Source organism: Pseudomonas sp. NFX5, assembly GCF_049132125.1.
In the GTDB taxonomy this organism is placed as follows: Bacteria; Pseudomonadota; Gammaproteobacteria; order Pseudomonadales; family Pseudomonadaceae; genus Aquipseudomonas; species Aquipseudomonas marginalis.
Genome location: NZ_JAFMZG010000014.1, coordinates 173,015 through 258,949 on the forward strand (window position 1 = coordinate 173,015; position 85,935 = coordinate 258,949).

An 85,935-nucleotide genomic window follows, 5' to 3' on the forward strand; every position below is an offset into this window, starting at 1 on the left:
GCCCTTCATCCTGAATGACAACCTGAGCCTCGAAGACGCCCTCGCCCATGCGGCGGATTTGCTGCATTGCGCGGTGGGCACTGCGCACTTGTCGGGTGAGGGGATTGATGTGCAGCAGCGGGCGGTGATGCATTTGGTGGAGATGGCGAAGGGGGTGGTGGATCGGGCGTTGGAGTGTGTGCAGCCTCGATGAACGACAGATAACCGCCCCTCCCACATCTTGAACGGCGTTGTTCTGTCAGAACCCGCGATGTTTCTTCAAATGCTCATTGATCTTCGCCGCCGGCACTTTCTGCAGGGTGCACAGCAGGTCGTGGGACAGTTCGCGCAAGCCATGGGTACGCCGCAGTTCCTGGGCCAGGTGCGCCGTGAGGTTCGCGGCCATTTCCGCATCCGCCAGCGCGCGGTGGGCCTGGCCGGTGTGGGGCAGTTTCGCGTAGGCGTTGAGGGTGCCGAGCTTGTGGTTGGGCGCAGCCGGCATCAGGCGGCGGGCCAGCAGCAGGGAGCAGGCGAATTTTTGCAGGCGGGTGCGGCGGATCAGACCGAGTTCGAAATCCCAGAACTTCTGGTCGAACGCGGCGTTGTGCGCCATCAGCGGCGTGGTGCCGACGAATTCGTTGACTTCGTTCATCACCCGCTCGGCCGGCGGGGCGCTGCGCAGCATGGCGTTGCTGATGCCGGTGAGTTGCTCGATAAACCCAGGCACGCGCACACCGGCGTTCATCAGGCTCTGGTAGCGGTCCACGATCTGGCCGCGTTCGAGGATAACCACCGCGATTTCCGTGGCCCGGCAGTGGCTGCTCGGGGTGATGCCGGTGGTTTCAAAGTCGATGACCGCTATACGTTCCAAACCTGTTCCAACTCCGTCTAACCCTTTATTTATTAAGCCGCCGTACTTATTTGAGCAGCAACGCGCCTTCGATCGGCACGTAGCGGCTGGCGGCACGTATCAGTGAGTTGGCCGTCAGCCCCGGTACGCCGTAGGCCACGGCTTCGACGCCGTGCTTGTGGATGATGCGGTCGAGCAGCATGTCGAAATCGCCGTCACCGGAGGCCAGCACAATTTCGTCAACGTGGTCGGCGGCGTCCATGATGTCGATGGTGATGCCCACGTCCCAGTCACCCTTGGCCGAGCCGTCGCTGCGCTGGATATACGGCTTGAGTTTTACCGTGAACCCCAGGTTACGCAGGATCTGCTGGAACTGCTGCTGCTTGCTGTCACCGCGGTCGATGGCATACGCATAGGCCTCGACGATTTGCCCACGCGAGCTGATATCAGCCCACAGGGCGGCGTAGTTGAAATGGCAGCCATAGGCCTGGCGGACGGTGTAGTAGAGGTTTTGTACATCGGCGAACACTGCAATTTTCTTCACCGCACTTCCCCATGACAGCCAGGCGCCAGGGCCCGGAAAGGGTGCCAGTATGCCAGCCGCGAGAAGGTTGCCGGGAAAAATCAGACCGGGGCGGCTCAGCGCCCCGGGCCGGAAGGGTCAGACGAAGGAATCGTCGTCGCCGAAGGAAGAGGAATCGTCTGAATAGTCGCTGTCGGCAAAGCTGTCCGAGGCGTTGTCGCTGCCCCAGCTGTCATTGCCGGCGAACTTCTGGTCATCGTTGCCCCAGTTGCCGTTGTCACTGGCGGGCGCCGGCTCTTCACGGATGATCTCTTCCACCACCTGCGGCTGTTGCGAGTTGTGGTTGAACAGGCTGCTGATGCCTTCGGCCAGCAACACACCACCGGCCACGCCCGCGGCGGTTTTCATCGCGCCACCGAGGAACCCGCTGCCAATGGGGGCGGCGGCCGGTTGCTGCGGCTGTTGATAGTTCTGTTGCGGCGCTGGCTGGCCAAAGGACGGCCGCGCCGGTTCACGCCAGCCGCCGCCGGAAGAGGCCGGAGCGCTCTGGGCCGGTTGCGGGTCACGGGAACCGCCGCCAAAGATGCTCGACAGGAAACCACCGCCGCTCGCCGGGGCCGCTTGTGCGGACTTGGCCCGCTGCAACTCATCCTGCAATTGCTGGATCTGCTGCGCCTGTTGCTTGTTCTGCGCGTCGAGACTCTTGAGCGCGTGTTCCTGCACCAGGATCGACTGGGTCATGTAGTACCCGGCGGCCGGTTGGCGAGTCATATGCTCCTTGATCCGCGCTTCGGCCTGGGCGTCACGGGGGGCTGAGTCCGTTTCGGCTTGCTGCAACCGTGAAAACAGTCCATCGATCAGGGTTTGCTCTTCGCTGTTCATGGCGACCTCGTTAGATTGCCGGTAGAAATCGTGGCCTTGCCTGTGATCAGGCCAGGTGCTTAACCGTTATGGGGGTGTTACGAGTTGTTTCAATGGTCTTTACTCAAGGTTTACATTTGCTTACCGCTGGCCATGATCGGTTAAAGTGTTGCCCTTGCTTTCAGGCCTGCGATGAACCCGATGAATCCGTTAGACGTATTGCGCGACTCCTTCCGTTTTACCCGAGGCAACCTGGGCGCAATCGTCCAACTGTGCCTGCCATTGGTGATCCTCGAAGCCCTGTTGCAACAGCTGCTCGACCACACGCTCGGCGCGGATGCGTTCCCCGGCTACAGCGTGGTGGTGGGCTTGCTGGTGTACCCGCTGTACACCGGTGCCTTGATCCTGTTTCTCGACGCCCGCACCCGTGGCGAGTCGCCGCGCACCAAGGACATCTGGGCCATGGCCCTGACCCTGTGGCCGCGCTTCGCCCTGCTGACCGCCATGAGTACCCTCCTGATTCTGCTGGGCCTGTCGCTGTATTTCCTGCCGGGCCTGTGGCTGATGGTGGTGTTGGCGTTCGCCGAGTACCTGCTGGTATTGCGCGGCATGCCGGCACTGGAGGCGATGAAGGAGAGTTTGCGCCTGACCCGTGGGCATTTCTGGCGAATCCTGGTGTGCCTGTTGTGTGTCATGACGCCTCTGTGGCTGCTCAAGGGCGCCAGCGTCGCGGCCTATCCCAACCCCGCGCCGCTGGTGGGGCTGTTGATGGACAGCGCCCACAGCTTCCTGCAACTGTTCACCAGCGTGGTGCTGTTCCGTTTATTCATGCTGATCGGTGGCGATGCCGACGCGCGGTGATATGCTCCACGCCACTCCTGAAACGCCATAAGCCGAGCCGATGACCCGTTTATTGCGCATCACCCTGCTGGGCCTGCTGATCGTCGCAGGCCTGCTGACGGCCCTGATCTACAGCCTGACCTGGCGCCCCGCCGCCAAGGAAACCCTGCCCGTCAGCTGCGTCGCGCCCCGTGCGCCAACCCTGTTGCCCGGGCAGGCGCTCAAGGTCATGACCTGGAACGTGCAATACCTGGCCGGCAAGAACTACGTGTTCTGGTACGACACCGCCGACGGCAGCGGCCCGGACGACCGCCCCACCGTAGAGGACATGGCCGCCAGCCTCGACGAAGTGGCGCGGGTGGTTCGCGATGAACAACCCGACATCCTGCTGTTGCAGGAACTCGACGAAAACGCCAAGCCTTCCCACTACCAGGACCAGCTGACGCTTTTGCAGGAGCGCCTGGTCGACCTCTACCCGTGCAGCGCCCAGGCCTTCGACTGGAAAGCCGACTTCGTGCCCGACCGGCATATCTTCGGCAGCGTCGGCCGCAAGCTGGCGACCCTGAGCCGCTACCAGATCGAACACGCCGAACGCCTGCAATTGCCGGCGCCCGAGGCCAATATCATCAGCCGCCAGTTCCAACCCAAGCCGGCCTTGCTGTTGACCTACCTGCCCCTGAGCGATGGCGGCCAACTGGCGGTGCTCAACACCCGCCTGGACGGCGACGCGCCGGGGCGCAGTGCGGTGCAGGAACAGGTGCAAACGACGGTGAAGCTGCTGGACAAGTTCGAAGGCCGTGGCACGCCCTGGCTGATCGGCGGGGATTTCAACCTGCTGCCCCTGGGGCAGTTCCTGCGTTTGGAGGCGGGTAAGCGCGGGCAGTATTCGCCGGACAGTGAGCTGCATTTACTGTGGGACAAGTACCCGATGATCCCGAGCAACAGCCAATCCAGCGGGATTGATCGTGAGAAATGGCTGACGTACTTTCCCAATGACCCGAGCATTGATGGCCCGGATCGCACCGTCGATTACCTGTTCTACAGCCCGCGGATCAAGCGGGTGGAGGCGAATGTACGGCAGGAGGATACGTTGCGTATTTCCAACCATCTGCCGGTGATTGCACGGTTCCTGCTGCCCGCCGCGCAATAACCCACACAACAAGATTAATGTGGGAGGGGCGGTGCGACGATTCGACTTGCTCCCTCCCACATTTGGATCTTTGGCGTTACGACTTCCGGGGTTTGATCCGCGCGGTCGGCTCGGCTATCAGCGGATCATCCGGCCAGTAATGCTTGGGATACCTGCCCTTCAGATCCTTTTTCACTTCGGCGTAGGTACTGCGCCAGAAGTTCGCCAGATCCTGGGTCACCTGCACCGGCCGCCGTGCCGGGGACAACAGGTGCAACTTCACCACCTGGCGCCCGCCGGCAATGCGCGGGGTGTCGGCCAGGCCGAACAGTTCCTGCAAGCGCACCGCCAGGATCGGCGGCTGTTCGCTGTAGTCCAACCGCACCGATGAACCCGATGGCACCTTCACATGCTGCGGCGCCAGCTCGTCCAGGCGCTGGGGCAGCGGCCAGGGCAACAGGTTGTGCAAGTAGCTGGAGATATCCAGGTTGGCGAAGTGACTCAGCCGCGAGACTTTGCCCAGGTAGGGCATCAGCCAGTGCTCCAGGCTGGCGAGCAAGGCGTTGTCGCTGACGTCGGGCCATTCGCTGGTGTTGCCGGCGTCCAACTGGCGCAACAGCAGGACGCGGGATTGCCATTGGCGCAGCTCCGGGGTCCAGGGCAGCAGCTCCAGGCCTTTGCGCCGCACCAGGTTGACCAGCGCCTGGCCGCGCGCGGCTTCGTCGAGGCCGGTGAGCGGTTCGCGGCTGAGCACCAGTTCACCGACTTTGCGCTGGCGTTCGGCGCGCAGCACGCCTTCGCGCTCATCCCAGTCCAGTTGATCGACGTTGCGCACTTGTTCGGCGAGGACCGTGTCGAACAGCGCCGGATCGAAGTCCGCCGCCAGATAAATACGTTCTTCACGCTGGCCCTGGCGGCTGCCGAGGTCGGCGATCACCAGCCATGGCTGTTTCATCAGGCTGTCGGCCTCGGCGAATAATGCCGCGCGGCCATTGGCCAGGCGATATTCGGCACCGCCGGGGCGACGTTGCTGGGCGACACGGTCCGGGTAGGCCAGCGCCAGCAAGGCGCCGAGCCAGCGCGGGTGGTCGGGGTCGGCCACCGGCCGGGTCGCCTGGCCTCTCAAATAGCCACGGTATTGCCGCGCCAGTTGCTTGGCGCGTTGCACGCCGCCTTGAGTACCGCGCGCACGCTCTTCACCGGACATCAGCGCCAGGCGGCTGTGCAAATCCGCGCCGCCGCCGCGCAAAATATCGCGCTCGCCCAACAGTGCCGCGACATCACAGGCCGTGGCCGCCAGCCCCAGGTCCTGCCCGCGCAGCAACAAATGGGCGATACGTGGATGGGCCGGCAGCTCGGCCATCTTCTGGCCATGTGCCGTGAGTTTTTCGTCATTCAAGGCCCCGAGGCGCACCAGCAAATCCTGGGCCTGGGCATAGGCGGCGGTGGGTGGCACATCGAGCCACACGAGCTGTGGGGGCGTGACGCCCCAGCGTGCCAGTTGCAAGGCCAGGCCGGCGAGGTCGGCGGCGAGGATTTCCGCACTGCCATACGCGGCCAGCCCTTCATGCTGGTCTTCGGACCACAACCGATAACATACCCCCGGCTCCAAGCGCCCGGCCCGGCCCGCACGCTGGGTAGCGCTGGCGCGGGAGATGCGCTGAGTATCGAGGCGGGTCATGCCGCTGCCGGGGTCGAAACGCGGCACCCGCGCCAACCCGGCATCGATCACCACACGCACGCCGTTGATGGTCAGGCTGGTCTCGGCGATGTTGGTGGCGAGCACCACTTTGCGTTTACCGGCCGGTGCCGGATCGATGGCCGCACGCTGGGCGTTGAGGTCCAGCTCGCCATGCAGCGGGCAGAGCAACACGTCAGGGCTGTGCCCCAGGGCGTCGGCCAGTTGCTGGTTGACCCGGCGAATTTCCGCCTGGCCCGGCAGGAACACCAGCACGCTGCCGGTTTCATCGTGCAGGGCTTCGAGAATGGTTTGCACCACGCGCGGCTCGATGAATTCACCGGCCTGGTACGGCCGCCCCCAGCGCATCTGCACCGGGAACATGCGCCCCTCGCTGCGCAGGATCGGCGCGTCATCCAGCAGGCTGGCGAGGCGCTCGCCTTCGAGGGTGGCGGACATCAGAAGGATTTTCAGCGGTTGCTCGTCGCGAAACAGGTCGCGGCCGTTCAGGCTCAGGGCCAGTGCCAGGTCGGCGTCGAGGCTGCGCTCGTGGAACTCGTCGAAGATCAGCAGGCCGACACCGTCCAGTGCCGGATCGTCCTGCAAACGACGGGTGAGGATGCCTTCGGTGACCACTTCGATGCGCGTGTTGGGCCCGACCTTGCTGTCGAGACGGATGCGATAGCCGACGGTTTCACCGACTTTCTCCCCCAGTTCGCTGGCCAGGCGTTCCGCGGCGGCGCGGGCGGCCAGGCGCCGGGGTTCGAGCATCAGGATGGTCTGCCCGGCCAGCCAGGGCTCATTCAACAAGGCCAAGGGCACGCGGGTGGTTTTACCGGCGCCGGGCGGCGCTTCCAGCACGGCTTCATGGCGATTCGCCAAGGCGTCACGCAGGGCGGGTAAAACATCATCGATCGGCAACGAATTCATACTGGCTCCAAAGCAGAGCGGCGAGTATAACGGCGAACTGCCGGATGCCGACGCTGGTCTCAATGGCAGTGCTATATAGTCCCGTATCAACCGTGTTCAGGAGAGTCTCCATGCGTATCGCTTCCCGTGTCATCGGCGGTGTCCTCGCCGTCACCCTGCTGAGCCAACTCACCGCCTGCGGGTCGATTTTCTACCCCGACCGCCGTGGCCAGATCGATGGCAAGATCGACCCGACCATTGCCGTGCTCGATGCCGTTGGCCTGCTGTTCTACGTGATCCCTGGCCTGATCGCGTTCGGCGTCGACTTCGCCACGGGCGCGATCTATTTCGAACCCGGCAAGACTGCCCAGGTTGACCCGGAAAAACTCCACGAAGCCATCGGCGCCGACGGCAAGGTCGACAACGCCAAGCTGCAAAGCATCATCCAGAAGGAAACCGGCCGCACCCTGCCGCTGGACGACCCACGCATGATCCAGTTCAAGGGCAGCGTGCAACAACTTGCGCTCCTGGGCCTGCAACCCGCCGCCTAAGGATCGTTTATGACCAGCAGTCCCGAACACGCCCGGCTGTTGCGCCTGGCCACCCGCGCCTCGGTGGGTGTGGCCTGTGCGCTGATCGTTACAAAGGCCATCGCCTGGTGGCTCAGCGGCTCGGTGAGCATGCTCGCCGGGTTGACCGACTCACTGCTCGATGGCGTGACCTCGCTGCTGAACCTGCTGGCCGTGCATTACGCCCTGCGCCCGGCCGATGACGATCACCGTTACGGCCATGGCAAGGCGGAGTCACTGGCGGGCATGGCCCAGGCGTTGTTCATTGGTGGCAGTGCGGTGTTGATCGCCTTGCAGGCCTACGAGCGCCTGCAGCATCCGGAACCGGTCGGCGCGCCGTGGCTGAGCATTGGGGTGATCGTGTTTTCCCTGGCACTGACCGTGGCGCTGCTGATGCTGCAACACCGGGTTGTGCGCGAAACCGGCTCCAATGCCGTGCGGGCGGACTCGCTGCACTACCGCTCGGACCTGCTGCTCAACGGCAGCATCCTGGTGGCGCTGGTGCTGGCGGGCATGGGCTTTCATCAAGTCGACGCCTGGTTCGGCCTGGGCATCGCCGCCTACATTTTGTGGAGCGCGATCCAGATCGCCAGGGAAAGCTTTGCGGTGTTGATGGACGAGGAACTGCCGCCGGACGTCAGCCAGCACATGCTGGAACTGGCGCGAAGCGTACCGGGGGTGTTGGGTGCCCATGACCTGCGCACGCGCATTTCCGGCAACCACTGGTTCGTGCAGTTGCACCTGGAACTGCCGGGGGAGTTGACGCTGTCAGTGGCCCACGGCATCAGCGACCAGGCCGCCGATGCCATTCACGCAGCCTACCCGCGCGCCGAAGTGCTGGTGCACGCCGACCCACGGGAAGTGGTCACGGGCGCCAAGGCCTAGTACTGCACCTGATACCCGCGACTGCTCAGGCAGTTGCCCTGGGCCTGGCGGTAGGTTTGCACCACCGCCGGGTCAGGCGCGTAGGTGACCGCCTGCGGGTCGAAGCCGCTTTGTTGCACCGCCCAGCGATAACAGTCGTAACCGTCCTGCTGCACTTGCGCCGGTGACTGCCCGTTGGCGGGATAGGCCACCACGTCATAGCCATTGCCTTGGGGTGCTGGCTGAGGTGCCGGCACTTGCGTCGGCGGTTGTACCACTACGTATTGCTGGGTGCTTTGTTCGTAGGCGTAGTAGGCGCCGGCGGCCAGGAACAGCAGCGAGCCACCTACCCACACTTCGCGCGCATAGTCCGGCAGGTAATGCACGCGGATGCCATACGGCGGCGCCACGACCACATAGCGCGGGCCTTGGGGGCGGTACCAGTAGCCGCCGGAGAAGAAGTAATCCTGGCCACGGTACGGCACCCGGTAGTTGCGGTCGGGGAAGCGGTCGACGACATAGCCAGGCCGATACTGGGGGCCGGGGCCCCAGCCGTTGCCATGGCCGTCGGGGCGACCTGGCCAGCGGTTATCGTTGGGATGCCCGTTGTAGCCAGGCCGCGAACCTGGGCCGCCGGCCTCCCAATTGCGGTTGTCGTCGTTGCGTCGAGGAATGTCACGGTAGTAACCCTGACGCGGTTCCTGGGTCTGGCGCACGGTATCGGGGCGACTCTGGATCGGCAGGTTGTTCGCAGGCTGCGGGGCTGGCCGAGGCTGTTCGGCACCTTGCGGGCGACCTTGCCACTGCCCGCCACCGTGGGGCGGTTGCTCGGCGCGATCAAAATGCGGGTTCTGTGGACGTGGCTGATTATTTTCCGGCCGGGGTTGATTGTTCTGTGGACGCGGCTGGTTATTCTGCGGGCGCGGCTGTTCGTTACCCTCCGGCCCTCTTTCATGCTGGCCGCCACCCTCAGGGCGCGGCTCGTCGGCCATCACTTGCGTGCCGACGGTGACCATCAGCAAACCTACACCTGCCATATGCCAGATGCGCTTCATGCTATTCCTCACTGCGGATAAGGGCCTGGAAGGTCCGGCCTCATAGATGAGACTGGAAAAGCCCCGCCCGGTTCTGAGACAGGTTATCAGTCACAGGAACAATTTTCTTAAGGCAAAAGAAAAGGGGTGACCCGTCGGCCACCCCTTGAGAACTTCGTCCATGCTCAACGCTTTTGACGTTGGCTCACCTCACGCCGTCTTGTGGACAGTGTGCAGCCTGGAGGCCGGCTCGACCCTGCTGGGGTGGCGGCCGCAGCCAGCCTGATTGGGCGAGCTGCTGTGGACTGTTGTCCAGGCGGTGATTCTGTTGATAACGATACAGGCCAGCGCCGGGCAGATGATTGCGAAGATTGCGTCAATAAACAGTGCTTGCGCAATTTTTAACCCTTCATGGATAATTCACCGCAATAGTTACGACAAAGGCCAACCCAATGAGCAAGCTTGACCGATACGACCTGAGTATTTTGGCGGAATTGCAGCGCGACGCGAGGATCTCCAACCAGGAGTTGGCCGAGCGTATCGGCCTGTCGCCTTCGCCCTGCTCGCGCCGGGTCAAGCAGTTGGAGGACGACGGCTACATCGCACGCCAGGTCGCCCTGCTCGACCGCAAGATGCTCGGCCTGAGCCTCACGGCCTATGTGCTGATCGGCATGGACCGCCACACCCCCGAGCGTTTCGAGAACTTCGAGGCGGCCATCCGCACCCTGCCCCAGGTGCTGGAATGCAGCCTGGTCACCGGGATGGATGCGGACTATCAGTTGAAAGTGGTGGTGCCGGACATGGACCACTATCAGAAACTGCTGCTGGGCCACCTCACCCGGATCGAAGGCGTGACCAGCGTGCGCTCGAGCTTTGTGCTCAACCAGGTGCTCAACAGCACCGAGCTGCCGCTGACCCACCTGCGCACCTGATCTCCTGAACAATGAAGATCAAATGTGGGAGGGGGCTTGCCCCCGATGGAGTATCAGTCACCAGATACACAGCCTGACACACCGCTATCGGGGGCAAGCCCCCTCCCACATTTGGCCTGTGTTCCAGCAGTGAAGTCTGCGTGCGACGCACCGACGCAGGTCAATGTTGCGCCTGTAACGCTGCCGTATACTTGCCGCCTGCCCCGTTGGAAGAGCCCATGAACAACATCGACCCCGCCCTGTTCGAAGAATGGATGATGACCGGCCTGGTCACTATCCTGATCATTTTCATGGGCTTTATCGTCTGGGACCTGGCAAAGAAATCCAAGGCCGGGCGCTTTGGTTCGTTCATCCTGTTTTTCGTGCTGGGCCTGGGCGTGGCCGCGTTCATCATCAAGAGCGTGGTGATCGGCCTCATCGAGTCCGGCGCTTTATAAACGCGCCGGCACTTCCTTCCATTGGCCTTGATCCAGGCCGTCGATTGTCCAATCGCCGATACGCACACGCACCAGGCGCAAGGTCGGCAGGCCCACGGCGGCGGTCATGCGCCGAACCTGGCGGTTACGCCCCTCTCGAATCACCAGTTCAAGCCAGTACGTCGGTAGGTTTTTGCGAAAGCGCACCGGCGGGTTGCGCGGCCATAACGCCGGTTCATCCAGACGCCGGGCCTCGGCGGGCAAGGTTTTGCCGTCGTTGAGTTCCACCCCGTCACGCAGGCGTTGCAGCAATGCTTCGGTGGGTTCGCCTTCCACCTGCACCCAGTAGGTTTTCGCCAGCTTGTGCTTGGGGTCGGCAATACGCGCCTGCAACTGGCCGTCGTTGGTCAGCAACAACAGACCTTCGCTGTCACGGTCCAGGCGACCTGCCGGGTAGATGCCGGGGATGTCGATAAAGTCCTTGAGCGTCGCGCGCCCGCCTTCGTCGCTGAACTGGGTCAGCACATCGAAAGGTTTATTGAACAGCACCAACTTCGGCTCGGCCGGTGGTGCCTTGGCAACACGGCGCGCGGCAGAATACGGAGGTTTCACGCCAGGGCGGCGCGAATCGGGACGGGTGGGACGGGACATGGCAAAGGAACATCTAACGGTCAGGACCGACAATGCTAGTGGCCTGACCGCTAAATGACCATCCCAACCGCTTAGCGGAACGGCGGCTCGTCGAAGCTGCGCAGTTTGCGCGAGTGCAACGAGTTGAGTTCGGTGCGCAACAGGTCCACCGCCTCGATGCCGATCTTCAAGTGCTGGCTGACCGCACGTTCGTAGAACGCGTTGGCCGAACCCGGCAGCTTGATCTCGCTGTGCAGCGGCTTGTCCGACACACACAGCAAGGTGCCGTAGGGTACGCGCAAGCGGTAGCCCTGGGCGGCGATGGTGCCGCTTTCCATGTCCACCGCCACGGCGCGGGACAGGTTGATCAACGGCCGCTCCTGGGCCCAGCGCAGCTCCCAGTTGCGGTCGTCGTAGGTCAGCACGGTACCGGTGCGCAGGCGTTTTTTCAGCTCTTCGCCTTTCTCACCGGTGACATTCGCCGCCGCCTGCTGCAAGGCCATCTGCACTTCGGCCAGGGCCGGGATCGGGATGTTCGGCGGTACCACCCGGTCGAGAATCCCATCGCGGCGCATATAGGCGTGGGCCAGTACGTAGTCGCCGATGGTCTGGGATTGGCGCAGGCCGCCACAGTGGCCAATCATCAGCCAGCAATGCGGACGCAGCACCGCCAGGTGGTCGGTGATGTTCTTGGCGTTGGACGGGCCGACACCGATGTTCACCAGAGTCACGCCGTGGCCATCGCTGGCCTGCAGGTGATAGGCCGGCATCTGGTAGCGGTGCCACACTACGCCGGCGGCAATCGCCGAGGCTTCGCCGTGGTCCATGCTCTTATCGATGATGACGTTGCCCGGCAGCACCATGCGGATAAAACGCGGGTCGCTGCGCAGTTGTTCCAGGCCATGCAGGATGAACTGGTCGACATAGCGGTGGTAGTTGGTCAGCAGGATCCACGGCTGCACATGGCGCCAGTCGCTGCCGGTGTAATGCACCAGCCGACGCAGGGAAAAGTCCACGCGGGCCGCATCGAACAGCGCCAGGGGCAGCGGGTCGGTGTTTTCCCAGTCGTAGAGGCCATCGGCGATGCCGTCGGTGGCGGCCGACAGGTCGGTGCTGGGGAACACGCGCGCCAAGGTCGCGGCGGTCACACCGGAGCCGGCCAGTTCGTCACCCTGCTCCACTACGTACGGATAAGGAATGTTCTGCTGGCTGACGCCCACTTCCACGGTCACGGTGAAGTCGTGCATCAGCGGCACCAGTTGTTCCAGCAAATACTTACGGAACGCCGCCGGATGCGTGACGGTTACGCTGTAGGTCCCGGGTAACTGGACCTTGGCATACGCCCGGGTAGTCTGTGGGACTTCGCCGTGGCAGTGGTAAGTCAGTCGCAGTTCCGGATAGCGAAACAGCGCGCGTTGTTCGGCGTCGGGTTCGACGCGGTCCTTGAGGTATTGCTTGAGGGCTTGATTGAGCGCGCCGGTAGCCCGCTCATGCAGGGCCGCCAGCCGATCCACGGCCTCTTCGGCGGTTTGAACGACAACAAAAGCTTCGGTCACGGTAAGCATCCTGTGTTCTGACTTGCAGGCCTTTATCTTGCCTGTATCCCTGTCAGACGCAAACCTTGAATTGGAGTGCCTCTCAAGATGGCTGCAAGCCCCCTCCCACATGTGGACCGTGTTTATTCAGAGACATTGGGACTTGAGCGCGCGACGATGGCCCCGACATCGACGCCACGCGGCAAGGTGCCGTAGACGCGGCCAGACGACTGGCCCAAACGGCTGGCGATAAAACCATCGCTGACCGCCGCATGACCGGCCTCCAGCAGCAACTTGGCCTGTAGCGCCACGGCAATATCCTCGGTCAACTGCCGTGCGCGGTACTGGATGTCCTGGGTGTCCATGAACGCCGACTTCAGGTGTTCGATATGCCGTGCCAACTGCTTATCGCCATGCCCGTCACCGAGTTCGACAAACAGCGCTTCCAGCACGCCGGGCTCCTTGGACAGTGCGCGCAGCACGTCCAGGCATTGCACATTGCCGGAACCTTCCCATGTCGAATTCACCGGCGCTTCACGGTACAGGCGCGGCAGGATGCTGTCCTCCACGTAGCCCGCGCCGCCCATGCATTCGGCGGCTTCGTTGATCATCGCCGGGGCGCGCTTGCAGATCCAATACTTGCCCACCGCCGTCACCAGCCGAGCGAACTTGGCTTCCCGCTCATCGCCCAGATTGTCCAGGGCGCAGCCCATGCGCATGCTCAAGGCCAGCGAGGCTTCGCTTTCCAGGGCGAGGTCGGCCAGCACGTTTTGCATCAGCGGCTGCTCGCTGAGCACACGGCCACCGACCCGGCGATGAGCACAGTGATGGCTAGCCTGGGTCAGCGCCTGGCGCATCAAGGCACTGGAACCCACCATGCAATCGAAGCGGGTCATTGCGACCATCTCGATGATGGTCGGCACGCCACGCCCCTCTTCACCGATCATCCAGGCCAGGGCCCCACGAAACTCCACTTCACTGGACGCATTGGAGCAGTTGCCCAATTTGTTTTTCAGGCGCTGGATATAGAACTCGTTGCGGGTGTCATCCGGGCGGTGCCGGGGCAGCAGGAAACAGGTCAGGCCTTTGTCGGTCTGGGCCAGGGTCAGGAAGGCATCGCACATCGGCGCGGAGCAGAACCACTTGTGACCGACCAGTTCATAGGCTTGCCCGGGCCCGCCGGCGCCCACCGGATAGGCGCGGGTGGTGTTGGCGCGCACGTCGGTGCCGCCCTGCTTCTCGGTCATCGCCATGCCGATGGTTGCACCGGCCTTGTGGGCAATGCCGACATTGCGCGGGTCATAGTGGGTGCTGAGGATTTTCGGCAGCCAGGTCTGCGCCAGGTCCGGTTGCAAGCGCAGGGCCGGGACGCAAGCGAAGGTCATGGTCAGTGGGCAGCCGGTGCCGGCCTCAGCCTGGCTGTGCAGGTAGGTCATGGCCGCACGCGCCACATGGGCACCGGACTGTGGATGGGCCCACGGCAGCGACGGCAGGCCATGCTCGACCGCGGTGCCCATCAGCTCGTGGTAGGCCGGGTGAAACTCCACCAGGTCGATGCGATGCCCATACCGGTCATGGCTGCTGAACACCGGTTTGTTCTGGTTGGCCAGGAACCCGGCCGCCATCAGCGGCCCGCCGGCCAACGCCCCGTAGGCATCGATGCGCGCCTGCGCCCAGCCGGCGCCAAAGCGTCGCGACCAGTCTTGCAGGGGCGCGTCGATGCGGTACAGGTTGGTGCCGTCCAGGGAGGGCGGCTGGTTGGTGACGTCGTGGGTTTCGGCGAACTGATGCAGGTTCATGACAGGCCTCCTGGAAAAAGGCCCTGTCGAATGCGCACCTACCCATAAAGGCGCAGATCGATTGAGGCCGGTTTTTTCAGTTAAGCACCGTCATCCAGGTTAAAAAAGTGGCATACCCGCCGAATGCCCGGCGCTTTCGCCCTCGAGCGTGCTCAACAGGTGGCGCTCCAGTACCGCCTGCAGCGCCTCGAAGCGCACCGGCTTGGCCAGGCGATCGGTGATGCCGATGCCATGGCTGCGCTCGCGCTCGGACGTGTGCAGCGACGTACTCAAGGCGATCACCGGCAATTCACCGCAGCCCGGCAGTGCACGAATCTGACAACACAACGAGAAGCCGCCTTCGGGCACATCCAGCAAGACCGCGTCGAAGCTTTGCCCCTGCAAGGCCGCCAACGCCGCCGGGCCACTGTCCACGGTTTTCACCCGGTAACCCAGCTTGAGCAACATGCCGCGCACCGCCAACTGGCCGACGCTGTTGTCATCCACCAGCAATACCGCGCAATCCTGGGGCGCGCGTTGCCGGCCGGGCGCCGGTTTTGCCTCGATCGGCACCGGGCTGACGTTCACGTCCAGCTGGAAGCGGCTGCCCTTGTGCGGCTCGGAATGATGGGTAAGGCGCCCGCCCAACAGCTCGATCAATTGCCGGCAGATGGCCAGGCCGATGCCCAGGCCGCCGTATTCGCGGGTCATGGAGCCATCGAGTTGGAAAAAGCGCTGGTACAAGGTCGCCTCGTCAAGGAAGGCGAAGCCAATACCGGTGTCGGTCACAATGAAGCTCAGGCGCACGTCGCCATCACTGTGAGGCACACCCACCACCCGCAGGCGCACGGAACCTTCGCGGGTGAACTTGAACGCATTGTCCAACAGGCAATCCAGGCACTGGAGCAGTTTGTCGGCGTCGCCCACCACACGGTCCGGCAGCTCATCGGCCACATCGATGGAAAATGCCAGGCCTTTGCCTTGGGCGCTGGTGTTGAATTGCTGGCGCAAGGTGTCGAGCACGCCGCGCAGGCTGAACACCCGAGGCTGGGCACTCAGGCGCCCGGCCTGCAATTCGGTGAGGGTGAGGATGCCGTTGACCATGCGCATCATGTCCCGTGCCGAACCGGCGGCCGTTTGCTGGTACTGCGCCAGGTCGTCGTCCAGCGGCACCGTTTGCATCAGCTCAAGGGAGCCGATCACACCGTTCATGGGCGTGCGCAGTTCGTGGGTCAGCGTCGCGAGGAATTCATCCTTGAGACGGTTGCTGCGGGCCAGTTGCTGGTTGAGCACTTCGAGCTTCTGGCTGGCATCGAACAGGATCTGTGCCTGTTGTTCACGCATGGCATTGATGCGGTCGGCGAGGGCCAGGGATAGCAGCGCCACTTCAATTGCCGAGCCGATCTGGCTGGCGTACATGGTGAGGAACACATTGGGCAAGTAGCCCAGCACCATCAGCGTGTTCACCACCCCGCCCAGCAGGAACGCCGACCACGCGATGATGAAATACCGCGCCACCCGCTGGCCGCAGTACCAGGCCTTGATGGCGGCGACGAAGATGGTCACGGTGAATACCAGCGCCAGGCCGGTCGCCAGGCGCAAGGCCAGGGCATAGCTGGTCAGCAGCGCCAGCGCCATCACAGCGCCGCCGCACACCGCCAGTGCCAGCAAGAGCCGGTTGAGCCAGCGGCTGTGCTGCGCGGTATGCAGGAAGCTGCGGGCGAACAGGCTGCCGAACAGCGCCGCCGAACCGATCAGCAACGGCACCGCCGCATTCGCCCACCACGGGTTGTTCGGCCAGAAGTACTGCACGGCTACGCCATTGACCGACAGCTGGTACAGGCCAAACGAGGCGATATAGAGGATGTAATACAGGTAGCTGGTGTCGCGCACGCTCAGGTAGATGAACAGGTTGTAGACCAGCATCCCCAGCAGGACGCCATAGATCACCCCCAGCACCGACAGGCGCAGCGGTTGTTGCTCCAGGTAAGCGGTGCCGGCCCAGAGCGTCAACGGCGCCTGGATCGAGCCCTCGCTTTGCAGGCGCAGGTAGAGCGTTTGCTGCTGGTCGGGCACGAAATTGAGCTTGAACAGGTAGTTGCTCTGGCTGACCTCCCGGCTGGAAAAAGGCAGCGCACTGCCGGTACGGCCGGCCAGCCGATAGTTGCCGGTGCCATCGTTCTGGTACAGGTCCAGATGATTCAGCGGCGGGTAAGCCAACTCCAGGAACCAGGTGCGGGGGGCACGGGGGTCCCTGGCCACGTAATGCAGGTCGACCTTGAGCCAGAACACCGAGCGCGAATAGCCGGCGTTGAGGGTGGCTTTGTCATGGTGCTTGAATTGAGCAGCGTAGGCGGGAGAACTTACTTCGGCGATGGTGAGGGCATCGGTGGGGTCTTCGAGCACTTGCATGGCTCGGCCCAGCGGCAGGCTTCGGGTGTCCTGGTTGAACTCGATGGCGCTGGCGAGCATCGGCAGCCCGCACAACAATAAGATCAGCAAATAGCGCATAGAGCCCCAGCGTGGCCTGTCCGGTTATGTCAAAAGCCCCCCATTCCTTTTGAGAAGACGTACACCGGCGGTACAGTTAAGTTGTTTGAATCCACTTTAGCATAGCCGCTAAAGGCCATTGGACACCATTGAAATAATTTTTTGAAAGGCTCTAGAACAAGGCTTTCAGAGCGTTTTCGCAGCCGAGCACACGCCAAAAAAGCGGCGTTTGCGCGACAACATTCAACCATCGCCCGAAGGCCCCGCCAAAAGCGTTTGGTGGTAAGCTCGCGCACCATGAATATCTACAGCTCTCGCCCCGTTGTCCTCTGTCTCTCCGGCCATGATCCCAGTGGTGGCGCCGGCTTGCAGGCAGATATCGAAGCCCTGCTCGCCCAAGGCTGCCATGCGGCCCCGGCCGTCACTGCCCTCACCGTGCAGAACACCGTCAATGTCAGCGATTTCCGCGTACTGGACCGTGAGTGGGTAATGGCCCAGGCCAATGCCGTCCTCGGTGACTCCGACGTGGCGGCGGTCAAGCTGGGCATGCTCGGCTCCACCGCGATGGTCGACACCGTGGTCGAACTGCTGCAGGCGCACCCGCACCTGCCGGTGGTGTGCGACCCGGTGCTGCGCGCCGGCGGCGGTGGCAGCCTGGGCAAGGACGAAGTCGGCTACGCCATGCGCGAGCGGCTGCTGCCGTTATCGCTGATCGCCACGCCGAACCTGCCTGAAGCCCGCATCCTCGCCGAACTGCCCGAGGGCACCGCCGACGAATGCGCCGCGAAGCTGTTGCCGTTCATCAAGCACCTGTTGATCACCGGCGGCCATGGCGATGAGCATGAAGTGCACAACCGTCTCTACAGCCGTGATGGCACGCGCCAGACCTTTACCTGCCAGCGTCTGCCCGGCAGCTATCACGGTTCGGGCTGCACCCTGGCCAGCGCCCTGGCCGGACGGATCGCCCAAGGCGAAGGGCTGGTGAGTGCGGTGCAGTCGGCACTTAACTACACTTGGCGCACCCTGCGTGATGCCGAACAACTCGGCCAGGGCCAGTTCGTACCGCGCCGGCTGCCGCTGGATTTCTGCTCGTAACTATCTGCTCTTAACAGCAAGAGGCCTGCCCGATGAAACTACGTGGCCTTTACGCCATTACCGACAGCCAACTGTTGGCCGGCAAGTTCCTCGCCTACGTCGAAGCGGCATTGGACGGTGGCGTGACCCTGCTGCAGTACCGCGACAAAAGCAGCGACGAAGCCCGGCGCCTGCGCGAAGCGGAAAAACTGCGGGAGCTGTGCTCGCGCTACAAGACCCAGCTTATTATCAATGATGACTTCGACCTGGCCGCCCGCCTGGGCGTCGGCGTGCATCTGGGCCAGACCGACGGCCCACTGACGCCGGCCCGTGCGCTGCTCGGCTCCAAGGCGATCATCGGCGCCACCTGCCACGGCCAGATCGAACTGGCCGAACAGGCGGCGAAGGAAGGCGCCAGTTATGTCGCCTTCGGCCGCTTCTTCAATTCCAACACCAAGCCGGGTGCTCCGGCCGCCACCGTTGAAATGCTCGCCGAGGCCCGCAAGCGCCTGCATGTGCCGATCTGCGTGATCGGCGGCATCACCCTGGAAAACGCCGGACCGTTGGTGGCCCAGGGTGCCGACCTGCTGGCCGTGGTCCACGGCCTGTTCGGTGCCGACAGTACCCAGGAAGTCACGCGCCGCGCCCGCGCCTTCAACGCATTAATCAAATCCTGAATTCAGAGAGCCCTCACCATGTCTCGTTCCGAAACCCTGTTTGCCGATGCCCAGAAACACATCCCCGGCGGTGTGAACTCCCCCGTGCGTGCGTTCAAAAGCGTGGGCGGCACGCCGTTGTTCTTCAAGCATGCCGAAGGCGCCTACGTCACCGACGAAGATGACAAGCGCTACGTGGATTACGTCGGCTCCTGGGGCCCGATGATCCTCGGCCACAGCCACCCCGACGTGCTGGACGCCGTGCGCAGGCAGCTGGAACACGGCCTGTCCTACGGCGCACCGACCGCCATGGAAACCGAGATGGCCGATCTGGTCTGCAGCATCGTGCCGTCGATGGAGATGGTGCGCATGGTCAGCTCCGGCACCGAAGCCACCATGAGTGCGATTCGCCTGGCCCGTGGTTTCACCGGCCGCGACAGCATCATCAAGTTCGAAGGCTGCTACCACGGCCATTCCGATAGCCTGCTGGTCAAAGCCGGTTCCGGCGCGCTGACCCAAGGCGTACCCAGCTCGGCCGGCGTACCGGCAGCGTTCGCCAAACACACCCTGACCCTGCCGTTCAACGACATCGGTGCCGTCGAGCAGATGCTCAGCGAAGTCGGCCAGGACGTGGCGTGCATCATCGTCGAGCCGGTGGCCGGCAACATGAACTGCGTGCCGCCCGCCCCAGGATTTCTGGAAGGCCTGCGCGAACAGTGCGACAAGCACGGCGTGGTGCTGATTTTCGACGAAGTGATGACCGGCTTCCGCGTTGCCCTCGGCGGTGCCCAGGCGCACTACGGCGTCACGCCGGACCTGAGCACGTTCGGCAAGATCATCGGGGGCGGCATGCCCGTGGGCTGCTTCGGCGGCAAGCGCGAAATCATGCAGCACATCGCGCCGCTGGGCCCGGTGTACCAGGCCGGCACACTCTCGGGTAACCCGCTGGCCATGGCGGCCGGCCTGACCACCCTGCGCCTGATCAGCCGCCCGGGCTTCCACGCCGAGCTGACCGACTACACCACCCGCCTGCTGGACGGCCTGCAACAGCGCGCCGACGCCGCCGGTATCCCGTTCGTGACCACGCAAGCAGGCGGCATGTTTGGCCTGTACTTCAGCGGTGCCGATGACATCGTCACCTTTGATGATGTGATGGGCAGCGATGCCGACCTGTTCAAGCGCTTCTTCCACCTGATGCTGGAGGGCGGCGTGTACCTGGCGCCGAGTGCCTTCGAAGCCGGCTTCACCTCGATCGCCCATGGCGATGCCGAGCTGAAACTGACTCTGGATGCCGCCGAGCGCGCCTTCGCCGCCCTGAAATAAGCCGGAGCAAAAACCTGACGTCGCTGTGGGCGGCGTCAGATTTGCTACTTTGCCTACAGGGATTTCCTTATTTTTCCGAGAATTTACCTGCAATCCGGCAGATAACTTGCCCAAGCAGCAGAAAAACGAGTAAAGACTTTGTAAGCAGAGGCCTGCTTATTTCATAATGCGCGCTTATTGGATCCCGAGAGGATCCGCGCGCCCCGTCAGAGGTAAGTCGATTCCCATGAAACGCACCGGCCGCACCCTGGTACTGGGCTGCCTGTTGCTCCTTCAGCCGCTGCTGGCACAAGCCCAGGCAGGCGGCAACTCGTTGTTAATCCCAGCGATGGGTCGTTGCACCCTCAATACCCAGCCGGACAGCCAGGCCGAAGCCCTGAGCGCGTGTCAGAAACAGGCCGACGATGGGGATGCGCAGGCGCAATACGAGTTGGGCGAGTACTACCACGACAGCAAGAACCCGGCCCGTGACCTCAACAAAGCCTTGAGCTACTTCGAGAAAGCCTCGCTGCAGGGCCACGCCCAGGCGCAATTCCAGTTGGGCACCATGTTCTTCAAAGGCGAAGGCGTGCCGGCCAATAACGTCCAGGCCTATATCGTGCTGAAAATGGCCGCGGTCAACGGCGCCGAAGACGCGCTGGACACCGCCGACGAAGTCGCCGAGCACATGCAACGCGATGAATTGGAAGTGGCCACCCAGGTCCTGGGGCAGATTTTCCGCAACTACCTGCTGGAGCTGCAGAGCGCCGATGGGCGCTCGCCCTTCTCACCCCTGCCCTGATGCTCAAGGCGATAACAGATACCCCTGTCGATAGGCCTTCGCACCTGCGACATGGGCAATGGTCATTCCCGCAGTTGCCATTCGCCGCACTGAACGAACATACAAAAGCCCCCCACGCGTACAAACCACCGGTGTGACGCGGTCGGTGATCGGATCAATGATTTCGGCCAGGGTTTGCCCCGCCTCCAGGTAATCGCCCACCTGCGCGCAAAACACAATCAAACCTCCCACCGGACTCATCACGGGCTCTACCCCGGCCAACGGCGTCGGCCGGTTGAGTAATGCCGGCGGGCATGACGTCTGGCCATCAATGGCTCCGCACTGAATCAGGTACTGAATCAAAGCCTGGCAATCCTGACGTGCCAGCCCATGGTCCACATCGGCAACCCCTCGTAACTCAACCGTCACAGCGAACCCGGGTGGCGAAAAGCGCCCAGGGAAACGCGCCTGCATCTGCTCCCAAAACAACGTAAAGCACTCATCGAACGATTGCCCGCCTGCCTCTTTTGTCAAAAAGCAGGCCCTGGCGCCCAAGTAGCGGGCCAGGGGTTCCACCTGTGGCCAGAAATCCGGCGACAGGTACAAGTGCTGCACGGCTTCGAAATCACAGTGCAGGTCCAACACGATATCGGCGTCACAGGCCAGCGCCTGCAGGGTCAGGCGCATTGACTGCAATTGCGTCGCCGGCACTTGGCTGGCGAGCGCTTGCCGAAGGCTCGAACGAATCAGCTGCAGATTGCTGGCAGGATCATCAGTCAACAGACCTTGCACGCAATCACCGACCTGCTGGCTGACATCAGGGAAGAAACGATTGAAGTTCTCCCGGCTGTCGTTATCGAAGCGCCCCTGGGGCACATCCATCAGCACTTGCTCCAACCCCAGCGGATTGGCCACCGGCACGAGGACGACCGACCAACGCAACAACCCGGCCGCTTCCAGCTGCGCCAACCGTTGCTTGAGATGCCATAAAACCAGCATCCCCGGCAGCTCATCGGCATGCAGCGACGCCTGGAGATAGACCTTCCCCGATGCATTGCCCGGACCGTAATGAAAACTATGGATCTGTCGCGTCGTACCTGGCACGGCCGCCAGTAACTCATGCACATGAGTCTGCATATCGACCCCCTATCGGCCCGGATCAAGAAAGCGCAGCCATCGCCGTTCTGCCAGGCGAAACAGACCGACCAAGGCAAAGGTGATGCACAGGTAAAGGGCTGCGGCGAGGCCGAAGGATTGGAAGGTCAGGAAGGTGGCAGCGTTGGCATCCCGGGTCACTTTGAGGATGTCCGGCACGGTGGCGGTAAACGCCAACGTGGTGGAGTGCAGCATGAAGATCACTTCATTGCTGTAGTAGGGCAATGCGCGGCGCAGGGCCGAAGGCATGATCAAGTGGACATACAGCTTCCAGCCATCGAACCCCAGGGACCTTGCAGCCTCGATTTCACCACGCGGCGTCGCTCGAATGGCACCCGCCAGTATTTCCGTGGTGTAGGCCCCGGTATTCAAGGCGAACGCCAGCAGCGTGCAGTTCAGTGCGTCGCGGAAAAACCCATCCAGCAGTGGTTGCTCACGCACTGCGGCAATGCTGTAGATCCCGGTGTAGAAGATGAGCAACTGGATATACAGCGGCGTACCGCGAAACAGATAGGTGAAGCTTTGCACCGGCCAACGCCACCGGCGCCGGGAGGACGCCCTGGCAATGGACAGTGGCAGTGCAAGCAGCAGGCCGAAACACAGCGAGGCACTGGTCAGCCATAGGGTCATGGCCAGGCCCGTCAGTTGTTGACCGTCGGAGTAGAGCAAGGGCCGCCAGTATTCCTGAATCAGCTCGATCATCGCGGCGACTCCTGCACACCCCCGCAGTAGCGACGCTCCAACCAACGCAATACGAGGTTTGAAACGCTGCTGAGCACTAGGTAGATCAACGCCGCCATCAGCAAAAAGGCCAACACCTGCTGGCTGCTCTTGCCCGCTACCTGGGCCACTTTGATCAAATCCGCCAGGCCGATGATCGATACCAGCGCAGTGGCCTTGAGCAAAACCATCCAGTTATTGCCCAGCCCTGGCAGGGCGAACCGCATCATTTGCGGGAATATCACGTGCACAAAACCTTGGCTGAAGGTCATGCCCAAGGCCTTGGCGGCCTGGAACTGACCGCGAGGCACGGCCAGCAAGGCGCCGCGAAAGGTTTCGGTGAAATAGGCGCCGTAGATAAACCCCAGGGTGAGCACTCCTGCGCTGAAAGGGTCGATTTCGATGTAGGCCCAGCCCAGTTCCTGCGTCAGACGACTCAAACCGGTTTGCACTCCGTAGAAAATCAACAACATCAACAGCAGGTCCGGCACCCCACGGATCAGGGTGGTGTAGAGCTGTGCGCAGAAGCGCCAGGCCCTGCACCCGGACAACTTGGCGCCCGCACCGAGCAGGCCGAATGTCAGCCCCAGCAGCAGCGACAGCAGCGCCAGTTGCAACGTGACCCAGACACCGCGCAATAACAACGGCGCGAAGCCCTCCAGGGTCGCAGCGAACTGCGTGAAGGTAGGTAGCATGGTTGCGCCCTCGCCGATCATTGACCGCTGAACATGTCCACACCCGGGAAGTACTGTTCCTGTAACCGGGCATAGGTGCCATCCGCGTGCAGGGCGGCCAGCCCTTTGTCCAGCAAGGCTTTTAACGCGTGATTGCCCTTGGCGATACCAATGGCACTTTGGGAGGGCATCAGTTCGCTTTCAATCAACGGTCCCAGCACAAACCCCGCGCCTTGGGGCAAGCGCAAAAATCCGCTTTGCGCCTGCTGAGCATCTTGCAGCGAAGCCTGCAAGCGGCCCGCCACCAGGTCGGCGTACACCTGCTCCTGATCGGCGTACGCCACGACCTTCATGCCCTGTTTAACAAGCACTTGGCGGGCATAGGTTTCCTGGGTACTGCCCTGTAAGTAGCCAACGGCCGTCCCCTTGGCCAGTTCAGTGCCGGGGCGGAATACCATGGCAGTGGGACTGGAAAACACCTCCGAGGAAAAATCGATCACCTTTTGCCGTGCTTCAGTAACCGTCATTGAAGCCAGGATTGCGTCGATCTTGCCGGCGTTCAGGCTCGGGACCAGTCCGTCGAAGTCGCTTTCGACCCATTGGCAGCGAATCTTCAAACGCGCGCATAGAGCATTGCCTATATCAACTTCGAAACCGGTCAAAGTTCCCGCACTGTCCTTATAGGCAAACGGCGCATAGTTGGGGTCGGCACCGAAACGAATTACCGCATAGTCCCTGGCAACGAGTGGCGCACTTACAAATAACATGGCGAATAACATCAGGATTATTTTTTTCATTATTGTATTCCTCGTTATTAATCAAACAGCAGGACTGGCTACACTTCGATAAACGGAATCTCTCGTCGTAGAAACAAAGAATCAGCAGGCGCATCAAACTCTCGTGCCATTCGATGCCCGGAATACACCGCCGCAGCAATCGTGCCCGGCGCCATACAGTCGCCGATCAAGGTCAGCGTACTGATACCGGCCGCCAGTGATTGTTCGGGTGCGTTATTCAACGCCTGAAACAGCGCCTGCTCGGGCTCGCGGGAGGTGACCAACACCAGTGATGCGGCTGGAATGAAGGAGGTCCGCGCGGTGTAGACGCACCCTGCCAGCACACCTTCCGGCATACCACTGACCAGTGTATGGGACGGGATGATCGTGACATTCAACTCCAGCAGCCGGCGCTGGATGCGATGCTGCTCCAGGGTGTTGTGGGTCCAGGCCGCCACATCCGCCGCAGGGGTGACGAATATCACGTCGAGTCCCCGCGCCACCAGGTGCTCGGCCAACACACTGCCCATGTAATAGTGATCGTCGTCGAACAGCAGCACCGGTGAAGGCGGTAGTACACCCGCCATCAGATCGTCCGGCGTCAGCACGGGCAGGCACTCCAGGCCCGGTAACACCCACCGCAGGGCGCGCCCCAACCCGTCCCGCCGCCAGCGAGAGCCGGTGGCGATAAATACATGCTCGGCAGCAAAGTCGAGGACGTCCTGGGCCTGCAAAGGACTTTCCCGATAAACCTCGACCGATGCCAGGCGGCTTAAGGCATCCAGTCGATAATCGATGACCCGCGCCCAACTCGCCAGCCCCGGAAGCCGCGCCTCCAAGGCTACGCGTCCGCCCAGCGTGCGCTGGCTGTCCACAAGCGCAACGTCCATCCCTCGCGCGCCCAGTATCCGCGCGCACTCAAGCCCAGCAGGGCCGGCGCCGACCACCAGCGCGCGCCCTGGCTCATCCGCCCGCTTCACCGCCTCCGGGTGCCAGCCGCGCCGCCACTCCTCGCCCATGGTCGGATTCTGAGTACAGCGCAAAGGCGTGCTGGTGTGATCGCCACTGACACACACATTGCAGCCAATGCATTCACGGATCTCTTCAGCGCGCCCCTCTTCAATCTTTTTTGGCAGGAAAGGATCGGCAATCGAAGGGCGGGCCGCACCAATGAGGTCGAGAACGCCACGGCGGACCATGGAGGCCATGGTGTCCGGCGAGGTGAACCGCCCGACGCCTACCACCGGCTTGCAGGTCAGCGATTTGAGCCCCAGCAGGAAGGCCTCTTGATAACCTTCCGAGGCAAAGCGCGCGGTGACGCTGTCATTGGACCAATCGGCGACATTCACATCCCACAAGTCCGGCAAGTCCGCCAGCATCGAGAAAACTTCAGCCCCTTCGCCCTCGCGACACAGACCGCCGGCCATCTGCTCATCCACCGCCAGGCGCACCGCCACGGCGCATCGATCACCCACCGCATCGCGGGTGTCCTCAATCAGTTCGCGCAGCAGGCGCACGCGGTTTTCCAGCACGCCGCCGTACTCATCGGTGCGGCGGTTATTACGTGGTGTGAGGAAATGGAAAGGCACACTCAGGTCATGCCCGGCATAGACATAGATGATGTCAAACCCCGCGTCCCGCGCCCGCAGCGCGGCTGCGCGGTGCATGGCGCGTAACTGCTGGATATCGGCACGACTCATGGCCCGCGCCTGGACGGGGTCATAACCACGCACCGGCGTATTGGAGGGCGCCCAGGGGATTTCACGGCTGTAGCGGTTGGGCGCGGAGTAACCATTGAACGCCAATTCGATGCCGGCCAGTGAACCGTGCTGGTGGACCGCCTCGCACATCAGTGCGAGTGCCGGAATGTCGCGTTCATCCCACAAGCGCGCCTCTATGTAAGGGGAGAACTCGCTCAGCGGGCTGATTTCACACTCTTCAGTGCAAACCACGCCCCAACCGCCCTCGGCTTTTATGCCACGCATGCGGGCCATGGCCGAGGGGTGCACATGGCCCATGCCATTACAGTGGGGAACTTGATAAAAACGGTTGCGGGTGCGAACCGGGCCGATTTGCACCGGTTCAAACAGAATGTCATAGCGAGGATCGCGCACGGGGCTACTCCCGAACAGATAAGTTCGTTAATGACTGCGTGAGAAGAAACTCGGCGTTAACTAATGGTGTGGTTTAACAGTGTTGAAGTACGGGAAAACTTCGAGGCATTTTATTCTTGATGTAGTCATGGCACCCCCTCGGCATGGACGAAAACTGCTACTTTTCCAGCAGAATGTCCATGCACTACAGGTGCATTTCAGAAGCGTCCTACAAATTCATCAAGAGACTTTACTTCTCAGGCATCGGCATCGGAAACGGCATGACATTGCTCATGCCCCGGGCTTCGCTGATTTTCGGCGTGCCCAGGCGCTCGACTTCGTCGATGCGCACGATCGAATGCATCGGCACAAAACTGCGCACCACGCCTTCGAACTGGGCCTTGAGCTTTTCCTCGCCCGGGTCGACGACCAGCTGTGTGCGCTCGCCAAAGACGAACTCTTCCACTTCCAGGAAACCCCACAGATCACTTTGATAGATCTGCTTGGCGTACATTTCGAACACCTGGCCCTGGTTGAGGAAAATCACCTTATAGATTGGAGCTTCACGTTTGGTCATGGTGGGTGAGGAACACATGGGGGATATAAAAGAGGGCGCGAACTATAGCATGGCACCCGATGCACAGTGCTAGGAACCGATGGGCATGACCCCTATAATGCGCGGTTCTTTACCACCAGTTGACGATTCCCATGGCCAAGAAGCTTTATATCGAAACCCACGGTTGCCAGATGAACGAGTACGACAGCTCGCGCATGGTCGACCTGCTGGGTGAACACCAGGCCCTGGAAGTCACCGCCCGCGCCGAAGATGCCGACGTGATCCTGCTCAATACCTGCTCGATCCGCGAGCGGGCCCAGGACCGTGTGTACTCGCAGCTGGGCCGCTGGCGCGAATTGAAGCTGGCCAACCCGGACATGGTGATCGCCGTCGGCGGTTGCGTGGCCAGCCAGGAAGGCGCCGCGATCCGCGACCGTGCGCCGTATGTCGACGTGGTCTTCGGCCCACAGACCCTGCACCGCCTGCCGGAAATGATCGACGCCGCACGCATCACCAAGCTGCCCCAGGTCGACGTCTCGTTCCCGGAAATCGAAAAATTCGACCACTTGCCCGAACCGCGCATCGACGGGCCGAGCGCCTACGTGTCGGTGATGGAAGGCTGTAGCAAGTACTGCACCTTCTGTGTGGTGCCCTACACCCGTGGTGAAGAGGTCAGCCGGCCGTTTGACGACGTGCTCGCAGAAATCATCCACCTGGCCGAAAACGGCGTGCGCGAAGTGACCCTGCTGGGCCAGAACGTCAACGGCTATCGCGGCCTGACCCACGACGGGCGCCTGGCTGACCTGGCGGAGTTGATCCGCGTGGTCGCTGCGGTGGATGGCATCGAGCGCATTCGCTACACCACCTCGCACCCGCTGGAATTCTCCGACAGCCTGATCCAGGCCCATGCCGACGTGCCGGAACTGGTCAAGCACCTGCACTTGCCGGTGCAGTCGGGCTCGGACCGCATCCTCTCGGCGATGAAACGCAACCACACCGCCCTGGAATACAAATCCAAACTGCGCAAATTGCGTGCAGCGGTGCCGGGCATCTGCATCAGTTCGGACTTTATCGTCGGCTTCCCCGGCGAAACCGAGAAAGACTTCCAGCAGACCATGAAGCTGATCGAAGACGTCGGTTTCGACTTCTCCTACTCGTTCGTCTACAGCCAGCGCCCCGGCACCCCGGCGGCGGACCTGTTGGATGAAACCCCGGAAGCGCTGAAAAAAGAGCGCTTGAACGCGCTGCAACATCGCCTCAACCAGCAGGGTTTCGAGATCAGCCGACAAATGGTCGGTTCGATCCAGCGCATCCTGGTCACCGACTACTCGAAAAAAGACCCTGGTGAATTGCAGGGCCGTACCGAGAACAACCGGATCGTCAACTTCCGTTGCGATAATCCGACATTGATCGGTCAGTTTGCCGACGTGCATATCGATGCGGCGCAACCGCACTCGCTGCGCGGCTCGCTGGTGCAATAAAGGTGAGAGGGGGACAAGCCCCCTCCCACATTGGAACCGTGCAACATTCCAATGACGTAAGTGCTTTCGTACCCGCGTCACTGGCGTTATCCTCTCTTTCACCTAAACAGCCAAAGGGCGGCTAAAAGCAACCTTGAACGCACCCATAGCAGAACCCCATCGTTTTCTCCTCGAGCCCTTTGAGGCTCGCCGTTTCGCCAACCTGTGCGGACAGTTCGACGAGCACCTGCGCCTGATCGAGCAACGCCTGAGCATCGAGATCCGCAATCGCGGCAATCAGTTCGAGCTTATTGGTGAACCCCAACACACCACGTCTGCAGAAAACCTGCTGCGCCGCCTCTACCGTGAAACCAAGGGTAGCGAGCTGTCGCCGGAAACGGTGCACCTGTACCTGCAGGAATCCGCCGTGGAAGACCTGGCCAACAACCCGGTGGCCGAAGCCAGCGTGGCCCTGCGCACCAAAAAAGGCATGATTCGCCCGCGCGGCTTGAATCAGCAGCGCTACGTCAAGGAAATCCTCGGCAACGACATCAACTTCGGCATCGGCCCCGCCGGTACCGGCAAGACCTACCTGGCCGTGGCCTGTGCGGTCGACGCCCTGGAGCGTGAGCAAGTACGCCGTATCCTGCTGGTGCGCCCAGCGGTCGAGGCCGGTGAAAAACTCGGCTTCCTGCCCGGCGACCTGGCCCAGAAGATCGACCCGTACCTGCGCCCGCTCTACGACGCGCTGTACGAGATGCTCGGCTTTGAATACGTGGCCAAGCTGATCGAGCGCCAGGTGATCGAGATCGCCCCGCTGGCCTACATGCGCGGCCGCACCTTGAACAACAGCTTCATCATCCTCGACGAAAGCCAGAACACCACCGTCGAGCAGATGAAGATGTTCCTCACCCGGATCGGTTTCGGCTCCACCGCCGTGATCACCGGTGACGTCACCCAGGTCGACCTGCCCAAGGGCACCAAGTCCGGCCTGGCCCAGGTGATCGAGGTGCTCAAGGACGTGCCGGGTATCAGCTTCACGCACTTCATGCCCAAGGACGTGGTCCGCCACCCGCTGGTGCAGCGCATTGTCGAAGCCTACGAGCGCTTCGACCACCGCGATGACGCAGCGGCCAAGGACGTTCGCCGCGATGCTTGAGCTTGACCTGCAGCTGGCCACCGAAGCGCCCGCCCCCAGCGAAGAACAGTTCCGTCAATGGTGCGCCCTGGCCCTGCGCCAGCGCAGCGCCGACTCGGAACTGACCATCCGCCTGGTGGACGAGCCCGAGGGCCGCGAGCTGAACCACACCTGGCGCCAGAAGGACTACGCGACCAACGTGCTGTCGTTTCCCGCCGACGTACCCGATGAGTTGCTGGATATCCCCCTGCTGGGCGACCTGGTGATCTGCGTCGAGGTGGTCGAGCGTGAAGCGAAGGAACAAGGCAAGGAACTTGAGGCTCACTGGGCCCATCTAGTCATCCACGGCTGCTTGCATCTCTTGGGTTACGACCATATAGACGATGAAGAAGCCGAGGAAATGGAAGCACTGGAACGAACGTTGCTTGCAGAATTGGGTCACCCGGATCCATATGCAGACGACGAAAACTGATCAACACTCAACTGTCACATCAAAGGATTTAGAGTAATCGCTATGAGCGAAGACCGATCGAGCAACGGGCAAAAGTCATGGCTGGGTAAACTGACCCAGGCTTTTGCCCACGAGCCGAAAAACCGCCAGGAGCTGCTGGAGCTGCTGCGCGAGGCCCACCAGAACAAGTTGCTGGACAGCGAAGCGCTGGCCATCGTCGAAGGCGCCATCCAGGTGGCTGACCTGCAGGTTCGGGACATCATGGTCCCGCGCTCGCAGATGATCAGCATCAAGGCGACCCAGACCCCACGGGAATTCCTCCCGGCCGTGATCGACTCGGCGCACTCGCGCTACCCGGTGATCGGCGAAAGCCATGACGACGTCATGGGCGTCCTGCTGGCCAAGGACCTGCTGCCGCTTATCCTCAAGGAGAACGGTGACAGCTTCAACATCAAGGACTTGCTGCGTCCGGCCACCTTCGTGCCTGAATCCAAGCGCCTGAATGTGCTGCTGCGCGAATTTCGCGCCAACCACAATCACATGGCCATTGTGATCGACGAATACGGCGGCGTGGCGGGCCTGGTGACCATCGAAGACGTGCTGGAACAGATCGTCGGCGACATCGAAGACGAACACGACGTCGAAGAAGACAGCTATATCAAGCCGCTGCCCAGCGGTGACTTCCTGGTCAAGGCGCTGACGCCGATCGAGAACTTCAACGAGTTCTTCGACAGCGAATTCTCCGACGACGAGTTCGACACCGTCGGTGGCCTGGTGATGAGTGCGTTCGGGCACCTGCCCAAGCGTAACGAAACCACCGAGATCGGCGCCTATCGCTTCCGCATCCTGAATGCCGACAGCCGCCGCATCCACTTGATCCGCCTGACACCTATTGCCCGCTAAGGATTGATATGCGCCGTCTGACCCGCCCCGGCTGGCCCGGTAATCTGCTGGCCGTGGTGGCCGGCGCCATCACCACCCTGGCGCTGGCGCCGTTCGACCTGTGGCCGTTTGCATTGGTTGCGGTCGGATTGTTCTATGTCGGGCTGCGGGAGCTGACGCCGCGCCAGGCCCTGGGCCGTGGCTGGTGCTTCGGGTTCGGCCTGTTTGGCGCCGGCACCAGCTGGATCTACTACAGCATCCACCACTTCGGCGGCGCTTCGGTGCTGCTGGCGGGGTTCCTGATGCTGCTGTTCACCGCCGCCATTGCCTGGTTCTTCGCCCTGCCCGCCTGGCTGTGGGCGCGCTGGCTGCGTCGCAATGAAGCGCCGTTGGCGGATGCGCTCACGTTTGCCGCGTTGTGGGTCGGCCAGGAAGCCTTTCGCGGCTGGTTCCTCACCGGATTCCCATGGTTGTATTCCGGTTACAGCCAGCTCGACGGCCCGCTAACCGGCCTGGCGCCAGTAGGCGGGATGTGGCTGATTTCCTTTGCCCTGGCGCTGACGGCCGCCCTGCTGTGCAACCTGCCGCGCCTGCTGGCCGGCAAACGCAATGGGTTTATCGGCGCCGGCCTGGTGTTGCTGGTAGCGCCCTGGGCCATCGGCCTGGCGCTCAAGCATCATGCCTGGACCACGCCGTCCGGCGCGCCGCTGAGCGTTGCCGCGATTCAGGGTAACGTCGAACAAAGCATGAAGTGGGACCCCGAGCAGCTCAATGCGCAGCTCGCGCTGTACCGCGACATGAGCTTCAGCTCCAAGCCGGTCGACCTGCTAGTGTGGCCGGAAACGGCGGTGCCGGTGCTCAAGGAGTCCGTCGAGGGCTACCTGGGAATGATGGGCAAGTTTGCGGCCGACCGGCACACCGCGTTGATCACTGGCGTGCCGATACGCCAGGAAGTGCATCACCAGAAGCGCTACTTCAACGGCATCACCGTGGTGGGTGAAGGTGACGGCACCTACCTCAAGCAGAAACTGGTGCCGTTTGGCGAGTACGTGCCGCTGCAGGACATGCTGCGCGGCCTGATTGCCTTCTTCGACCTGCCCATGTCGGACTTCGCCCGGGGCCCTGCCGACCAGCCGATGCTGCAAGCCAAGGGCTATCAGATTGCGCCGTTCATTTGCTACGAAGTGGTATACCCGGAGTTCGCCGCCGGCCTTTCAGCCCAGAGCGACCTGCTGCTGACCATCAGCAATGACACCTGGTTCGGCCGCTCCATCGGCCCCTTGCAGCACCTGCAAATGGCGCAGATGCGTGCGCTGGAGGCTGGCCGCTGGATGATCCGCGCCACCAATAATGGCGTGACCGGGTTGATCAACCCGTTTGGGCAGATCACCGTGCAGATCCCGCAGTTCGAACGCGGCATTCTCTACGGCGAAGTGGTGCCGATGCACAACCTGACGCCGTACCTGCAATGGCGCTCGTGGCCGCTGATCATCGTGTGCCTGGCGCTGTTTGGTTGGGCGTTGCTGGCAGGCCGGATGGCCAAAACCGTTTAACAGCCAACGCGAAACAAAATGTGGGAGGGGGCTGGCCCCCTCCCACACTTTGATCTGCATTTTAATCAGCAGGGTTATCGATAGAACAACCGGTAGCCTAGCTGCCCCACCGCTTCATTGATCAACTGCCCGCTCTGCCACACCGACTTGAACTCCGGCATCCAACCGCCCAGCGGCCGAGCGTTGTCCACGCCAAGGAACCCCACCGGCGCCGGCACCACGGTGAAGCCGGCCTTTTCAAAACTCCACACCGACCGCGGCATGTGCCAGGCCTGGGTCACGACCACCACACGCTTGATGCCCTCGGGCAATAGAATCCCGGCACTCATCTGCGCGTTTTCCCAGGTGGTGCGGCTGCGTTCTTCCTTCCAGCGCACAGCAACGCCGAAGTCATCCTGCATCGACACCGCCATCAACTGCGCCTCGCTGGGCGGCGTGCCGTAATGCAGGCCACCGGTGGTCAGCACCGGCAGCCCGGAGGCCTTGGCCAGTCGCGCGGCATACCGCTGGCGCTCCAGGCCGATACCGGTCGGCTGATCAGAACCCCAGGCCGGGTCGCCGCGCTCGCGTCCCGAGCCCAGCACCACAATGGCATCGGCGCGGCGGGCCAGGGTCGACCAGTCTTCACGGGCCAACGGTGGTTCGGTCTCCAGGGCACGTGCGCCCCACTGCACCGCCACCGGCAGGCTGATCAACCACATGCCGCCAAACCCGAGGGCAAAGCAGCAGCCGGCCAAACGGGGGCGGCTGCGACGAAACCACCAGGCAAGGGCCAGCAGCAGCAAGAGAATGCCGGGTGGCAGGAGCAGTTGTTTGATGAAATAACGAATAGGCATCGGGCATCTCCATAGATGCCCGAAGCCTAAGGTGTAACGGGGTTTAGCGACAATCTTTACAGTGACATGGCACGATGATGTGTTCCTGGGGAGTGAACTACTTGAAGCGGGCGGACCGGAGCCTTTCCGGGCCACGACCGGCCGACAAGTCCTTGAGCCACACCACCTTGGCTGAGTGCGTAGGCTCTTTGGCTGGCGGGGTTGCCACCCAAGGAGGCGCACTGCGCCTATTACGTTCCAGGTAAGCTTTGATCAGTTCCAGCTCCGCACGGCTCAAGCCGCGCAGTTCCAACTCGACGGGCCGTTCATCACGCAATCGGCCCGCGGTCCTCGCTGCATCCAATGCACGACCCAATCGGTCGATCAGTCCTTCGTAGATTTCCGGTTTCGTTGCGATTCGCTGCGATTCAACCATCCCCTCACCTCATTGAAGAAAGAACTGCTCCCCAATAAACAGCGTAGTCACCGTGGGGGCGCCTGCCCGGCGCCGCGACAGACGGCCCTTGCCGCGCAATCAGGGTTTCCCTCGATAGAGTGGGGTCATGTATGCTACGGCGCTTCCTGTAACTCCACTTCCCGCAGGGTTTGGGCACGGACGCGCCGCTTTTTGGTGTCGAACAACCTGAACGTTGCACCGAAGAGGATTAGGCCACCCCTATTCAGTTCAAAAGTAGCCATGCACGAACAATATCAGCCCCGTGAAATAGAAAATGCCGCCCAAACCTTCTGGGACGAGCAAAAGTCCTTTGAAGTCAGTGAACAGCCAGGCAAGGAGACATTCTATTGCCTGTCGATGTTCCCTTACCCCAGCGGCAAGCTACACATGGGGCATGTGCGTAACTACACCATCGGCGACGTCATCTCCCGCTACCAGCGCATGCAAGGCAAGAACGTCCTGCAACCCATGGGTTGGGACGCCTTCGGCATGCCGGCGGAAAACGCCGCGATGAAAAACAACGTGGCCCCCGCCAAGTGGACCTACGAAAACATCGCCTACATGAAGACCCAGCTGCGCAGCCTGGGCCTGGCGGTGGACTGGTCCCGCGAAGTCACCACCTGCAAGCCGGATTACTACCGTTGGGAACAATGGCTGTTCACCCGCCTGTTCGAAAAAGGGGTGATCTACAAAAAAAGCGGCACCGTGAACTGGGACCCTGTCGACCAGACCGTCCTCGCCAACGAACAGGTGATCGACGGTCGCGGCTGGCGCTCCGGCGCGCTGATCGAAAAGCGCGAAATCCCGATGTACTACTTCAAGATCACCGCCTACGCGGATGAACTGTTGTCGAGCCTCGACGATTTGCCGGGCTGGCCTGAACAGGTCAAGACCATGCAGCGCAACTGGATCGGCAAGTCCAAGGGCATGGAAGTGCAGTTCCCCTACAACGTCGACTCCATCGGCGAAGCTGGCGCACTCAAAGTCTTCACCACCCGTCCGGACACCCTGATGGGCGCGACCTACGTCGCCGTGGCCGCCGAGCACCCGCTGGCCACCCAGGCCGCACAGAACAATCCTGAGCTGCAGGCGTTCATCGCCGAATGCAAAGGCGGCAGCGTGGCCGAAGCCGACGTCGCCACCCAGGAGAAAAAAGGCCTGCCGACCGGCCTGTTCGTCGAGCACCCGCTGACCGGCGAGAAGTTGCCGGTATGGGTCGCCAACTACGTGCTGATGCACTACGGCGATGGCGCAGTAATGGCTGTGCCGGCCCACGACGAGCGCGATTTTGAATTCGCCACCAAATACAACCTGCCGATCAAGTCAGTGGTGCGCACCAGTTCCGGCGACACCAACCCGGCCCCGTGGCAAGACGCCTATGGCGAGCACGGTACGCTGATCAACTCCGGCGAGTTCGACGGCCTGGACTTCGCCGGCGCCTTCGACGCCATCGAAGTGGCACTGATCAAGAAGAACCTCGGCGCCTCGCGCACCCAGTTCCGCCTGCGCGACTGGGGCATCAGCCGCCAGCGCTACTGGGGCTGCCCGATCCCGATCATCCACTGCCAGACCTGCGGTGACGTACCGGTGCCGGAAGACCAGTTGCCGGTCGTCCTGCCGGAAGACGTGGTGCCGGACGGCGCCGGTTCGCCATTGGCGCGCATGCCCGAGTTCTACGAATGCAGCTGCCCGAAATGCGGCGCGCCGGCCAGGCGTGAAACCGACACCATGGACACCTTCGTCGAGTCCTCGTGGTACTACGCCCGCTACGCCTCGCCGCACTATGAAGGCGGCCTGGTGGAAAAATCCGCAGCCGACCACTGGTTGCCGGTGGATCAATACATCGGCGGTATCGAACACGCCATCCTTCACCTGCTGTACGCGCGCTTCTTCCACAAGCTGATGCGCGACGAAGGCCTGGTGAGTTCCAACGAACCGTTCAAGAACCTGCTGACCCAGGGCATGGTGATCGCCGAGACCTACTATCGTCGCGAAGCCAATGGCGCCTACACCTGGTTCAACCCGGCGGACGTCGAGCTCGAGCGCGACAGCAAGGCCAAGGTCATCAGCGCCAAACTGATCGCCGACGGCCTGCCGGTGGAAATCGGCGGCACCGAGAAGATGGCCAAGTCGAAGAACAACGGCGTCGACCCTCAGTCGATGATCGACCAGTTCGGCGCCGACACCTGCCGCCTGTTCATGATGTTCGCCTCGCCGCCTGACATGAGCGCCGAATGGTCCGATTCCGGCGTCGAAGGTTCGCACCGTTTCCTCAAGCGCGTCTGGCGCCTGGCGCACGCCCATGTCAGCCAGGGCCTGCCGGCCAAGCTGGACGTAGCGTCCTTGAGCGACGAGCAGAAACTCATTCGCCGCAGTACCCACCTGGCCATCAAGCAGGCCAGTCAGGACGTGGGCCAGAACCACAAGTTCAACACCGCCATCGCCCAGGTGATGACGCTGATGAACGTGCTGGAAAAAGCCCCGCAAGCCACCGCACAGGATCGCGCACTGGTACAGGAAGGCCTGGAAACGGTCACCCTGCTGCTGGCGCCGATCACACCGCACATCAGCCACGAACTGTGGAGCCGCCTGGGCCATAGCGACGCGGTCATCGATGCGCGCTGGCCGGTACAGGATGACAGCGCCCTGGTACAGGACACGCTGCAACTGGTGATCCAGGTCAACGGTAAACTGCGCGGCCAGATCGACATGCCGGCCAGTGCCAGCCGTGAAGAAGTCGAAGCGGCCGCACGGGTCAACGAGAACGTGCTGCGCTTTACCGAAGGCCTGACGATCCGCAAAGTGATCGTGGTGCCTGGCAAACTGGTCAATATCGTCGCTAGCTAATCGGATCGGGCGTGGGGCTCAAGCCCTGCGCCGAACAAAGCCTTCAGGGCCTCGATAAGGCCCACATGGTTTCAAGGGGAGCAACAAAATGATCAAACGCAATCTGCTGGTTATGGGCCTTGCCGTACTGCTGAGCGCTTGCGGCTTCCAGCTGCGCGGCACCGGCACCAATGACCTGACGATCAAGGAACTGGACGTCAGCGCTCGCGACGCCTACAGCGAGACAGTGACCCAGCTGCGCCAGGTCCTGGAAAACAGCGGCGTGCACGTCTACACCGGCGCGACCTACAAACTGTTCCTGGCTAACGAGAAAGAAACCCAGCGCAACCTGAGCTACGCCAGCGCCGGACGTGCGTCCGATATCGAACTGAGCACCGTGCTCAGCTTTGAAATCCAGGGCCGCGATCACCTGCCGTTGATGAATGACAACATCCAGGTGCAGAAGATTGTCAGCCACGATGGTAACAACCTGGTGGGTTCGGACTCCGAAATCATCCAGGTGCGCAAGGAGATGCGTCGCGAGCTGGTGCAACGCATGGTCCTGCGCCTGTCGCTGCTGACTCCGCAACAACTCGAAACCTTGCAGCAACGTGCTGATGACAAGGCCAAGGCCGATGCCGACGCGCTGAAAGCCGCGAAAGAGTACGAAGACAACACGCCGAAACAATCGCCTGTTGAAGTCCCTGTCGAGTAAGCCAGACGGGGCGCCCCAGGCGCCCCGTTCACCCTGCCTATGAAACTCGCCCCCGCCCAACTCGCCAAACACCTGCAAGGTGGCCTCGCGCCTGTCTACATCGTCAGCGGTGATGACCCGCTGTTGTGCCAGGAAGCCGCCGACGCCATCCGTAGCGCCGCACGCCAGCAGGGCTTCGATGAACGCCAGGTATTCAGCGCCGACGCCAGTTTCGACTGGGGCACGCTGCTGCAAGCCGGCGCAAGCATGTCGCTGTTCGCCGAAAAACGCCTGCTGGAGTTGCGCCTGCCTTCGGGCAAGCCCGGTGATAAAGGCGCGGCTGCACTGATGGAATACTGCTCGCGGCCCGCCGAAGACACGGTGTTGCTGATCAGCTTGCCCAAGCTCGACGGCAGCGCGCAGAAGACCAAGTGGGGCAAAGCCCTGGTGGAAGGGGCGCAGACCCAGTTCATCCAGATCTGGCCAGTGGACAGCAATCAGTTGCCGCAATGGATTCGCCAGCGCCTGTCCCAGGCGGGGCTGTCCGCGACCCAGGATGCAGTGGAGCTGATCGCCGCGCGGGTCGAAGGCAACTTGCTTGCCGCCGCCCAGGAGATCGAAAAGCTCAAGCTGATGGCCGAAGACGGGCAGATTACCGTCGAGACCGTCCAGGGCGCCGTGGCAGACAGTGCACGTTTTGACGTGTTCGGGCTGGTGGATGCGATCCTCAACGGCGAGCCCGCCCATGCGCTGCGCATGCTCGAAGGTCTGCGTGGCGAAGGTGTAGAGCCACCGGTGATTCTCTGGGCCCTGGCCCGGGAACTACGGGTATTGGCCAATATTGCCCTGCAATACAGCCAGGGCACGCCGCTGGACAAGTGCTTCAGCCAGGCGCGACCACCGGTGTGGGACAAGCGCAAACCCCTGATGAGCAAAGCCCTGCAACGGCACTCGGCGCAACGCTGGGCGCAGCTGTTGCTGGAAGCGCAGCGCATTGATGCACAGATCAAGGGCCAGGCGGCGGGTTCGCCGTGGATGAGCCTGAGCCGTTTATCGCTGTTGATGGCCGGACAACGCCTGGCACTTCCCGCCGAATAAACCCTCTCTTAAAAACACTGCAAAACCAATGTGGGAGGGGGCTTGCCCCGATAGCGGCGTGTCAGCCACTGCATTGTTGGCTGAGCCACAGCTATCGGGAGCAAGCCCCCTCCCACATTTTTGACTGGGTTTACAATTCATGGGCTTTACAGCGACCTGACTTCGGCAGATTATTTGCGCCGCACCTCCCCCTATCAAGAGCATCGACCATGAGCAAAAAGCCATCCAAGCATGGCCCCAACAAGGCCAAATCCATCATCGCTCAGCCACTGTTCCGCAGCCGTCAGGAACGCGCCGGCAAGGGCAAAGGCAGCTACCGCCGCGAAGCCTTCCAGTCTAATAGCTGGGAGGCTTCTTACTTTCTGGCTGCCTGAAGGCAAGCGCCCCTCTGGCATGATAAGGTCTGTGCCTGATTTGTAATTCCTGGACCTGTGCATGCCCTCTTGTCTTTCCCGTCGTTGGCACCTTCGCCAATTGATCGCTGCCTCCAGCCTCATTCTGCTTGTCGCCTGCGCGGAAAAACCCACCGCCGCCGATGCCCAACCCTTGCCGAAGCTCCAGACCGCACCCGTGGTGGCCCCTGCCGTCGTGGCCCCGCTGGCCGTGGACAATCTCGACATCCAACCGACCCAGACCTTTGCAGAATGGCAGGCCGGTTTTCGCGCGCAAGCCCTGCAAGCCGGCATTACGGCCGACGTTTTCGACACCGCATTCGCCAATGTCACCCCCGATATGGCGGTGATCCGCGCCGACCGCAGCCAGCCGGAGTTTTCCCGCCCTGTGTGGGAATACCTCGACGGCGCCCTGTCGCCCGTGCGCGTACGCAATGGTCAGGCGCTGCTGATCAAGTACGCTGACATCCTGCAAAGCATCGAGCAGCGTTATGGCGTCGACCGCCAGGCGCTGGTCTCGGTATGGGGCATGGAGAGTAACTTCGGCCAGTTCCAGGGCAATAATTCGGTGATCCGCTCCCTGGCGACCCTGGCCTATGAAGGCCGCCGCCCGGCCTTTGCCCAGGCGCAATTACTGGCGGCATTGCAGATCATCCAGCACGGCGACATTGCCGCCGACCAGATGAAGGGCTCCTGGGCCGGGGCCATGGGCCAGACCCAGTTCATTCCGACCACTTACAACACCCACGCGGTGGACTTCGATGGCGACGGTCGCCGCGACATCTGGAACAGCCCGGCCGACGCCCTCGCATCGACCGCGCACTACCTGCAAAGCTCCGGCTGGCAGAAAGGCCAGCCGTGGGGCTTTGAAGTCAAGCAATTGCCGGCGAACTTCGACTATGCCCTGGCTGACGGCGGCGTGCGCAAGAGCATTGCCGAGTGGATGAAACTGGGCATTCAACTGCCACCGGGCGCGGGCATGCCGCCGAATGTCGACCAACTGTCCGCCGCCCTGCTGCTGCCGGCAGGCTACCGTGGCCCGGCGTTCCTGGTGCTGGATAACTTCCGCGCGATCCTCAAGTACAACAACTCGTCGTCCTACGCACTGGCGGTGGGCCTGTTGTCGGAGCGCTTTGGCGGCGGCGGTGTGATCCGTGGTGACTGGCCCAAGGATGAGCTGCCGCTGAGTCGCTCCCAGCGCATTGATCTGCAGACGGCGTTGAGCGCCAACGGTTATGACGCGGGCAACCCGGATGGGATTATCGGCGCCAATACGCGCAAGGCGATTCGGGCCGCACAGCAGGCGCTGGGCTGGCCGGCGGATGGGTATCCGACGGTGAAGTTGCTGGAGTCGCTGCAAAACCGATAGATCCGCCTATGGCGACTGCCGCAATCGGGGGCAAGCCCCCGATTGCGGTGTAGCAAACGCCAGCAGATTCAGGACCTGAAGACCACTTCCTGCTCCAACACTACCCGCTGCTCCCCCGCATCCAGCCGTACCAAGGCGCCCATGGGCAGCGTCAGGTTCGGATCGCAATGCCCGCTGCGCCAGCCGGCCAGCACCGGTATGCGCAATGGCTCGAACGTCTGCGTCAGCAAGCGCTCCAGCGCCACGTTATCCACACCCGCCACATCCCCGACCAGTACACCCGCGACCTGGGCCAACTTGCCTGCCAGACGCAGATGGGTCAACAGGCGGTCGATGCGGTAGATCGGTTCGTTGACGTCTTCGATAAACAGGATGATGCCTTCAGCGTCGATTTCGTATGGCGTGCCCATGACCGCCGCAATCATCGACAGATTCCCCCCCAGCAAGCGCCCACAGGCAATGCCAGGCTCGATCGTGGTCAGCGGGTAGGCCACCGGGTGCGCCAGCACGCTACCGGCGCCCAACTGGCCGCGCAGAAGGCTGAACAATGACGCCTCGGTAGGGGGGTGCTTGCCGCCGAGCAGGTCGGCATTGAGCATCGGGCCGTGAAAGGTCACGAAACCGGCGTAACGGTTGATTGCCAGGTGCAGGGCGGTGATGTCGCTGTAGCCGACGAACGGCTTGGGATTGGCACGCAGCAGGTCGAAATCCAGCGCGTCGAGCAGCCGTGGCGTGCCGTAACCACCGCGCAGACACAAGATAGCGTCGATATGCGGATCGGCAAAAGCCGCGTGCAGGTCACGCAGGCGCACGGCATCGCTGCCGGCGAGGTAGCCGTCGCGCTCATAGACACCGGGGAAAATTCGCAGATCGTAGCCGCGCGTGCGCATCCATTGGCCGGCCTTTTCAACGTCCAGCACGGCGGGGCCGGCGGGGGCGATCAGGGCGATGGTGCCTTCAGAGCGAAGGGCTGGAACGGCGGCGGTCATCTGAGAATCTCCCTATCTAACGCTGAAACCAATGTGGGAGGAGGCTTGCCCCCGATAGCGGTGGATCAGCCAGCACATGTAGCGACTGACATACCGCAATCGGGGGCAAGCCCCCTCCCACATAAGCCCACTCCCACACCGGCTCTGAACCCCGATCAGGAAACCAGGCTAGCCTTGACCAGCTTGGCCTGTTCGTCGGCGTGGTACGAAGAGCGTACCAGCGGGCCCGAGGCGACGTTCTTGAAGCCCATCTTGTAGCCTTCCTCGGCGAACCAGGCGAAGGTGTCCGGGTGCACGAAACGCTGCACCGGCAAGTGGCTGCGCGACGGTTGCAGGTATTGGCCCAGGGTCAGCATGTCGATGTCGTGTTCGCGCATGCGCTTCATGACTTCGATCACTTCTTCATCGGTCTCGCCCAGGCCGAGCATCAAGCCGGATTTGGTCGGGATGTGCGGCATCATCTGCTTGAATTTCTGCAGCAGGGTCAGCGACCACTGGTAGTCCGAACCTGGACGCGCAGCCTTGTACAGGCGAGGCACGGTTTCCAGGTTGTGGTTGAACACATCCGGCGGCTCGGCAGCGGTGATTTCCAGCGCGACGTCCATGCGGCCACGGTAGTCAGGCACCAGGGTCTCGAGCATCACGTTCGGCGACAGCTTGCGGATTTCGCGGATGCAGTCGGCAAAGTGCTGGGCACCCCCGTCGCGCAGGTCATCACGGTCAACCGAGGTGATCACAACGTATTTGAGTTTCAGGTCGGCAATGGCGATGGCCAGGCTTTCCGGTTCGTTGACGTCCAGTGGCTTCGGCCGGCCATGGCCGACGTCGCAGAACGGGCAACGACGGGTGCAGATGTCACCCATGATCATGAAGGTGGCGGTGCCGCCGGAGAAGCATTCGCCCAGGTTCGGGCAGGACGCTTCTTCGCACACGCTGTGCAGCTTGTGCTTGCGCAGCAGGGCCTTGATACGGTCGACTTCCGGCGAAACCGGGATGCGCACGCGGATCCAGTCGGGCTTCTTCGGCAACTCGGTGGTCGGGATGATCTTGACCGGGATGCGTGCAACCTTCTCGGCGCCGCGCAGCTTGACGCCGGCTTCCACCTTGGCACGCGGGGCCGGGGCCGGACGCTCGGTGATGTCCAGCGTCGGGATCATGGTTTGCACTGCATCAGTAGTCATAATCAGTCGATTCCGCCCGTGAGGGTCGTCTGCTCAGCATAGTCGAGGTGTTTGACGAGCTGCGCACGCAGCCGGGCACTTACCTCGGCAAATTTAATCGGTGTGGCGTGGTCGCTCAGTTGGGTCATCGCCAGCCCGGCATAACCGCACGGGTTGATGCGCCGGAACGGTGCCAGGTCCATGTCCACGTTCAGGGCCAGGCCATGAAAGGAACAACCGTGGCGAATGCGCAAACCGAGGGAGGCGATTTTCGCGCCGTCCACATACACACCGGGTGCATCGGGCTTGGCCGCGGCGCTCACGCCATAACTGGCCAACAGCTCGATCAGGCAAGCCTCCATGCGGCTCACCAGGTCGCGCACGCCAAAACCCAGCTTGCGCACGTCCAGCAGCAGGTACGCCACCAGTTGACCGGGCCCATGGTAAGTCACTTGGCCACCTCGGTCGACCTGCACCACCGGAATATCCCCCGGCAGCAGCAGATGTTCGGCCTTGCCGGCCTGGCCCTGGGTGAACACCGGTGGATGTTCCACCAACCAGATTTCGTCGGGCGCCGAAGTACCGCGTTCATTCGTGAACCGCTGCATGGCGTGCCAGACGGGCTCGTAGTCCATCCGGCCGAGCTCGCGAAAGCCCAGGACCTGTGACATCACAGCACCATGTGCACGAAGCCGGTGGCCCGCAGTTCGCTATTGATGTCGTAGAGCTGGTCTTGACCGGTCGCAACGATGTGCAACTGGATCGTGGTGTACTTACCGTTGGTGCTCGAACGCTCGTCCACCCGGTTGTCATTGATCTTCGCGTGTTTACGCACGATATCCAGGATTCTGTCTTTGTTGCCTACACCGGTATCGCTGATCACCTTGACGGGATAATCCGTCACCGGGAATTCGATCTTTGGCGCCTTTACTTCTTTATCGGTCATGGCAGAACGGCCTCGTAAGCGGTAAGCCGTGGCGACGGCAAAGCCCCGCGTCGGATCAACGCGGGGCTTTGCAGGTGCACACAATCAGTTGAACAAGCCGTAGAAGAATAGACGGATGCTATCCCACACGCGGCGGAAGATACCACCTTCGTCGACGGCGTCCAGCGCGATCAGGTCGGCGCTGTGCACCACCTTGTCGTCCAGCTTGACTTCGACTTTACCGATCACGTCGCCCTTGGCGATTGGCGCAACCAATTGCGGGTTCATGGTCATGCTGGCAGCGAGCTTTTTCAGCTGGCCTTTAGGCATGGTCAGGGTCAGGTCTTCAGCCAGGCCGGCCTTAACCTGTGAGGTCGCGCCTTTCCATACCGGCGCGGTCGCCAGTTCAGCACCCTTCTGGTAGAAGGTCTGGGTTTCGAAGAAGCGGAAACCGTAGGTCAGCAATTTTTGCGTCTCGGCCGCACGGGCCTGCTCGCTGTTGGTGCCGAAGACCACCGCGATCAGGCGCTGGCCATCACGTACCGCGGACGACACCATGCAGTAGCCGGCTTCGTCGGTGTGGCCGGTTTTCAAGCCATCGACGGTCTTGTCGCGCCACAGCAACAGGTTGCGGTTAGGCTGCTTGATGTTGTTCCAGAAGAATTCCTTCTGGGAGTAGATCGCGTAGTGCACCGGGTCGACACGAATGATCGCGCGCGCCAGGATCGCCATGTCGTGAGCCGACGAGTAGTGCTCAGGGTTTGGCAGGCCGGTCGGGTTCATGAAGTGGCTGTTGGTCATGCCCAGGTCGGCCACGGTTTTGTTCATCATGTCGGCGAATGCGTCTTCGCTGCCGGCGATGTGCTCGGCCAGGGCGACGCTGGCGTCGTTACCGGACTGGATGATGATGCCGTGCAGCAGGTCGCTCACAGTGACTTGCGAGCCGACCTTGATGAACATCCGCGAACCGCCGGTACGCCAGGCGTTTTCGCTGACGGTCACCGGGTCGTTTTCGCCGATCTGGCCGCGACGGATTTCCAGGGTCGCGATGTAGGCGGTCATCAGCTTGGTCAGGCTGGCCGGTGGCAGGCGCTGGTCACCGTTGCTCTCGACCAGCACGTTGCCACTGGCGGCATCCATGAGGACCCAGGACTTGGCGGCCAGTTGCGGTGAAGCCGGTACCATTTCAACCGCCCAGGCGGCCGGGGTGATGATCAGCGAAAGAAGCAGGCACGTGCGTTTGGCTAAGGTGGTGATGTTCATCCGTCTCTCGAAATTGCTTATGGAAACTTGCCCTCGCGGGCAAAACTTATTCAGACAGCCCGCTACCAGACTGTCGCGTGTTCGGTTGCCCGCTCACCCCTTGCCCCTGGGTTTTATTGTTCAACGAGCCAACAACCAGGGTCCAGGCCCGCATGCGAGCCTCAACCATCAATTTATTATTCGGCAGTGACCACGCTGGGTTGCCCCAGGTTGGCCAGGCGCACGCTGTTCTGCACTTGCGCTACCTCGCTCGGCGAACCGATCGGGCCCATGCGCACACGGTGCAGGGTTTGCTGGTTACGCACGATGGAGCTGATGAATACCGGCGCGCTGACCATGCTGCTGAGCTTGGACCTTAACAGTTCTGCCGCATCCGGGTTGGCGAAAGCACCCACTTGCAGGTATTGCCCGCCCGCGACCGCGGCGCCCGGTGCCGCATGGGGCACGACCACGGTATCCGGTGCGTGCTGCTGCGGTGGCGGTGTCCATTGTTCGATCTTGCCGGTAGATGCCGTCACTTGCGGCTGCGCACTCTGCGGCTCGTTGAGCATCAACGGCGCGGGCTTGCCACGCTGGGCCCAGTACTGCGCCGGATCGATGCCTTCGACCTTGACCCGCGCGGTACCGGTTTCGGCATAGCCGAGTTTTTTTGCGGCGGCGTAGGACAAGTCGATAATGCGATCCGAATAGAACGGCCCACGGTCGTTGACCCGCAGGATCACCGTGCGGTTGTTGTCCAGGTTGGTCACGCGGACATAGCTGGGCAGCGGCAGGGTCTTGTGGGCCGCGCTCATGCCGTACAGGTCATAGACTTCGCCGTTGGCGGTGTTCTGGCCGTGGAACTTGGTGCCATACCAGGACGCCGTGCCCGATTGCACGTAGGTCTTGGAGTCCTGCAGCGGGAAGTAGGACTTGCCCAGCACCGTATAGGGGTTGGCCTTGTACGGGCCGGTGTGCAGGGTCGGCGTGGCGTCCGGGATCTTCGACACGTCGACATCCCACCACGGCGCGCCATCTTTGTGCGCGCGGTTGATGTCCAGCCCTGGCTGGGAACGCACCGCAGTGCCGCCGGACTTCGGTACCGGGCCACGGCTGGTGGAACAACTGACGACGAGCAGGGACAACGCGGCGAACGCCACCAGCTTGAGCGGTTGATTGAACGGCGATGCCCGCATTACTTGTTGCCCCGTGCTTGGACCAGCATGTCTGACAGCTGATGCACGGCCATGGCGTACATCACACTGCGGTTATAACGCGTGATTGCGTAAAAATTCTTCAGGCCCATCCAGTATTCAGGGCCGTTTTCACCTTCGAGGCGGAATGCCGTCACCGGCATATCGTCGCGTGGCGCATTCTGACTCGACCAGCCCAGCGCCCGCAACTCCCCGACGGTCTTGGCCGGCTCGATACCCTGGGTCAGGCCTTCATCGGCACGCTCCCCGCTGACATCGGCGCGGATCACCACCGGCTCGCCACCGACCCAGCCGTGGCGCTTGAAGTAGCTGGCCACACTGCCGATGGCATCGTCCGGGTTGCTCCAGATATTGATGTGCCCGTCGCCGTCGAAATCCACCGCGTAGGCGCGAAAACTGCTCGGCATGAACTGCGGCAAGCCCATCGCCCCGGCGTAGGAGCCCTTGAGGGTCAGCGGGTCGACCTGCTCTTCACGGGCCAACAGCAGGAACTCACGCAGTTCCTTGCGGAAGAAGTCGGCGCGCGGCGGGTAATCGAAGCCCAGGGTCGACAAAGCGTCGATTACCCGGTAACTGCCGGTATTGCGCCCGTAGAAGGTTTCAATGCCAATGATCGCAACGATGACCTGGGCCGGCACGCCGTATTCCTGCTCGGCGCGGGCCAACACGGCCTCGTGCTGGCGCCAGAAGTCCACCCCCCGGGCCACCCGGGCGTCGGTGAGGAACATCGGACGGTATTCCTTCCACTGCTTCACGCGCTCGGCGGGGCGAGAAATCGCGTCGAGGATCGCCTGCTTGCGCTGGGCTTCGCGGAACACGCCCATCAGCTGTTCACCGGCGAAGCCGTAGTCGCGGGTCATTTCACCGACGAATTCGGCGACCTGGGGTGAGCCATCGTAGTCACCGGCCTGCGCCTCGTGCATTGCCCCCAGCAGCCCAATCAGGCCCATCCAGGACGCATGCCGAGTCGCCCAGCCGCGCATTACTTGCATTGACATCTTCACCTTATTCAAACCTGTGCGATCCACTTGCGATGCGTATGAATCGACATCAAAACCCCAAACGCTGACAGCAATGTCACCAGCGAAGTTCCGCCGTAGCTAATGAACGGCAACGGCACCCCAACCACCGGCAGCAGGCCACTGACCATACCGATGTTGACGAAAACGTAAACAAAAAAAGTCATGGTCAGGCTGCCGGCGAGCAATTTGCCGAACAGCGTCTGCGCCTGTGCGGTAATCACCAGGCCACGACCAATCAATAGCAGATAGATCAGCAACAGTGCGCAGATGCCCACCAGGCCGAACTCTTCGCCCATCACCGCAATGATGAAGTCGGTATGGCTCTCGGGCAGAAAGTCCAAATGCGACTGGGTGCCGAGCAGCCAGCCCTTGCCAAATACACCGCCGGAACCGATGGCCGCCTTCGACTGGATAATGTTCCAACCGGTGCCGAGCGGGTCGCTTTCGGGATCGAGGAACGTCAGGATCCGCTGCTTCTGGTAGTCGTGCATAAAGAAGAACCACATGGCCACGGCCACCGGCACTGCCGCCGCCAGCACGCTGAGGATCCAGCGCCAGCGCAGCCCGCCCATGAACAGCACGAACGCACCGCCGGCCAGGATCAGCAGCGAGGTGCCGAGGTCCGGCTGGCGCACGATCAGCACAAAGGGGATGCCGATCAGGATCAGGCTGATCCCCACATGCTTGAGCTGCGGCGGCAAGGTGCGCTTGGACAGGTACCAGGCGATCGTCGCCGGCATCAGGATCTTCATGAATTCCGACGGTTGGAAGCGAATCACCCCCGGAATATTGATCCAGCGGGTCGCGCCCATGGCGTTGTGGCCCATGACGTCCACCACCACCAGCAGCAACACCCCGGCCACATAGCCAAGCGGCACCCAGCGCGCCATGAAACGCGGCTCCAGCTGGGCGATCACCACCATGGACAGCAGGCCCAGGCCAAACGACGAAGCCTGCTTGATCAGCAAGTCCCAGTTCTTGCCGCTGGCCGAATACAGCACGAACAGGCTGCCGGCCGCCAGGGTCAGCAGCAGGATCAGCAACGGGCCATCAATGTGCATGCGCTGCAACAAAGTCGCGCGGCGACGCATCACATCCTCGCTGGAGAGGATGCGGTCAAAATTACTCTTCACTGGCCGTAACCTCTGGGGTTGAAGGGGGGCCGCCATATTCGGGCTTGAGCCTGCCGTCGTCGGCCAGCAACCAGGCGTCCATCACCTGGCGTACTACAGGCGCCGCCACACCGGAGCCGGACTCGCCGTTCTCGACCATCACCGCCACCACGATTTTCGGGTCGTCGGCCGGGGCAAAGCCCACAAACAAGGCGTGGTCGCGGTGGCGTTCCTGGACCTTGGAACGGTCGTATTTCTCGCCCTGCTTGATCGCCACCACCTGGGCGGTACCACTCTTGCCGGCGATACGGTATTGCGCACCGATCGCCGCCTTGCGCGCGGTCCCGCGTGCACCGTGCATCACCTGTTGCATGCCGTGGTTGACCTTGGTCCAGTCGGACGGATCGCGCAGTACGATGTCGGGGATCGGGTTTTCATCCACAGGCTTTTCGCCTTCGATGGTCCGGGCCAGGTGCGGGCGGTTCCAGATGCCTTTGTTGGCCACCAGCGCCGTGGCCTGGGCCAGTTGCAAAGGCGTGGCCTGCATATAGCCCTGGCCGATGCCGAGGATCAGGGTTTCGCCCGGGAACCATGCCTGGCGGCGGGTCGCACGCTTCCACTCCCGCGATGGCATCAGGCCAGGGGATTCTTCGAACATATCCAGGGAGACTTTCTGACCGAGGCCGAACTTGCCCATGTAGGCGGACAAGCGGTCGATCCCCAGCTTGTGGGCCAGGTCGTAAAAATAGGTGTCGTTGGAACGCATGATCGCGGTATCCAGGTCGACATAGCCGTCACCGGTACGGTTCCAGTTGCGGTATTTGTGGTCGTAGTTGGGCAGCATGTAGTAGCCCGGGTCGAATACCCGGCTGGAAGCCGTGACCACACCCGCATCCAGGCCGGCAATCGCCACCGCCGGCTTGATCGTCGAACCCGGCGGGTACAGGCCGCGCAACACACGGTTGAACAGCGGCCGGTCGATGGAGTCGCGCAACTCGGCGTAGGCCTTGAAGCTGATCCCGGTCACGAACAGGTTGGGGTCGAAGCTCGGCTGGCTGACCATGGCCAGCACTTCGCCGGTCTTCGGGTCCAACGCCACCACTGCACCACGCCGGCCGCCCAGGGCCATCTCGGCCGCTTCCTGCAGCTTGATGTCCAGGCTCAGCACAATGTCCTTGCCCGGCACCGGGTCGGTACGCTTGAGCACCCGCAGCACACGGCCGCGAGCGTTGGTCTCGACTTCTTCGTAACCCACCTGGCCGTGCAGTTCGGGCTCGTAGAAACGCTCGATGCCGGTCTTGCCGATATGGTGGGTGCCGCTGTAATTGACGGGATCGAGGCTTTTCAGCTCTTTCTCGTTGATTCGCCCCATATAGCCGACGGAGTGGGCAAAGTGCGGCCCTTGGGGATAGTGGCGTACCAGCTGCGCCACCACTTCCACACCAGGCAGGCGGAACTGGTTCACCGCGATCCGCGCAATCTGCTCTTCGGTCAGCTCGAACAGGATCGGCACCGGTTCGAAAGGCCGACGCCCCTGCTTCATGCGTTTCTCGAAGATCACCCGGTCTTCCGGGGTCAACTGCAGCACCTCGACGATGACATCGAGGACCTGCTGCCAATCGCCGGAACGCTCACGGGTCATGCTCAGGCTGAAGCTGGGCCGGTTATCCGCCACCACCACGCCATTACGGTCGAAGATCAGCCCACGGGTCGGCGGAATCGGCTGCACATGCACGCGGTTGTTTTCCGACAGCGTGGAGTGGTAGTCGTACTGGATCACCTGCAGGAAATACAGGCGCGCAATCAGCACCCCGATCAGCGCCACCACCATGATCGCGCCAAACACCACCCGCGCGCGTACCAGACGTGCGTCTTTCTCGTGGTCCTTGATGCGGATCGGCTGGGTCATCGGGAGAGGCGCAGATTATTTGTGATAAGGGTGCCCGGACAGAACTGTCCAGGCGCGATACAGCTGTTCACCGATCAGGATCCTTACCAACGGGTGCGGCAGCGTCAGCGCCGACAGCGACCAGCGCTGGTCCGCCCGCGCGCAGACTTCCGGCGCCAGCCCTTCGGGGCCGCCGACCATGAAGTTGACGGTGCGCGAGTCCAGGCGCCAGCGATCCAGTTCCACCGCCAGTTGCTCGGTGCTCCAGGGTTTGCCGTGCACTTCGAGGGTGACGATGCGCTCGTTGGGGCCGACCTTGGCCAGCATGGCTTCGCCTTCCTGACGGATGAAGCGCGCCACGTCGGCATTCTTGCCCCGGGTGTTGAGCGGTATCTCCACCAGTTCCAGCGACAGCTCGGCGGGCAGACGCTTGGCATACTCGTGCCAGCCTTCTTCCACCCACTTGGGCATGCGTGAACCGACAGCAATCAGACGCAGGCGCACAGCCGTTCCTTATTCCTGGTCTTTGTTGAGCTTGTCGAAGTGCGCGTGGCCCACTTCCGGGCTGTGGTGCTTGCCATCGGCGGCACGGCTCTGCTCGGCGCCTTTCCACAGACGCTCCAAGTCGTAGAACTGACGGGCATTGCTGGTCATCATGTGAACGATCACGTCGTCCATGTCCAGCAGCACCCAGTCGCTGTCGCCCTTGCCTTCTTCACCCAGTGGCTTCACGCCTTGGGCTTTGACGGCTTCGCGAACCTTGTCCAGCATCGCGCCGATCTGGCGGTTGGAGGTACCGGTGGCGATGATCATGAAGTCGGTGATGCTCTGCTTGTCGCGTACGTCCAGGACCTGGATGTCCTGGGCCTTCACGTCTTCCAGGGCGGCAACGGCGACTTTCACCAGCTCTTCGCCAGCCAGTTCCGGGCCAACATGGGCTTCAACCGGCAGCGGGGCGCTTTTGAACGTACCTTTGCGTTTTACTTTGCTTACGTCTTTGTTCGTCATAAAAAACTCGTTTTGCTCATATGTTCGGGCGCTCGCTGCACGAGTGTTCGTGCGTTCAAGCGCGCCTTTTCAGTTCGACGCACGGTAAAGCCCGTGCGCATCGATGTAGGCCAGGACCGCGTCAGGCACCAGGAAACGTACCGACTTCCCGCTGGCCAGCAGTTGACGGATCTGGGTGGCGGACACCGCAAGCGGGGTCTGCCAGACGAATGCAATATTCCCGTTCGGCCCGGTCAGGGCCAAGGGGTCACTTACCGACCGCGCGGCCAGCAGGTTGCGCAAGGCATCCGGCGGTTCGCTGTCGGCATCCGGGCGTTGCAAAACCAGGATGTGGCAGTGCTGGAGGAGTTCCTCCCAGCGATGCCAAGAGGGCAGGCCGCAAAATGCGTCCCAGCCCAAAAGCAGAAACAACTGGTCATCCGCGGCCAACTCAACGCGCATCAGCTCCAGGGTGTCGACAGTGTAGGACGGTTTATCGCGCTTGAGCTCACGATCATCCACCACCAGCGGCGGTATGCCTTCTACGGCCAGGCGCACCATTTCCAGGCGCTGCTGCGGCGACACCTGCGGGGTGTCGCGATGGGGCGGCCGGAAGTTAGGGATCAGGCGCAGCTCATCCAGCGCCAAGGCATCCGCGACTTCCAGGGCACTGCGCAAATGGCCGATGTGCACGGGGTCGAAGGTACCGCCGAGCAGCCCGATGCGTTTAGCCATCAAGTGCGCACATGACCGTCGCCGAACACCACGTACTTCTCGCTGGTCAAGCCTTCCAGGCCAACCGGGCCGCGTGCGTGGAGCTTGTCGGTGGAGATGCCGATCTCCGCCCCCAGGCCGTACTCGAAGCCGTCGGCAAAGCGCGTCGAGGCGTTGATCATCACCGAAGCGGAGTCCACTTCGGTGAGGAAACGCCGGGCATCGCTGAAATGCTCGGAGACAATGGCGTCGGTGTGCTTGGAGCCGTACGTGTTGATGTGTTCGATGGCCTGGTCCAGGTCGTCGACGATGCGGATCGACAGGATCGGCGCCGTGTACTCGGTGTACCAGTCCTGCTCGGTGGCTTCGATCACGTCCGCGCCCAACAGCGCACGGGTGCGTTCGCAACCGCGCAGCTCCACGCCCTTGTCACGGTAGATGGCAGCCAGCGGCGGCAGCACGCGCTCGGCAATGCCGACGTGCACCAGCAGGGTTTCCATGGTGTTGCACGGCGCGTAGCGGTGGGTCTTGGCGTTGTCGGCGATGCGGATCGCCTTGTCGATGTCGGCGGCGATGTCGATATACACGTGGCAGACGCCGTCCAGGTGCTTGATCACTGGCACCTTGGCATCGCGGCTGACGCGCTCGATCAGGCTCTTGCCACCGCGCGGCACGATCACGTCGACGAATTCCGGCATGGTGATCAGCGCGCCGACAGCGGCGCGGTCGGTGGTTTCCACCACTTGCACCACTTCGGCCGGCAACTCGGCCACGGCCAGGCCCTGCTGGATGCAGGCGGCGATGGCGCGGTTGGAATTGATCGCCTCGGAACCGCCACGCAGGATGGTGGCATTGCCCGACTTGAGGCACAGGCTCGCGGCGTCGATGGTCACGTTCGGGCGCGACTCATAGATGATGCCGATCACGCCCAGGGGCACGCGCATCTTGCCGACCTGGATGCCGGACGGCAGGTAACGCATATCGCGAATTTCACCGATGGGGTCAGGCAGCTTGGCCACCTGACGCAACCCTTCGATCATGTCGTCGATACGTGCCGGCGTCAGCGCCAGGCGGTCCAGCAGGGCGGGCTCGAGGCCATTGGCGCGGCCGTTGGCCAGGTCCAGTTCGTTGGCGGCAGTCAGCTCGGAGCGCGAAGCGTCCAGAGCATCGGCGGCGGCCAGCAGGGCACGGTTCTTCTGCGCAGTGCTCGCACGGGCGATCAACCGCGAGGCCTGACGGGCAGCGCGACCCAGGCGGGTCATGTAGTCAAGAACGGACTCAGTCATGGTCAGGGAGTCTTGGCAAAGAGGAAAGCGGCAGATTATAGCTGTGACGCCGCCCGACTGACAGCGGTGAGGGGCGGATGGTCGAAATGAACTGTAAAAACCTGGGGTTCAGCCGTAATTAAGGTGGGAGTTGTTATTATTCCGTCACATTTAGCCGTATTAACCCCAGGCCACCATGCCCAGTTCTTCGCCCCAACTCCCCGCCAGCGCCCTGCCCGACAGCTTCTTCGATCGTGACGCGCAAATACTCGCGCAAGATTTGCTTGGAAAAGTCATCCGCCATCGCGTCGGCGATAGCTGGCTTTCGGCGCGAATTATTGAAACCGAAGCCTATTACGTGGCCGAAAAAGGCAGCCACGCCTCACTCGGCTACACAGAAAAGCGTAAGGCTTTGTTTCTGGATGGCGGGCATATCTATATGTACTACGCCCGTGGCGGCGATTCGCTGAACTTCAGCGCGCAGGGGCCTGGCAATGCCGTGCTGATCAAATCGGCCTATCCCTGGGTCGATGAAACCTCCGGGCCCGCCAGCCTGGCGCAGATGCTGCTGAACAACCCGAATGCCGACGGCAGCCCGCGCGCGTCGCAAAAGCTGTGTGCCGGCCAGACGTTGCTGTGCAAGGCGCTGGGCCTGAAGGTGCCGATGTGGGATGCCAAGCGCTTTGATCAAGAATTGCTCTATGTGGAAGACGTCGGCCAGACACCGACACAGATCATCCAGACCACCCGCCTGGGCATCCCCAGCGGCCGTGACGAGCACTTGATGTACCGCTTCGTCGATGCCGGCTATGCGCCCTACTGCACGCGGAACCCGCTGCGCCGGGGCCAGGTCGAAGGCCGCGACTATTTCCTGATTTGAATCTGTGGCGATGGAGTAACGATTTATGGGCCAATGGCTCGATGGCATTACCGGCTGGCTGACCCTCAACCCGCAATGGCTGGCGGCGGCGGTGTTTATCGTCGCGTGCGTGGAATGCCTGGCCATTGCCGGGCTGATCGTGCCGGGCACGGTACTGCTGTTTGCCATTGCGGCAATGGCTGGCAGCGGCGCCTTGTCCCTGAGTGAAACCCTGCTGCTGGGGTTCCTGGGAGGCTTGTTGGGCGACGGGGTTTCCTACTTCCTCGGCCGACACTTCCATCAGAACATCCGCCGCCTGCCCGGCCTGCGCCACCACCCGGAATGGATGAACGGCGCGGAAACCTACTTTCACAAATACGGCATCGCCAGTCTGCTGGTGGGACGTTTCATCGGGCCATTGCGGCCGATGCTGCCGATGGTGGCCGGGATGTGCGACATGCCGTTCCCGCGTTTCGCCCTGGTCAGCCTGCTGGCGGCAGCCGGTTGGTCGGTCGCCTACCTGCTGCCAGGCTGGGCAACCGGCGCTGCGTTCCGCCTGCCATTGCCGGAAGGGTTCTGGCCTGAGGCGGGGGTTGTTACAGCCTGCCTGGCAGCCATGCTGGGACTGAGCCTGCACACCAGCGTGCGCGGCCATCGTCGCGCGACCTTGTGGATAGGGTGCGCCAGCCTGACATTATTGATCGCTCTGTTTATCGGCTATACCCACCTGGATGACTTTGACCAGGGCCTGAGCGCGCTGGTACAGGAACATCGCAGCCCCTGGCTGGACCAGACCATGGTGATGGTGACCCAATTGGGTGAGTTCAAGAAAATGTTCTTCGCCAGCGCCGTATTCACCGCGCTGCTGCTACTGGCGCGGCAATGGCGTCATGCCGTGTTTGTCGGTGCAACACTGGCCGGGGCGGCGGTGATCAATACCGGGACCAAACTGTTTTTCGCCCGTGGCCGCCCGGAAATCCTCACCGACCCATTGACCAGCTTCAGCATGCCCAGCGGCCACGCCTCCGGTGCGTTTGCGTTTTTCCTGGCGTTGGCAGTGCTGGCCGGTCGCGGACAACCCACGCGCCTGCGCCTGACCTGGATGTTGCTGGGCTGTATTCCTGCGGCCTTCATCGCGCTGTCACGGGTCTACCTTGGCGCCCATTGGCCCACCGACATCCTGGCTGGCACACTGCTGGCAATGACCGTGTGTGCATTCAGCCTCACCGTCTGCCAGTACCGCAGCCCTTTGCCGCCGATGCCGCAGAAGGCCTGGTGGCTGGTATTACCCGCTGTGGTGGCGGTGCTCGGCTTCATTGCCTTTACCGGCACCCCACACGCGCTGCTCAGGTATGCCTACTGACCCTGGGTCGGGCCGAGCCAATGGATTGGCGCGGCGCGGCGTTCAACACAACGCTCACGTCGCTCCAGCATCATCTCATCGGCGATTTCCGCGGCGCGTTCAGCGATGTATTCCGGGCCCCGCTTGGCATCCAGCGGCAGCAGCTGCACGGCAATACTGACAAAAAAAACGTCCCAGGCGGCCTGTTCCGATTCCGCTAGCCGAATCATGTTCACCCCCAATCATTGTTGTGTGATCGGTGACTATTTCAGGCGACGCGCAGGGAACAACGAGGAAACCTCTGAAAACCGCGCAGGACAGATCCGAGGCTCAGGCAAACAACTCACCCTGAAGCTCATCGAGCAGCATCTGGATCGCATCCAGCCGCTGCTGCGGGTCGTCGAGTTGCAGCAGGTCGATCTTGTCGGCCTCAGTGAACGGCAAGAGATAAGCCAGCTGATTGCCCAAGGCTTGCTGGCCATCGGCGTGAGTGTCCATGTCCAGCGACGCGACCATCGGGTGTTCGGCCAGGGCCTGGAGCAAGGCCAGCAGGTCGGCATCCTCTTCTTCCAGCGCCTGGTCCGGCAGTTCTTCCAGCCATTGCACCTCGGCCACCAGCAACTGGTCCTTCTGCACGCCGGCGTCTCGCACGCGGAAGCGCCGCCCGCCTTCGACGCGAATCCCCAGCAGGCCGTTGTCCTGCTGCTTGAAGTCGCGAATCAACGCTTCGCAGCCGATCAAGGCATAGCCATCCGGGGCCATGCCCACCTCCTTACCATCGAGGATGCACACCACGCCGAAGCTTTCGCCCTTTTTCATGCAGCGGCTGATCATGTCCAGGTAGCGCGCCTCGAACAGTTGCAGGTCGAGGATGCAGCCAGGGAACAGCACGGTATTGAGGGGGAACAGCGCCAGACTCATAAAGGCTTCCTTAAACCCGGTTTAAACAATCACTGACACGGCCAGCGGCAGGAACACCGCTGTGGCTACGCCCATCAGACTCATGGCCAGCGCCGCAAAGGCGCCACACTCTTCGCTTTCCTGCAGGGCCACCGAGGTGCCGACAGCGTGTGCGGTCATGCCCAGCGCCATGCCGCGCGCCTCGGGGCTGTGCACCCCAAGACGCGAGAGTAACGCCGGGCCAACCATCGCGCCCACCACCCCGGTAATCAGCACAAACACCGCCGCCAAGGCTGCCACACCGCCGATCTGTTCGGCCACCAGCATGGCAATCGGCGAGGTCACCGACTTCGGCGCCATGGTCATCAACATCCTGTGTTCGGCGCCGAACCACCAGCCCAGCAGTACGCACAGGCCGGTGGCCAACACGCCGCCTATCACCAGCGTAGTAAAAATCGGCCAGAACAATTGCCGAATCCGCCGCAGGTTCAGATAGAGCGGCACCGCCAGGGCCACCGTCGCCGGGCCCAGCAGGATCCCCATGATCTCTGTGCTCTTGCGGTACTCGGCATAGCTCAGGCCGCACGTGAACAACACGCCGATCACCAGCAGCATGGAGACCAGCACCGGTTGCAGGAAAATCCAGCGGGTTTTCTCGAAACCCGCCAGCACCAGCTGATAGGCGCCCAGGGTGATCCCGATACCGAACAGCGGGTGATGAATCACCGCCGTCCATGCGCCGTGCCAGTCGAAGATCATTGATCCTGCTCCTTGCGCTTGACCATGCGCTCCATCAACAGCCCGACAAAGCCCATGGCGATCACCAGCGACAACACCAGTGCACCGACGATGGCCCAGAAATCGGCGGCAATATCCCTGGCATACACCATCACCCCCACCGCCGGCGGCACCAGCAGCAACGGCAAATAGCGCAACAGGCTGCTGGCCGCCAGGCTCAGGGGCTCGCCGACTTCGCCACGCCACACCAGGTAACCGAGCATCAACAGCAGGCCGATGATCGGCCCCGGCAGTACCGGCACCAGCAAATGATTGATCGCCGTGCCGATCAATTGAAACAGCACCAGCCATGTCAGACCGCGTAACAGCATCCGTCCTCTCCCCCCTCAAGACCCGCCCGCATTATAAGCATGCCCGTCCTATGCTCCGGCATTCGCCAAAAGCATGGTGGGTTGACCGGGCTGGTTGGCCATGATGATCTACATTGGTTCTCTGTACCCCATAACAACAGCACCGATGAACCAAGGAGAGACGCAATGCCCTATGTACCCGTAGCGCAGCTCAAAGATTATGTCGGCAAGGAACTGGGACGTTCCGAATGGCTCACCATCGACCAGGCACGTATCAACCTGTTCGCCGAGGCCACTGGCGATCATCAGTTTATCCACGTCGACCCGGTCAAGGCCGCGCAAACCCCGTTCGGCAGCACCATTGCCCACGGTTTCCTGTCGCTGTCGCTGATGCCCAAGCTGATGGAAGATATCCTGATCGTGCCCGAAGGCCTGAAGATGGCCGTCAACTATGGCCTGGACAGCGTGCGCTTTATCCAGCCGGTGAAAGTCAATTCCAAGGTGCGCCTGAACGTGACCCTCACCGACGTCACCGAGAAAAAGCCCGGCCAATGGCTGCTCAAGGCCACCGCCACCCTGGAAATCGATGGCCAGGAAAAACCCGCTTACGTCGCCGAGTCGTTGTCGCTCTACTTCGTGTAAGCCCATCCCTGTGGCGAGCCACTGAAACTCGCCACAGGGTATGTAAATTTATGTATGAATCTCGCAGCTGCGGCATACTCGGCGCTCAATTATCCGGATCCCGCTATGCGCCCACTCGCTCCCCTTGCCCTTGCCCTGTTGCTCACCGCTTGCGGAGACGGCGAATCGCTGTTGCCGCCCGATGCGCGCCTGCCCGATGGCGGTCGTTACCGGGGCGATGTGGTCAATGGTCTGCTGCAAGGCCAGGGCCGCGTGGATTATCCCAACGGCAGCTGGTACGCCGGGCAGTTCGACAAAGGCCAGTGGCACGGCCAGGGCGAATGGCATGGCAGCAACGGCGAAGTCTATAAAGGCCAGTTCCAGCAAGGTCTGTTCGATGGCCAGGGCAGCCTGACCACGGCCGGCAGCCACTATGTGGGCGGGTTCAAGAACGGTCGGCGCAACGGCGAAGGCACCCTCAAAGAAGGGCAGATGACCTATCGCGGCGAATTCAAGGACGACCAGTATTCCGGCCTCGGCCGCCTGGAACTGGCGGATGGCAGCCAGTATCAGGGCCAGTTCGCCCACGGCAAGCCGAACGGTGAAGGCCAGCGCAATGACGACAGCGGCAACCAATTCAGCGGCCACTTCGTCGACGGCCAGCTGGAGGGCAACGGTACATTCAACAGCGCCGACGGCGACATCTATGTCGGCCAGTTCAAGCAGAACCAGCTCAACGGCAAGGGCCGTTATGAAAACGCCGATGGCGACGTGTGGATCGGCCAGTTCAAGGAAGGCGCACTCAGCGGCAAGGGCGAGTTGATCGGCGTCGACGGCAGCCACTACGTCGGCCAGTTCAGCGACTGGCGCTTTACCGGCGAAGGCCGCCTGAACCTGACCGACGGCAGCTTCTATATCGGCGGCTTCGACAGCGACAACTATCAAGGCCGCGGCACCCTGGTACTCACCGACGGCACGGTGCAGGCCGGTACCTGGGTCAATGGCATGCGCGTGCGTGATGCCGACGGCAAGCTGTTGCCCGACCCGCTGGAAATCGGCGTACTGGCCCAGGGCCGCCTGCTGGACACCGCCCTCGCCGCCGTGCCCGCCTCCACCTCGGCCGTGGAGCTGTACACCCTGGCCGTGGCCGGCGACGGTAAACAAAGCGTGTTCCTGCGCGAAGCCGATTACGTCAGCAATATGCTCGCCACCCGCTTCGGCGCACGTGGGCAGATCCGCCTGGTCAACCACCGCGACCATATCGCCGACCGGCCGCTGGCCACCCGCGAAAGCCTGCGCCGGGCCGTGCAGACCCTGGCCGAGCGCACCGGGCCGGAAGACCTGGTGTTTATCTACATGACCAGCCACGGCACCCACGAACACGAACTGGTGCTGGACCAACCGCGCATGGAACTGGCCGACCTGCCCGCCGATGAACTGGCCGCCGTGCTCGCGCCGCTGAAAAACCGCGACAAGATCGTGGTGATTTCAGCCTGCTACTCCGGCGGCTTCATCCCGGCGCTCAAAGACGAACGCACCCTGATCATGACCGCCTCGCGCGCCGACCGCGTGTCCTTCGGCTGTTCTGAAGAGGCCGACTTCACCTACTTCGGCGACGCCCTCTTCGCCCAAGCCTTCAACCAGACCGACGATCTGCAGCAAGCCTTCAAGCTGGCGCAGCTGCATGTGAGCGAACGCGAACAGGCTGACAACTTCGAAGCGTCCGAACCGCAGATCTGGGCCCCCAAAGGCGTGATCGCCCATTGGCAATTATTACGCAAGCAGCAGGCACGAAAGGCGCTGGAAAGCGTCTCAATGAATAGCAAGGAAGCCAAAGGCAACTAAGCTGTAACGTGTAACAAGGGGGGAAACACCATGTACCTGACACCTCAGCATATCCTGCTCGCTGGCGCCTCTGGCCTGACCGGCGAACACCTGCTCGACCGCCTGCTCAACGAACCCACCGTGACCCGCGTGCTGGCGCCCAGCCGCAAGCCACTGGCCGAGCATCCGCACCTGGAAAACCCGGTGGGCGACCCGGCGGTGTTCCTGCCGCAACTGAGCGGCCAGGTGGATATTGCCTTCTGCTGCCTGGGTACCACCATCAAGAAAGCCGGTTCGGAAGAAGCTTTTCGTGCCGTCGACCTGGATATGGTCGTAGCCTTTGCCAAGCGCGCGCGGGAGATGGGCGCGCGACACCTGATCGTGATCAGTGCGATTGGCGCCGATCCGAAATCCTCGGTGTTCTACAACCGGGTCAAAGGGGAAATGGAACAGGCACTCAAGGCTCAGGACTGGCCGCAACTGACCATCGTGCGGCCTTCGTTGCTGCTGGGGGAACGGCTGGAGCCCCGCTTGGCCGAGCAACTGGCCGGGCCGCTGTCACGGTTGATTCCGGGGAAATACCACGGCATTGAAGTCTGCGAACTGGCCCGGGCCATGTGGCGCCTGGCGCTGGAAGAGCAGGACGGGGTGCGGGTGGTGGAGTCGGATGAACTGCGCAAGCTCGGTAAGTAACGCCTCCCACATTAGTTTTGTGGTGCCCAGGTCAGCGCTAGAGCCCGCCCGTGGCGTTAAATCCCACACCGAGCACCGTCAACACCGACAGCGGCAATAAAAGCGTGTCGAGCAACGCGCTGGCCGGCAGGTCGACGCCGGGATAGCTGGGCGCCTCGGCACCGAAACGGTCCTTGGCACAGCAACCTCCGTTCATTGCATACAAATCCAATCGCGTGCCGGCATACACCACCGGCGCGCCGGGCTGCGCGGCGTCCAGGGTACGCGCGGTGGCGCAGCCGGCCAGTTGCAGCGCCAGTATCACCAACAGCGCCTTATTCATCGCTGCTCAAATGGTGTTCGCCCCAACGCGGCAGCATGTCCTGGGGGATATTCAACAGGTTGAGAATGCGCGCCACCACGAAATCCACCAGGTCATCGATGGTCTGCGGCTGGTGATAGAAGCCGGGCGACGCCGGCAGGATGGTCACCCCCAGGTTCGACAGCTTGAGCATGTGCTCCAGATGAATGCTCGAGTACGGCGCCTCACGCGGCACCAGGATCAACTGGCGGCGCTCCTTCAACGTCACGTCGGCGGCGCGTTCGATCAGGTTGTTGCAAGCGCCGGTGGCAATCGCCGATAGCGTACCGGTGGAGCACGGCACCACGACCATTGCCGCCGGCGCACCGGAGCCCGAAGCCACCGGCGACATCCAGTCTTCCTTGCCGTAGACCTTGATCTGCCCCGCCGCCGCACCGGTGTACTCGGTAAGGAAGGCTTGCATCAACTGCACCTTGGCTGGCAGCGCGACATCAGTCTCGGTGGCCATCACCAACTGCGCGGCCTTGGAGATCAGAAAGTGCACTTCACGGTCTTCGCGCACCAGGCAATCGAGCAGGCGCAAGCCATAGGGTGCGCCGGATGCGCCGGTCATCGCCAGGGTGACGCGCTCCGGGCCACTCATTTCAGGGCCTCGGCCAGTTTGCCGTGCAAGCCGCCGAAGCCGCCGTTGCTCATCACCACCACATGGGTGCCAGGCTTGGCCTGGTGCTTGACGAACGCAATGATGCCCTCGATGGAATCACAGACTTTCGACGGCACCGTGCATTGCGCCGCAATCGCCGGCAGGTCCCAGCCGAGATTGGCCGGGGCATACCACACCACCTGGTCGGCATCGTTAACGCTTTCCGGCAGGCCGTCGCGGTGTGCGCCGAGCTTCATGGAGTTTGAACGCGGCTCGACAATCGCAATGATCGGGGCATCGCCAACACGTTTGCGCAGGCCGTCGAGGGTGGTAGCAATGGCCGTTGGGTGGTGGGCAAAGTCGTCGTAGATAGTAATCCCATTCACGTCGGCGACCTTTTCCATACGGCGCTTCACGCTCTTGAATGCGCTCAACGCAGCAATGCCCATGGACGGCACCACGCCCACATGCCGCGCGGCCGCCAGGGTCACAAGGGCATTGGCGACGTTGTGCTGGCCAGTCATGTCCCACTCGACGATGCCTTGGGCCTCGCCTTCAAACAGCACTTCAAACCGGGAACCGTCTTCACTGAGCAACTTGACCTGCCATTGCCCGCCCGCACCGGTGGTTTGCACCGGGGTCCAGCAGCCCATCTCGATCACGCGTTGCAAGGCCGGCTCGGTGGTCGGGTGGATGACCAGGCCTTCGCTCGGAATGGTGCGTACCAAATGGTGGAACTGCCGCTCGATGGCCGCCAGGTCGGGGAAGATGTCGGCGTGATCGAACTCAAGGTTGTTGAGGATCGCGGTGCGCGGACGGTAGTGGACGAACTTGGAGCGCTTGTCGAAGAACGCACTGTCATACTCGTCGGCTTCGATCACGAAGAACGGCGTATCACCCAGGCGCGCCGACACCGAGAAGTTCTGCGGCACGCCGCCGATCAGGAAGCCCGGGCTCATGCCCGCGTGTTCCAGCACCCAGGCGAGCATGCTGCTGGTGGTGGTCTTGCCGTGGGTGCCGGCAACGGCCAATACCCAGCGACCTTGCAGCACATGGTCGGCCAGCCACTGTGGGCCGGACACGTAAGGCAAGCCTTTGTTGAGGACGTATTCGACAGCCGGATTGCCCCGGGACATGGCATTGCCGATCACCACCAGGTCCGGCACCGGGTCGAATTGCGCCGGGTCGTAACCCTGGGTCAGCTCAATGCCCTGGGCCTCGAGTTGCGTGCTCATGGGTGGGTAAACATTGGCATCGGAGCCCGTTACGTGATGGCCCAGTTCTTTGGCCAGAACCGCCATCGAACCCATGAAGGTGCCGCAGATACCAAGAATATGAATGTGCATAGTCGACCTCGTAAACATCGAGGCAGGTTAGCGCAGGGGGGCGAAAATCGCACTCTTTAGCTGTAGGACCGATCTATGGCACAGCCCGTGCAATACCGTGCCGGCGCAGCTTTCTATACAGCGTGTTACGGCTGACACCCAGCTGCTCCGCCGTGTGGGTCATGTGCCAGCGCTGTTGCTCCAGGGCCGTGAGCAGGGCGAGTCGCTCGGCGTCGCCCAGGGGCGAGTCGGCAAGCCTGGCCTCGGCCACTGCTTGCGGCCGTGCCTGGCGAATCAACGCGGGCAAATCCTCAAGGCCGACCCGCCCGTCGTCGCACAGCGCCGCCAGCGTACGCAACACCGTGCGCAGTTGCCGGACGTTGCCGGGCCAGGGGTAGGTCAGCAGCGCCGAGCGCGCCGCCGGGTCGAGTTGTAGACTCTGCCCGCCCGCCTCCTGCGCCAGCAGGAAATCCAGCAACTGAGGCTTATCGCTGCGTTCACGCAACGCTGGCAAACCGACTTCCAGGCCATTGAGGCGGTAATACAGGTCTTCCCGAAAACTTCCGTCCTGCACGCGCTCCAGCAAATTTCGGTGAGTCGCGCTGATAATTCTGACATCAACCGCCTGGGGCTCACCGCCGATGGGCACCACCATGCGGTCCTCCAGCACCCTTAACAGGCGCGTCTGCAGCGCCAACGGCATATCGCCGATTTCATCGAGGAACAGCGTGCCGCCGTCGGCCTGTTGCAACTTGCCCTGCATGCCGTCCTTGCGCGCGCCGGTAAAGCTGCCGCCGCGATAGCCGAACAGTTCGCTTTCGATCAGGCTTTCCGGGATGGCGGCGCAGTTGAGGGCAACGAACGCCTTGTCGGCACGCTGGCTGGCGTGATGCACCGCCTTGGCGAAGGCCTCTTTGCCGGAGCCGGTTTCGCCGTTGATCAGCAAGGGCACATCGCGCTCGAATACCCGCAGCGCTTTGCGGAAGTCACTCTGCAGCGCCGGGTCGCCGAGGCAGATACCGGCCAGGCGCACGGGCTCAGGCTTGGCGATGGGCGCAGGCACACTGCGCGATTGACCACGCAAGGCCGCGAACAAGTGCCGGCCATCCCGCGTGCGCAATGGCCAACTGGCGGTGGCATTGGCACTGGCGCGACCGAGCAGTTGGTCCAGGGAACACTCGAACAACGCCTCCACCGGTTGCCCCAGCAACCCGCCACGCACCTGCCCCAGCAGGTTGAGTGCGCTCTGGTTGACGGCACAAATCCGCCCTTCACCGTCAAACGCCAACAACCCTTCGCTGAACAGGCCCACCGACTCGGCCTGCAGGTGAAAGCGCAGCAGCCAATGGTTTTCGAAGTGACGCAGGAAGTAGCAACTCTCGATCATCTTCGCCGACAGGTTGACCAGCGCCATGGTGTGGAACTGGCTCTGGCGCGACACCTCCTCCCGGGCCGACGACACGTCCAGCACCGCCAAGAGGTTGCCGTGGGGGTCGAACACCGGGCTCGCCGAACAGGTCAGCCCGGTGTGGCGCCCACGAAAATGTTCATCGCGATGAATGGTCAACGACTGGCGTTCCACCAGGCAGGTGCCGATGCCGTTGGTGCCCTCGCACGCTTCGCTCCAATCGGCACCGAGCCACAGCCCGGCGCGTTCGAAAATCTTGCGCTCGGACGGCGCTGTGACACAGTTGAGGATCACCCCACGGGCATCGGTCAGCAGCACCGCATGGCCAGCGCCCGACAGCTGCTGGTGCAGGCTGTTCATCTCGCTGCCGGCGATATGCAGCACCTGTTGCAGGCGTTCGCGGCTTTCCAGCAGGCGGCCGTGCTCAAGCACCGTAGGGGCGATGGTCTGGGCAGGATCGAGGTGGTAGTCCTCCAGGCAGCGCAGCCAGGAGCGGGCGATGGACGGGTCGCTCGACGGGTCGCGCCCACGGGCCACAGTGAGGACTTGCTGGGCATGGCGACTGAAATGATCGTTGTGCATGTTCTTATTATTCTCCCTGCGTGAGAACCACCAGCATCCCCCAGGCACCCAGCCAATGCAATCCCGGACCGACCCGTCGGTCACAGCCTGTACCGTTTATGGCACAAACTGTCACAGCGCCTGTGCCAGCCGTGTCACAGCAACGCCTTGCAACAAACCCCAAGCCCTTGATTTTCCTGGCCTGCAAAGCAGTGGCCCAACCTTTGCTCTACGCTTTATCAAGCGCTTGCGCGCTGCACTCCAATAAACATAAAAGCCAGGAGATACCCACCATGCGTTACGCACACCCCGGTACTGAAGGCGCGATCGTTTCGTTCAAGGCCAAGTACGGCAACTACATTGGTGGCGAATTCGTTGCCCCGGTCGATGGCAACTATTTCACCAACACCTCGCCGGTCAACGGCAAGCCTATCGCCGAATTCCCGCGCTCCACTGCCAAAGACATCGACAAGGCGCTGGACGCCGCCCACGCTGCCGCTGACACCTGGGGCAAGACCTCGGCCCAGGACCGCTCGCTGGTACTGCTGAAAATCGCCGACCGCATCGAACAGAACCTCGAACTGCTGGCCATCACCGAAACCTGGGACAACGGCAAGGCCGTGCGTGAAACCCTCAACGCCGACATCCCGCTGGCCGCCGACCACTTCCGCTACTTCGCCGGTTGCATCCGCGCCCAGGAAGGCACCAGCGCCGAGATCAACGAACACACCGCGTCCTATCACTTCCACGAGCCGCTGGGCGTGGTCGGCCAGATCATCCCGTGGAACTTCCCGCTGCTGATGGCCGCGTGGAAACTCGCCCCGGCCCTGGCCGCCGGCAACTGTGTGGTGCTCAAGCCTGCCGAGCAAACACCGCTGGGCATCAACGTGCTGCTGGAAGTCATCGGCGACCTGCTGCCACCGGGCGTGCTGAACGTGGTGCACGGCTTCGGCAAGGAAGCCGGCGAAGCCCTGGCCACCAGCAAGCGTATCGCCAAGATCGCCTTCACCGGCTCCACCCCGGTGGGCTCGCACATCATGCATGCGGCGGCCGAGAACATCATTCCGTCCACCGTCGAGCTGGGCGGCAAGTCGCCGAACATCTTCTTCGCCGACATCATGAAAGCCGAACCGTCGTTCATCGAGAAAGCCGCCGAAGGCCTGGTGCTGGCGTTCTTCAACCAGGGCGAAGTGTGCACCTGCCCATCCCGCGCGCTGGTGGAAGAGTCGATCTACGACGATTTCATGAAAGTGGTGATGAAGAAAGTCGAGCAGATCAAGCGCGGCGACCCGCTGGACACCGACACCATGGTCGGCGCCCAGGCATCCGAGCAGCAGTTCGACAAGATCCTGTCCTACCTGGAAATCGCCAAGGGCGAAGGCGCGCAATTGCTCACCGGCGGCAAGGTCGAGCAACTCACCGGCGATATGGCCGGCGGCTATTACATCCAGCCGACCCTGCTCAAGGGCACCAATGAAATGCGCGTGTTCCAGGAAGAAATCTTCGGCCCGGTGGTGAGCATCACCACCTTCAAGGACGAAGCCGAAGCCCTGGCGATTGCCAACGACACCGAGTTCGGCCTGGGCGCCGGTGTGTGGACCCGCGACATCAACCGCGCCTACCGCATGGGCCGCGCGATCAAGGCGGGCCGCGTGTGGACCAACTGCTACCACCTGTACCCGGCGCATGCCGCGTTTGGCGGTTACAAGAAGTCCGGCGTGGGCCGTGAGACGCACAAGATGATGTTGGATCATTACCAGCAGACCAAGAACCTGCTGGTGAGTTACGACATTAATCCGCTGGGCTTCTTCTAACTAACCCCTCCTCCCACAGTTGAAATGCACTCAAATGTGGGAGGGGCTTGCCCTCTCCCACACTTAGCTCTCCACAAGTACTTGCCAATTGCATTCGGCACACAGAGGCCGAGTTAAAAAACAATAACAATGAAAGGTACTTTCCCATGCCTAGCGAACCGACTGGATCTTCTGTCGACTTCGAAAAAGTCGACTCCCAATACTTCCAACAACGCGAACTGAAAAAAGGCGCCGCCGGCTGGGTCCTGCTGGTTGGCCTTGGCGTTGCCTACGTGATCTCCGGCGACTACGCCGGCTGGAACTTCGGCCTGGCCCAGGGTGGCTGGGGCGGGATGTTCCTCGCCACATTGCTGATGGCCACCATGTACCTGTGCATGTGCTTTTCCCTGGCCGAACTGTCTTCCATGATCCCCACCGCCGGCGGTGGCTACGGTTTTGCCCGCAGTGCCTTCGGGCCCTGGGGCGGGTTCCTGACGGGCACCGCCATCCTGATCGAATACGCCATCGCCCCCGCCGCCATCGCGGTATTTATCGGCGCCTATTGCGAGTCGCTGTTCGGCATCGGCGGCTGGATGATCTACCTGGCGTTCTACATCATCTTTATCGGCATCCATATCTTTGGCGTCGGCGAAGCCTTGAAGCTGATGTTCGTGATCACCGCCATTGCCGCGATTGCGCTGGGCGTGTTCCTGGTGTCGATGGTGCCGCACTTCAATGTCGCCAACCTGCTGGATATTCCGGTGACCGAGGCCAAGGGCGCCAGCACCTTCCTGCCATTTGGCTATGTTGGCGTGTGGGCGGCGATCCCTTATGCGATCTGGTTTTTCCTCGCCGTAGAGGGCGTGCCCCTGGCCGCCGAAGAAACCAAGAACCCCAAGCGCGACCTGCCCCGAGGCCTGATCGGCGCCATTGTGGTGCTGACCAGCTTTGCCCTGTTGATCCTGGTGATTGCACCGGGCGGCGCGGGCACCTACGCGCTGGTCAAATCCGGTAACCCGCTGGTGGAAGCGCTGGCGCTGTCCTATGGCGGTTCGACCTGGATGGGCAGTTTCGTCAACCTGGTCGGCCTGGCCGGACTGATCGCCAGCTTTTTCTCGATTATCTACGCCTATTCGCGGCAGATCTTCGCCTTGTCCCGTGCCGGCTACCTGCCGCGCAAACTGTCCCAGACCAACAAGAGCAAGGCACCGGTACTGGCGCTGGTGATCCCCGGCATTATCGGTTTCGGCCTGTCGCTGACCGGCCAAGGGGATTTGTTGATTCTTGTGGCCGTGTTTGGCGCGACCATTTCCTACGTGCTGATGATGGCCGCGCACATCACCCTGCGCATCCGTCGCCCCAAAATGGACCGGCCTTATCGCACGCCGGGCGGCATCTTCACCTCCGGTGTCGCCCTGGTACTGGCCTGCGTGGCCGTGGTGGCGGGCTTTCTGGTGGATCCACGGGTGGTGATTGGCGCCGCGATCATCTATGGAGTATTAATTGCTTACTTTGCTTTCTACAGCCGGCATCACTTGGTAGCAGGCACGCCCGAAGAAGAATTCGCCGCGATCCAGGCCGCAGAGGCCGCCTTGCACTAACTGCCGTAAACCTCGACGCGGGTTCTCTCCTGCCCGCGTCGTCAAGGAGACACTGTATGGCAAGCTTTTCCCACGCGGTGGGTGCACAGACCTACCGCTTCGCCAGCCTCAAGGACGTGATGGCCAAGGCCAGCCCCGCGCGCTCCGGGGACTTTCTCGCCGGCGTCGCCGCGCAGAACGACGGTGAGCGGGTGGCGGCACAAATGGCCTTGGCCAATATTCCGCTCAAGCACTTCCTCGAAGAAGCGCTGATCCCCTATGAAAGCGATGAAGTCACGCGGCTGATCATCGACACCCACGACAAGCAGGCTTTCGCCGTGGTCAGCCACCTGACCGTCGGCGGCCTGCGCGACTGGCTGCTCAGCGACGCTGCAGATGAACAATCCCTACGCGCATTGGCGCCGGGGCTGACACCGGAAATGGCAGCGGCCGTGTCCAAGATCATGCGCGTGCAGGACCTGGTACTGGTGGCGCAGAAGATCCGGGTGGTCACCCGGTTTCGCGGCACCCTGGGCCTGCGCGGACGCCTGTCGACCCGCCTGCAACCCAACCACCCGACCGACGAGCCGGCGGGTATCGCTGCGAGCATTCTCGACGGCCTGCTCTACGGTAACGGCGACGCCATGATCGGCATCAACCCGGCCACCGACAGCATCGCCTCGATCTGCGCCATGCTGGAGATGCTCGACGCAATCATCCAGCGCTACGAAATCCCCACCCAGGCCTGTGTACTGACCCACGTCACCACGTCCATCGAAGCCATCAACCGCGGCGTGCCGCTGGACCTGGTGTTCCAGTCGATTGCCGGCACCGAGGCGGCCAACGCCAGTTTCGGCATCAGCCTGAGCGTACTGCAGGAAGGTTACGAGGCGGGTTTGAGCCTGAACCGGGGCACCTTGGGCCAGAACCTGATGTATTTCGAAACCGGCCAGGGCAGCGCCTTGTCGGCCAACGCGCATTTTGGCGTCGACCAGCAAACCTGCGAAACCCGCGCCTATGCGGTGGCCCGGCATTTCAAGCCGTTTCTGGTCAACACCGTGGTCGGTTTTATCGGCCCCGAGTACCTGTACAACGGCAAGCAGATCATCCGCGCCGGCCTTGAAGACCACTTCTGCGGCAAGCTGCTGGGCGTGCCCATGGGCTGCGACATCTGCTACACCAACCACGCCGAAGCCGACCAGGACGACATGGACACCCTGCTGACCCTGCTGGGCGTCGCCGGGATCAACTTCATCATGGGCATCCCCGGCTCCGACGACATCATGCTCAACTACCAGACCACCTCGTTCCACGACGCCTTGTACGCTCGCCAGACATTGGGTTTAAAACCGGCGCCGGAGTTTGAACAGTGGCTGGCCAAAATGGGCATCTTTACGCAAGCCGACGGCAAGGTGCGCTTCGGCAACAGCCTGCCACCGGCATTTCGCCACGCCCTGGCGCAACTGGGATGAAGGAGCCGCCTGTGCAACTCGACCTGCCTGAAAACCCGTGGCTGGAACTGCGCCGCCTGACCCCGGCGCGAATTGCCCTGGGCCGCACCGGCACCAGCATTCCCACCCACGCCCAACTTGATTTCCAATTTGCCCACGCCCAGGCACGGGACGCGGTGCACCTGCCCTTCGACCATGCCGGCCTGAGCAGTCAGTTGGCCGAACGTGGGCGCGATAGCCTGTTGCTGCACAGTGCCGCAACCGACCGGCACAGCTACCTGCAACGCCCGGATCTGGGGCGGCGCCTGAGTGACGAGTCGGCCCAGCGCCTGCGGGATTACGCGGCTGCGCATCCGGGCGGCATGGACCTGGCGGTCGTGGTGGCGGATGGTTTGTCGGCGCTGGCAGTGCATAAACATACGTTGCCGTTTCTGACGCGCATGGAAGAACAGACCCACGCCGAAGGGTGGTCCTTGTCGCCGGTGATCCTGGTGGAACAGGGCCGCGTGGCGGTCGCGGATGAAATCGGGCAACTGCTCGGCGCCAAGATGGTGGTGATCCTCATCGGTGAACGGCCGGGGCTCAGTTCGCCGGATAGCTTGGGCCTGTACTTCACCTACAACCCCAAGATCGGCCTCACCGATGCCTATCGCAACTGCATTTCCAATGTACGCCTGGAAGGCCTGAGCTATGGCATGGCGGCCCATCGCCTGCTGTACTTGATGCGAGAGGCGTGTCGCCGGCAGCTGTCGGGGGTCAACCTGAAGGACGAGGCGCAGGTTCAGACCCTTGAATCCGACGACCCGGACCTGATGAAGGGCAATTTCCTGCTCAGCCCACCCACCGACTGATCCCGGCACGATTGCGCTTTTTCGCGCCTTTAGGCAGCATCAAGTCACGGCCGCTCGTGTGGTCATACCCCATTTGGAAGTTGAGGCCTGGCATGCGGATTACTCAAGCGACCCTGGAACACCTGGACCTGTTGACTCCGTTGTTCGTCAAATACCGCGAGTTTTATGGCGCGCTGCCCTTTCCGGATTCGTCACGGGCGTTCCTGGAAAAGCGCCTGCGCCGCAAGGAGTCGGTGATCTACCTGGCCCTGGCCGATGACGACGACAAACGCGTGCTCGGGTTTTGCCAGCTTTACCCGAGCTTTTCCTCGCTGTCGCTTAAACGCGTGTGGATCCTCAACGACATCTATGTGGCCGAAGACGCGCGCCGGCAACTGGTGGCGGATAACCTGATGCGCACGGCGAAGAAGATGGCCAAGGAAACCCACGCAGTGCGGCTGCGGGTATCGACCAGCAGTGATAACCAGGTTGCGCAGAAGACGTACGAGTCCATCGGGTTTCGTGAAGACACCGAGTTCAAGAACTACACCTTGCCGATCAGCGAAGACTGACGCCCTGACACCATGGAGACCTTGTGGGAGGGAGCTTGCCCCCGATAGCGGTTTGTCAGTCAGACTATTTATAACTGACACACCGCTTTCGCGAGCAAGCCCGCTCCCACATTGAATTTCTGGCGATCTTCAGACCTCACGCCGCGACATCCCCCGCTACAAAACCAACAGGCTTTTCACCTCTCAATCCGTATAATGCGGACCTTTCAGGGTTGTAAGAAACACTACATACACGTGTAGCCTTATTACCCGAGCTTCCGCACAGGCCTGCCGAGTCGGGCCGTTCACACAGGTGCCATCCATGGATTTCAACCCGCTCGACCTTATCCTGCATCTCGACGTGTACCTCGACATGCTGGTAACCAACTACGGTCCGTGGATATACGCCATTCTGTTCCTGGTCATCTTTTGCGAAACCGGCCTGGTGGTCATGCCGTTCCTGCCGGGTGATTCGCTGCTGTTTATCGCCGGTGCGGTCGCTGCAGGCGGCGGCATGGACCCGGTATTGTTGGGCGGGCTGCTGATGCTGGCGGCAATCCTCGGCGACAGTACCAATTACGTGATCGGGCGAACGGCGGGAGAACGCCTGTTCAGCAACCCGAACTCGAAAATCTTCCGCCGCGACTACCTGCAAAAAACCCACGACTTCTACGACAGGCACGGCGGCAAGACCGTGACCCTGGCGCGCTTCCTGCCGATCCTGCGCACCTTTGCGCCGTTCGTTGCCGGCATCGCGAAAATGCCCTATGCACGCTTCTTCGGTTTCAGCGTGCTGGGCACCATCCTCTGGGTCGGCGGCCTGGTGACCCTGGGCTACTTCTTCGGCAACGTGCCATTTATCAAGAAAAACCTCTCGCTGCTGGTGGTGTTCATCATCCTGCTGTCGCTGGTGCCGATGATCATTGGCGTGTTCCGCAGCCGCTTTGGTCGCACGTCTTCAGAAGCCAAGTCGCAGTAACCCGCCATGTGGTCCCTCAGTGCCTGGCGGCGCCGGCGCCTGCTGGCCAAGCACCCGATTGCCGATGACACCTGGCAGCGGGTGCGCGACCACCTGACCTTCCTCGACGGCATCAGTGCCGAGCAGGACCAGTGGCTGCGCGAAGCCTGCGTGGTGTTCCTCGCCGAAAAACACCTCACCGCACTGCCCGGCGTCGAGCTGCACCAGGAACAACGCCTGCTGCTCGCCGCCCAGGCGCAATTGCCGTTGATGAACCTGGGCGACCTCGACTGGTACCAGGGTTTCCATGAAATCGTGCTGTACCCCGACGACTTCCTCAGCCCTCAGCGCCATCGCGACAGCAGCGGCATCGAACACGAGTGGGACGGCGAACACAGCGGCGAAGCCTGGCAGCAAGGCCCGGTGATCCTTGCCTGGCCCGGCGTACTGGCCAGCGGTCAGTGGGAAGGCTACAACCTGGTGATCCACGAACTGGCCCACAAGCTGGACATGCTCAACGGCGACGCCAACGGCCTGCCGCCGCTGCACCACGACATGCGCGTGCGGGAGTGGGCCAGCGTGATGCAGGGTGCTTATGACGACCTCAATCGCCAGCTGGACGCCAACCCCGATGCAGAGACGGAGATAGACCCCTACGCGGCGGAAAACCCGGCGGAGTTCTTTGCGGTCACCAGCGAATATTTTTTCAGCGCCCCGGATTTACTCGTCAACAGTTATCCACAGGTGTACGCCCAACTCAGCCGCTTTTACCGCCAGGATCCCTTGGCCCGCCTGACCCGACTGCAAGCGCACGACCCGCGTTATCAGCCACAAGGCGAATGACCGTACGACGTCTGGCGCATGGCATCGCCGTCAGAATATGCCTATAATCGCCGCCACTTTTAGGCCAATCCGGCCATGTCATATGGCCAACTACGGGGGCAACGCCCAATGAGCTACAGCAAGATTCCGGCTGGCAAAGACCTGCCGAACGACATCTACGTCGCCATCGAGATTCCGGCCAACCACGCGCCGATCAAATACGAAATCGACAAAGACAGCGACTGCCTGTTCGTTGACCGTTTCATGGCCACCCCGATGTTCTACCCCGCCAACTACGGTTTTATCCCGAACACCCTGGCCGACGACGGCGACCCCCTCGACGTGCTGGTCGTAACCCCTTACCCGGTTACCCCAGGCTCGGTCATCCGCGCTCGCCCGGTCGGCATCCTGAACATGACCGACGACGGTGGTGGCGATGCCAAAGTGATCGCCGTGCCACACGACAAGCTGTCCCAGCTGTACGTGGACGTGAAGGAATACACCGACCTGCCGCCACTGCTGCTGGAACAGATCAAGCACTTCTTCGAGAACTACAAAGACCTCGAAAAAGGCAAATGGGTGAAGATCGACGGTTGGGGCAACGCAGACGCCGCCCGCGCCGAAATCATGAAGTCGGTCGCTGCCTACAAAGGCTGATACCTGCTACTCATTGCCTCGGCAATTGAAAAAGCCCCGATTATTCGGGGCTTTTTTTGTGGGAAAAATTAAACGACCAGTTCAATGTTTTATAAACTTAGTTTAACCACAGTTCAAATCCGAACTAACAAGCTACAACTAAGCAAAAACCTACAGGCCTAACTCAACGCATGGTTTATTTGATGTGTTTTCTCGGCCAGTAAACTCTGCGTTTATGAATACATCAGGTGATCGCTTAAAAGCGCTATTACGGGAAGTTCATCTTTCCGCCTCCGACTTCGCCAAGAACCGTGGTGTCACGCCTCAACACGTGAACAACTGGTTCAAACGCGGTGTACCCATGGGCCGACTCAACGAGATCGCAGAACTGCTGTGCATCTCCAGCCGTTGGCTACGCACCGGCGAAGGCCCCAAACACCCACCGGCCAACTTCCTGCTGGAAGGCCCCGGCACCAGGAAAGGACTCCCCGCCCGCGAAGAAACTGGCAAATACCTCACAGGCCCCGCCTGCCGCCCGGAAAAAATCGACGTGGAAATCCCCCTCCACCCCACCTTCACCTCAACCGAACGCATCCGCGTCTCCCTGCACACCCTCGAAACCCTCAACGTCAACCCCGACCGCGCGCTGGGCGCCTACATGGTCGACAACAGCATGATCGACATCATCCAACAAGGCGCCACCCTCGCCATCGACAAAGGCCGCACCCAAATCATCGACGGCGAAATCTACGCGGTCGAACACGACGGAATGCTCCGCATCAAATACCTCTACAACCGCCCTGGAGGTGGCTTGCGCATGCGCAGCCACAATGCCGGTGAACATCCGGACGAATACCTGACCCACGAACAACGGTTTGAGCAGAACTTCCAGATCGTGGGGTGGGTGTTCTGGTGGTCTACCCTCAATAACCGCCGCCCACCCGTGCCGCTGGATGAGCATCTTTTGGGCTGGGAAGGCTCTAAATCGGATCCGGAGGTGGGCAACTGAGGTGAATGTGGGTATCATGCGCCGCACATTTGGCAGGGGGTGGCTTTGCGCTATCCACCCTGCTCGGCGATGCGGAGGATTTCCCGCAGATGCCCCTACTATTCAGCCCGACGCAATGTGGGCTGAGCGATTTGAAGGCTGCTGAGGTTTGTCAAAAACAAGCTGAGGCGGTCACAGAGAAGCCGGCCACAAGCCGGCTTTTTAATGCTCACAAAAACCACAAACCAAATTTATCCAACAGCTGTTGGATCATTGAATAGCCAAAGCGGGCAAGACTATCGCCTCGCCTGTCTCTCAGCGGCACTATCTATGCTGCATGCCCCTGGAGCACGATCCGCCACCAACTGCGTCATGTCTACAATAAAGGCAATACGGCCACCCAAGGCGCACCATCGATTCAATGTGCACTGAGAGATCAGCCCTTCTGGCCCTTTAAGCTCCAGCCTCAATCCAATATCAAATGCGGCAAAAACCGGCTCGAATCCTTGGTAATCAAACTATTATCCTCCCGCACCCCAATTCCCGCCGCCTGGTCCCCAATCACCCAAGACCCAATCAACGTGTAGCTGTCCCCAAACCGCGGCAGCGGTGCGAACTCCTGAAGAATAAACGGCGCATCCGTATAAGGACCGTCCTCTTTCACGATCAGCCCATCAGCCGTCTGCAGCTCGATATTCGCCCCTTCCCGCGAGAAGAATGGCTTGCGCACCCATCCCTTCGGCACAGCTTTACCCGGTTCGGTATCCAGGTGGGCCGCGAGCAGATTCGGGTGGCCTTTGTTGAATTCCCACAGCAGCGGCAGGATGCCTTTATTGGAAATGATGGATTTCCACGCTGGCTCGAAAAACTGGGTGTCGCTCTCGGCAATCGCGGCGCCGAAGGGTTCGTGGAAGATGAATTCCCAGGCGTGCAGTTTGAACAGGTGGGGAATCCAGCGGTCCTGGAGATCGACGAAGCGGCCTTCGCGGGTCAGGCCGATGTCTTCGATGTCGATGTGGCGTGATTCGATGCCGACTTTTTCCGCGACGAGGCGCAGGTAGTCGGTGGTGCCTTTGTCTTCGACCGAGTCTTTCATCGAGGCGAAGTAGAACGGCTGGTTGATCTGCAGTTGGGCGAAGGCCTGGTGCAGCTTGGTGTCGATGCTGTTGAACTGGTCGGCATGCTTGGGCAGCAGGCCGCGTTCGATGCATTGCTCGAGCCAGCCCCACTGGAACGCCGCGGCCTCGTAGAGGCTGGTCGGTGTGTCGTAGTTGAGTTCCAGCAGCTTGGCGGGGCCGGTGCCGTTGTAGGAGAAGTCCATGCGCCCGTACAGGTGCGGGTGGCCTTCGAGCCATGAGGTTTTGATCATGTCGAAGAAGGGCGCGGGGATGCTCAGGCGTTCGAACAGTTCTTCGCTCTGGACCACGCGGGCGACGAGGTCCATGCACATGTCATGGATCTCGGTGGTCGGGTCTTCGAGGTCGTGCTCGATTTGCTTGAGCGTGAACTGGTAATAAGCGCGCTCGTCCCAGTAGGGTTCGTTGTCGATGGTATGGAACAGAAAGCCGAGGTTTTCAGCCGTCTGTTTCCAGTCATGACGCTCTGCGCAATGGATTTTCTTCATGGCCCGGTTTCCTTAACTGCTCGACCCGCCGCCGCCCCAGCCGCTGCGTGCGCTGGCCTTGCTGCCGAAGCCGCCACGGGAGGTGGCCGACGCTACGGAGCTCGACTGGCTGGAGGTGCGCAGCGTGTTGGTGTAATTGCTGCTGCCGTACCGGGCTTGATTCGAGCGGCCAAACGTCGCGCCACTGGAGACGCGCTGGTTGAGCGTGGAGTTGCCGTAGTTACCGCGATCATCGCGATAGCGATACACCGGCTCGGAGCGGTAGCTGTTGCGATTACTGCTCAGCATGTTGCCGATCAGCAGACCGGTCAGCAGGCTGCTGGTGGAGAAGCCGGAGCCGCCGCTTGCCTGAGCGTTGCCCGCCTGGGCGTTGGCCGCGTCGACCTGGGATTGTGTCACCTGGCCTTCGGCGGTCAGTTCGAAACCGCCCAGCTTGGGAATGAACTGGCCATTGGAGTCCAGTTGGCACCAGCCGGCGACAAAGTCGGCATCGCAATCGGCCTGGCTGGCGTATACCGGGGCGATGCGGCGATGCTCGGCCATGGCCGTCATGTAGGCATCCGAACAGACGTCCACCGGAAGCTTTTCATCGGCACATTGCTGCACCGACTGGAAGTTGTACTTCTTCTGCAAATCGTAGGTTTTTTCCGTCGGCCCGCAACCGGATATCGCCATGGCGACCGACGCTGCCAGCGAAAGCTGGACGTACTTGCTTCGTTTCATCGGGAGCTCCGTGCGCAATCAGTTCTGGGTAGGTGTCATGCAGGCGGCATTCAACATGCCGACGCTGATGGCCACCGCCGCCACGTAGATGCCCGCTGCAAGCTCGCCTCTCTTGATGCGCTCGGAAGTGCCCTTGAGCACGAGACTGGTGAGCAGAAACGCCAGGAGTTGGACGACGGCTGCGATCACCGCCCAGACGACGAAGTCGAGGATGCTGATCGAGTAGGCAATCACGTTGCTGGCCGGAATGGCGAAACCGACGATGGCGCCGCCCAGGGCGACCGCTGCGGAAACGTTGCCCGCCCGGATCAGCTCGAACTCCTTGTGCGGGGTGACGCGGGTGTAGATGAACTGGAACAGCGCAAACAGTACGGCAGCCCCCAGGATGTAGGTGACAAACCCGAGCACGGCGGCTTTGTTCAGGGAGATGGAGAGAGCTTCTAGCATGGATTTCTTCCTTTTTTAGAGCGCATTCAAGTCGGTTGTGTACAGCGAAATGCCCAGGGAGGTGCTCAGGCTGACAGTGCCTTCGGCGTCTTCTTCGACAGAGAACAGCAGAAACTCGCGGCGATCGGTCAGGCCGGTGTCACGGGCATATAGCATCGAGCGGTGTTCGACGCTGTAGGAGTCCTCGGGGTTTATCACCTGCTCGCTCATGGCCACCAATTCTGTCTGGCCAGCCTCGCTGCCCCACACGCGCGTGTATTCGACGCCGTTGTGGGTATAGGTCGGCAACCCGATCGGACTCTGCGGCCCCGCCAGCCGGCGCAATTCAGCTTCGCTGCTGATAGTGACGTAGCTCAGGTAGTTGAACAGGATCACAGACTCGACCTGCCCGGCGATGTCGCCCGTGGTGTGCACCTGCAGCCAGTAATCCTCGTCGTTCATGTAGTAGCGCGACAGCCAGGTCGACTGCCCGAGGTCAACGGTGCCGTTACTCCAGATTTCCTGGGAGCCGGGGATAACCACCGTGGTCTTCCCTTCGAGCAACAACTTCAGGGTCGTGTCGAATATCACGCCTTTGCCCGGCGCCAGGCCAAGCGGCCCGGTGGTCGGCAGCGGTTCGGCAGCGCCTTTCGAGTGTGTATTCGCTTGCGGGGCCTCAAGCCCCATCAACTGTTTAAACCATCCCATTGGAGATTTCCTTGAGGCGGGTGGAGGCAATGTAGAAGAGCTCGCCGCCTTCAACGCGCGTGGCACTGGGCGGGTTGATCGACGGTTGCGGGGCACCTTTGGCGCGATAGCCGATGAGGGTGGCGTTGTGGCGCTCTTTCATCTGGGTGTACAGATCGCCAAACGTGGCTTCAAACGCCTCGGGCAATCTCATCAGGTATTGGGTGGCGCCCTGCCCCACGCACAGCAGCTCATTAATGACCACCGACGAGCCCGGGTCCTGAGAGGCGCGCACCAGCATTTCGATGGCCATGCTTGAGGTGCATTCCAGGCTGGGGGCGTAGGAACTGGCCAGGGCGGCGATCTCACTTGCATTGAAGTGGGCGACCACGTGCCCGACCGGATTCAATTGATTCACCGCCAGCACGGTGGCCAGCGTCAGATCGTCAGACGGGGTTCGCACCAGCACACGCTCGGCACCGGGCACACCGGCACGCAGCAACAGCGCTGTGGAGGACAAGCTCTCACCACGGATAAAGGCCGCCTTGCCTGGCATCGGGTTTTCTTCAAGGGTGCAATCGCAGATGACGATCAGGTTGTCGTTCGAGGTTTCGTCTTGCAGCAACAACTCGATGACCCGTTCACTGGACGCGCCCTCCCAGCCAATGAGCACGGTATGGCCGATTTTGCCGGTGAAATCGCCTTTGCCCTTCATGCCTTTTCTCCATGCATCGATGACAGTGCTGGTGGTTTTTCCGATCGCCGCCGTCAGCAGCGCAATGCCCCCGAGCATGACCCAGGTCGCCACGAACAAGCGTCCCAAAGAGGTCTGCGGCGATAGATCGCCATAGCCGACGGTCAGCGTGGTGGTGAGATAGAAGTAAACGAACGTGGCGGGCGCGGTGAGGTGTTGTTCGCCCAGAACCACCAGGCCCAGATAAGCCGTGCTCAGGTGTACCGCCAAGGCAACGACCAGGCCCGCCCAGCCAAAGCGGTGAAAGAGGGACGCGGCGTACCTGCGCAACAAAAGAAAAATCGGCATTGCGTCCCTGACTCCCTGGGTGCTCAAGTGCGTTCAGCCGGCATTAAACCTGCTGCGTGGTTGAGAGAGAAGTACCTTGGCGGCAATAAATCCGGCGAAGGCACCAAACAGATGCCCTTCGAAGGAAACGCCTTGGCGAGGCAGGAAGCCAAGGACCAGTCCGCCATACAGTACCGCCACCACACCGGCCGTGATCAGGTTGCTCCAGCTCCTGTGGAACCAGGCGCGAGACAACAGGTAGGCCCACAACCCGAACACCCAGCCGCTGGCCCCGACGTGCACACCCGCAAAACCGAACAGCCAGACCAGCGAACCGCCCAGCAGGATGATGATCGCGCTGACGGTCACAAACCGATTGAGCCCTTCGATCATCACCAGGCTGCCCAGGATCACAAAGGCAATCAGGTTGGCGCTCAGGTGGGCAAACGACCCGTGCAAAAACGGCGAGGTGAGGATGCCGGGCAGGCCCTGCAGCGTTCTCGGGATCAGGCCGAACGTCATCAGGCTGTAACCGGTAGCGGCATTGAGCAGTTGCAGCGCGACCATGAACAGCGCCAGGCCTGCGATTGTCTTGAAACCCTTCAGGGCATCCATCCTGACCTCGAGGTAAAAAAGAAGGGCAGACACTGCCCTTCCTGCGGCGACGTTGCTTACTCGGCCGATTTTTGCTTCAGACGCTCCAGAATCGCATTGGCGCTGCCTTCGTTCGGCGTGATGCCGGCGTCGCGCAGCTTGCGCTCCAGGTCGGTCCCGGTCGATGCATCTGCCAGTTCATCCTGGGCTTGCAGTTCAGCGGCGCGTTGCTGCTGCTTGGCCTGCAAGCGATTCAGCGTACCGACGGCGGTTTCCAGCTTGCCGTTGGCACCGCCGCTGGCGATGGAAGCGCTGACCTGGGCCTTCTGTACGCTGTCGCGCGCCTTGGCCATGTCCACTTGCTGGCGCAGGCTTTTGATCCGGCTTTCGGCCTTGGTGATGTCCTTGCGCATGCCTTCCGCATAGCCACCGAACTCGGTGGCTTGCTTATGCTCGACATCCCGCTCGTTGGTCAGGGTCGAGATGGCTTCGGCGACTTCCAGGGCGAGGTCTTCACGATTGGCCTGCAGGGCAGCCACGGCCTTGGACTCCAGGTCCTTGATCTTGGCGTCGTACTCGTTGACGCGATCAGTCGCCAGTTTGTGCTTGGCCATGATGCTCACCAGCTCACGCTTGGCGTTGGCCAGCGCGGTGTCGGCATCGCGGATTTCCTGATCGAGGATGCGCAGGGCCTGTTGGTCGACGATCGATTCGCCGACTTCGTTGGCACCGCCACGCAGCGCGGTGAACAATTTGCTCCAGATGGACTGAGTCATTGGATACTCCCGAATACTTAATTGAAGAAACGTTCGAAGGCTTCGCTGGCGCGCTGCACGTTGTCGACCAGGGTTTTCACCTCGGTGACGATATTGGTCAGGCTGGAATCGGAGCTCAATGCACCGAACATGTTGTAGACCACTTGCCCGTTAGGCATGGACTCGATGCCGATTGAGGACAGCGGGAACATTTCCCGGCTGCGCAACACCGCGTCATTGAATTTTGCGACATCGTTGATGGACTCGACATCGACCAGCACGGTGTCGACGATGATCTGCTCGCCCACCACCGCGATGTAAATCGGCAGGCCACCGAAGTCGTTCATTTCCAGCTTGATGCTGGACTCGGAGCCTTGAACCAGAGAAAGCGTAATGTCCTTGGACACCACGTCATCCAGGGCCTGAAGAGCGGTGAAGAGGCGATCGATATTCCAGTTGGTACCTGCGCTCATGAAATTCTCCGACATGAATGAGCCAGCCAGAATCGGCTGGCGAAGCTGTTTCTCCATCTGCTTGAGCAGGCTTCGGTTTTCGGGAAGCACCCAAGTCTCGTGTTTCACATAGCCGGCGGCCGCCAGGCCTGCACGCATCTGCTTCATGTAAAAGCTCGATGGCTTTTTGGCGGACGGCTTCAAGCGCTCTCCCTTGAGGCTTGCTGAATCGGTATCGGGCCCTCTAGGCGGACTCGATGGAGAGCTGCTTTCCATGGTACTGACCTCGCTGTGAAAAACTCACGCGTGAGAAAATCTACAGGCATTTTTTGCCACACTCAATAGCTCACGCGTGAGATTTTTTGACTTACTTTTTCGATCATCAAAAGGACAAATCCTGCTGACAAACCATGAATTGTCTCCTTTTAGTTGACGGTATTACCCATTCCAGCCGATTTATCCCCCAGCATCCACCCATTAATCTGTGCCCATGTTGAACGCAACGCCCAACCAACCTGAACAAAAAAGGATTCAACCATGAGCACTCCAACCTACAACCGCTTGAACAAAGACGACGCCGTAGTCCTGCTGGTCGACCACCAGACCGGCCTGATTTCCCTGGTGCAGGACTTCTCGCCCAACGAGTTCAAGAACAACGTGCTGGCCCTGGCCGACCTGGCCAAGTTCTTCAACCTGCCGACCATCCTCACCACCAGCTTCGAACAAGGCCCCAACGGCCCGCTGGTACCGGAGTTGAAAGAGATGTTCCCGGACGCGCCGTACATCGCCCGCCCCGGCCAGATCAATGCCTGGGACAACGAAGACTTCGTCAAGGCAATCAAGGCCACCGGCCGCAAGCAGATCATCATCGCCGGCGTGGTCACGGATGTATGCGTAGCGTTCCCGACCTTGTCGGCGCTGGCGGAAGGGTTTGAGGTGTTTGTGGTGACCGATGCCTCCGGCACGTTCAACACCACGGTGCAGCAGGCGGCGTGGAGCCGGATGACACAGGCCGGTGCACAGTTGATGAATTGGTTCTCGGTAGCCTGTGAGCTGCACCGCGACTGGCGCAACGATATCGAAGGCCTGGGGAATTTGTTGTCCCAGCGCATTCCTAACTATCGCAACTTGATGAATGGGTATGCGGCGCTGACGGCTCATCAGAAGTAAGTCAGCCGAGATTCGCGATAAGCCTGCCCTGAAAAGCAGGCTTTCGTTATTCAACCGAGCTTCCAACTTAAAGAACCACAGTGCACTGCTCTTCGATCAGCATGATCGCCATTTAAAGTAGCCCCCAACTGTGATTTGGGGCTGACTGTTACGCGACCTTCGTAAGCCCTTTCTGATTTTCCCCACCGTTCATCCAGCCGCTTTTTACTGCGGCAGACAAATTTCACATCACAAAAACCACAGAAAACACCGATCACCAGACTAGACCCTGAGCCGAATCCGCAGCACAATCGGCTCACCAAATGAGCCGAATAACCTCTTTATTCGGCTCACGCACCCAGGCATTCCACCATGGCTCATCCGCACTGGATCTGGCAACACGCCGACTGGCCTCACTTCCACTGGCAACCCGGTCGCCTCGCGGCTTTGCTGCGCGAATGCGGACAAGCCCAGGGCAAGTTGTTGGGCATGCTCGGCTCCGTCAGCCAGGCAGTCAGCGCACAGAATGAACTGGATGCGCTGCTGCAAAATATCCTGACGTCCTCGGCGATTGAGGGTGAGCAGTTGAATGTCGGCTCGGTGCGCTCGTCCCTGGCAAGGCGGATGGGCCTGGAAGCGATGGAAGACGGTCAGGTAAGCCGCCGCAGCGAAGGCCTCGCCGAGTTGATGATGGATGCCACTCAACAATTCACCCAGCCGTTTACCCTCGCTCGCCTATTGAACTGGCATCACTTATTGTTCCCGGTCCCGGAAGCGGGCTATGCCGCTCGAGCGCTCAATATTGGATCCTTGAGGGGAGATGAGCCGATGCAAGTGGTGTCGGGCCGGCTTGATCGGCCGACCGTGCATTTCGAGGCCCCGCCACGTCTGGGACTGGAGCAGGCACTGGCGGATTTCCTGGAGTGGTTCGAAATCAGCCGCGATCAGCCGGAACTGGACCCATTGGTACGCGCCGGCGTCGCGCACTTCTGGTTTGTCACACTGCACCCCTTCGATGACGGCAATGGTCGCCTGACACGCGCTATCACCGATTTGGCACTGGCCCAGGGTGAACACCAGGCCATCCGTTTCTATGCCATGTCAGCCAGCATCCTCGAAGACCGCACCGGCTACTACAACGCGCTGGAATCCAGCCAGAAGGCCTCCCTGGATATCACTGCCTGGCTGGAGTGGTTCCTTAAAACCCTGTTACGCAGCGTGCAGCAGGCCATGGCGCGGATTGACCGGGTGCTGGAAAGGAGTCGGTTCTGGCAGCAACACCGCGACGTCCCTTTGTCGGCTGAACAGATCAAGGTCCTCAATCGACTGCTCGACGGTGGTGAGAAGGGCTTCGAACACGGCATCAGCGCGGCGCAGTACCAGGCGGTGGCAAAGGTCTCCAAGGCGACAGCGACGCGACACCTGGCGGACCTGCTGGAAAAAAACTGCCTGGTCCGTCTCCCCGGAGGCGGCCGCAGCACGCGTTATCAGGTCAATACAGGGGGCGAGTGACACTCCACTCATTTGCCCGCTCATTTGCCCAGAATCCCCATGTCTGCTAGTGTCGCGCCGGTTTACCGTCTACCGGAATAGCCGCCATGGCCCGCAAAAAAGTTGCACTCGATTTCGAACAATCCCTCGCCGACCTGCAAACATTGGTCGAGCGTCTGGAGAACGGCGAGTTGTCGCTGGAGGACTCGCTGACGGCGTTTGAGCAAGGCATCGGCCTGACCCGTGACTGCCAGAGCGCGTTGGCGCAGGCGGAGCAGAAGGTCCAGGTATTGCTGGAGCGTGACGGAGAGTTGGCCGAAGAACCTTTCGACGCGGAACAGCCGGAATGATCGACGCGTATCAGGCCAGTAGCCAAGCCCGGGTGAATGCGGCGCTGGAGCCCTTGTTTGTTGCGCCAAGCCCGGAAATGAAGCGTCTGTATGAAGCCATGCGCTACAGCGTGATGAATGGCGGCAAGCGCGTACGCCCGTTGCTGGCGTATGCGGCCTGTGAAGCGCTGGGCGCGCCGGCCGAGCAGGCCAACGGTGCCGCCTGTGCGGTCGAGCTGATTCACGCGTATTCCCTGGTACACGACGATTTGCCGGCGATGGACGATGACGATCTGCGTCGTGGCCAGCCCACCACCCATAAAGCCTTTGATGAAGCCTATGCGATCCTCGCCGGCGACGGCTTGCAGAGCCTGGCGTTCAGCGCGTTGCTGGACCCACGCCTGAGCAGCGTCAACGCCGAGATCCGCCTGCGCATGGTCACCGCACTGGCCCTGGCTGCCGGCCCTGCGGGCATGGTGGGCGGGCAGGCGATCGACATGGGTTCGGTCAGCGTCAAGCTGGATCAAAAAGCCCTTGAGCACATGCACCGCCACAAGACCGGCGCACTGATCGAAGCCGCCGTGCACTTGGGCGCCCTGGCCAGCGGACATGCCGAAGCCACGCAATTGGCGGCCCTGCAGACCTATTCCCGGGCCATTGGCCTGGCGTTCCAGGTGCAGGACGACATTCTCGACGTGGAAAGCGATACCGCCACCCTGGGCAAACGCCAGGGCGCCGATATCGCACGGGACAAGCCGACTTATCCTGCGCTGCTCGGGCTGCAAGCCGCCAAGGCCTACGCCGTGGAACTACGCGACCAGGCGCTGGACGCCCTGCGACCTTTCGACGCGGCGGCCGAGCCGCTGCGTGACCTGGCGCGGTATATCGTCGAACGCCGCCACTGATTATGGCGGCCATTGCGGCCGCATATCGGCCAAGTTCGGCGCTCTGCGTGGGCAGTTTGCGATGCTTGAGGTAAACTGCCGCCTCTTCTATACCTATAACGATTCGCCTGATGCCCACGACGTTTCAAGAGATTCCCCGCAAGCGCCCGTCCACGCCCCTGCTCGACCGTGCTGCCACGCCGGACGGCCTGCGTCGTCTGGGTGAAGCCGAGCTGGAAACCCTGGCCGATGAGTTGCGCCTGGAATTGCTCTACACGGTCGGCCAGACCGGTGGGCATTTCGGTGCCGGCCTGGGTGTCATCGAGCTGACCATCGCGTTGCACTACGTGTTCGACACCCCGGATGACCGGCTGGTGTGGGACGTGGGCCATCAGGCGTATCCGCACAAGATCCTCACGGGCCGCCGCGAGCGCATGGGCACGCTGCGCCAGAAGGACGGCGTTGCCGCCTTCCCACGCCGCGCCGAAAGCGAGTACGACACCTTTGGCGTCGGCCACTCCAGCACCTCGATCAGCGCAGCGCTGGGCATGGCGATTGCCGCCCGCCTGCAAGGCAGCGACCGCAAGGCAATCGCCGTGATCGGTGATGGCGCGCTGACTGCCGGCATGGCCTTCGAAGCGCTGAACCATGCGCCGGAAGTGAACGCCAACATGTTGGTGATCCTCAACGACAACGACATGTCGATCTCGCGCAATGTCGGTGGCCTGTCCAATTACCTGGCCAAGATTCTCTCCAGCCGCACCTACGCCAGCATGCGTGAAGGCAGCAAGAAGGTGCTCTCGCGTCTGCCCGGCGCGTGGGAAATTGCCCGGCGCACCGAAGAATATGCCAAGGGCATGCTGGTCCCCGGCACGCTGTTCGAAGAGCTGGGCTGGAACTACATCGGCCCCATCGACGGCCATGACCTGCCCACGCTGATCGCCACGCTGCGCAATATGCGCGACCTCAAGGGCCCGCAGTTCCTGCACATCGTCACCAAGAAAGGCAAAGGCTTCGCCCCGGCGGAAGTCGACCCGATCGGCTACCACGCGATCACCAAGCTGGAACCCCTGGACGCCCCCGCCGCTGCGCCGAAAAAAGCCAGCGGGCCGAAGTACTCCGGTGTGTTCGGCGAATGGCTGTGTGACATGGCCGCCGTCGACCCACGCCTGGTGGGCATTACCCCGGCGATGAAGGAAGGCTCCGACCTGGTGGCGTTCAGCGAGCGTTTCCCGCTGCGCTATTTCGACGTGGCCATTGCCGAGCAGCACGCGGTGACCTTCGCCGCCGGCATGGCCTGTGAAGGCGCCAAGCCGGTGGTGGCGATCTACTCCACCTTCCTGCAGCGCGGTTATGACCAGTTGGTGCATGACGTCGCGGTGCAGAACCTCGACGTGCTGTTTGCCATCGACCGCGCCGGTCTAGTCGGTGAAGACGGCCCGACTCACGCGGGCAGCTTCGACCTGTCCTACTTGCGTTGCATCCCCGGCATGCTGGTGATGACGCCGAGCGACGAAAACGAACTGCGCAAGATGCTCAGCACCGGCCACCTGTATAACGGCCCGGCCGCCGTACGTTACCCACGGGGCAACGGCCCCAACGCGCTGATCGAAAAGGACCTGGAGCCTATCGAAATCGGCAAGGGCATTGTGCGTCGCCAGGGCAGCAGGACCGCGTTCCTGGTGTTTGGCGTGCAACTGGCCGAAGCCCTCAAGGTGGCCGAGAAGATCGACGCCACCGTGGTCGACATGCGCTTCGTCAAGCCGCTGGATGAAGCCCTGGTGCGCGACATCGCCGCTAGCCATGAGCTGCTGGTGACCGTCGAAGAAAACGCCATCATGGGCGGTGCCGGTGCGGCGGTCAGTGAGTTCCTGGCGCGGGAAAACATCCTCAGGTCGGTGCTGCACCTGGGCTTGCCGGATACCTACGTCGAACACGCCAAGCCGGCGCAGATGCTGGCTGAGTGCGGGCTGGATGAAGCAGGGATCGAGGCTTCGGTGCGCGAGCGCCTGGCGCTGCTGGCCCTGTAGAAACCGGAACCAAAATGTGGGAGGGGGCTTGCCCCGGTACAAACCGGGGACATCGTTTACATTTCTAACCGGGGACATGGTTTACAGGCTAATACGCATGATCAGGAGGTAACTGATCATGCCCTGGAACCAAGAGTCC

86 protein-coding genes (1 of these 86 running past the window's edge) are annotated in these 85,935 nt (G+C 61.8%); 40 read left to right on the forward strand and 46 right to left on the reverse strand.

Annotated elements, in window-relative coordinates:
• On the forward strand, positions 1-193 hold the 3' portion of the coding sequence (locus tag J1N02_RS09490) for a DUF6124 family protein (protein WP_092358240.1). 98 nt of this gene lie to the left of the window's left edge; only the last 193 of its 291 coding nucleotides appear in the window; the start codon falls outside the window, past its left edge; it ends in the stop codon at positions 191-193.
• A 45-nt stretch (positions 194-238) separates the two neighbouring features.
• Here J1N02_RS09490 and J1N02_RS09495 read toward each other — a convergent pair whose 3' ends face one another.
• From J1N02_RS09495 to J1N02_RS09505, 3 genes are all read right to left on the reverse strand, one after another.
• The gene (locus J1N02_RS09495) at positions 239-850 is read right to left on the reverse strand and encodes a PolC-type DNA polymerase III (RefSeq protein WP_065924992.1); all 612 of its coding nucleotides are present in this window, start codon (positions 848-850) and stop codon (positions 239-241) included.
• Between the two features lie 46 nt (positions 851-896).
• Entirely contained in the window at positions 897-1,373 is a 477-nt protein-coding gene (locus tag J1N02_RS09500) for an NYN domain-containing protein (RefSeq protein WP_024077544.1), read from the reverse strand.
• 117 nt (positions 1,374-1,490) lie between these two features.
• Positions 1,491-2,234, reverse strand: a complete 744-nt coding sequence (locus J1N02_RS09505) for a DUF2076 domain-containing protein (RefSeq protein ID WP_092358238.1) — start codon at positions 2,232-2,234, stop codon at positions 1,491-1,493.
• A 180-nt stretch (positions 2,235-2,414) separates the two neighbouring features.
• Between J1N02_RS09505 and J1N02_RS09510 the strand changes: the two genes are divergently transcribed.
• Both J1N02_RS09510 and J1N02_RS09515 read left to right on the forward strand, forming a co-directional pair.
• On the forward strand, positions 2,415-3,074 hold the full coding sequence (locus J1N02_RS09510) for a YciC family protein (RefSeq protein WP_027605271.1): 660 nt from the start codon (positions 2,415-2,417) through the stop codon (positions 3,072-3,074).
• Positions 3,075-3,114: 40 nt separating this feature from the next.
• Positions 3,115-4,203, forward strand: a complete 1,089-nt coding sequence (locus J1N02_RS09515) for an endonuclease/exonuclease/phosphatase family protein (protein WP_027605270.1) — start codon at positions 3,115-3,117, stop codon at positions 4,201-4,203.
• Between the two features lie 76 nt (positions 4,204-4,279).
• Here J1N02_RS09515 and hrpB read toward each other — a convergent pair whose 3' ends face one another.
• On the reverse strand, positions 4,280-6,790 hold the full coding sequence (hrpB, locus tag J1N02_RS09520; RefSeq protein WP_092358236.1) for an ATP-dependent helicase HrpB: 2,511 nt from the start codon (positions 6,788-6,790) through the stop codon (positions 4,280-4,282).
• Between the two features lie 110 nt (positions 6,791-6,900).
• Between hrpB and J1N02_RS09525 the strand changes: the two genes are divergently transcribed.
• Together J1N02_RS09525 and J1N02_RS09530 are read left to right on the forward strand one after the other, a co-directional pair.
• A complete protein-coding gene (locus tag J1N02_RS09525) occupies positions 6,901-7,320 on the forward strand; it encodes a hypothetical protein (RefSeq protein ID WP_027605268.1) in 420 nt (139 codons plus the stop codon).
• 9 nt (positions 7,321-7,329) lie between these two features.
• On the forward strand, positions 7,330-8,223 hold the full coding sequence (locus J1N02_RS09530; protein WP_098480884.1) for a cation diffusion facilitator family transporter: 894 nt from the start codon (positions 7,330-7,332) through the stop codon (positions 8,221-8,223).
• Here the strand turns inward: J1N02_RS09530 and J1N02_RS09535 are convergent.
• Positions 8,220-9,257 carry a DUF6515 family protein gene (locus J1N02_RS09535; RefSeq protein WP_092358234.1) on the reverse strand — a complete coding sequence of 346 codons (1,038 nt, stop codon included), beginning with the start codon at positions 9,255-9,257 and terminating at the stop codon, positions 8,220-8,222. The two genes, J1N02_RS09530 and J1N02_RS09535, sit on opposite strands and share 4 nt — an antisense overlap.
• 431 nt (positions 9,258-9,688) lie before the next feature.
• On the opposite strand from J1N02_RS09535, the gene J1N02_RS09540 reads away from it, so the two are divergent.
• The gene (locus J1N02_RS09540; protein ID WP_003194418.1) at positions 9,689-10,168 is read left to right on the forward strand and encodes an Lrp/AsnC family transcriptional regulator; all 480 of its coding nucleotides are present in this window, start codon (positions 9,689-9,691) and stop codon (positions 10,166-10,168) included.
• 227 nt (positions 10,169-10,395) lie between these two features.
• Positions 10,396-10,605, forward strand: a complete 210-nt coding sequence (locus tag J1N02_RS09545; protein ID WP_025999909.1) for a DUF2788 domain-containing protein — start codon at positions 10,396-10,398, stop codon at positions 10,603-10,605.
• Here the strand turns inward: J1N02_RS09545 and J1N02_RS09550 are convergent.
• From J1N02_RS09550 to J1N02_RS09565, 4 genes are all read right to left on the reverse strand, one after another.
• Positions 10,600-11,235, reverse strand: coding sequence for a pseudouridine synthase (locus J1N02_RS09550; protein WP_027605265.1), 636 nt, complete (start codon positions 11,233-11,235; stop codon positions 10,600-10,602). The genes J1N02_RS09545 and J1N02_RS09550 overlap by 6 nt on opposite strands.
• Positions 11,236-11,306: 71 nt before the next feature.
• Positions 11,307-12,779 carry an AMP nucleosidase gene (gene amn / locus J1N02_RS09555; protein ID WP_024077553.1) on the reverse strand — a complete coding sequence of 491 codons (1,473 nt, stop codon included), beginning with the start codon at positions 12,777-12,779 and terminating at the stop codon, positions 11,307-11,309.
• A gap of 113 nt (positions 12,780-12,892) precedes the next feature.
• Positions 12,893-14,548 carry an acyl-CoA dehydrogenase family protein gene (locus J1N02_RS09560; protein WP_098480883.1) on the reverse strand — a complete coding sequence of 552 codons (1,656 nt, stop codon included), beginning with the start codon at positions 14,546-14,548 and terminating at the stop codon, positions 12,893-12,895.
• A 99-nt stretch (positions 14,549-14,647) separates the two neighbouring features.
• Complete coding sequence (locus J1N02_RS09565) at positions 14,648-17,038, reverse strand: 7TM diverse intracellular signaling domain-containing protein (protein ID WP_421147319.1); 2,391 nt, start codon at positions 17,036-17,038, stop codon at positions 14,648-14,650.
• A gap of 276 nt (positions 17,039-17,314) precedes the next feature.
• Between J1N02_RS09565 and J1N02_RS09570 the strand changes: the two genes are divergently transcribed.
• The 4 genes from J1N02_RS09570 (at position 17,315) to J1N02_RS09585 (ending at position 20,851) form a co-directional block, all read left to right on the forward strand.
• Positions 17,315-18,112, forward strand: a complete 798-nt coding sequence (locus tag J1N02_RS09570; protein ID WP_027605261.1) for a hydroxymethylpyrimidine/phosphomethylpyrimidine kinase — start codon at positions 17,315-17,317, stop codon at positions 18,110-18,112.
• Positions 18,113-18,144: 32 nt separating this feature from the next.
• Positions 18,145-18,768: a thiamine phosphate synthase gene (gene thiE, locus J1N02_RS09575; RefSeq protein ID WP_027605260.1), complete on the forward strand. Its 624-nt coding sequence runs from the start codon at positions 18,145-18,147 to the stop codon at positions 18,766-18,768.
• Between the two features lie 18 nt (positions 18,769-18,786).
• A complete protein-coding gene (gene hemL / locus J1N02_RS09580) occupies positions 18,787-20,070 on the forward strand; it encodes a glutamate-1-semialdehyde 2,1-aminomutase (protein ID WP_027605259.1) in 1,284 nt (427 codons plus the stop codon).
• Positions 20,071-20,296: 226 nt separating this feature from the next.
• Positions 20,297-20,851 carry a tetratricopeptide repeat protein gene (locus J1N02_RS09585; RefSeq protein WP_027605258.1) on the forward strand — a complete coding sequence of 185 codons (555 nt, stop codon included), beginning with the start codon at positions 20,297-20,299 and terminating at the stop codon, positions 20,849-20,851.
• A 3-nt stretch (positions 20,852-20,854) separates the two neighbouring features.
• Here the strand turns inward: J1N02_RS09585 and J1N02_RS09590 are convergent, their stop codons facing one another.
• From J1N02_RS09590 to J1N02_RS09615, 6 genes are all read right to left on the reverse strand, one after another.
• Positions 20,855-21,967: a succinylglutamate desuccinylase/aspartoacylase family protein gene (locus tag J1N02_RS09590; RefSeq protein WP_027605257.1), complete on the reverse strand. Its 1,113-nt coding sequence runs from the start codon at positions 21,965-21,967 to the stop codon at positions 20,855-20,857.
• A 9-nt stretch (positions 21,968-21,976) separates the two neighbouring features.
• Positions 21,977-22,687, reverse strand: a complete 711-nt coding sequence (locus tag J1N02_RS09595; protein ID WP_027605256.1) for an ABC transporter permease — start codon at positions 22,685-22,687, stop codon at positions 21,977-21,979.
• Positions 22,684-23,400 carry an ABC transporter permease gene (locus J1N02_RS09600; protein WP_027605255.1) on the reverse strand — a complete coding sequence of 239 codons (717 nt, stop codon included), beginning with the start codon at positions 23,398-23,400 and terminating at the stop codon, positions 22,684-22,686. Before J1N02_RS09600 ends, J1N02_RS09595 begins: the two co-directional genes overlap by 4 nt.
• A 17-nt stretch (positions 23,401-23,417) precedes the next feature.
• Complete coding sequence (locus J1N02_RS09605) at positions 23,418-24,176, reverse strand: transporter substrate-binding domain-containing protein (RefSeq protein ID WP_115487522.1); 759 nt, start codon at positions 24,174-24,176, stop codon at positions 23,418-23,420.
• 38 nt (positions 24,177-24,214) lie between these two features.
• Positions 24,215-26,269 (reverse strand): FAD-dependent oxidoreductase, encoded by a 2,055-nt coding sequence (locus J1N02_RS09610; RefSeq protein ID WP_027605253.1) that lies wholly within the window; start codon positions 26,267-26,269, stop codon positions 24,215-24,217.
• A gap of 229 nt (positions 26,270-26,498) precedes the next feature.
• Complete coding sequence (locus J1N02_RS09615; protein WP_003215457.1) at positions 26,499-26,825, reverse strand: DUF1820 family protein; 327 nt, start codon at positions 26,823-26,825, stop codon at positions 26,499-26,501.
• Positions 26,826-26,956: 131 nt separating this feature from the next.
• Here J1N02_RS09615 and miaB point away from each other — a divergent pair, with 131 nt between their 5' ends.
• The 5 genes from miaB (at position 26,957) to lnt (ending at position 32,288) form a co-directional block, all read left to right on the forward strand.
• Positions 26,957-28,285, forward strand: a complete 1,329-nt coding sequence (miaB, locus tag J1N02_RS09620) for a tRNA (N6-isopentenyl adenosine(37)-C2)-methylthiotransferase MiaB (RefSeq protein WP_027605252.1) — start codon at positions 26,957-26,959, stop codon at positions 28,283-28,285.
• 133 nt (positions 28,286-28,418) lie between these two features.
• Positions 28,419-29,423 (forward strand): PhoH family protein, encoded by a 1,005-nt coding sequence (locus J1N02_RS09625; protein WP_421147320.1) that lies wholly within the window; start codon positions 28,419-28,421, stop codon positions 29,421-29,423.
• A complete protein-coding gene (gene ybeY, locus J1N02_RS09630; protein WP_027605250.1) occupies positions 29,416-29,874 on the forward strand; it encodes an rRNA maturation RNase YbeY in 459 nt (152 codons plus the stop codon). The genes J1N02_RS09625 and ybeY overlap by 8 nt, the downstream gene beginning before the upstream one ends.
• Before the next feature lie 42 nt (positions 29,875-29,916).
• A complete protein-coding gene (locus tag J1N02_RS09635) occupies positions 29,917-30,756 on the forward strand; it encodes an HlyC/CorC family transporter (protein ID WP_005791724.1) in 840 nt (279 codons plus the stop codon).
• 8 nt (positions 30,757-30,764) lie between these two features.
• Positions 30,765-32,288, forward strand: a complete 1,524-nt coding sequence (gene lnt, locus J1N02_RS09640; RefSeq protein ID WP_027605249.1) for an apolipoprotein N-acyltransferase — start codon at positions 30,765-30,767, stop codon at positions 32,286-32,288.
• A 74-nt stretch (positions 32,289-32,362) separates the two neighbouring features.
• On the opposite strand, the gene J1N02_RS09645 is transcribed toward lnt, so the two are convergent.
• Together J1N02_RS09645 and J1N02_RS09650 are read right to left on the reverse strand one after the other, a co-directional pair.
• Entirely contained in the window at positions 32,363-33,124 is a 762-nt protein-coding gene (locus J1N02_RS09645) for a YdcF family protein (RefSeq protein ID WP_421147321.1), read from the reverse strand.
• 97 nt (positions 33,125-33,221) lie between these two features.
• Positions 33,222-33,539, reverse strand: coding sequence for a hypothetical protein (locus J1N02_RS09650; RefSeq protein WP_115487516.1), 318 nt, complete (start codon positions 33,537-33,539; stop codon positions 33,222-33,224).
• 261 nt (positions 33,540-33,800) lie between these two features.
• Between J1N02_RS09650 and leuS the strand changes: the two genes are divergently transcribed.
• The 5 genes from leuS (at position 33,801) to J1N02_RS09675 (ending at position 39,939) form a co-directional block, all read left to right on the forward strand.
• Positions 33,801-36,407 carry a leucine--tRNA ligase gene (gene leuS, locus J1N02_RS09655; protein ID WP_421147322.1) on the forward strand — a complete coding sequence of 869 codons (2,607 nt, stop codon included), beginning with the start codon at positions 33,801-33,803 and terminating at the stop codon, positions 36,405-36,407.
• Positions 36,408-36,495: 88 nt separating this feature from the next.
• Entirely contained in the window at positions 36,496-37,101 is a 606-nt protein-coding gene (gene lptE, locus J1N02_RS09660) for an LPS assembly lipoprotein LptE (protein WP_027605245.1), read from the forward strand.
• A gap of 39 nt (positions 37,102-37,140) precedes the next feature.
• Entirely contained in the window at positions 37,141-38,178 is a 1,038-nt protein-coding gene (holA, locus tag J1N02_RS09665) for a DNA polymerase III subunit delta (protein ID WP_027605244.1), read from the forward strand.
• 209 nt (positions 38,179-38,387) lie between these two features.
• On the forward strand, positions 38,388-38,552 hold the full coding sequence (arfA, locus tag J1N02_RS09670) for an alternative ribosome rescue factor ArfA (RefSeq protein WP_003176285.1): 165 nt from the start codon (positions 38,388-38,390) through the stop codon (positions 38,550-38,552).
• A gap of 61 nt (positions 38,553-38,613) precedes the next feature.
• Positions 38,614-39,939, forward strand: a complete 1,326-nt coding sequence (locus tag J1N02_RS09675; protein WP_421147323.1) for a lytic murein transglycosylase — start codon at positions 38,614-38,616, stop codon at positions 39,937-39,939.
• Positions 39,940-40,007: 68 nt separating this feature from the next.
• Here the strand turns inward: J1N02_RS09675 and J1N02_RS09680 are convergent, their stop codons facing one another.
• The 13 genes from J1N02_RS09680 to J1N02_RS09740 all read right to left on the reverse strand — a co-directional run bounded on the left by J1N02_RS09680 (position 40,008) and on the right by J1N02_RS09740 (position 52,478).
• Entirely contained in the window at positions 40,008-40,928 is a 921-nt protein-coding gene (locus J1N02_RS09680; protein WP_421147324.1) for a S66 peptidase family protein, read from the reverse strand.
• A gap of 155 nt (positions 40,929-41,083) precedes the next feature.
• A complete protein-coding gene (lipA, locus tag J1N02_RS09685) occupies positions 41,084-42,085 on the reverse strand; it encodes a lipoyl synthase (protein ID WP_057444888.1) in 1,002 nt (333 codons plus the stop codon).
• Positions 42,086-42,111: 26 nt separating this feature from the next.
• Positions 42,112-42,759, reverse strand: a complete 648-nt coding sequence (gene lipB / locus J1N02_RS09690) for a lipoyl(octanoyl) transferase LipB (protein WP_027605241.1) — start codon at positions 42,757-42,759, stop codon at positions 42,112-42,114.
• Positions 42,759-43,034, reverse strand: coding sequence for a DUF493 domain-containing protein (locus tag J1N02_RS09695; RefSeq protein WP_098480875.1), 276 nt, complete (start codon positions 43,032-43,034; stop codon positions 42,759-42,761). Before J1N02_RS09695 ends, lipB begins: the two co-directional genes overlap by 1 nt.
• Before the next feature lie 84 nt (positions 43,035-43,118).
• Positions 43,119-44,276 (reverse strand): D-alanyl-D-alanine carboxypeptidase family protein, encoded by a 1,158-nt coding sequence (locus J1N02_RS09700; protein WP_027605239.1) that lies wholly within the window; start codon positions 44,274-44,276, stop codon positions 43,119-43,121.
• A gap of 176 nt (positions 44,277-44,452) precedes the next feature.
• Positions 44,453-45,451 (reverse strand): septal ring lytic transglycosylase RlpA family protein, encoded by a 999-nt coding sequence (locus J1N02_RS09705; protein ID WP_027605238.1) that lies wholly within the window; start codon positions 45,449-45,451, stop codon positions 44,453-44,455.
• A complete protein-coding gene (gene mltB, locus J1N02_RS09710) occupies positions 45,451-46,461 on the reverse strand; it encodes a lytic murein transglycosylase B (RefSeq protein ID WP_141607399.1) in 1,011 nt (336 codons plus the stop codon). Before mltB ends, J1N02_RS09705 begins: the two co-directional genes overlap by 1 nt.
• A gap of 17 nt (positions 46,462-46,478) precedes the next feature.
• Positions 46,479-47,582: a rod shape-determining protein RodA gene (gene rodA, locus J1N02_RS09715; protein WP_051429342.1), complete on the reverse strand. Its 1,104-nt coding sequence runs from the start codon at positions 47,580-47,582 to the stop codon at positions 46,479-46,481.
• Positions 47,583-47,613: 31 nt separating this feature from the next.
• Positions 47,614-49,512, reverse strand: a complete 1,899-nt coding sequence (gene mrdA, locus J1N02_RS09720; protein ID WP_027605235.1) for a penicillin-binding protein 2 — start codon at positions 49,510-49,512, stop codon at positions 47,614-47,616.
• 15 nt (positions 49,513-49,527) lie between these two features.
• Positions 49,528-49,995, reverse strand: a complete 468-nt coding sequence (rlmH, locus tag J1N02_RS09725) for a 23S rRNA (pseudouridine(1915)-N(3))-methyltransferase RlmH (RefSeq protein ID WP_003176297.1) — start codon at positions 49,993-49,995, stop codon at positions 49,528-49,530.
• 9 nt (positions 49,996-50,004) lie between these two features.
• Positions 50,005-50,499 carry a ribosome silencing factor gene (rsfS, locus tag J1N02_RS09730; protein WP_003176298.1) on the reverse strand — a complete coding sequence of 165 codons (495 nt, stop codon included), beginning with the start codon at positions 50,497-50,499 and terminating at the stop codon, positions 50,005-50,007.
• A gap of 69 nt (positions 50,500-50,568) precedes the next feature.
• The gene (gene nadD, locus J1N02_RS09735) at positions 50,569-51,213 is read right to left on the reverse strand and encodes a nicotinate-nucleotide adenylyltransferase (RefSeq protein WP_027605234.1); all 645 of its coding nucleotides are present in this window, start codon (positions 51,211-51,213) and stop codon (positions 50,569-50,571) included.
• Complete coding sequence (locus tag J1N02_RS09740) at positions 51,213-52,478, reverse strand: glutamate-5-semialdehyde dehydrogenase (RefSeq protein ID WP_065938368.1); 1,266 nt, start codon at positions 52,476-52,478, stop codon at positions 51,213-51,215. Before J1N02_RS09740 ends, nadD begins: the two co-directional genes overlap by 1 nt.
• A 175-nt stretch (positions 52,479-52,653) precedes the next feature.
• Between J1N02_RS09740 and J1N02_RS09745 the strand changes: the two genes are divergently transcribed.
• Positions 52,654-53,337 carry a DNA-3-methyladenine glycosylase gene (locus J1N02_RS09745; protein ID WP_027605232.1) on the forward strand — a complete coding sequence of 228 codons (684 nt, stop codon included), beginning with the start codon at positions 52,654-52,656 and terminating at the stop codon, positions 53,335-53,337.
• Positions 53,338-53,362: 25 nt separating this feature from the next.
• A complete protein-coding gene (locus tag J1N02_RS09750) occupies positions 53,363-54,679 on the forward strand; it encodes a bifunctional DedA family/phosphatase PAP2 family protein (protein WP_027605231.1) in 1,317 nt (438 codons plus the stop codon).
• On the opposite strand, the gene J1N02_RS09755 is transcribed toward J1N02_RS09750, so the two are convergent.
• From J1N02_RS09755 to J1N02_RS09770, 4 genes are all read right to left on the reverse strand, one after another.
• The gene (locus J1N02_RS09755) at positions 54,673-54,888 is read right to left on the reverse strand and encodes a hypothetical protein (RefSeq protein WP_027605230.1); all 216 of its coding nucleotides are present in this window, start codon (positions 54,886-54,888) and stop codon (positions 54,673-54,675) included. The two genes, J1N02_RS09750 and J1N02_RS09755, sit on opposite strands and share 7 nt — an antisense overlap.
• Before the next feature lie 100 nt (positions 54,889-54,988).
• Positions 54,989-55,579, reverse strand: a complete 591-nt coding sequence (locus J1N02_RS09760) for an LON peptidase substrate-binding domain-containing protein (RefSeq protein ID WP_027605229.1) — start codon at positions 55,577-55,579, stop codon at positions 54,989-54,991.
• A 21-nt stretch (positions 55,580-55,600) separates the two neighbouring features.
• Positions 55,601-56,317 carry an LrgB family protein gene (locus tag J1N02_RS09765; protein ID WP_368960474.1) on the reverse strand — a complete coding sequence of 239 codons (717 nt, stop codon included), beginning with the start codon at positions 56,315-56,317 and terminating at the stop codon, positions 55,601-55,603.
• On the reverse strand, positions 56,314-56,667 hold the full coding sequence (locus tag J1N02_RS09770; protein WP_027605227.1) for a CidA/LrgA family protein: 354 nt from the start codon (positions 56,665-56,667) through the stop codon (positions 56,314-56,316). Before J1N02_RS09770 ends, J1N02_RS09765 begins: the two co-directional genes overlap by 4 nt.
• A 165-nt stretch (positions 56,668-56,832) precedes the next feature.
• Between J1N02_RS09770 and J1N02_RS09775 the strand changes: the two genes are divergently transcribed.
• From J1N02_RS09775 to J1N02_RS09785, 3 genes are all read left to right on the forward strand, one after another.
• Positions 56,833-57,288, forward strand: coding sequence for a MaoC family dehydratase (locus J1N02_RS09775; protein WP_027605226.1), 456 nt, complete (start codon positions 56,833-56,835; stop codon positions 57,286-57,288).
• Positions 57,289-57,393: 105 nt separating this feature from the next.
• Positions 57,394-59,112 (forward strand): C13 family peptidase, encoded by a 1,719-nt coding sequence (locus J1N02_RS09780; RefSeq protein ID WP_027605225.1) that lies wholly within the window; start codon positions 57,394-57,396, stop codon positions 59,110-59,112.
• A 30-nt stretch (positions 59,113-59,142) separates the two neighbouring features.
• Positions 59,143-59,784 (forward strand): oxidoreductase, encoded by a 642-nt coding sequence (locus J1N02_RS09785; protein ID WP_027605224.1) that lies wholly within the window; start codon positions 59,143-59,145, stop codon positions 59,782-59,784.
• A 37-nt stretch (positions 59,785-59,821) separates the two neighbouring features.
• Here J1N02_RS09785 and J1N02_RS09790 read toward each other — a convergent pair whose 3' ends face one another.
• From J1N02_RS09790 to J1N02_RS09805, 4 genes are all read right to left on the reverse strand, one after another.
• Entirely contained in the window at positions 59,822-60,106 is a 285-nt protein-coding gene (locus tag J1N02_RS09790; RefSeq protein WP_027605223.1) for a YceK/YidQ family lipoprotein, read from the reverse strand.
• Entirely contained in the window at positions 60,099-60,728 is a 630-nt protein-coding gene (gene ubiX / locus J1N02_RS09795) for a flavin prenyltransferase UbiX (RefSeq protein ID WP_421147325.1), read from the reverse strand. The genes J1N02_RS09790 and ubiX overlap by 8 nt, the downstream gene beginning before the upstream one ends.
• On the reverse strand, positions 60,725-62,074 hold the full coding sequence (mpl, locus tag J1N02_RS09800; protein WP_053138137.1) for a UDP-N-acetylmuramate:L-alanyl-gamma-D-glutamyl-meso-diaminopimelate ligase: 1,350 nt from the start codon (positions 62,072-62,074) through the stop codon (positions 60,725-60,727). Before mpl ends, ubiX begins: the two co-directional genes overlap by 4 nt.
• A 73-nt stretch (positions 62,075-62,147) precedes the next feature.
• Positions 62,148-64,043, reverse strand: coding sequence for a sigma-54-dependent Fis family transcriptional regulator (locus tag J1N02_RS09805; RefSeq protein WP_027605220.1), 1,896 nt, complete (start codon positions 64,041-64,043; stop codon positions 62,148-62,150).
• Positions 64,044-64,315: 272 nt separating this feature from the next.
• Between J1N02_RS09805 and J1N02_RS09810 the strand changes: the two genes are divergently transcribed.
• The 9 genes from J1N02_RS09810 (at position 64,316) to J1N02_RS09850 (ending at position 73,652) form a co-directional block, all read left to right on the forward strand.
• Positions 64,316-65,836: an aldehyde dehydrogenase family protein gene (locus J1N02_RS09810; RefSeq protein ID WP_421147326.1), complete on the forward strand. Its 1,521-nt coding sequence runs from the start codon at positions 64,316-64,318 to the stop codon at positions 65,834-65,836.
• 146 nt (positions 65,837-65,982) lie between these two features.
• A complete protein-coding gene (gene eat / locus J1N02_RS09815; protein ID WP_024077594.1) occupies positions 65,983-67,416 on the forward strand; it encodes an ethanolamine permease in 1,434 nt (477 codons plus the stop codon).
• 56 nt (positions 67,417-67,472) lie between these two features.
• Positions 67,473-68,867 (forward strand): ethanolamine ammonia-lyase subunit EutB, encoded by a 1,395-nt coding sequence (locus tag J1N02_RS09820; RefSeq protein ID WP_421147327.1) that lies wholly within the window; start codon positions 67,473-67,475, stop codon positions 68,865-68,867.
• Positions 68,864-69,697, forward strand: a complete 834-nt coding sequence (gene eutC, locus J1N02_RS09825; RefSeq protein ID WP_421147328.1) for an ethanolamine ammonia-lyase subunit EutC — start codon at positions 68,864-68,866, stop codon at positions 69,695-69,697. Before J1N02_RS09820 ends, eutC begins: the two co-directional genes overlap by 4 nt.
• A gap of 92 nt (positions 69,698-69,789) precedes the next feature.
• Positions 69,790-70,248: a GNAT family N-acetyltransferase gene (locus tag J1N02_RS09830; protein ID WP_027605216.1), complete on the forward strand. Its 459-nt coding sequence runs from the start codon at positions 69,790-69,792 to the stop codon at positions 70,246-70,248.
• 301 nt (positions 70,249-70,549) lie between these two features.
• Positions 70,550-71,206, forward strand: a complete 657-nt coding sequence (locus J1N02_RS09835) for a DedA family protein (RefSeq protein WP_027605215.1) — start codon at positions 70,550-70,552, stop codon at positions 71,204-71,206.
• Between the two features lie 6 nt (positions 71,207-71,212).
• Positions 71,213-72,028, forward strand: a complete 816-nt coding sequence (locus J1N02_RS09840; RefSeq protein WP_027605214.1) for a zinc-dependent peptidase — start codon at positions 71,213-71,215, stop codon at positions 72,026-72,028.
• A 108-nt stretch (positions 72,029-72,136) separates the two neighbouring features.
• Positions 72,137-72,664 (forward strand): inorganic diphosphatase, encoded by a 528-nt coding sequence (ppa, locus tag J1N02_RS09845; protein WP_003176323.1) that lies wholly within the window; start codon positions 72,137-72,139, stop codon positions 72,662-72,664.
• A 214-nt stretch (positions 72,665-72,878) separates the two neighbouring features.
• Entirely contained in the window at positions 72,879-73,652 is a 774-nt protein-coding gene (locus J1N02_RS09850) for a LexA family transcriptional regulator (RefSeq protein ID WP_027605213.1), read from the forward strand.
• A gap of 445 nt (positions 73,653-74,097) precedes the next feature.
• Here the strand turns inward: J1N02_RS09850 and J1N02_RS09855 are convergent, their stop codons facing one another.
• Genes J1N02_RS09855 through J1N02_RS09890 form a run of 8 tightly spaced genes read right to left on the reverse strand, consistent with a single transcriptional unit; the run spans position 74,098 to position 80,081 of the window.
• The gene (locus J1N02_RS09855) at positions 74,098-75,255 is read right to left on the reverse strand and encodes a glutathionylspermidine synthase family protein (RefSeq protein ID WP_146477748.1); all 1,158 of its coding nucleotides are present in this window, start codon (positions 75,253-75,255) and stop codon (positions 74,098-74,100) included.
• A gap of 12 nt (positions 75,256-75,267) precedes the next feature.
• On the reverse strand, positions 75,268-75,978 hold the full coding sequence (locus J1N02_RS09860) for a DUF1190 domain-containing protein (RefSeq protein WP_027605211.1): 711 nt from the start codon (positions 75,976-75,978) through the stop codon (positions 75,268-75,270).
• An 18-nt stretch (positions 75,979-75,996) separates the two neighbouring features.
• Complete coding sequence (locus tag J1N02_RS09865) at positions 75,997-76,425, reverse strand: DUF350 domain-containing protein (RefSeq protein ID WP_027605210.1); 429 nt, start codon at positions 76,423-76,425, stop codon at positions 75,997-75,999.
• Between the two features lie 15 nt (positions 76,426-76,440).
• On the reverse strand, positions 76,441-77,112 hold the full coding sequence (locus tag J1N02_RS09870) for a DUF2491 family protein (protein WP_368960486.1): 672 nt from the start codon (positions 77,110-77,112) through the stop codon (positions 76,441-76,443).
• Positions 77,099-78,133 carry an ion channel gene (locus tag J1N02_RS09875; protein WP_027605208.1) on the reverse strand — a complete coding sequence of 345 codons (1,035 nt, stop codon included), beginning with the start codon at positions 78,131-78,133 and terminating at the stop codon, positions 77,099-77,101. Before J1N02_RS09875 ends, J1N02_RS09870 begins: the two co-directional genes overlap by 14 nt.
• A gap of 33 nt (positions 78,134-78,166) precedes the next feature.
• Positions 78,167-78,727 (reverse strand): rhomboid family intramembrane serine protease, encoded by a 561-nt coding sequence (locus tag J1N02_RS09880; RefSeq protein WP_027605207.1) that lies wholly within the window; start codon positions 78,725-78,727, stop codon positions 78,167-78,169.
• 56 nt (positions 78,728-78,783) lie between these two features.
• The gene (locus J1N02_RS09885; protein WP_027605206.1) at positions 78,784-79,482 is read right to left on the reverse strand and encodes a PspA/IM30 family protein; all 699 of its coding nucleotides are present in this window, start codon (positions 79,480-79,482) and stop codon (positions 78,784-78,786) included.
• A 17-nt stretch (positions 79,483-79,499) separates the two neighbouring features.
• Positions 79,500-80,081: a YjfI family protein gene (locus tag J1N02_RS09890; RefSeq protein WP_027605205.1), complete on the reverse strand. Its 582-nt coding sequence runs from the start codon at positions 80,079-80,081 to the stop codon at positions 79,500-79,502.
• 369 nt (positions 80,082-80,450) lie between these two features.
• On the opposite strand from J1N02_RS09890, the gene ycaC reads away from it, so the two are divergent.
• The 5 genes from ycaC (at position 80,451) to dxs (ending at position 85,796) form a co-directional block, all read left to right on the forward strand.
• Positions 80,451-81,083, forward strand: a complete 633-nt coding sequence (gene ycaC / locus J1N02_RS09895) for an isochorismate family cysteine hydrolase YcaC (protein WP_027605204.1) — start codon at positions 80,451-80,453, stop codon at positions 81,081-81,083.
• Between the two features lie 351 nt (positions 81,084-81,434).
• Positions 81,435-82,574 (forward strand): Fic family protein, encoded by a 1,140-nt coding sequence (locus tag J1N02_RS09900; RefSeq protein WP_421147329.1) that lies wholly within the window; start codon positions 81,435-81,437, stop codon positions 82,572-82,574.
• Positions 82,575-82,660: 86 nt separating this feature from the next.
• Complete coding sequence (locus tag J1N02_RS09905) at positions 82,661-82,903, forward strand: exodeoxyribonuclease VII small subunit (RefSeq protein ID WP_003176346.1); 243 nt, start codon at positions 82,661-82,663, stop codon at positions 82,901-82,903.
• Positions 82,900-83,787 carry a (2E,6E)-farnesyl diphosphate synthase gene (gene ispA, locus J1N02_RS09910; RefSeq protein ID WP_065924900.1) on the forward strand — a complete coding sequence of 296 codons (888 nt, stop codon included), beginning with the start codon at positions 82,900-82,902 and terminating at the stop codon, positions 83,785-83,787. Before J1N02_RS09905 ends, ispA begins: the two co-directional genes overlap by 4 nt.
• Positions 83,788-83,897: 110 nt before the next feature.
• Positions 83,898-85,796 carry a 1-deoxy-D-xylulose-5-phosphate synthase gene (dxs, locus tag J1N02_RS09915; protein WP_421147330.1) on the forward strand — a complete coding sequence of 633 codons (1,899 nt, stop codon included), beginning with the start codon at positions 83,898-83,900 and terminating at the stop codon, positions 85,794-85,796.
• Positions 85,797-85,935: the final 139 nt, after the last annotated feature.

Coding starts and splice junctions, on each gene's coding strand:
- J1N02_RS09505 (WP_092358238.1), bottom strand. CDS start 2,234: ATGAACAGCGAAGAGCAAACCCTGATCGATGGACTGTTTTCACGGTTG.
- J1N02_RS09510 (WP_027605271.1), top strand. CDS start 2,415: ATGAATCCGTTAGACGTATTGCGCGACTCCTTCCGTTTTACCCGAGGC.
- J1N02_RS09515 (WP_027605270.1), top strand. CDS start 3,115: ATGACCCGTTTATTGCGCATCACCCTGCTGGGCCTGCTGATCGTCGCA.
- hrpB (WP_092358236.1), bottom strand. CDS start 6,790: ATGAATTCGTTGCCGATCGATGATGTTTTACCCGCCCTGCGTGACGCC.
- J1N02_RS09525 (WP_027605268.1), top strand. CDS start 6,901: ATGCGTATCGCTTCCCGTGTCATCGGCGGTGTCCTCGCCGTCACCCTG.
- J1N02_RS09530 (WP_098480884.1), top strand. CDS start 7,330: ATGACCAGCAGTCCCGAACACGCCCGGCTGTTGCGCCTGGCCACCCGC.
- J1N02_RS09535 (WP_092358234.1), bottom strand. CDS start 9,257: ATGAAGCGCATCTGGCATATGGCAGGTGTAGGTTTGCTGATGGTCACC.
- J1N02_RS09540 (WP_003194418.1), top strand. CDS start 9,689: ATGAGCAAGCTTGACCGATACGACCTGAGTATTTTGGCGGAATTGCAG.
- J1N02_RS09550 (WP_027605265.1), bottom strand. CDS start 11,235: ATGTCCCGTCCCACCCGTCCCGATTCGCGCCGCCCTGGCGTGAAACCT.
- amn (WP_024077553.1), bottom strand. CDS start 12,779: ATGCTTACCGTGACCGAAGCTTTTGTTGTCGTTCAAACCGCCGAAGAG.
- J1N02_RS09560 (WP_098480883.1), bottom strand. CDS start 14,548: ATGAACCTGCATCAGTTCGCCGAAACCCACGACGTCACCAACCAGCCG.
- J1N02_RS09565 (WP_421147319.1), bottom strand. CDS start 17,038: ATGCGCTATTTGCTGATCTTATTGTTGTGCGGGCTGCCGATGCTCGCC.
- J1N02_RS09570 (WP_027605261.1), top strand. CDS start 17,315: ATGAATATCTACAGCTCTCGCCCCGTTGTCCTCTGTCTCTCCGGCCAT.
- thiE (WP_027605260.1), top strand. CDS start 18,145: ATGAAACTACGTGGCCTTTACGCCATTACCGACAGCCAACTGTTGGCC.
- hemL (WP_027605259.1), top strand. CDS start 18,787: ATGTCTCGTTCCGAAACCCTGTTTGCCGATGCCCAGAAACACATCCCC.
- J1N02_RS09585 (WP_027605258.1), top strand. CDS start 20,297: ATGAAACGCACCGGCCGCACCCTGGTACTGGGCTGCCTGTTGCTCCTT.
- J1N02_RS09590 (WP_027605257.1), bottom strand. CDS start 21,967: ATGCAGACTCATGTGCATGAGTTACTGGCGGCCGTGCCAGGTACGACG.
- J1N02_RS09595 (WP_027605256.1), bottom strand. CDS start 22,687: ATGATCGAGCTGATTCAGGAATACTGGCGGCCCTTGCTCTACTCCGAC.
- J1N02_RS09600 (WP_027605255.1), bottom strand. CDS start 23,400: ATGCTACCTACCTTCACGCAGTTCGCTGCGACCCTGGAGGGCTTCGCG.
- J1N02_RS09605 (WP_115487522.1), bottom strand. CDS start 24,176: ATGAAAAAAATAATCCTGATGTTATTCGCCATGTTATTTGTAAGTGCG.
- J1N02_RS09615 (WP_003215457.1), bottom strand. CDS start 26,825: ATGACCAAACGTGAAGCTCCAATCTATAAGGTGATTTTCCTCAACCAG.
- miaB (WP_027605252.1), top strand. CDS start 26,957: ATGGCCAAGAAGCTTTATATCGAAACCCACGGTTGCCAGATGAACGAG.
- ybeY (WP_027605250.1), top strand. CDS start 29,416: ATGCTTGAGCTTGACCTGCAGCTGGCCACCGAAGCGCCCGCCCCCAGC.
- J1N02_RS09635 (WP_005791724.1), top strand. CDS start 29,917: ATGAGCGAAGACCGATCGAGCAACGGGCAAAAGTCATGGCTGGGTAAA.
- lnt (WP_027605249.1), top strand. CDS start 30,765: ATGCGCCGTCTGACCCGCCCCGGCTGGCCCGGTAATCTGCTGGCCGTG.
- J1N02_RS09645 (WP_421147321.1), bottom strand. CDS start 33,124: ATGCCTATTCGTTATTTCATCAAACAACTGCTCCTGCCACCCGGCATT.
- J1N02_RS09650 (WP_115487516.1), bottom strand. CDS start 33,539: ATGGTTGAATCGCAGCGAATCGCAACGAAACCGGAAATCTACGAAGGA.
- leuS (WP_421147322.1), top strand. CDS start 33,801: ATGCACGAACAATATCAGCCCCGTGAAATAGAAAATGCCGCCCAAACC.
- lptE (WP_027605245.1), top strand. CDS start 36,496: ATGATCAAACGCAATCTGCTGGTTATGGGCCTTGCCGTACTGCTGAGC.
- holA (WP_027605244.1), top strand. CDS start 37,141: ATGAAACTCGCCCCCGCCCAACTCGCCAAACACCTGCAAGGTGGCCTC.
- arfA (WP_003176285.1), top strand. CDS start 38,388: ATGAGCAAAAAGCCATCCAAGCATGGCCCCAACAAGGCCAAATCCATC.
- J1N02_RS09675 (WP_421147323.1), top strand. CDS start 38,614: ATGCCCTCTTGTCTTTCCCGTCGTTGGCACCTTCGCCAATTGATCGCT.
- J1N02_RS09680 (WP_421147324.1), bottom strand. CDS start 40,928: ATGACCGCCGCCGTTCCAGCCCTTCGCTCTGAAGGCACCATCGCCCTG.
- lipA (WP_057444888.1), bottom strand. CDS start 42,085: ATGATCCCGACGCTGGACATCACCGAGCGTCCGGCCCCGGCCCCGCGT.
- lipB (WP_027605241.1), bottom strand. CDS start 42,759: ATGTCACAGGTCCTGGGCTTTCGCGAGCTCGGCCGGATGGACTACGAG.
- J1N02_RS09695 (WP_098480875.1), bottom strand. CDS start 43,034: ATGACCGATAAAGAAGTAAAGGCGCCAAAGATCGAATTCCCGGTGACG.
- J1N02_RS09700 (WP_027605239.1), bottom strand. CDS start 44,276: ATGAACATCACCACCTTAGCCAAACGCACGTGCCTGCTTCTTTCGCTG.
- J1N02_RS09705 (WP_027605238.1), bottom strand. CDS start 45,451: ATGCGGGCATCGCCGTTCAATCAACCGCTCAAGCTGGTGGCGTTCGCC.
- mltB (WP_141607399.1), bottom strand. CDS start 46,461: ATGCAAGTAATGCGCGGCTGGGCGACTCGGCATGCGTCCTGGATGGGC.
- rodA (WP_051429342.1), bottom strand. CDS start 47,582: ATGCGTCGCCGCGCGACTTTGTTGCAGCGCATGCACATTGATGGCCCG.
- mrdA (WP_027605235.1), bottom strand. CDS start 49,512: ATGACCCAGCCGATCCGCATCAAGGACCACGAGAAAGACGCACGTCTG.
- rsfS (WP_003176298.1), bottom strand. CDS start 50,499: ATGACGAACAAAGACGTAAGCAAAGTAAAACGCAAAGGTACGTTCAAA.
- nadD (WP_027605234.1), bottom strand. CDS start 51,213: ATGGCTAAACGCATCGGGCTGCTCGGCGGTACCTTCGACCCCGTGCAC.
- J1N02_RS09740 (WP_065938368.1), bottom strand. CDS start 52,478: ATGACTGAGTCCGTTCTTGACTACATGACCCGCCTGGGTCGCGCTGCC.
- J1N02_RS09745 (WP_027605232.1), top strand. CDS start 52,654: ATGCCCAGTTCTTCGCCCCAACTCCCCGCCAGCGCCCTGCCCGACAGC.
- J1N02_RS09750 (WP_027605231.1), top strand. CDS start 53,363: ATGGGCCAATGGCTCGATGGCATTACCGGCTGGCTGACCCTCAACCCG.
- J1N02_RS09755 (WP_027605230.1), bottom strand. CDS start 54,888: ATGATTCGGCTAGCGGAATCGGAACAGGCCGCCTGGGACGTTTTTTTT.
- J1N02_RS09760 (WP_027605229.1), bottom strand. CDS start 55,579: ATGAGTCTGGCGCTGTTCCCCCTCAATACCGTGCTGTTCCCTGGCTGC.
- J1N02_RS09765 (WP_368960474.1), bottom strand. CDS start 56,317: ATGATCTTCGACTGGCACGGCGCATGGACGGCGGTGATTCATCACCCG.
- J1N02_RS09770 (WP_027605227.1), bottom strand. CDS start 56,667: ATGCTGTTACGCGGTCTGACATGGCTGGTGCTGTTTCAATTGATCGGC.
- J1N02_RS09775 (WP_027605226.1), top strand. CDS start 56,833: ATGCCCTATGTACCCGTAGCGCAGCTCAAAGATTATGTCGGCAAGGAA.
- J1N02_RS09780 (WP_027605225.1), top strand. CDS start 57,394: ATGCGCCCACTCGCTCCCCTTGCCCTTGCCCTGTTGCTCACCGCTTGC.
- J1N02_RS09785 (WP_027605224.1), top strand. CDS start 59,143: ATGTACCTGACACCTCAGCATATCCTGCTCGCTGGCGCCTCTGGCCTG.
- J1N02_RS09790 (WP_027605223.1), bottom strand. CDS start 60,106: ATGAATAAGGCGCTGTTGGTGATACTGGCGCTGCAACTGGCCGGCTGC.
- ubiX (WP_421147325.1), bottom strand. CDS start 60,728: ATGAGTGGCCCGGAGCGCGTCACCCTGGCGATGACCGGCGCATCCGGC.
- mpl (WP_053138137.1), bottom strand. CDS start 62,074: ATGCACATTCATATTCTTGGTATCTGCGGCACCTTCATGGGTTCGATG.
- J1N02_RS09805 (WP_027605220.1), bottom strand. CDS start 64,043: ATGCACAACGATCATTTCAGTCGCCATGCCCAGCAAGTCCTCACTGTG.
- J1N02_RS09810 (WP_421147326.1), top strand. CDS start 64,316: ATGCGTTACGCACACCCCGGTACTGAAGGCGCGATCGTTTCGTTCAAG.
- eat (WP_024077594.1), top strand. CDS start 65,983: ATGCCTAGCGAACCGACTGGATCTTCTGTCGACTTCGAAAAAGTCGAC.
- J1N02_RS09820 (WP_421147327.1), top strand. CDS start 67,473: ATGGCAAGCTTTTCCCACGCGGTGGGTGCACAGACCTACCGCTTCGCC.
- eutC (WP_421147328.1), top strand. CDS start 68,864: ATGAAGGAGCCGCCTGTGCAACTCGACCTGCCTGAAAACCCGTGGCTG.
- J1N02_RS09830 (WP_027605216.1), top strand. CDS start 69,790: ATGCGGATTACTCAAGCGACCCTGGAACACCTGGACCTGTTGACTCCG.
- J1N02_RS09835 (WP_027605215.1), top strand. CDS start 70,550: ATGGATTTCAACCCGCTCGACCTTATCCTGCATCTCGACGTGTACCTC.
- J1N02_RS09840 (WP_027605214.1), top strand. CDS start 71,213: ATGTGGTCCCTCAGTGCCTGGCGGCGCCGGCGCCTGCTGGCCAAGCAC.
- ppa (WP_003176323.1), top strand. CDS start 72,137: ATGAGCTACAGCAAGATTCCGGCTGGCAAAGACCTGCCGAACGACATC.
- J1N02_RS09850 (WP_027605213.1), top strand. CDS start 72,879: ATGAATACATCAGGTGATCGCTTAAAAGCGCTATTACGGGAAGTTCAT.
- J1N02_RS09855 (WP_146477748.1), bottom strand. CDS start 75,255: ATGAAGAAAATCCATTGCGCAGAGCGTCATGACTGGAAACAGACGGCT.
- J1N02_RS09860 (WP_027605211.1), bottom strand. CDS start 75,978: ATGAAACGAAGCAAGTACGTCCAGCTTTCGCTGGCAGCGTCGGTCGCC.
- J1N02_RS09865 (WP_027605210.1), bottom strand. CDS start 76,425: ATGCTAGAAGCTCTCTCCATCTCCCTGAACAAAGCCGCCGTGCTCGGG.
- J1N02_RS09870 (WP_368960486.1), bottom strand. CDS start 77,112: ATGGGATGGTTTAAACAGTTGATGGGGCTTGAGGCCCCGCAAGCGAAT.
- J1N02_RS09875 (WP_027605208.1), bottom strand. CDS start 78,133: ATGCCGATTTTTCTTTTGTTGCGCAGGTACGCCGCGTCCCTCTTTCAC.
- J1N02_RS09880 (WP_027605207.1), bottom strand. CDS start 78,727: ATGGATGCCCTGAAGGGTTTCAAGACAATCGCAGGCCTGGCGCTGTTC.
- J1N02_RS09885 (WP_027605206.1), bottom strand. CDS start 79,482: ATGACTCAGTCCATCTGGAGCAAATTGTTCACCGCGCTGCGTGGCGGT.
- J1N02_RS09890 (WP_027605205.1), bottom strand. CDS start 80,081: ATGAAGCAGATGCGTGCAGGCCTGGCGGCCGCCGGCTATGTGAAACAC.
- ycaC (WP_027605204.1), top strand. CDS start 80,451: ATGAGCACTCCAACCTACAACCGCTTGAACAAAGACGACGCCGTAGTC.
- J1N02_RS09900 (WP_421147329.1), top strand. CDS start 81,435: ATGGCTCATCCGCACTGGATCTGGCAACACGCCGACTGGCCTCACTTC.
- J1N02_RS09905 (WP_003176346.1), top strand. CDS start 82,661: ATGGCCCGCAAAAAAGTTGCACTCGATTTCGAACAATCCCTCGCCGAC.
- ispA (WP_065924900.1), top strand. CDS start 82,900: ATGATCGACGCGTATCAGGCCAGTAGCCAAGCCCGGGTGAATGCGGCG.
- dxs (WP_421147330.1), top strand. CDS start 83,898: ATGCCCACGACGTTTCAAGAGATTCCCCGCAAGCGCCCGTCCACGCCC.